Annotated in this window: 102 protein-coding genes (1 of these 102 running past the window's edge); 37 read left to right on the forward strand and 65 right to left on the reverse strand. The window is 54.3% G+C overall.

The genetic code is table 11. From position 1 onward, the window contains the following. Positions 1-417: 417 nt before the first annotated feature. Complete coding sequence (gmhB, locus tag F3J29_RS13080) at positions 418-984, reverse strand: D-glycero-beta-D-manno-heptose 1,7-bisphosphate 7-phosphatase (protein ID WP_166866705.1); 567 nt, start codon at positions 982-984, stop codon at positions 418-420. Between the two features lie 188 nt (positions 985-1172). Here gmhB and metN point away from each other — a divergent pair, with 188 nt between their 5' ends. From metN to proS, 6 genes are all read left to right on the forward strand, one after another. Then, positions 1173-2204 carry a methionine ABC transporter ATP-binding protein MetN gene (gene metN / locus F3J29_RS13085; RefSeq protein WP_166866707.1) on the forward strand — a complete coding sequence of 344 codons (1032 nt, stop codon included), beginning with the start codon at positions 1173-1175 and terminating at the stop codon, positions 2202-2204. Further along, a complete protein-coding gene (locus tag F3J29_RS13090; RefSeq protein ID WP_039290457.1) occupies positions 2197-2850 on the forward strand; it encodes a methionine ABC transporter permease MetI in 654 nt (217 codons plus the stop codon). Before metN ends, F3J29_RS13090 begins: the two co-directional genes overlap by 8 nt. A 30-nt stretch (positions 2851-2880) precedes the next feature. Further along, positions 2881-3696 (forward strand): MetQ/NlpA family lipoprotein, encoded by an 816-nt coding sequence (locus F3J29_RS13095; RefSeq protein WP_008456978.1) that lies wholly within the window; start codon positions 2881-2883, stop codon positions 3694-3696. Positions 3697-3809: 113 nt separating this feature from the next. Next, positions 3810-4214 carry an envelope stress sensor lipoprotein RcsF gene (rcsF, locus tag F3J29_RS13100; RefSeq protein ID WP_166866709.1) on the forward strand — a complete coding sequence of 135 codons (405 nt, stop codon included), beginning with the start codon at positions 3810-3812 and terminating at the stop codon, positions 4212-4214. Then, on the forward strand, positions 4211-4918 hold the full coding sequence (gene tsaA / locus F3J29_RS13105; RefSeq protein ID WP_166866711.1) for a tRNA (N6-threonylcarbamoyladenosine(37)-N6)-methyltransferase TrmO: 708 nt from the start codon (positions 4211-4213) through the stop codon (positions 4916-4918). Before rcsF ends, tsaA begins: the two co-directional genes overlap by 4 nt. Positions 4919-5028: 110 nt before the next feature. Beyond that, positions 5029-6747 carry a proline--tRNA ligase gene (gene proS / locus F3J29_RS13110; protein ID WP_008456972.1) on the forward strand — a complete coding sequence of 573 codons (1719 nt, stop codon included), beginning with the start codon at positions 5029-5031 and terminating at the stop codon, positions 6745-6747. Between the two features lie 50 nt (positions 6748-6797). On the opposite strand, the gene nlpE is transcribed toward proS, so the two are convergent. From nlpE to F3J29_RS13125, 3 genes are read right to left on the reverse strand one after another with little or no spacing between them, the layout of a single operon-like run. Beyond that, on the reverse strand, positions 6798-7487 hold the full coding sequence (nlpE, locus tag F3J29_RS13115; RefSeq protein ID WP_166866713.1) for an envelope stress response activation lipoprotein NlpE: 690 nt from the start codon (positions 7485-7487) through the stop codon (positions 6798-6800). 36 nt (positions 7488-7523) lie between these two features. Further along, positions 7524-7946 carry an alternative ribosome rescue aminoacyl-tRNA hydrolase ArfB gene (gene arfB, locus F3J29_RS13120; RefSeq protein ID WP_166866715.1) on the reverse strand — a complete coding sequence of 141 codons (423 nt, stop codon included), beginning with the start codon at positions 7944-7946 and terminating at the stop codon, positions 7524-7526. Beyond that, on the reverse strand, positions 7943-8485 hold the full coding sequence (locus F3J29_RS13125; protein WP_166866717.1) for a YaeQ family protein: 543 nt from the start codon (positions 8483-8485) through the stop codon (positions 7943-7945). The genes arfB and F3J29_RS13125 overlap by 4 nt, the downstream gene beginning before the upstream one ends. Before the next feature lie 322 nt (positions 8486-8807). On the opposite strand from F3J29_RS13125, the gene F3J29_RS13130 reads away from it, so the two are divergent. After that, on the forward strand, positions 8808-9008 hold the full coding sequence (locus F3J29_RS13130) for a YaeP family protein (protein ID WP_008456963.1): 201 nt from the start codon (positions 8808-8810) through the stop codon (positions 9006-9008). Beyond that, entirely contained in the window at positions 8995-9255 is a 261-nt protein-coding gene (gene rof / locus F3J29_RS13135; RefSeq protein WP_008456962.1) for a Rho-binding antiterminator, read from the forward strand. The genes F3J29_RS13130 and rof overlap by 14 nt, the downstream gene beginning before the upstream one ends. Positions 9256-9310: 55 nt before the next feature. Here rof and F3J29_RS13140 read toward each other — a convergent pair whose 3' ends face one another. The 21 genes from F3J29_RS13140 to rpsB all read right to left on the reverse strand — a co-directional run bounded on the left by F3J29_RS13140 (position 9311) and on the right by rpsB (position 33360). Further along, on the reverse strand, positions 9311-9622 hold the full coding sequence (locus F3J29_RS13140; RefSeq protein ID WP_166866719.1) for a c-type cytochrome: 312 nt from the start codon (positions 9620-9622) through the stop codon (positions 9311-9313). After that, the gene (tilS, locus tag F3J29_RS13145; protein ID WP_166866721.1) at positions 9619-10926 is read right to left on the reverse strand and encodes a tRNA lysidine(34) synthetase TilS; all 1308 of its coding nucleotides are present in this window, start codon (positions 10924-10926) and stop codon (positions 9619-9621) included. Before tilS ends, F3J29_RS13140 begins: the two co-directional genes overlap by 4 nt. A gap of 61 nt (positions 10927-10987) precedes the next feature. Further along, the gene (locus tag F3J29_RS13150) at positions 10988-11377 is read right to left on the reverse strand and encodes a VOC family protein (protein WP_008456956.1); all 390 of its coding nucleotides are present in this window, start codon (positions 11375-11377) and stop codon (positions 10988-10990) included. Between the two features lie 57 nt (positions 11378-11434). After that, positions 11435-13576 carry a lysine decarboxylase LdcC gene (locus F3J29_RS13155; protein WP_166866722.1) on the reverse strand — a complete coding sequence of 714 codons (2142 nt, stop codon included), beginning with the start codon at positions 13574-13576 and terminating at the stop codon, positions 11435-11437. A 115-nt stretch (positions 13577-13691) separates the two neighbouring features. Then, a complete protein-coding gene (gene accA / locus F3J29_RS13160; RefSeq protein WP_008456951.1) occupies positions 13692-14651 on the reverse strand; it encodes an acetyl-CoA carboxylase carboxyl transferase subunit alpha in 960 nt (319 codons plus the stop codon). 12 nt (positions 14652-14663) lie between these two features. Further along, positions 14664-18146 (reverse strand): DNA polymerase III subunit alpha, encoded by a 3483-nt coding sequence (gene dnaE, locus F3J29_RS13165; RefSeq protein WP_166866724.1) that lies wholly within the window; start codon positions 18144-18146, stop codon positions 14664-14666. A 34-nt stretch (positions 18147-18180) separates the two neighbouring features. Further along, complete coding sequence (gene rnhB / locus F3J29_RS13170; RefSeq protein WP_166866726.1) at positions 18181-18777, reverse strand: ribonuclease HII; 597 nt, start codon at positions 18775-18777, stop codon at positions 18181-18183. Continuing rightward, entirely contained in the window at positions 18774-19922 is a 1149-nt protein-coding gene (gene lpxB / locus F3J29_RS13175; protein ID WP_166866728.1) for a lipid-A-disaccharide synthase, read from the reverse strand. The genes rnhB and lpxB overlap by 4 nt, the downstream gene beginning before the upstream one ends. Then, positions 19923-20711, reverse strand: a complete 789-nt coding sequence (gene lpxA, locus F3J29_RS13180; RefSeq protein WP_166866730.1) for an acyl-ACP--UDP-N-acetylglucosamine O-acyltransferase — start codon at positions 20709-20711, stop codon at positions 19923-19925. 3 nt (positions 20712-20714) lie between these two features. Further along, positions 20715-21170, reverse strand: coding sequence for a 3-hydroxyacyl-ACP dehydratase FabZ (gene fabZ, locus F3J29_RS13185; RefSeq protein ID WP_039290428.1), 456 nt, complete (start codon positions 21168-21170; stop codon positions 20715-20717). A gap of 148 nt (positions 21171-21318) precedes the next feature. Continuing rightward, entirely contained in the window at positions 21319-22344 is a 1026-nt protein-coding gene (gene lpxD / locus F3J29_RS13190; RefSeq protein ID WP_166866732.1) for a UDP-3-O-(3-hydroxymyristoyl)glucosamine N-acyltransferase, read from the reverse strand. Positions 22345-22347: 3 nt separating this feature from the next. Then, the gene (gene skp, locus F3J29_RS13195) at positions 22348-22848 is read right to left on the reverse strand and encodes a molecular chaperone Skp (RefSeq protein WP_008456940.1); all 501 of its coding nucleotides are present in this window, start codon (positions 22846-22848) and stop codon (positions 22348-22350) included. 123 nt (positions 22849-22971) lie between these two features. Beyond that, positions 22972-25377 carry an outer membrane protein assembly factor BamA gene (gene bamA / locus F3J29_RS13200; RefSeq protein WP_166866734.1) on the reverse strand — a complete coding sequence of 802 codons (2406 nt, stop codon included), beginning with the start codon at positions 25375-25377 and terminating at the stop codon, positions 22972-22974. A 33-nt stretch (positions 25378-25410) separates the two neighbouring features. Continuing rightward, positions 25411-26763, reverse strand: a complete 1353-nt coding sequence (gene rseP / locus F3J29_RS13205) for a sigma E protease regulator RseP (protein WP_166866736.1) — start codon at positions 26761-26763, stop codon at positions 25411-25413. Positions 26764-26774: 11 nt separating this feature from the next. Next, positions 26775-27632 carry a phosphatidate cytidylyltransferase gene (cdsA, locus tag F3J29_RS13210; protein WP_166866738.1) on the reverse strand — a complete coding sequence of 286 codons (858 nt, stop codon included), beginning with the start codon at positions 27630-27632 and terminating at the stop codon, positions 26775-26777. A gap of 18 nt (positions 27633-27650) precedes the next feature. Next, positions 27651-28403 (reverse strand): (2E,6E)-farnesyl-diphosphate-specific ditrans,polycis-undecaprenyl-diphosphate synthase, encoded by a 753-nt coding sequence (ispU, locus tag F3J29_RS13215; RefSeq protein ID WP_166867515.1) that lies wholly within the window; start codon positions 28401-28403, stop codon positions 27651-27653. 186 nt (positions 28404-28589) lie between these two features. Next, positions 28590-29789, reverse strand: coding sequence for a 1-deoxy-D-xylulose-5-phosphate reductoisomerase (ispC, locus tag F3J29_RS13220; protein ID WP_166866740.1), 1200 nt, complete (start codon positions 29787-29789; stop codon positions 28590-28592). Positions 29790-29958: 169 nt separating this feature from the next. Next, positions 29959-30516 carry a ribosome recycling factor gene (frr, locus tag F3J29_RS13225; RefSeq protein WP_008456929.1) on the reverse strand — a complete coding sequence of 186 codons (558 nt, stop codon included), beginning with the start codon at positions 30514-30516 and terminating at the stop codon, positions 29959-29961. Between the two features lie 137 nt (positions 30517-30653). Next, positions 30654-31379: a UMP kinase gene (gene pyrH / locus F3J29_RS13230; RefSeq protein WP_008456928.1), complete on the reverse strand. Its 726-nt coding sequence runs from the start codon at positions 31377-31379 to the stop codon at positions 30654-30656. Between the two features lie 147 nt (positions 31380-31526). After that, positions 31527-32378 carry a translation elongation factor Ts gene (tsf, locus tag F3J29_RS13235; RefSeq protein WP_008456925.1) on the reverse strand — a complete coding sequence of 284 codons (852 nt, stop codon included), beginning with the start codon at positions 32376-32378 and terminating at the stop codon, positions 31527-31529. Between the two features lie 256 nt (positions 32379-32634). After that, entirely contained in the window at positions 32635-33360 is a 726-nt protein-coding gene (gene rpsB / locus F3J29_RS13240) for a 30S ribosomal protein S2 (protein ID WP_008456923.1), read from the reverse strand. 314 nt (positions 33361-33674) lie between these two features. On the opposite strand from rpsB, the gene map reads away from it, so the two are divergent. From map to F3J29_RS13260, 4 genes are all read left to right on the forward strand, one after another. Further along, positions 33675-34469, forward strand: coding sequence for a type I methionyl aminopeptidase (map, locus tag F3J29_RS13245; protein ID WP_039300527.1), 795 nt, complete (start codon positions 33675-33677; stop codon positions 34467-34469). A 63-nt stretch (positions 34470-34532) separates the two neighbouring features. Then, on the forward strand, positions 34533-37205 hold the full coding sequence (gene glnD, locus F3J29_RS13250; protein WP_166866742.1) for a bifunctional uridylyltransferase/uridylyl-removing protein GlnD: 2673 nt from the start codon (positions 34533-34535) through the stop codon (positions 37203-37205). 98 nt (positions 37206-37303) lie between these two features. Further along, positions 37304-38128 (forward strand): 2,3,4,5-tetrahydropyridine-2,6-dicarboxylate N-succinyltransferase, encoded by an 825-nt coding sequence (dapD, locus tag F3J29_RS13255; RefSeq protein WP_008456915.1) that lies wholly within the window; start codon positions 37304-37306, stop codon positions 38126-38128. Between the two features lie 110 nt (positions 38129-38238). Continuing rightward, positions 38239-38628 carry a DUF3461 family protein gene (locus tag F3J29_RS13260; protein WP_008456913.1) on the forward strand — a complete coding sequence of 130 codons (390 nt, stop codon included), beginning with the start codon at positions 38239-38241 and terminating at the stop codon, positions 38626-38628. A gap of 57 nt (positions 38629-38685) precedes the next feature. On the opposite strand, the gene degP is transcribed toward F3J29_RS13260, so the two are convergent. Together degP and dgt are read right to left on the reverse strand one after the other, a co-directional pair. Beyond that, positions 38686-40131 (reverse strand): serine endoprotease DegP, encoded by a 1446-nt coding sequence (gene degP / locus F3J29_RS13265; RefSeq protein ID WP_166866744.1) that lies wholly within the window; start codon positions 40129-40131, stop codon positions 38686-38688. 142 nt (positions 40132-40273) lie between these two features. Beyond that, positions 40274-41788, reverse strand: coding sequence for a dGTPase (gene dgt / locus F3J29_RS13270; protein WP_166866746.1), 1515 nt, complete (start codon positions 41786-41788; stop codon positions 40274-40276). Between the two features lie 94 nt (positions 41789-41882). On the opposite strand from dgt, the gene mtnN reads away from it, so the two are divergent. Genes mtnN through F3J29_RS13285 form a run of 3 tightly spaced genes read left to right on the forward strand, consistent with a single transcriptional unit; the run spans position 41883 to position 44017 of the window. Further along, positions 41883-42581 carry a 5'-methylthioadenosine/S-adenosylhomocysteine nucleosidase gene (gene mtnN, locus F3J29_RS13275; RefSeq protein ID WP_039296490.1) on the forward strand — a complete coding sequence of 233 codons (699 nt, stop codon included), beginning with the start codon at positions 41883-41885 and terminating at the stop codon, positions 42579-42581. After that, complete coding sequence (gene btuF / locus F3J29_RS13280) at positions 42574-43374, forward strand: vitamin B12 ABC transporter substrate-binding protein BtuF (RefSeq protein ID WP_166866748.1); 801 nt, start codon at positions 42574-42576, stop codon at positions 43372-43374. Before mtnN ends, btuF begins: the two co-directional genes overlap by 8 nt. 22 nt (positions 43375-43396) lie before the next feature. Beyond that, positions 43397-44017 (forward strand): TRIC cation channel family protein, encoded by a 621-nt coding sequence (locus F3J29_RS13285; RefSeq protein WP_008456904.1) that lies wholly within the window; start codon positions 43397-43399, stop codon positions 44015-44017. A gap of 50 nt (positions 44018-44067) precedes the next feature. Here the strand turns inward: F3J29_RS13285 and erpA are convergent, their stop codons facing one another. Together erpA and clcA are read right to left on the reverse strand one after the other, a co-directional pair. Continuing rightward, positions 44068-44415: an iron-sulfur cluster insertion protein ErpA gene (erpA, locus tag F3J29_RS13290; RefSeq protein ID WP_008456903.1), complete on the reverse strand. Its 348-nt coding sequence runs from the start codon at positions 44413-44415 to the stop codon at positions 44068-44070. An 80-nt stretch (positions 44416-44495) separates the two neighbouring features. Continuing rightward, positions 44496-45917, reverse strand: coding sequence for a H(+)/Cl(-) exchange transporter ClcA (gene clcA / locus F3J29_RS13295; protein ID WP_166866750.1), 1422 nt, complete (start codon positions 45915-45917; stop codon positions 44496-44498). A 177-nt stretch (positions 45918-46094) separates the two neighbouring features. Here clcA and hemL point away from each other — a divergent pair, with 177 nt between their 5' ends. Next, complete coding sequence (gene hemL, locus F3J29_RS13300; protein WP_166866751.1) at positions 46095-47375, forward strand: glutamate-1-semialdehyde 2,1-aminomutase; 1281 nt, start codon at positions 46095-46097, stop codon at positions 47373-47375. A gap of 159 nt (positions 47376-47534) precedes the next feature. On the opposite strand, the gene fhuB is transcribed toward hemL, so the two are convergent. The 6 genes from fhuB to hrpB form a co-directional block, all read right to left on the reverse strand. Continuing rightward, entirely contained in the window at positions 47535-49511 is a 1977-nt protein-coding gene (gene fhuB, locus F3J29_RS13305; RefSeq protein WP_166866753.1) for a Fe(3+)-hydroxamate ABC transporter permease FhuB, read from the reverse strand. Continuing rightward, a complete protein-coding gene (gene fhuD / locus F3J29_RS13310) occupies positions 49508-50410 on the reverse strand; it encodes a Fe(3+)-hydroxamate ABC transporter substrate-binding protein FhuD (protein WP_166866755.1) in 903 nt (300 codons plus the stop codon). The genes fhuB and fhuD overlap by 4 nt, the downstream gene beginning before the upstream one ends. Further along, positions 50410-51207 (reverse strand): Fe3+-hydroxamate ABC transporter ATP-binding protein FhuC, encoded by a 798-nt coding sequence (gene fhuC / locus F3J29_RS13315; RefSeq protein ID WP_008460370.1) that lies wholly within the window; start codon positions 51205-51207, stop codon positions 50410-50412. Before fhuC ends, fhuD begins: the two co-directional genes overlap by 1 nt. Positions 51208-51255: 48 nt before the next feature. Then, the gene (gene fhuA, locus F3J29_RS13320; protein WP_166866756.1) at positions 51256-53493 is read right to left on the reverse strand and encodes a ferrichrome porin FhuA; all 2238 of its coding nucleotides are present in this window, start codon (positions 53491-53493) and stop codon (positions 51256-51258) included. A gap of 253 nt (positions 53494-53746) precedes the next feature. Next, the gene (gene mrcB / locus F3J29_RS13325; protein WP_166866758.1) at positions 53747-56305 is read right to left on the reverse strand and encodes a bifunctional glycosyl transferase/transpeptidase; all 2559 of its coding nucleotides are present in this window, start codon (positions 56303-56305) and stop codon (positions 53747-53749) included. Between the two features lie 149 nt (positions 56306-56454). Beyond that, positions 56455-58890 (reverse strand): ATP-dependent helicase HrpB, encoded by a 2436-nt coding sequence (gene hrpB / locus F3J29_RS13330; protein WP_166866760.1) that lies wholly within the window; start codon positions 58888-58890, stop codon positions 56455-56457. A gap of 73 nt (positions 58891-58963) precedes the next feature. On the opposite strand from hrpB, the gene thpR reads away from it, so the two are divergent. The 9 genes from thpR (at position 58964) to panD (ending at position 65924) form a co-directional block, all read left to right on the forward strand. Then, on the forward strand, positions 58964-59503 hold the full coding sequence (gene thpR, locus F3J29_RS13335; protein WP_166866762.1) for an RNA 2',3'-cyclic phosphodiesterase: 540 nt from the start codon (positions 58964-58966) through the stop codon (positions 59501-59503). Further along, a complete protein-coding gene (gene sfsA / locus F3J29_RS13340; RefSeq protein ID WP_166866764.1) occupies positions 59504-60208 on the forward strand; it encodes a DNA/RNA nuclease SfsA in 705 nt (234 codons plus the stop codon). It abuts the gene before it with no gap. Between the two features lie 191 nt (positions 60209-60399). Beyond that, positions 60400-60855, forward strand: coding sequence for an RNA polymerase-binding protein DksA (gene dksA / locus F3J29_RS13345; RefSeq protein ID WP_008460361.1), 456 nt, complete (start codon positions 60400-60402; stop codon positions 60853-60855). Between the two features lie 71 nt (positions 60856-60926). Then, positions 60927-61811: a tRNA glutamyl-Q(34) synthetase GluQRS gene (gluQRS, locus tag F3J29_RS13350; protein ID WP_166866767.1), complete on the forward strand. Its 885-nt coding sequence runs from the start codon at positions 60927-60929 to the stop codon at positions 61809-61811. A gap of 56 nt (positions 61812-61867) precedes the next feature. After that, on the forward strand, positions 61868-63268 hold the full coding sequence (gene pcnB, locus F3J29_RS13355; protein WP_273969723.1) for a polynucleotide adenylyltransferase PcnB: 1401 nt from the start codon (positions 61868-61870) through the stop codon (positions 63266-63268). After that, the gene (gene folK, locus F3J29_RS13360) at positions 63265-63744 is read left to right on the forward strand and encodes a 2-amino-4-hydroxy-6-hydroxymethyldihydropteridine diphosphokinase (protein WP_166866770.1); all 480 of its coding nucleotides are present in this window, start codon (positions 63265-63267) and stop codon (positions 63742-63744) included. The genes pcnB and folK overlap by 4 nt, the downstream gene beginning before the upstream one ends. A 44-nt stretch (positions 63745-63788) precedes the next feature. After that, a complete protein-coding gene (gene panB / locus F3J29_RS13365; protein ID WP_166866772.1) occupies positions 63789-64583 on the forward strand; it encodes a 3-methyl-2-oxobutanoate hydroxymethyltransferase in 795 nt (264 codons plus the stop codon). 13 nt (positions 64584-64596) lie between these two features. Continuing rightward, the gene (gene panC, locus F3J29_RS13370) at positions 64597-65451 is read left to right on the forward strand and encodes a pantoate--beta-alanine ligase (protein WP_166866774.1); all 855 of its coding nucleotides are present in this window, start codon (positions 64597-64599) and stop codon (positions 65449-65451) included. A gap of 92 nt (positions 65452-65543) precedes the next feature. After that, positions 65544-65924 carry an aspartate 1-decarboxylase gene (panD, locus tag F3J29_RS13375; RefSeq protein WP_166866776.1) on the forward strand — a complete coding sequence of 127 codons (381 nt, stop codon included), beginning with the start codon at positions 65544-65546 and terminating at the stop codon, positions 65922-65924. 78 nt (positions 65925-66002) lie between these two features. On the opposite strand, the gene F3J29_RS13380 is transcribed toward panD, so the two are convergent. From F3J29_RS13380 to F3J29_RS13395, 4 genes are all read right to left on the reverse strand, one after another. Further along, positions 66003-67253 (reverse strand): polysaccharide deacetylase family protein, encoded by a 1251-nt coding sequence (locus F3J29_RS13380; RefSeq protein WP_166866778.1) that lies wholly within the window; start codon positions 67251-67253, stop codon positions 66003-66005. 90 nt (positions 67254-67343) lie between these two features. Beyond that, positions 67344-67775: a PTS sugar transporter subunit IIA gene (locus tag F3J29_RS13385; RefSeq protein ID WP_166866780.1), complete on the reverse strand. Its 432-nt coding sequence runs from the start codon at positions 67773-67775 to the stop codon at positions 67344-67346. 116 nt (positions 67776-67891) lie between these two features. Next, positions 67892-68662 (reverse strand): ABC transporter permease, encoded by a 771-nt coding sequence (locus F3J29_RS13390; RefSeq protein ID WP_166866782.1) that lies wholly within the window; start codon positions 68660-68662, stop codon positions 67892-67894. Beyond that, positions 68659-69585: an ABC transporter ATP-binding protein gene (locus tag F3J29_RS13395; RefSeq protein ID WP_008461839.1), complete on the reverse strand. Its 927-nt coding sequence runs from the start codon at positions 69583-69585 to the stop codon at positions 68659-68661. Before F3J29_RS13395 ends, F3J29_RS13390 begins: the two co-directional genes overlap by 4 nt. A 97-nt stretch (positions 69586-69682) precedes the next feature. On the opposite strand from F3J29_RS13395, the gene can reads away from it, so the two are divergent. Further along, positions 69683-70363 carry a carbonate dehydratase gene (gene can, locus F3J29_RS13400; protein WP_008461838.1) on the forward strand — a complete coding sequence of 227 codons (681 nt, stop codon included), beginning with the start codon at positions 69683-69685 and terminating at the stop codon, positions 70361-70363. A gap of 63 nt (positions 70364-70426) precedes the next feature. Here the strand turns inward: can and hpt are convergent, their stop codons facing one another. Beyond that, positions 70427-70963, reverse strand: a complete 537-nt coding sequence (hpt, locus tag F3J29_RS13405; protein ID WP_008461837.1) for a hypoxanthine phosphoribosyltransferase — start codon at positions 70961-70963, stop codon at positions 70427-70429. A 181-nt stretch (positions 70964-71144) separates the two neighbouring features. Here hpt and F3J29_RS13410 point away from each other — a divergent pair, with 181 nt between their 5' ends. Beyond that, positions 71145-73550, forward strand: coding sequence for a glucose/quinate/shikimate family membrane-bound PQQ-dependent dehydrogenase (locus F3J29_RS13410; RefSeq protein WP_166866783.1), 2406 nt, complete (start codon positions 71145-71147; stop codon positions 73548-73550). Between the two features lie 36 nt (positions 73551-73586). Here F3J29_RS13410 and cueO read toward each other — a convergent pair whose 3' ends face one another. After that, positions 73587-75179 (reverse strand): multicopper oxidase CueO, encoded by a 1593-nt coding sequence (cueO, locus tag F3J29_RS13415; RefSeq protein WP_166866785.1) that lies wholly within the window; start codon positions 75177-75179, stop codon positions 73587-73589. Between the two features lie 144 nt (positions 75180-75323). On the opposite strand from cueO, the gene F3J29_RS13420 reads away from it, so the two are divergent. Continuing rightward, positions 75324-75671, forward strand: coding sequence for a YacC family pilotin-like protein (locus F3J29_RS13420; RefSeq protein WP_008461833.1), 348 nt, complete (start codon positions 75324-75326; stop codon positions 75669-75671). Between the two features lie 91 nt (positions 75672-75762). On the opposite strand, the gene yacL is transcribed toward F3J29_RS13420, so the two are convergent. The 6 genes from yacL to pdhR all read right to left on the reverse strand — a co-directional run bounded on the left by yacL (position 75763) and on the right by pdhR (position 86767). Further along, the gene (gene yacL / locus F3J29_RS13425) at positions 75763-76125 is read right to left on the reverse strand and encodes a protein YacL (protein WP_166866787.1); all 363 of its coding nucleotides are present in this window, start codon (positions 76123-76125) and stop codon (positions 75763-75765) included. Between the two features lie 210 nt (positions 76126-76335). After that, positions 76336-78933 carry a bifunctional aconitate hydratase 2/2-methylisocitrate dehydratase gene (acnB, locus tag F3J29_RS13430; protein ID WP_166866789.1) on the reverse strand — a complete coding sequence of 866 codons (2598 nt, stop codon included), beginning with the start codon at positions 78931-78933 and terminating at the stop codon, positions 76336-76338. 782 nt (positions 78934-79715) lie between these two features. Continuing rightward, a complete protein-coding gene (lpdA, locus tag F3J29_RS13435) occupies positions 79716-81140 on the reverse strand; it encodes a dihydrolipoyl dehydrogenase (protein ID WP_008461828.1) in 1425 nt (474 codons plus the stop codon). A 175-nt stretch (positions 81141-81315) separates the two neighbouring features. Beyond that, a complete protein-coding gene (gene aceF, locus F3J29_RS13440; RefSeq protein WP_166866791.1) occupies positions 81316-83205 on the reverse strand; it encodes a pyruvate dehydrogenase complex dihydrolipoyllysine-residue acetyltransferase in 1890 nt (629 codons plus the stop codon). 14 nt (positions 83206-83219) lie between these two features. Then, a complete protein-coding gene (gene aceE, locus F3J29_RS13445) occupies positions 83220-85883 on the reverse strand; it encodes a pyruvate dehydrogenase (acetyl-transferring), homodimeric type (RefSeq protein WP_045781373.1) in 2664 nt (887 codons plus the stop codon). A 119-nt stretch (positions 85884-86002) separates the two neighbouring features. After that, positions 86003-86767 (reverse strand): pyruvate dehydrogenase complex transcriptional repressor PdhR, encoded by a 765-nt coding sequence (gene pdhR, locus F3J29_RS13450; RefSeq protein WP_039290334.1) that lies wholly within the window; start codon positions 86765-86767, stop codon positions 86003-86005. A 537-nt stretch (positions 86768-87304) separates the two neighbouring features. On the opposite strand from pdhR, the gene aroP reads away from it, so the two are divergent. After that, positions 87305-88675 carry an aromatic amino acid transporter AroP gene (aroP, locus tag F3J29_RS13455; protein WP_205246782.1) on the forward strand — a complete coding sequence of 457 codons (1371 nt, stop codon included), beginning with the start codon at positions 87305-87307 and terminating at the stop codon, positions 88673-88675. Between the two features lie 51 nt (positions 88676-88726). Here the strand turns inward: aroP and ampE are convergent, their stop codons facing one another. Then, the gene (gene ampE / locus F3J29_RS13460; RefSeq protein WP_166866793.1) at positions 88727-89581 is read right to left on the reverse strand and encodes a beta-lactamase regulator AmpE; all 855 of its coding nucleotides are present in this window, start codon (positions 89579-89581) and stop codon (positions 88727-88729) included. Continuing rightward, the gene (gene ampD / locus F3J29_RS13465) at positions 89578-90141 is read right to left on the reverse strand and encodes a 1,6-anhydro-N-acetylmuramyl-L-alanine amidase AmpD (protein WP_166866803.1); all 564 of its coding nucleotides are present in this window, start codon (positions 90139-90141) and stop codon (positions 89578-89580) included. Before ampD ends, ampE begins: the two co-directional genes overlap by 4 nt. Before the next feature lie 83 nt (positions 90142-90224). Here ampD and nadC point away from each other — a divergent pair, with 83 nt between their 5' ends. The 4 genes from nadC (at position 90225) to hofC (ending at position 94333) form a co-directional block, all read left to right on the forward strand. Continuing rightward, complete coding sequence (nadC, locus tag F3J29_RS13470; protein ID WP_166866805.1) at positions 90225-91115, forward strand: carboxylating nicotinate-nucleotide diphosphorylase; 891 nt, start codon at positions 90225-90227, stop codon at positions 91113-91115. A 185-nt stretch (positions 91116-91300) separates the two neighbouring features. Next, entirely contained in the window at positions 91301-91756 is a 456-nt protein-coding gene (gene ppdD / locus F3J29_RS13475; RefSeq protein WP_166866807.1) for a prepilin peptidase-dependent pilin, read from the forward strand. Continuing rightward, positions 91753-93132, forward strand: coding sequence for a type II secretion system protein GspE (gspE, locus tag F3J29_RS13480; RefSeq protein WP_166866809.1), 1380 nt, complete (start codon positions 91753-91755; stop codon positions 93130-93132). The genes ppdD and gspE overlap by 4 nt, the downstream gene beginning before the upstream one ends. Then, complete coding sequence (hofC, locus tag F3J29_RS13485; protein WP_166866811.1) at positions 93125-94333, forward strand: protein transport protein HofC; 1209 nt, start codon at positions 93125-93127, stop codon at positions 94331-94333. Before gspE ends, hofC begins: the two co-directional genes overlap by 8 nt. Positions 94334-94362: 29 nt before the next feature. On the opposite strand, the gene F3J29_RS13490 is transcribed toward hofC, so the two are convergent. Next, positions 94363-95406, reverse strand: a complete 1044-nt coding sequence (locus F3J29_RS13490) for a GMP reductase (RefSeq protein WP_166866813.1) — start codon at positions 95404-95406, stop codon at positions 94363-94365. Between the two features lie 387 nt (positions 95407-95793). Between F3J29_RS13490 and coaE the strand changes: the two genes are divergently transcribed. The 3 genes from coaE to yacG are packed head-to-tail and all read left to right on the forward strand — an operon-like array spanning position 95794 to position 97364. Then, complete coding sequence (gene coaE, locus F3J29_RS13495) at positions 95794-96414, forward strand: dephospho-CoA kinase (protein ID WP_166866815.1); 621 nt, start codon at positions 95794-95796, stop codon at positions 96412-96414. Further along, entirely contained in the window at positions 96414-97157 is a 744-nt protein-coding gene (gene zapD, locus F3J29_RS13500; protein ID WP_166867518.1) for a cell division protein ZapD, read from the forward strand. Before coaE ends, zapD begins: the two co-directional genes overlap by 1 nt. 9 nt (positions 97158-97166) lie before the next feature. After that, on the forward strand, positions 97167-97364 hold the full coding sequence (yacG, locus tag F3J29_RS13505; protein WP_166866816.1) for a DNA gyrase inhibitor YacG: 198 nt from the start codon (positions 97167-97169) through the stop codon (positions 97362-97364). Here yacG and mutT read toward each other — a convergent pair. The 3 genes from mutT to secM form a co-directional block, all read right to left on the reverse strand. Next, entirely contained in the window at positions 97361-97750 is a 390-nt protein-coding gene (mutT, locus tag F3J29_RS13510; protein ID WP_166866818.1) for an 8-oxo-dGTP diphosphatase MutT, read from the reverse strand. The genes yacG and mutT overlap by 4 nt on opposite strands. A 227-nt stretch (positions 97751-97977) precedes the next feature. After that, a complete protein-coding gene (gene secA / locus F3J29_RS13515; RefSeq protein WP_166866820.1) occupies positions 97978-100683 on the reverse strand; it encodes a preprotein translocase subunit SecA in 2706 nt (901 codons plus the stop codon). A gap of 63 nt (positions 100684-100746) precedes the next feature. Beyond that, the gene (gene secM, locus F3J29_RS13520; protein WP_166866821.1) at positions 100747-101253 is read right to left on the reverse strand and encodes a secA translation cis-regulator SecM; all 507 of its coding nucleotides are present in this window, start codon (positions 101251-101253) and stop codon (positions 100747-100749) included. A 22-nt stretch (positions 101254-101275) separates the two neighbouring features. Here secM and F3J29_RS13525 point away from each other — a divergent pair, with 22 nt between their 5' ends. Continuing rightward, positions 101276-101791: a DUF721 domain-containing protein gene (locus F3J29_RS13525; protein ID WP_166866823.1), complete on the forward strand. Its 516-nt coding sequence runs from the start codon at positions 101276-101278 to the stop codon at positions 101789-101791. A gap of 8 nt (positions 101792-101799) precedes the next feature. On the opposite strand, the gene lpxC is transcribed toward F3J29_RS13525, so the two are convergent. The 12 genes from lpxC to murE form a co-directional block, all read right to left on the reverse strand. Further along, entirely contained in the window at positions 101800-102717 is a 918-nt protein-coding gene (gene lpxC / locus F3J29_RS13530) for a UDP-3-O-acyl-N-acetylglucosamine deacetylase (RefSeq protein ID WP_085541415.1), read from the reverse strand. A 101-nt stretch (positions 102718-102818) separates the two neighbouring features. After that, positions 102819-103970, reverse strand: a complete 1152-nt coding sequence (gene ftsZ, locus F3J29_RS13535; protein ID WP_008461800.1) for a cell division protein FtsZ — start codon at positions 103968-103970, stop codon at positions 102819-102821. A 63-nt stretch (positions 103971-104033) separates the two neighbouring features. Then, a complete protein-coding gene (gene ftsA, locus F3J29_RS13540) occupies positions 104034-105290 on the reverse strand; it encodes a cell division protein FtsA (RefSeq protein ID WP_008461798.1) in 1257 nt (418 codons plus the stop codon). Next, positions 105287-106123, reverse strand: a complete 837-nt coding sequence (gene ftsQ / locus F3J29_RS13545; protein ID WP_166866825.1) for a cell division protein FtsQ — start codon at positions 106121-106123, stop codon at positions 105287-105289. Before ftsQ ends, ftsA begins: the two co-directional genes overlap by 4 nt. A gap of 1 nt (position 106124) precedes the next feature. Then, entirely contained in the window at positions 106125-107045 is a 921-nt protein-coding gene (locus F3J29_RS13550; protein ID WP_166866827.1) for a D-alanine--D-alanine ligase, read from the reverse strand. Further along, positions 107038-108513, reverse strand: coding sequence for a UDP-N-acetylmuramate--L-alanine ligase (gene murC / locus F3J29_RS13555; RefSeq protein ID WP_166866828.1), 1476 nt, complete (start codon positions 108511-108513; stop codon positions 107038-107040). Before murC ends, F3J29_RS13550 begins: the two co-directional genes overlap by 8 nt. Before the next feature lie 71 nt (positions 108514-108584). Further along, positions 108585-109652 (reverse strand): undecaprenyldiphospho-muramoylpentapeptide beta-N-acetylglucosaminyltransferase, encoded by a 1068-nt coding sequence (gene murG, locus F3J29_RS13560; protein WP_166866830.1) that lies wholly within the window; start codon positions 109650-109652, stop codon positions 108585-108587. Next, positions 109649-110893 carry a cell division protein FtsW gene (ftsW, locus tag F3J29_RS13565; protein WP_045781354.1) on the reverse strand — a complete coding sequence of 415 codons (1245 nt, stop codon included), beginning with the start codon at positions 110891-110893 and terminating at the stop codon, positions 109649-109651. Before ftsW ends, murG begins: the two co-directional genes overlap by 4 nt. Next, positions 110893-112209 carry a UDP-N-acetylmuramoyl-L-alanine--D-glutamate ligase gene (gene murD / locus F3J29_RS13570; RefSeq protein WP_166866833.1) on the reverse strand — a complete coding sequence of 439 codons (1317 nt, stop codon included), beginning with the start codon at positions 112207-112209 and terminating at the stop codon, positions 110893-110895. Before murD ends, ftsW begins: the two co-directional genes overlap by 1 nt. 2 nt (positions 112210-112211) lie before the next feature. After that, entirely contained in the window at positions 112212-113294 is a 1083-nt protein-coding gene (mraY, locus tag F3J29_RS13575) for a phospho-N-acetylmuramoyl-pentapeptide-transferase (protein ID WP_039290277.1), read from the reverse strand. Beyond that, positions 113288-114646 (reverse strand): UDP-N-acetylmuramoyl-tripeptide--D-alanyl-D-alanine ligase, encoded by a 1359-nt coding sequence (gene murF, locus F3J29_RS13580; protein WP_166866834.1) that lies wholly within the window; start codon positions 114644-114646, stop codon positions 113288-113290. Before murF ends, mraY begins: the two co-directional genes overlap by 7 nt. Next, on the reverse strand, positions 114643-115343 hold the final stretch of the coding sequence (murE, locus tag F3J29_RS13585) for a UDP-N-acetylmuramoyl-L-alanyl-D-glutamate--2,6-diaminopimelate ligase (RefSeq protein ID WP_166866836.1). The gene runs 787 nt beyond the window's last position; 701 of the gene's 1488 nt are visible here — the last part of the coding sequence; its start codon lies off the right edge, out of view — the gene reads right to left on this strand; the stop codon is at positions 114643-114645. The genes murF and murE overlap by 4 nt, the downstream gene beginning before the upstream one ends.

The raw sequence follows: 115343 nt of genomic DNA on the forward strand, positions 1-115343 counted from the left end.
CTGCCGCCAGCGTTCAATCTGAGCCATGATCAAACTCTTCAATTTAAAAGTGTTTGATGCTCAAAGAATTAAAACTGTTTATAAAATCAGTAGTCACTCTTCAAGACTTGATATTTGTTTGCATCCGGAGATGCTGAGATATCAATCCTGCGAGTGCCCACACAGATTGTCTGATAAATTGTTAAAGAGCAGTGAGTCAGTCGCTTTCGCTTGCTAACTCGAGGTGGCGTATAATACGCTTTCCTCTTTCAGAGTCAAGCGTTTATTTTCGCTTTCGTCTGACTGACGCCGGGGTTGTTAAGCCGCTTTCGAAGCCGCTTCACCGTGTCAGTGGAGGCGCATTATAGGGAGTTCTCAGAGCCTGACAACCCCTAATTTGAAAAAACTTTCCGATAGCGTGTTTTTTAAACGAAACGCTTATTTTTGGCGCTGTTTAATGGCTTTTGGCAGGTCCGCGAGGGTATTAATGACCAGATCTGCTGCAGCTTCCCCCTCTTCTGTCACAGGTTTGCCGGAACGAACCAGCACTTTAGTCCCCACCATTGCGGCAGCACCGGCCTGCATATCTTCAATTTTGTCGCCAACCATATAAGAAGAAGCCATATCAATGTGCAGGAAGTCGCGAGCAGAAATCAGCATGCCGGGCTGCGGCTTACGGCAGTCGCAGGCCTGGCTAAACTCTTTCACACTCCCATCCGGGTGATGTGGGCAATAATAGATGCCGTCGAGGTCGACGCCGCGGTCCGCCAGCGACCAGTCCATCCACTCGGTCAGGTTTTCAAAGTCAGCTTCGGTGAACATCCCACGCGCAATGCCGGATTGGTTGGTCACCAGCACCAGAGCAAAACCCATCTCTTTTAATTCGCGCATTGCTTCTATAACACCATCAATAAACTCGAACCGGTCAACTTCATATACATAGCCATGATCGACATTAATGGTGCCATCGCGGTCGAGAAAAATAGCGGGTACGGACTGTGCCACTTGAGAACTCCTGATACGGATTAATTGCGGCTAGTATCGCATGATTTAGTAATAAGGAGAGAACAGTCCTTCACTCCCTCATTGATTTAGACGTCTGGATGCCTTAACATCCATATCGATTACGGTAACGTTGGTTACTGGTAGCAGAAAATTCCACGGCTAATACAGATACGATAATAAATAACTCAATGATTAAACTTTCAAATATCACCAAGGTGTTCCAGCAGGGCAACCGCAGCATACAGGCATTGAATAATGTCAGTCTGCACGTGCCTGCCGGGCAAATTTATGGCGTGATTGGCGCGTCCGGTGCGGGGAAAAGTACCCTGATCCGCTGTGTAAACCTGCTTGAGCGTCCGACTCAGGGTTCAGTTCTGGTTGACGGTCAGGACCTGACAACGCTTTCTGAAACCCAGTTAACCAAAGCCCGCCGCCAGATTGGCATGATCTTCCAGCACTTTAACCTGCTCTCTTCGCGTACCGTCTTCGGCAACGTCGCTCTGCCGCTTGAGCTGGATAACACGCCAAAAGAAGAGATTAAACGTCGCGTTACCGAGCTGCTGGACTTAGTGGGTTTAGGAGAAAAGCACGATGCCTGGCCTGCAAACCTTTCCGGCGGTCAGAAGCAGCGCGTCGCAATTGCTCGTGCGCTTGCCAGCAACCCAAAGGTATTGCTGTGCGATGAAGCTACTAGCGCGCTGGATCCGGCTACAACCCGTTCCATTCTGGAATTGCTGAAAGACATTAATCGTCGCCTGGGCCTGACCATTCTGCTCATCACCCACGAAATGGATGTGGTCAAACGTATTTGTGACTGCGTGGCAGTGATCAGCGACGGCGAGCTTATTGAGCAGGATACGGTGAGCGAAGTATTCTCCCATCCGAAAACACCTCTGGCGCAGCAGTTTATTCAGTCCACGCTGCACCTCGACGTGCCGGAAGATTACGCACAGCGCCTGAACGCAGAGCATAAAGAAAATGCGGTACCTTTATTACGTCTGGAGTTCACTGGCCAGTCGGTCGATGCCCCACTGCTCTCAGAAACAGCACGTACCTTCAACGTAAACAGCAACATTATTAGCGCGCAGATGGATTATGCCGGTGGCGTGAAGTTCGGCATCATGCTGTGTGAAATGCACGGCGAGCCAAAAGATACGCAAGCGGCTATTGCCTGGCTGCAGGCGCAACACGTGAAAGTAGAGGTGCTGGGTTATGTCTGAAGCAATGATTTGGTTACTGGTACGCGGCGTGTATGAAACGCTGGCCATGACCTTTGTTTCCGGTTTCTTCGGATTTGTGATTGGCTTGCCGGTCGGTGTACTGCTGTACATCACCCGTCCCGGGCAAATCAGCGCCAACGCGAAGCTCTACCGCAGCATTTCTGCCCTGGTAAATATTTTCCGCTCCATTCCGTTCATTATCTTACTGGTATGGATGATTCCGTTTACTCGCGCGATCGTCGGAACCTCTATCGGGCTACAGGCTGCTATCGTTCCGTTGACCGTTGGTGCAGCGCCGTTTATTGCGCGTATGGTTGAAAATGCCCTGCTGGAAATTCCAACCGGCCTGATTGAAGCTTCACGCGCGATGGGCGCCACGCCGCTGCAAATCATCCGTAAAGTACTGCTTCCAGAAGCGCTTCCAGGCCTGGTCAATGCCGCGACGATTACCCTTATCACTTTAGTGGGCTATTCTGCTATGGGTGGTGCCGTCGGTGCCGGTGGTCTGGGGCAGATTGGCTATCAGTACGGGTACATCGGCTACAACGCTACCGTAATGAATACCGTACTGGTTCTGCTGGTCGTGCTGGTTTACTTAATTCAATTCTCTGGCGATCGTATCGTCCGGGCTGTTACACACAAATAAACACAACTGCATTCATACAAGGAAAAGGACATGGCTTTTAACTTTAAAACGTTCGCCGCGGTCGGCGCTCTGATTGGCTCTCTGGCCCTGGTGGGTTGCGGTCAGGAAGAAAAAGATCCAAACCACATTAAAGTCGGCGTGATTGCTGGCGCTGAGCAGCAAGTTGCGGAAGTGGCTCAGAAAGTGGCTAAAGAGAAGTATGGCCTCGATGTTGAGCTGGTGACCTTTACCGACTATGTCCTGCCAAACGAAGCGCTCAGCAAAGGCGATATCGACGTTAACGCCTTCCAGCACAAACCTTACCTGGATCAGCAGATCAAAGATCGTGGTTATAAACTGGTTTCCGTAGGCAATACTTTTGTTTACCCAATCGCCGGCTACTCCAAAAAAATCAAATCACTGGCTGAACTGCAGCCGGGCTCTCAGGTAGCACTGCCAAACGACCCGACTAACCTCGGCCGTTCTCTGCTGCTGCTGCAGAAAGAAGGTCTGATCAAACTGAAAGACGGTGTTGGCCTGCTGCCAACCGTGCTGGATGTTACCGAGAACCCAAAAAATCTGAAGCTGGTTGAGCTGGAAGCCCCGCAGCTGCCGCGCTCTCTGGACGATGCGCAGATTGCTCTAGCCATCATCAACACCACTTACGCCAGCCAGATTGGCCTGACGCCAGCGAAAGACGGTATCTTCGTTGAAGACAAAAACTCACCTTACGTGAACCTGATCGTTTCTCGTGAAGACAACAAAGATGCAGAAAACGTGAAGAAGTTCGTTCAGGCCTACCAGTCTGACGAAGTGAACGAAGCGGCTAACAAAGTCTTTAACGGCGGTGCGGTTAAAGGCTGGTAAGTTTCCATTCTTCAGTTTTACGTAAATAATTAAAGGCGGGCGCAAGCCCGCCTTGTTATTTTGGTTCGAGCTTGCTTCAATGTTCCCCGATTTACATTCATTGAGGAAATATTATGCGTGCTTTACCGATCTGTTTATTAGCCTTCGCGCTGAGCGGCTGTTCAATGCTAAGCAGATCCCCAGTAGAACCCGTCCAAAGCACGGCAGCTGCGCCGAAGACAGAAACAGAGAAACCGAAAGCGCCTCGCCCTGTTCCGGTCAGAATCTACACCAACGCAGAAGACTTAGTGGGTAAACCGTTCCGTGATTTAGGCGAAGTCAGCGGCGAGTCTTGCCAGGCAAGCAATCAGGATTCTCCCCCGAATATCCCGACAGCACGTAAACGCATGCAGATTAATGCCTCCAAAATGAAAGCGAATGCGGTGCTGCAGCACAGCTGCGACATCACTACCGGTACGCCTGGGTGCTACCGTCAGGCCGTTTGCATTGGCTCCGCGCTGCAAGTTTCGGCGCAATGACCCCATTTCAATTTGCACAAATAGGCGTTATTCGCTCCCCTTATAAAGAAAAGTTCGCCGTCCCGCGTCAGCCCGGTCTGGTCAAAGACGGCGGCGGTGAACTGCGTCTGCTTGCGCCTTACAACCAGGCCGATGCCGTTCGTGGGCTGGAAGAGTTTAGCCACCTGTGGCTATTGTTTGTCTTTCACCAAACGATGGAAGGCGGCTGGCGCCCAACCGTACGTCCTCCCCGGCTTGGCGGAAACGCGCGAATGGGCGTGTTTGCTACGCGTTCCACGTTTCGCCCGAATCCAATCGGCATGTCGCTGGTTGAGCTTAAAGGTATTCGTTGCCAAAAAGATGAAGTGATCTTACAGCTCGGCAGTCTGGATTTGGTGGATGGTACGCCCATTGTAGATATCAAACCGTACCTGCCATTTGCAGAAGCCGTGCCGGACGCACGTGCTGGCTATGCACAGCAGGCTCCGCAGGCGGACATGCCTGTGATGTTTACACCAGAAGTGCAGCATCAGTTGACCGGGCTGGAAAAACGCTATCCGCATCTTGCGCGTTTTATCAGTCAGGTGCTTGCTCAGGACCCTCGTCCTGCCTATCGTAAAGGTGAAGATGTCGGGAAAACTTACGCCGTTCTGCTGCTGGACTTTAACGTTCGCTGGCGCATCACAGAACACGGTTTTGAAGTGTTCGCTCTCGAAACGAGTTAATTTAGCCCTCTCTCTTTTGACATCTCTGCCACACTGGTAAACTAAACCACTTTTTTTGAAGCAGGCCGCCGCTGGCCTGCGCTCTGCCGTTCAAATGGAACCGTAACAACATGCGTACTAGCCAATACCTGCTCTCCACTCTGAAGGAGACACCTGCCGACGCTGAAGTAGTCAGCCACCAGCTGATGCTGCGCGCCGGGATGATCCGCAAGCTGGCCTCCGGTTTATACACCTGGCTGCCAACCGGTTTGCGCGTCCTGAAGAAAGTCGAAAACATCGTGCGTGAAGAAATGAACAACGCCGGTGCTATCGAAATGTGCATGCCGGTGGTTCAACCCGCCGACCTGTGGCAGGAGAGTGGACGTTGGGAACAATACGGCCCGGAGCTGCTGCGCTTTGTTGACCGTGGCGAACGTCCTTTCGTGCTGGGTCCAACCCACGAAGAAGTGATCACCGACCTGATTCGCAACGAACTGAGCTCCTACAAGCAGCTGCCGCTGAATCTGTTCCAGATCCAGACTAAATTCCGTGACGAAGTGCGCCCACGTTTTGGCGTAATGCGTTCCCGCGAATTCCTGATGAAAGACGCCTACTCGTTCCATACGTCTCAGGAATCCCTGCAGGAAACCTACGACAAGATGTATGAGGCTTACAGCAAGATTTTCTCCCGTATGGGTCTGGATTTCCGTGCCGTTCAGGCAGATACCGGCTCTATTGGCGGCAGCGCTTCCCATGAGTTCCAGGTACTGGCCCAAAGCGGTGAAGACGATGTAATCTTCTCTGACAGCTCAGACTATGCGGCAAACATCGAATTCGCTGAAGCTTTAGCGCCGGCAGCAGGCCGCGCAGCGCCAACCGCTGAAATGAGCCAAATCGACACCCCGAACGCAAAAACTATCGCCGAGCTGGTTGAGCAGTTCAACCTGCCAATCGAGAAAACGGTTAAGACTCTGCTGGTGAAAGCCACCGAAGGCAGCGCTTATCCGCTGGTTGCTTTGCTGGTTCGTGGCGATCACGAGCTGAACGAAGTGAAGGCTGAGAAACTGCCGCAGGTAGCAAGTCCGCTAACATTCGCCACCGAACAAGAAATTCGCGACATCGTGAAAGCCGGTCCTGGTTCCCTGGGTCCAATCAATCTGCCTGTTCCAGTTGTGATTGACCGCAGCGTTGCGGCAATGAGTGATTTCGCCGCTGGCGCAAACATCGACGGCAAACACTTTATCGGCATTAACTGGGAACGCGATGTTGCGCTGCCAGAAGTTGCGGATATCCGTAACGTTGTGGCTGGCGATCCAAGCCCGGACGGCAAAGGCACCTTGATGATCAAGCGCGGCATCGAAGTGGGTCACATCTTCCAACTGGGCACCAAGTACTCCGAAGCGCTGAAAGCCGCGGTTCAGGGCGAAGATGGCCGCAACCAGACCCTGACCATGGGTTGCTATGGTATCGGTGTAACCCGCGTAGTCGCTGCCGCGATTGAACAGAACTTTGACGATCGCGGTATTCTGTGGCCAGACGCTATCGCCCCGTTCCACGTTGCGATTCTGCCAATGAACATGCACAAGTCTTTCCGCGTACAGCAGCTGGCTGAAGAGCTGTATACCACGCTGCGCGCGCAGGGTATCGACGTGCTGCTGGACGATCGTAAAGAGCGTCCGGGCGTAATGTTTGCCGACATGGAGCTGATTGGTATTCCTCACACTATCGTTATCGGCGACCGCAATCTCGACAACGAAGAGATCGAATACAAACACCGCCGTGCCGGTGAGAAGCAGATGATCAAAACCAACGAAATCGTTGATTTCCTGGTGAAGCAGATCAAAGGCTAATTAGCCGCTGAGCATAAAAAAGCCCGTCCAGATGGACGGGCTTTTTCGTTTTAGTCGTTACACTCTTTGCCGGGCTTAAACTTCGCGCCTTTATCGGCGACCAGCGCTTTTTGCAGCTCCCCACTGTCTGGAGAGGCCTGAAGCGTAAAGTGCCCTTCAACCACCAGCAGGATTGGCGCGCTATTCTTGCCGCGCGCTGCCGCATAGGCTCTTTCCAGTTCGGCGTTATTTGCGACGGCAAAGGTTTTACCGGTCGCACAGTCCTGGAATACCGCCGCGTCAGCCATGTATTTATACTTGCCTTTCATCGGCATTGGCGTTGACGGCAGCTTCGCCTCCACCGCTTTTAGCGTGTAGTTGAATTGTGAATCAATAGGGTTGCCTTCACGATCCAGCATCACCAGGCTGTCGCCCTTAGGGTGGTAGTACTGCTTCTCGCCTTCGCTGTCGGTTAAGACCAGCTTGTCGGCAGTACGCGCCCATGTACCGTAGCTGGCAAATGAGGCGCCTTTCCCCTGGTAAGTTTGATTCATCACCCAGGTGCCGTCCTTTTCCAGAAATAGCGAGGTTTCAATCCCTTCGCAATCCGCACATGGCACCACGCCGCGATAGCTCTGCTGCATCGGTTTCAGTTCCGCTGCCTGAGCCGGGATCAAAGTTTGCGTTTCCGTACGATTATTACAGCCAAATAGCGTGAACAGGCTGAGCGCTGCCAGCGCAGCCAGAAGACTCTTCTTCATGCTTTATTCCTTATGCCGTTGTCCCAACGTTCGCCGCTACTCAGGATGGCGACGAACTTTGCCGCGTAGTGCTTTGGTCGTCGATTTCTGCGCCTTTGAGGCCAGACGTCGCTCTTTAGAAGCTCGCGTCGGCTTTGTGGCGCGGCGGTTCTTCTGCACTACGGTAAGTTCTTGTATCAATGAAACCAGGCGAGCCACCGCCGCTTCACGGTTCATCTCCTGGCTTCGGTATTCCTGGGCTTTAATCACCACTACGCCCTCAGGCGTGATCAAATGGTGGCTTACCGCCAGCAGACGTATCTTATACGACTCCGGCAGGCTAGAGGCAGGGATATCGAAACGCAAATGAATAGCCGTTGAGGTTTTATTCACATGCTGCCCGCCAGCCCCCTGAGCGCGAATCGCGGTAATCGTGACTTCATTGTCCGGGATAACGACCGTTCGCGACACGGAAATCATTGTTGCTGCCAGGCCGTAAAGTGAATTTCCAAATTATTCTCGCTGTCGGACAGCCAGATTGCGCCGTCCTGAATCGTCGCCTGCAGGTTCATGGTTCGCGTGCCAAACTCGCTTAGCTTCGCCAGCTGTGCATCATCCAGATACCAGATAGACAGGTTTTTAAACTGGCTCAGGCGGTTCTGATTTTGCTGCCACCAAATTTCCGCCGCCCGACTATTATAGGTAAACAATGCCACCTCAGCCGACTGGCTGCAGGCTTTTTTCACCCGACGTTCTTCCGGTAACCCTAGTTCTACCCACAAATCAATGCCAAGGTGATCGTTTTTACGCCAGATTTCCGGCTCGTCCTCAGCACTTAATCCCCGGGTAAATTCCAGACGCTCATCCGCATATTTAATCCATGCCAGCAGGCGCAGCATCATGCGTTCCTGCGTTTCCGAAGGATGACGCGCCAGCGTCAGGCTGCTGTCCAGAAACCGATTACGATCGAGATCGGCCACATTCACCGTCGCCTTATAAATTGTCGCTTTTAACGCCATCACACTTCTCCATACACAATTGCGCGCTATTGTAGCGAAATAACGTATCTTCGGCTCGAAGTATGGCGGGTATACCCTAAATAATTCGAGTTGCAGGAAGGCGACAAGCTCGTGAGCCCCCAGGCACTTACATAAAGTAAGTAACTGGGGTGAGCGAGTGCAGTTAACACCCCTGCGGCTCGAAGTATGACGGGTATCTTTGCGTGGCTGATATCGGTTACATTGCTGTGGTATAGTCACCTTGCTAAACAGAGTTTATCTTCGTAGGCTTAGACTTGACCCCACGAGTAGGTCTGAAGTCGGGACTCTGAGAGGAGGGTATGTGGAAAAGTATTGTGAATTAGTTCGGCAGCGCTACGCGGAAATTGCCAGCGGTGATTTAGGCTATATTCCTGATGCCTTAGGATGTGTATTGAAGGCTCTGAACGAAGTTGCCTCCAGCGAGGCCGTCTCGGAGTCGGTCAGGGAACAGGCGGCTTATGCTGCCGCGAACTTACTGGTGAGCGATTATGTCAATGAATGATGCGTATCAACCCATCAACTGTGATGATTATGACAATCTCGAGCTCGCCTGCCAGCATCATTTGTTACTGACGCTGGAGTTAAAAGACGGGGAGGTTTTGAAAGCCAAAGCGAGCGATCTGGTTTCTCGTAAAAACGTCGAATACCTGGTTGTGGATAACGCCGGCGCTACGCGTGAGTTACGCCTCGATAAAATTAACAGCTTTAGCCACCCCGAAATCGGCACTATCGTGGTGAGCGTCGAATAAATCCGATCACCCCATCTCAAACAAAACGGGCAGCTATCGAGGCTGCCCGTTTTGTTTACGGCTTCATTGAGGCGTAGTAGGCCGCTAAATCAGAGATATCCTCATCTGAAAGCCCGCTAACGTAGGCCTTCATGATTTCTGCCTGCCCGCCGCTGCGCTCCCCTTTTTTATAAGCCTGAAGCGAGTGTTCCAGATAGGCCTCGCTCTGCCCGCCGATGTTCGGGTACAGCGGCGCAGAAGCTTTTCCGCTCATACCATGGCAGGCAACGCAGGTCATGGCCTTTGCTTCTCCAGCCTGAGCATCGCCTTTCGCCAGAGTGGGTAAACTGCAGGTAATTAGCCCAAGCAGCAGTACAATTTTTTTCATTGCTCAACGCCCTTTTGCCAGTCTATCTGCCAGCATGAATGTTCCGTCGCCTGCCCTTCCCGAGTGACAAAAATGCCCGGCGCAGCGATAAGTTGCTCGCCATAAAACAGCAGCGGCGTGGCATCACGTTCCCATGGCGGAATGCGTAATTCCTGCCAGATTTTTTTCAGCGTTCGTCCTTTATCACGGCCGACAATATGCAGTAAACCCGAAGCCTTAAAACGCAGGCTAACAATTTCGCCCTCTGCTGGAGCGCGTACCGCCATTCCCTTCTCGCTGAGCGAAATAATTCCCAGCCCAGGGAGAACCAGGGGTTGATAAGGCGCGAGCCATAAATAATTTTTGTCCCGATCGGCGTTCAGCAGCGGAACCCAATACAGTTCCCCCTGAAAACGCCTGACTGCATGTTCGCCCAGGCGAAGCTGGGGATTGGCATCTTCCCGACTTAAGGCGACTTCCTGCCATAAACGTTGAAGAGAAGCCCGGGACGGCATCGCAGCGCGATGCCAGGAGAGCCAGCGTCGCAGCAGGGCAAATCGCCGTGCCTCGCCCATCGTCAGCATCGACTCAATATGCAGCGCGCCCTCGGGTGACATCAAGTTATCCAGCTGTTCGGCAAGCAGTTCGTCAAGAAGCTGTTCCTGCTCGCCGCATAACGCAGCGCTGCGGGCAACGCTGCGGGAAAAGTGTGGCCACCGCTGTTGCAGCAAAGGAACGACTCTCAGGCGCAGGAAGTTTCTGTCATATTTATCGTCCCGATTACTTTCGTCCTCAATCCAGCGTAGCCGGTGAACGCCAGCCCACTCCTCAAGCTGTGCCCGTGAAGTCGTCAGCAACGGGCGCAGTAATAATGTGTCGCTAAAAGGCAAAATCGCAGGCATCGACGCCAGCCCGGCCGGGCCGCTGCCGCGTTTAAGCGCCAACAGGAAGGTCTCACACTGGTCGTCCAAATGCTGTGCCGTCAGCAGCACTTCACCGGCCAAAAGCGAGTCAGAAAGCGCCTGGTAGCGAGCCGCCCTCGCCTCCCCTTCAATCCCCTGGCCGCCGGAGGGAAGCTGAACATAAGCCACTTCGAAGGGCACGTTCCACTTCTCACAAATTGCCCGGCAATGTTCCACCCAGCTGTCTGCTCTCGGGCTGAGTCCATGGTGGATATGCATTGCCCTGATATGCAGGCCAGGCTGCAGCGTATCTCGCAGGGTAACGACTTGATGCAGCAGAACGGTCGAATCCAGCCCACCGCTAAACGCCACCAGCAGTTGGCGGTGAGGATGCAGAAAAGACTGAAGTTCGCGGCTAGTCATAGTTTGTCGTTACGAGGGGTTTGCCCGGCAAATTACCGGGCATTCGCGGCGCTGGCAAGGTTTACTGCTGATAAAGTTCCAGCGGCAGGCCGTCGGGATCGCTGAAGAAGGTGAAACGTTTGTTGGTATAGGGATCGATGCGGATGGGCTCGCATTTCACACCGTGGCTTTCCAGGTGCGTAATTGCCTGATCAATGTTTTCCACGCTGAATGCCAGGTGACGAAGCCCGCAGGCCTCCGGGCGACTTGGGCGTACAGGAGGAAACGGAAAAGAGAATAGCTCAATAACGTACTGGCCGTTCAACGCCAGATCGCCTTTCCAGGAGTCCCGCTCTTTGCGGTAAACTTCCGCTTCCAGCGTAAACTCCAGCACATCGCAATAGAATTGCTTACTGCGTTCGTAGTCCGACGCGATAATCGCGACGTGATGAATTTGCTTTAAACCCAGCATAAAATCTCCTTAGTCACTTCAGGCAAGGTAATCATCGCTTCCCTGCAAAGCAAGCGCTCAAGCCTCTTTTAAGACTCGTACTCTGTAGACGCCGTCCTCACCGAGTTTAGCCCCGTGAATATCCGTTTCAAAGCCTGGATAATGTTCCCCAACAGAGCACAGCATCAGCAGGAAGTCGAGCACCGCCCGGCTCTCTTTGGTGATCACTTCTCCCGGCATCACTACCGGGACGCCTGGCGGATAAGGCAGGATCATATTGGCTGAAACTCTGCCCAACAGTTCCTCTATCTCTACCGTTTCGACGTTGCCTTTCACCTGCTGCTGATAAGCCTCGTGCGGCGTCATACGCATTTCAGGCAGGACATCAAAAGCGCGCAGCATCAGATCGGGCAGGTTATGTTGCTTAATCAGTTTGTGGATCCCCTGCGCCAGCGTCTGAATGCGCATGTTGCGATAAAAGTCCGGATCTTCCGCATAAAGATCCGGCAGCATGTTCTTCACACGCAAATTAAGATCGTAAGAGCGCTTAAACTCTGTCAACCCACGCAGCAGGCTGAGCGCTTTGGTCTTATCAATCCCAATGCTGAACAGAAACAGCAGGTTATATGGGCCGGTTTTCTCGACAACAACGCCTCGCTCGTCGAGAAACTTGGCCACCAGCGCCGCCGGGATCCCCTCGTCTGCCATTTCGCCCAACTCACTCATACCCGGCGTCAAAATAGTGACTTTGATCGGGTCGAGGTACATGTGATCCGCATCAGCGTCCCTAAAGCCATGCCAGTCTTCTTCACCGGGTGCAATGGGCCAGCACTCGGCCTCATCAACATGATCGGGCTGCCAGATATCGAAGAACCAGTCTTCTGACTCTTCGCGCAGACGCTGCACTTCACGGCGGAAATGCAGGGCTCGCTCAACGGAACGGTTGATCAGCCGCTTCCCTGTGTTACCACGCAGCATCGCCGCGGCTGTTTCAATCGAGGCCACCAGCGGATAGCTCGGGGAAGTGGTGGTATGCATCATGTAGGCTTCGTTAAAGGTATCTTCATCGTAATCACCTTTAATGTGAATCAGCGAAGCCTGGGAGAACGCCGCCAGCAGCTTATGGGTCGACTGGGTTTCATAGATAATTTTCCCCTGCACCCGATCGCCGCTCATGCCGCTTTTACCCTGATAAATCGGATGGAAGTTGGTATAGGGCACCCAGGCGGAGTCAAAGTGAATCGACGGCACATCGAGGGTTTTCTTGATGAAATCGGTGTTGTACAGCAGCCCGTCGTAGGTTGAGTTGGTGATAACCGCGTGTACCGGCCACTGCGCATTCGGGGTTTCAGCGACCTTTTTCTCGATATTTTCACGAGTAAATTCACGCTGCGGAATACCGCCCAGGATCCCCAGCGCGTTACGCGTAGGTTTCAGCCAGATTGGCACCAAATTGGTCATCATCAGCAAATGGGTCAGCGATTTATGGCAGTTACGATCCACCAGAATTGTGCTGCCGGATGGCGCGGCATACATGCCGACTATCTTGTTCGACGTTGAAGTACCGTTGGTCACCATATAGCTTTGTTCGGCGCCGAAGGTACGGGCAATATACTCCTCTGCCTCCAGATGAGGCCCGGTATGGTCTAGCAGCGAGCCCAGCTCGGTAACCGAAATCGACACATCCGCCTTCAGCGTATTACCGCCGAAGAAATCGTAAAACAGGCAGCCAACCGGGCTTTTCTGATAGGCGGTACCGGCCATGTGCCCCGGCGTGCAGAAGGTGTATTTCCCTTCTTTTACGTAGGTAAACAGCGCTTTGGTCAGCGGTGGCGTAATGGTATCCAGATACTCGTCGGTGTACTGGCGAATACGCAGGGCGATGTCGTCGGCCGCGCTCAGCGCATACTCGAAGAACCACAGCGCCATGCGCATTTCATTCACGCTAACGTTCAGGGAGGAATGGGTATTGATGAATGCATACAGCGGTAGATCTTCATTCAGCAGGTTAATTTCGCTGCACAAGTCGAGGCTGTATTCGTCCCAGTCAAAGACCACGCCGCAGATACGAGGGTTGTGCTCAATCAGCTTAAGCAGGTCAGTGCTGTTGGTGGGATAGATGAGCTGAAAGCCCTGCAGCTCCAGCGCGCGATGCAGTTCCTTAATGGGCTCGTCTTTGTAGAAAACGCCGTGCGGCCCCATAATCGCAATGGTATTCAATGTTCACCTCCTGGAAATCACCTGGCTAAGCATAGCGCAAAGGGATTTTCCATGAAGCGATAAATGCAAAAAGGGCCGGAAAATCCGACCCTTATCGCTATTTTACAGCATAAAATCAGGCGTAGCCGTAGCTCATCAGACGCTGATAACGACGGTTTAACAATTCGTCTTTATTCAACACGTCGAGATCCGCCAGATCGGCCAGCAGCTGTGCACGCAGGGAAGCGGCCATCACTTCTGGATTGCGGTGCGCCCCGCCCAACGGCTCAGGGATCACGGTATCAATCAGCTTCAGCTCTTTCAGGCGAGGAGCAATGATCCCCATCGCTTCTGCGGCCAGCGGGGCTTTATCCGCGCTCTTCCACAAGATTGACGCACAGCCTTCCGGGGAAATAACGGAATAAGTGCTGTACTGCAGCATGTTCACTTTGTCACCCACGCCAATGGCCAGTGCACCACCGGAACCACCTTCACCGATAACGGTACAGATGACCGGCACTTTCAGACGGGACATTTCACGCAGGTTGCGGGCGATCGCTTCCGACTGACCACGTTCTTCGGCGCCAACGCCTGGATAGGCACCCGGCGTGTCGATGAAGGTAATGATCGGCATGTTAAAACGTTCAGCCATTTCCATCAGACGCAGCGCTTTACGGTAGCCTTCTGGTGCCGGCATACCGAAGTTACGACGGATTTTCTCTTTGGTTTCGCGCCCTTTCTGATGACCAATGATCATCACCGGACGACCTTCCAGACGAGCAATACCGCCCACGATAGCTTTATCGTCGGCATAGGCACGATCGCCGGCCAGTTCGTCGAACTCATCAAAAGCCAGACGAACGTAATCCAGGGTGTATGGACGCTGCGGATGGCGCGCCAGCTGCGCAATCTGCCATGCACCTAAATCAGCGAAGATCTTGCGGGTCAGCTCAACGCTTTTCTCGCGCAGACGCTGCACTTCTTCGTCCAGATTAATATCCAGTTTTTCATCCTGGCGGCTAACGGCCGTCAGGGAATCGATTTTCGCTTCCAGCTCTGCAATCGGCTGTTCGAAATCAAGGAAATTCAGACTCATAATATTCCTGTTTTAGTCAAACTCCAGTTCCACCTGCTCCGAACCAATCAGCGTTCGCAGATCGTTAAGTAAACGATCGCTAGGGGAAACACGCCATGTCGCACCAAAGCGCAACCGGGCTCGTGCATCCACTCTCTGATAGTAGAGATGTACTGGAATTGTCCCCGAACGATGGGGTTCCAGAGACTGACGGAGACGGTTTAAAAGCTGGTCATCAATTTGCCTGTCCGTCAGCGAGATAGCAAGCCCACGCGCGTACTTTTCACGGGCTTCGTCGATGTCCATCAGCTCGCGGGCCGTCATTTTAAGCCCTCCGCTGAAGTCATCAAAGCTGACCTGTCCGCTAACGATCAGGATACGGTCTTTTTCCAGCAGATGCTGGTATTTTTCTAGCGCATCTGTGAATAACATCACTTCCAGACGACCAGAGCGGTCATCCAGCGTACAGATGCCGATGCGATTACCTCGCTTGGTGACCATAACCCGCGAAGCAATCACCAGACCCGCAGCGGTGGTCATTTTACCACGTTCTGTCGGGTGCATCTCTTTCAGGCGCATGCCACCGACATAGCGCTCAATTTCTTTCAGGTACTGATTAATCGGGTGGCCGGTGAGGTACAGCCCAAGCGTTTCACGCTCCCCTTCCAGCACCACTTGTTCCGGCCATGGGATGACGCTGGCGTAGGATTTTTCAACCTGCTCAGGCTCTTCAGCCAATACGCCGAACATATCCGCCTGCCCGATAGCTTCCGCTTTCGCATGCTGGTCGGCCGCTTTCAACGCATCGCCCAGCGCATTCATCAGCGCCGCACGGTGAGGCCCAAGGCGGTCAAAAGCCCCGGACATAATGAGCTTTTCCAGTACTCTGCGGTTAAGCTTTTTGATATCGGAACGCGCGCACAAATCAAAGAGGTCGAGGAAATGCCCGCCCTGATTACGCGCTTCAATAATGGCTTCAATCGGACCTTCGCCCACGCCTTTTATCGCGCCGATACCGTAAACAATTTCCCCGTCATCGTTAACGTGGAAATGATAAAGACCCGAGTTAATGTCCGGCGACAGGACTTTCAGCCCCATACGCCAGCACTCATCCACCAGGCCCACCACTTTCTCGGTGTTATCCATATCGGCGGTCATCACGGCCGCCATAAACTCTGCCGGATAGTGCGCCTTTAACCACAGCGTCTGGTACGAAACCAAAGCATAGGCGGCGGAGTGAGATTTGTTAAAACCGTAACCGGCAAATTTCTCCACCAGGTCAAAGATTTTCATCGACAGCTCGCCGTCGACGCCGTTTTTGATCGCGCCCTCTTCGAAGGTGCCGCGCTGCTTGGCCATCTCTTCCGGTTTCTTTTTACCCATCGCACGACGCAGCATATCCGCGCCGCCGAGGGTATAGCCGGAAAGCACCTGGGCAATCTGCATAACCTGTTCCTGATACAGGATGATGCCGTAGGTTGGCTCCAGCACCGGCTTCAGGCTTTCGTGCTGCCATTCCACGTCCGGATAAGAAATCGCTTCGCGGCCGTGTTTACGGTCGATGAAGTTATCTACCATCCCCGATTGCAGCGGGCCCGGACGGAACAGGGCCACAAGGGCGATCATGTCTTCGAAGCAGTCAGGCTGCAGACGCTTAATCAGGTCTTTCATGCCGCGGGATTCAAGCTGGAAGACCGCGGTGGTTTCCGAGCGCTGCAGCATGTCGAAGCTTTTCTTATCGTCGAGCGGAATGGCGGCGATATCAATCGGCTCCAGTCCCTGTTTTGCCCGACGCGGGTTGATCATTTTCAGCGCCCAGTCAATGATCGTCAGCGTACGCAGCCCCAGGAAGTCAAATTTCACCAGGCCCGCATATTCAACGTCGTTCTTGTCGAACTGGGTAACCGGATGCTGCCCCTGGTCGTCACAATAAAGCGGCGCAAAATCGGTAATTTTGGTTGGGGCTATAACCACGCCCCCAGCATGCTTACCGGCGTTACGCGTGACGCCTTCCAGCTTGCGCGCCATGTCGATCAGGGCTTTAACTTCTTCGTCAGCTTCGTAGATCTCCGGCAGCTGCGGTTCTGCCTCAAAGGCTTTCGCCAGCGTCATGCCGGGATCCGGCGGCACCAGTTTGGAAATACGATCGACAAAACCGTAAGGGTGACCAAGGACTCGACCTACGTCGCGAATAACCGCCTTCGCCGCCATCGTACCAAAGGTAATGATCTGCGAAACGGCTTCACGCCCATACATCTCGGAAACGTGGTCGATCACCTGGTCGCGTTTTTCCATGCAGAAATCGACGTCAAAGTCAGGCATCGAAACACGTTCCGGGTTAAGGAAACGTTCGAACAGCAGGTCAAACTCAAGCGGGTCGAGGTCGGTGATCTTCAGCGCATAGGCCACCAGCGAACCTGCACCTGAACCGCGGCCAGGCCCAACCGGCACGCCGTTATCCTTGGACCACTGGATAAACTCCATCACGATCAGGAAGTAACCGGGGAAGCCCATCTGGTTGATAACCTGGAGCTCGATATCCAGACGCTCGTCGTATTCAGGGCGTTTCTGCGCACGCACTTCCGGGTCTGGGAACAGGAACTCAAGACGTTCCTCCAGCCCCTCTTTGGATTTCATGACCAGGAAGTCTTCGGTGGTCATCTCTCCCGTCGGGAATTGCGGCAGGAAGTACTCACCCAGGCGCACGGTCACGTTACAGCGCTTGGCAATCTCAACGCTGTTTTCCAGCGCTTCCGGGATGTCCGAAAACAGCTCGCACATCTCTTCTTCGCTACGCATATATTGCTGGGCGGAGTAATTACGCGGGCGCTTAGGATCGTCCAGCGTGAAGCCATCGTGGATCGCTACTCGGATCTCGTGGGCATCAAAGTCGCCGGCATCAATAAAGCGAACATCGTTGGTGGCCACCACCGGCAAACCGCGTTCGTCAGCCAGCGCCACGGCTGCGTGAAGATAGTTTTCTTCATCCACCCGACCGGTGCGAATCAGTTCCAGATAGAAGCGATCGGCAAAATGCTGCTGCCAGAATTCCAGACACTGATCGACCAGCGGCTGATTTCCACGAAGCAGGCTTTTGCCAATATCTCCCATGCGCCCGCCGGACAGCAGAATCAGCCCTTCGTTTAACTCGACCAGCCACTCCCGGTCAATAATCGGGCCCGCTGCGCCGTAGCCGCGCTGGTAAGCGCGAGAAATCAGCAAGGTGAGGTTTTGATAGCCTTCATTGTTTGCCGCCAGCACCGTTAAATGGCTAAGCTCATCGCCCAGCAGCTCGCTGGCAACGTTAAAGTCCGCCCCGATGATCGGCTTAATACCGGCTCCGTGGCCGGAACCATAGAATTTGACCAACCCACAGAGGTTGGTGAAATCGGTGATAGCAAGAGCAGGCATGCCGAGCGCCGCGGCTTTTTTTACCAGCGGCCCGGTCTTAGCCAGCCCATCAATCATGGAATAGTCGCTGTGCACCCGAAGGTGAATGAAACGTGGTTCAGCCATCTCTCACCAATTACTCTGTATCAGCTACTAACGCTCAGGAGACGAGCCCAAGCGCGCGTTTGACGGGGCCAAAGCTGCGGCGATGGTGCTCGGTTGCACCGTGCTCGGCCAGCTTTTCGAGATGAAAAGCGGTTGGGTAGCCTTTGTGCTGAGCAAAACCGTATTGCGGGAAGCTGAGATCCAGCTCGGCCATTTCACGATCTCGCGTAACTTTGGCAAGTATTGATGCCGCACTGATTTCTGCCACCCGGCTGTCGCCTTTGACTACGGCCAGCGACGGCATAGGCAACGCCGGGCAACGGTTGCCGTCAATCAGCACATATTCAGGCACAACGCTCAGGCCCGCAACCGCGCGCTGCATGGCCAGCATCGTGGCATGCAAAATGTTGATATTGTCGATCTCGTTCGGCTCGGCACGGCCCAGACTCCAGCTTAATGCCTTTTCGACAATTTCGTCATACAGTGCCAGACGGCGTTTTTCAGATAATTTTTTTGAGTCCGCCAGCCCGATAATCGGTTTTGCCGGATCGAGGATCACTGCTGCAGTGACAACGGCGCCGACCAAAGGCCCACGCCCTACTTCATCCACACCGGCGACAAGGTGCGTATGCGGGTAAACAAATTCGATCATTGAGCCAGCTCCAGCACGGCGTCCGCCGCCTGTTGGTCCGCATTACAACGGATCTGCTGATGCAAATCCCGGAAGGTATCGTGCATCTGATGGCTAACGGCACCGTCTTCCAGCAACGGCTCCAGCGCGCAGGCAAGCCCGATAGGCTCACACTCATTTTGCAGCAGTTCTTTGACCAGCTCTCGGCCCGCTAGCAGATTTGGCAGGGAAACATAATCGGTTTTCACCAGGCGTTTCGCCAGCCAGAAGGTGAACGGCTTCATACGATAGCCAACCACCATTGGGCATTTGGCCAACATACATTCAAGCGCAGCCGTGCCGGAGGCCAGAAGCGCCGCGTCGCTGGCAATCATCGCCTCGCGTGCTTTTCCGTCCAGCAGATGTACATGCAGCTCGGGGGCAATTTCAGCTTTGATCTTTTCAAACTGCTCTCGGCGCTTTGCATTCACCAGTGGCACCACGACTTCCAGTGCAGGCCAGCGCTTACGAAGCAATTGCGCGGTTCTGAGGAAGTCCGCGCTAAGCATTTCGACTTCAGCGCCGCGACTGCCGGGCAACAGCGCCAGACATTTTGCATCTGTAGCAATGCCTAAGGTCGCGCGAGCAGCGTTTTTATCAGGATCGAGCGGCATAGCATCCGCCATGGTATGGCCGATGAAGCGACAGGGTACATTGAACCGGTCGTAAAACGCTTTTTCGAAAGGCAGAAAAGCCAGCACCAAATCGGTCGCTCTGCCAATTTTGAAAACGCGTTTTTGTCGCCATGCCCAAACGGACGGGCTGACGTAGTGGATCGTACGGATCCCTTGTTTCTTGAGGTTACCTTCGAGCGTAATATTGAAATCCGGCGCATCAATGCCGACAAAAACATCGGGCTGCAGCTCGGTGAAACGCTTCGTGAGATCGCTGCGGATCTGCAGCAGGCGACGCAAACGGCCAAGCACTTCAACGATGCCCATGACCGCTAGCTCTTCCATCTCATACCAGGCTTCACAACCTTCAGCCTGCATAAGCGGCCCGGCTACACCAACAAAGCGGGCATCAGGCACGCGAGCTTTCAGTTCGCGAATAAGTCCGGCACCAAGAATATCGCCGGAGGTTTCTCCGGCGACCAGGGCAATCGTAAGGGGACGATCGGGCTTCATTTAACGAATCAAACCGCGCGTGGAGCGGGCAAAGAATTCAATAAATGCATTCACCTCCGGATGCTGAGCAGCAATGTCAGCAATTTCCGGTTTCGCCTCTTCAAGCGTTTTGCCGCTGCGGTAGAGGATCTTGTAGGCGTTACGAATAGCATGCAGCGCTTCTTTGCTGAAACCGCGACGCTTCAGGCCTTCAATGTTCACACCAAACGGCGTCGCATGGTTGCCCTGAGCGATAACGTAAGGAGGAACGTCCTGAGCAACGCCAGAGCAGCCGCCAACCATCACATGCGCACCGATGATGCAGAACTGATGCACCGCAGTCATTCCACCGATGATGGCGTGATCCCCGATCTGTACGTGACCCGCAAGCGTTGCGTTGTTCGCGAGGATAACGCGATCGCCAATCTGGCAATCATGCGCAACGTGCGCATTGATCATCAGCAGGTTGTCGCTTCCCACCTTCGTTAATCCAGCATCTTGCACCGTGCCGCGATGGATGGTGACGCTTTCGCGAATGCGGTTGCGATCGCCAATTTCCACGCGAGTTGGCTCACCCGCATATTTCAGATCCTGGTTAACTTCACCGATAGACGCGAACTGGTAAATCTCATTATCACGGCCAATTTTAGTATGGCCATTGACGACAACATGAGATTTCAGCACCGTGCCTTCGCCAATTTCAACGTTTGGACCTACGAGACAAAACGGGCCAATGTGAACGTTAGCGCCAATGATGGCACCTTCTTCCACAATCGCGGTTGGATGAATAAAGGCGGACTTATCAATCACGTATTATGCCTCCCGGCTGCGTGCACACATCATGGTTGCTTCGCAGACAATCTTACCGTCAACGATTGCAACGCCTTTGAAACGCGTCAAACCACGACGAGTCTTCTCAAAGGTCACTTCCATAATCATCTGATCGCCAGGCACAACAGGGCGCTTAAAGCGCGCTTCATCGATGCCGGCAAAGTAATACAGTTCACCCGGCTCAAGTTTACCCACGCTTTTAAACGCAAGAATACCGGTAGCCTGCGCCATCGCTTCCAGGATCAATACGCCCGGGAAAATTGGCTTACCAGGGAAGTGGCCCTGGAAAAACGGCTCATTTACAGAGACATTTTTTACTGCGCGCAGAAAACGACCTTCTTCAAAATCCAGCACGCGGTCAACCAGCAAGAACGGATAACGGTGCGGCAGAAGCTCTAAAATCTCTTCAATGTGCAGAGTATGAGTGTCAGTTGTCAAAATACTCTTCCTGTCTAAATATTCTAAATGACAATAATAACACGGCCTGCGGCAATCAAAGAATGCCAGCAGGCCGCAAATCAAAAAGCGCGGCTTATGCTCCAGCCCTAATGGCCGGAAACACGGCAGCGCAGGGAGCAGGCGACGATCAGTCTTGTTGATTGACCTTACGTTCGATGGCTTTTAAGCGTTTGCTCATCTCATCGATGTTCATCACCAGCGCGGCGGTTTTACGCCACGCTTTGTTCGGCTGGAGCGGGATACCCGAGGAGTAAACCCCTGGTTCGGTGATCGGACGCATCACCATTCCCATTCCTGTCACGGTCACCTTGTCACAGATTTCCATATGGCCGTTGATTACGCTGGCACCACCAATCATGCAGTAGCGGCCAATTTTCAGGCTACCTGCCATGATAACGCCACCCGCAACCGCAGTATTGTCGCCAATCACAACGTTATGTGCAATCTGACACTGGTTATCAATGATAACACCATTGCCGATGATCGTGTCATCGAGGGCGCCGCGATCGATTGTCGTACAGGCGCCAATTTCAACGCGATCGCCAATAATCACCCGGCCTAGCTGAGGAATTTTCACCCAGTTACCGCGATCGTTAGCGTAGCCAAAACCGTCTGAACCTATCACCGTGCTGGACTGAATCAGGCACTGAGCACCGATTTCGACGTTGTGATAAATGGAGACATTGGCCCATAAACGGCTACCCGCGCCGATTTTGGTATCTTTGCCGACGAAACAGCCAGCGCCGATCACGACGTTATCACCCAGCTCAACGCCAGATTCGATAACGGCATTTGCGCCGACAGAAACATTTTGGCCAAGCCTCGCCGTAGCATCAATAACTGCGCCTGGCGCAATATTGCTTGCAGGCTGAGGCGTGGTATCAAGAATTTGAGCCATACGCGCATAGGTCAGGTAGGGATTCTTCACTACCAGTGCAGCGCTCTTAGCGTAAGGAAGGTCGGCTTCGGTCATCACGACGGCAGAAGCCTGGCAGACAGCCAGCTGTTCACGATAGCGAGGGTTAACCATGAACGTAATGTGGCCAGACTGGGCAGTTTGCATAGATGCGACGCCGGTGATGACGATATCGCCATCACCGTGCAATTCTGCATCCAACTGCTGGGCTAATTCAGCCAGTCGAATTGAAGACATTACTTATTTAACCTGTTTCAGTACGTCTGCAGTGATGTCTTTAACGTCGTTACCTGCGTAAGCAACGGTGTTTGCATCCAGAACAACATCATAACCTTTATCGTCTGCAACTTTCTTCACAGCGGCCTGGATACGAGTAACCAGTTTGCTGCGCTCTTCGTTGGAACGACGGTTACGATCCTGCTCAAAAGCCTGTGCTTTTTCGGAGAACGACTGGCGCTGAGCCATGACGTCTTTTTCCATTTTGCTGCGATCTGAAGCTTTCATGGTTGAACCATCGCGCTGCAGGCGCTGCATTTTGGATTGCAGATCGTTTTCCATACCCTGCAGTTCGCTGGCGCGGCCTTTGAACTCATTTTCCAGGGTTTTAGAAACACCGGTGTTTTGTGCGACCTGTTGGAACAGGTTGCCCATGTTAACTACTGCGATGCTGGAGGCAGCCTGAGCGCCGGCTGAAGCAACCATAGCAATCCCGAGACCTGCGGCAACTAACCACTTTTTCACTATAAACTCCTTACCATCCCATAGGCGTCCGAAGACACTGTTTTTTGCGAGCACCTGCCTGCTGACTAAATGGCTAACAGGTGCAGCGCCTCACTGCTGTTGCGTTCCATCGCGCAGAACTAATTACCAGGTTTTACCAATGTTAAACTGGAACTGTTCTGCCTTGTCTCCATCATATTTCTTATACGGCTGCGCATAAGAGAAGACCAGCGGCCCCAGAGGCGACATCCACTGCAGCGCAATACCTGCAGACATACGGATGTTACTTGGCGTGCTGTAATCAGGTATACCTGCCGCTCTGGTCGCGTCGGTGTTCTCCCATTTGGTATCCCAAACGGTACCTGCATCGACAAACAGGGAAGTACGAACAGAGTTTGCGTACTTCTCACTCAGGAACGGCGTCGGGGTAATCAGCTCAAGACTGGCCACACCCATGGCGTTACCGCCCACCGCATCGTTAGAGTTACACACAGTGCCGGTGCCACAGTTACGCTGGTTCGGGCCGTAATAAGCGGCTTTTGGACCAATGTTGTTTGACTGGAAACCACGCACGGTGCTGGAACCACCGGCATAGAAGTTCTCGTAGAACGGCAGTTCTTTACCACCCAGACCATCGCCGTAACCCCAACGGGTACGACCCAGCACAACCCATGTATGATCGTCATTGATCGGGAAGTAACTCGCCGTATCTAAAGTCACTTTGTAGAACTCGTTATCGGAACCCGGAACGGTGACTTTACCATTCAGGTTGACGCGAGAACCATCCGTCGGGAAGTAACCGCGGTCAAGGTTGTTGTATGTCCAACCATAGTTCAGAGTGAAGTCATCTGCAGAGAAACTGTTGTCGTTGGCATTCATAGTTGGGTGCTGACCCACAGAATCCAGGTAGCGCCACATAGCTATCTGCGGCTGCATATTCGACAAATCGTTGTGCACATAACCCAAACCGAGACGCAGCGTGTTGTATTCGTTCACCGGGAAGCCCAGAGTCGTATCTACGCCGTAGCTCTTGTTGGTGTAGTCAGAGAGGTCCGCGTCATCAGCTTTAAAGTCGTTGAAGAAGATACGACCGCCAAGGCTAACGCCATCAACCGTAAAGTACGGATCGGTCGCTGACAGTTCCGCGTAGGTCTGGTAATCATTTTTCGTTCCGCTGATACCTACCGAGTACCCCGTACCCAGCCAGTTATCCTGCTGAACACCGACCTGGAAGCTCACACCGCTTTCGGTACCGTAGCCCACACCGAAGTTGAAGCTACCGGTGTTGCGCTCTTTAACTTTATAGACAACGTCAACCTGATCCGGGCTGCCGGATACGCGCTGAGTGTCCACGTCGACGGTCTCGAAGTAACCCAGACGGTTCAAACGTTCTTTACCGGCATCAACGAGGTTGCTGCCCAGCCAGGCCCCTTCCATCTGGCGCATTTCTCGACGCAGGACGGAATCTTTACTGGTGTCGTTACCCTCGAAGCGGATCTTACGCACGTAGTAACGGTTACCGGAGTCGACATTCACGTGCAGCTTAACGGTTTTGTCAGCGTCATTAATTTCTGGTTGAGTCTGTACGCGCGGATAGGCGTAGCCATAGCGACCCAGCAGTTTCTTAATGTCGTCTTCCATTTTGGTGACTTTGGTGCCGTTATACAGCTCACCCGGCTGCATCTTGGTCAGGCTTTCGATTTCCGCAGAATGCCCGGCCAGATTGCCTTTCACATCCACGCCAGCGATCTTGTACTGCTCGCCTTCGGTGATGTTGATAGTCACATAAATGCTTTTCTTATCCGGCGTCAGGCTAACCTGCGTAGAATCAATATTGAAACGCGCATAGCCGCGATCCAGATAGTAGCTACGGAGGGTTTCAAGGTCACCCGCCAGCTTTTGCTTCTGATATTTACGATCGCCGACAACGTTCCACCACGGCACTTCATCGCGCAGCTGGAAACGGGAGATCAGCTCATCCGTGGTAAACGCGTGGTTGCCGACGATGTTGATCTGCTGAATTTTTGCCGAGACGCCTTCCTGGAACACCAGTTTCAGGTCAACACGGTTACGCGGCAGTGGCGTGACCACTGCTTTGACGCTGGCGCTGTATTTCCCGACGCTGTAGTAGAAATCTTCCAGCCCTTTCTCGATGTCGCCAAGAGTCGTACGGTCGAGGGATTCCCCCACGCGCACGCCGGACGCTTCAAGGTTCTGCTTGAGCATGTCATCTTTCACCGACTTGTTGCCGGAGAAGGTGATGCTGGCAATGGTTGGACGCTCTTTGACCTGCACGAGCAGCGTATTACCATCACGCAGGACTCGCACATCTTCAAAGTTGCCGGTGGCAAACAGTGAGCGGATGGTATTGCTGATATCCTCGTCAGAAACGGTGTCGCCTACGCGCACCGGCATACTGAGGAGGGCCGCACCGACGGCGACTCGCTGCAGGCCTTCGAAATGAATGTCTTTCACCACGAACCCGTCTGCACCGTATACGGTGGCGCTGCTAAACAGCAGCGTCGCTATGAGGAGCTTTTTCATCGCCATCGTTGTTATGCGTTCTTCCTAACCTAATTCTCTCTATAAACGAGAGAAATCATTGAAAAGTGCAAGCCCCATTAATAGCACCAGCAAAATAGAGCCAATGCGATAACTGAAGTCCTGAACTCGCTCGGAAACCGGAGTGCCTTTCAGTTTCTCAACCGCCAAAAAGAGCAGGTGTCCACCGTCCAGGACGGGAAGTGGAAACAGGTTAATGATCCCTAAGTTGACGCTGATAAGCGCCAGGAACATCAGGAAGTAAATTAACCCATATTCCGCCGACATACCTGCCCCTTGAGCTATGGAGATTGGCCCACTGAGGTTGTTCAGTTTTACATCACCGGTTATTAATTTCCCCAGCATGTTGACCGTCAGCTTCATCAGTTGCCAGGTTTTTTCCGTGGCTTCTGCTACAGCGGTAAACGGCCCATACTGACGCACTGTTTTGTACTCGTCGGGCAGCGGGATAATTTTAGGTACTACCCCTGCAAACCCTTCAGCCTTCGCTTTACCCGGTTTTGTATCCGGTATCAGCGTCAAAGACAAGGGGCTCCCCTGTCTTTCAATCTCTACGGCTAGCGGCTGTCCTGGATTGTCACGCACCAGGTTAACAAACTCACTCCATTGAAGGAGTGGCTGACCGTTGACTTTAACGATCCTGTCCCCCGCTTGCAAACCTGCCTTATTGGCCGCGGACTTCGGCTGAACTTCGTCCAGCACGTTTTCAATCTGCGGACCACGTGGCCTGAATCCAAGTGATACGACCGGATCCTGCTTATCTGGCTCAAACTGCCAATGGCTTAGATCGAGGGTCACATCACGCGTTTGATTCGTGCCAAACGGCGCATAAGAAACTCTCGCACTCGCATCACCAATCTTGCCGATTAAAGCTAAACGAACAGCATCCCAATCAGGCGTTTCGATGCCATCTATCGCTTTTAGTTCCATGCCGGCGCTAATTTGTGCTTCCGCCGCGATAGAGTTGGGGGTTATTTCACCGATGACTGGACGCAGGCTGGGAATGCCAATGATAAACACCAGCCAATAGGCAAAGATAGCGAAGATGAAGTTTGCGATTGGACCAGCGGCGATAATAGCCGCTCGCTGAGAAACCGTTTTATTGTTAAACGCTGCGTGACGCATTTCCGGCAGCACCGGTTCAACGCGTTCATCGAGCATCTTAACGTAGCCACCCAGTGGGATCAGCGCGATAACAAATTCGGTTCCCTGGCGGTCAGTACGACGCCAAAGCGCCTTACCAAACCCGATAGAAAAGCGTTCCACACGAACGCCACAGCGGCGAGCAACCCAAAAATGGCCGAACTCGTGCACGGTGATTAAAACACCCAGTGCAACGATAAACGCAGCCAAATTCCAGAGTATGCTCAACATAAAACCTTCCGTTAAATCGTCCTGAATACCAGAAGCAGCAGACAGGCAAACACCGGCACTGCCGCTGTCAGGCTGTCAATACGGTCAAGAATACCACCATGTCCCGGGATAAGGTGACCACTATCTTTAATCCCCGCTTCGCGTTTGAACATACTTTCGGTCAAATCACCTAAAACGGACGCCAGCGCGGCAACAATGGAACAGGTTAGCAGAACAACGGGAGCCACGTTTAAATTCGCCCACATGCCGAACAGCAGCGAAATAACGGCTGAAGTCGCAAGGCCACCAATAAACCCTTGCCAGGTCTTGCCAGGAGAAACCTTTGGCGCAAGTTTATGTTTGCCAAACATTTTCCCGAAGACATAAGCACCGGAGTCTGCACCCCAAACCAGGAACATCACATACAGTAACCAAACAGAGCCGCTGTAATGGTTGATATCATAATGCCAGCTGCGCAGCGCGACCATGCCCCAGAAGAAGGGAATAATGGTTAGCAGGCCAAAGACCAGGCGAAGCGATTTGGAATTACGCCACAGCGCCGCAGAGGCCGGATAGAACAGTACCAGCAACAGTGCCGCCACCCACCATACTAGTGATGCCCAAAGCGAGAACTCGATTATCGGCAAATGCACCGAATGCCGATACTCTGGCAGAGAAATCAGCATGACCGCAAGCAACAGACCACATAGCACCGCCAGCCACACACGCTGTGAACGCGCAACGAAACCGGCGAACTGCCCCCATTCCCATGCAGCCAGCATACAAATCACCAGCGTAGCAATCGCAAATCCTACTGGCGGAAGCCAAAACAGCGCCGCGATTACAACGGGAATCATAATAAACGCGGAAATCAGGCGATACTTCAGCAAAAGTGACCCCCAACAGGCTTATTCACCACCAGGTGCTGTGCCACCAAAACGACGCTCTCGGTTTGCAAAAGCATTTAGCGCACCTTCAAAGTCTTGTTCATCGAAATCAGGCCAAAGAACATCGGTAAAATAAAGTTCCGCATAGGCAATTTGCCAGATGAGAAAGTTACTGATGCGATGCTCTCCTCCTGTCCTAATTACTAAATCTACAGGGGCCAGTTCATGCATGCAGATCTGCTGACCGAGCAGTTCTTCATCTATCTGATCCGGGCGCAATGAGCCTTCCTGCACCTGCGACGCTAGCTGTCGCACTCCCTGAATGATATCCCAACGCCCGCCATAATTCGCAGCGATATTGAGCGTCAGCCCAGTATTCTGACTGGTTAGTGCTTCCGCTTTTTTGATTCTTTCTTGCAGGCGGAGGTTAAATCGGCTGGTATCGCCGATGATGCGTAAGCGAACATTATGACGATGCAGGCTTTTCACCTCACTGTCTAATGCCCAGACGAACAGCTCCATCAGCGCGGTCACTTCCTGAGCAGGGCGGTTCCAGTTCTCGCTGCTAAAGGCGTAAAGCGTCAGCGCATCAATACCGCTATTCGCTGCAAAAGTCACAGCGCGGCGAACCGATTTTGCTCCGGCTTTATGACCGAAAACCCTCATTTTGCCCTGACGCTTAGCCCATCGGCCGTTACCATCCATAATGATGGCAACATGGCGTGCGCCATGCGGGGTTAAGGATTCGCTTAATTGTTGATTAGCAGACAACATAACGCGTAATGATTCCCTGAAAAAAATTAAGCGGTACTCAGGAATATTGAAGCCTGGTGCATAAAAAAGCCGTGTTGTGACACGGCTTTCCACCTAACGCTCAGTCACATCTGGCGATTAAGTGGCGCAGACTATATCACTGAAGCACAAAGCGAACAAATGGCGACACTTCAGCCGGATGAATTATCACCGGCTTGCGAGGTGCATCACTTGTTTTCTGGCGATTTCACGAGCAACAGCATCCACACGAAGCACTTCGTCCACACTTTGTGGTTCAGTTAAATTCATTTCATCCAGCACGCTGCGGTTTAGCGCTGCAATGTCGGTAAACCTGACTCGCTGATTCAGGAAAGCCTCTACGACCACTTCGTTCGCCGCATTTAGCGCGGTTGTCGCCGCCTGCCCTTTCGCGCTCGCATCAATAGCCAGCTTAAGGCACGGGTAACGCTCGAAGTCAGGTTCCATGAAGGTAAGCGAACCCATTTTGCAGAAATCGAGCGGCGTCACACCGGACTCAACGCGCGAAGGGTAAGCCATCGCATGGGCTATAGGTGTGCGCATATCAGGCTCCCCAAGCTGAGCCAGTACGCTGCCATCACGGTAGCGGACCATCGAATGAATGACCGACTGGGGATGAATTAGCACTTCCATTTGTGCAGCGGAAGCGTTGAACAGCCAACGGGCTTCAATGTATTCGAGACCTTTGTTCATCATGGTGGCAGAGTCAACGGAAATCTTACGCCCCATCGACCAGTTCGGGTGGCTGCAAGCCTGATCCGGCGTCATCGCCGCCAGGTCCGCATAAGCCGTTTCACGAAACGGGCCACCCGATCCGGTAAGGATAATGGACGATACGCCATTATCTTCGAGGCTAGCGTATCCCAGGTTACGCTGGATTGTTTCCGGCATACTCTGAAAAATGGCGTTATGTTCGCTGTCGATAGGCAACAACTGCGCTTTACTACGTGCAACAGCTTCCATAAACAACCGGCCGCAGGTAATCAGCGACTCTTTGTTCGCCAGCAGAACTTGCTTGCCCGCAGAGATAGCAGCAAGCGTCGACGATAGTCCAGCCACACCTACGATAGCGGCCATCACCTGATCTACTTCGTTCAGCGCTGCAACTTCGCAAGCCGCCTGCTCACCTGCCATTACCTCAGTTTTGCTCCCCTTCTCTTTCAGGGCACGGCGGACCTCCGCTGCGGCAGACTCACTGGCCATGACCGCATACTTCGGCGAGAACGCAAGGCACTGCTCCACCATTTTCCCGACATTGCCGCCCGCAACCAGAGCAGTAACGGCAAATTTTTCAGGATTATGACGAACAACGCTTAGCGTACTGACGCCAATAGAGCCGGTGGAACCAAGAATAGTGAGCTGCTTCATGAGGTACTCGGGGTCGTAAAATGAAAGATTTATGGCGCAATAGTTTGCGGCGCGGGACGCCCATTGTCTACGCCTTTACTTGACGTTTTTAGAAAGCAAAACGCCGCCCGTAAACGCTTCGCGGTACGCGAGGGCTTACTGGGCGGCGAATTTTCCACAAAAATGTGGATTAGAACTGCATCAGCTCGGTTTCTTTTTCAGACAGAGCCGCATCCACTTTTTTGATGGCAGCATCAGTCAGCTTCTGCACATCGTCCTGAGAACGGCGATCGTCATCTTCGCTGATCTCTTTGTCTTTCAACAGCGCTTTAACTTTATCGTTAGCGTCGCGGCGAACGTTACGAACGGCAACGCGTGCGCCTTCAGCTTCACCACGGACCACTTTGATCAGGTCTTTACGACGCTCTTCGGTCAGCGGAGGCAGTGGAACACGGATATCGGTACCCGCGGAGCTTGGGTTCAGACCAAGGTCAGAAGCCATGATCGCTTTCTCTACCGCCGGGCCCATAGAACGATCGAACACGTTGATCTTCAGAGTACGGGTATCTTCAACGGTGACGCTGGCCAGCTGACGCAGCGGCGTTGGCGTGCCGTAGTATTCTACGACAATGCCGTCCAGCAGGCTTGGAGAAGCGCGGCCGGTACGGATTTTGCTGATTTGGTTTTTAAACGCTTCGACGCATTTATCCATACGCACTTCAGCATCTTTTCTGATATCGCTAATCACGTTACGAATCCTTGAAAACTGGTTTAAGGCAGACCACGCTTATTCTCTGCAGGTGTATGCTGCAGGCTAAGTATAGTCCTGTTTATTCCTGGCTGTAGATAAAGCCAAATCTTACCCTGATTACCGGGCAACTGAAATTATTCAGTAATTAAAGTGCCTTCTTTCTCACCCATTACCACACGACGCAGCGCGCCCGGCTTGTTCATGTTGAACACACGGATCGGCAGTTTGTGGTCACGAGCAAGAGTGAACGCGGCAAGATCCATCACTTTCAGCTCTTTATCCAGCACTTCACTGTAAGTCAGTTGATCGTACATGGTAGCTGCAGGATCTTTTGCCGGATCGGCGGTAAACACGCCATCCACTTTAGTGGCTTTCAGTACTACGTCTGCTTCGATTTCGATTCCGCGCAGGCAGGCCGCAGAGTCAGTGGTGAAGAACGGGTTACCGGTACCGGCAGACAGGATAACTACGCGGTTAGCGCGCAGCAGGCTGATCGCTTCTGCCCAGCTGTAGTTATCACAAACGCCATTCAATGGAATAGCGGACATCAGGCGGGCGTTCACATAGGCGCGGTGGAGCGCATCGCGCATCGCCAGGCCATTCATCACGGTCGCCAGCATGCCCATGTGGTCGCCCACGACGCGGTTCATACCGGCTTTAGCCAGGCCTGCACCACGGAATAAGTTGCCACCGCCGATTACCACCCCAACCTGAATGCCAAGTTCCACCAGCTCTTTAATTTCCTGAGCCATACGGTCCAGAATACTCGCGTCAATACCAAAGCCTTCTGTGCCTTGCAGAGCTTCGCCGCTCAGTTTGAGCAGAATACGTTTGTAGACGGGTTTTGCATTGGTAGCCATGTTTCTTTCCTGAGAACAGTCAACGAATGGGGGATGGTTAATTCTGGCGACATTCTGTCACATTTCAGCCCGCTCGCCTAACGGAGCGCTCTGAAACTGTAAGGCTTGATAAAAAGGAACCGCCGGTTGGCGGTTCCTTTTAAACCATTAAGACTGCTTGGACATGGCAGCAACTTCTGCTGCAAAGTCAGTCTCAACTTTCTCGATACCTTCACCCACTTCGAAGCGGATGAAGTTAGTTACGTCAGCATTGTGCTCTTTCAGCAGCTGAGCAACAGTTTTGCTTGGGTCCATAACAAACGGCTGGCCCGTCAGAGAAACTTCACCGGTGAATTTCTTCATACGGCCTTCAACCATTTTCTCTGCGATTTCTTTTGGCTTACCGGACTGCATCGCGATGTCCAGCTGAACCTGGTACTCTTTCTCTACAACTTCTGCAGAAACATCTTCAGGCTTAACGAACTCAGGCTTGCTTGCAGCGATGTGCATTGCCAGCTGTTTGACCAGCTCTTCATCAGCACCTTTAGCGGCAACCAGAACACCGATACGTGCGCCGTGCTGGTAAGAACCCAGAACTTCGCCTTCCAGGGAAGAAACGCGACGAATGTTGATGTTCTCACCGATTTTAGCAACCAGTGCAACGCGCTCTTCTTCGAACTGCGCTTTCAGAACTTCAACGTCGGTGATTTTGCCAGCAACTGCTGCATCCAGAACTTTATTAGCAAACGCCTGGAAACCGCCGTCTTTAGCAACGAAGTCAGTCTGGCAGTTAACTTCCAGAATCACACCGTAATTGCCGTCGATCTTAGTGATGATCACGCCATCAGCAGCAACGTTGCCTGCTTTTTTAGCCGCTTTGATCGCACCGGATTTACGCATGTTCTCGATTGCCAGCTCGATGTCGCCGTTAGCTTCGGTCAGCGCTTTTTTACAATCCATCATGCCAGCGCCAGTACGCTCACGCAGCTCTTTTACCAGGGATGCGGTAATTTCAGCCATTCTAAAATCCTCGGAGATGTTGCCTGCCCGGCGCATTGGCCAGACGGGCTTAAAAGTGAAAAAGGGGCCATAAAAAGGCCCCTAACCAAACGAGATACTACCTGGTTAAATAAGGGCTTTCCCCTTTATATTTCGAGCCGCAGGTGCGTTACCTTCACTCGCTCATCCTGGTCACTTACTGATGTAAGCTCCCAGGAATTCTCGAGTTTGCCGCCTTCTTGCAACTCGAAATCTCTTGGGGAATCATCAAACCTTATTATTCTGCTTCTACGAAGCTTTCTTCCGCCTGGGAAGCCAGATCCTGAGAACGGCCTTCACGAACGGTTGCAGCTACAGCGCCCAGGTACAGGCTAACAGCACGGATAGCATCGTCGTTACCAGGGATAACGAAATCAACACCGTCCGGATCAGAGTTGGTATCAACGATAGCAAATACTGGGATACCCAGGTTGTTTGCTTCTTTGATAGCGATGTGCTCGTGATCGGCATCGATAACAAACAGTGCGTCCGGCAGGCCGCCCATGTCTTTGATACCGCCCAGGCTGTTTTCCAGCTTGTCCAGCTCACGAGTGCGCATCAGCGCTTCTTTCTTAGTCAGCTTGTCGAAAGTACCGTCTTGAGCCTGAGTTTCCAGGTCTTTCAGACGTTTGATGGACTGACGAACGGTTTTCCAGTTAGTCAGCATGCCGCCCAACCAGCGATGGTTCACGAAGAACTGATCGCAGCTGTTAGCAGCGTCTTTCACCGCTTCGCTTGCAGCGCGTTTAGTACCAACGAAAAGGATTTTGCCTTTGCGAGAAGAAATCTTGTTCAGTTCAGCCAGAGCTTCGTTGAACATTGGTACAGTTTTCTCAAGGTTGATGATGTGAACTTTGTTACGTGCGCCGAAGATGAAAGGCTTCATTTTCGGGTTCCAGTAACGGGTCTGGTGACCAAAGTGAACACCAGCCTTGAGCATGTCGCGCATGGAAACAGTAGCCATGTTTTAAAACCTCTATATAAAGTATGGGGTTATGCCTCCACGTATCCCATATTGCCGACCCCAAAGGGCACCCCGGAATATGTGTCGATACGTGTGTGTTATTTACACAAAGTGAGCGTATTTGGCTGTACCCGAAAAATCGGAATACAAGTCCGGCGCGCTTTATACCATAAACGGCGCCCAGACTCCAATAGTTGTTGCCGGGATGCGCACTTGATGATTCTCAATTTTGCAGGGAGTGGCCCCCCCTGATACCATTACAGCAACTTCCCTGCTCATTTCATGTCGACGTTATCGACATCTGCGGATCTGATATGGCTATTTCAATTAAGACACCTGAAGAAATCGAAAAAATGCGCGTCGCTGGCCGCCTGGCTGCCGAAGTGCTGGAAATGATCGAATCCCACGTTAAACCGGGCATTACCACCGGCGAGCTGGATCGCATCTGTAATGATTACATCGTGAATGAACAGCAGGCTATTTCCGCTTGTCTGGGCTATCACGGCTTCCCAAAGTCCGTCTGTATCTCTATCAACGAAGTGGTTTGCCACGGCATTCCAGATGATGAAAAAGTGCTGAAAGACGGCGATATCGTCAATATTGACGTGACCGTTATTAAAGACGAATACCACGGCGACACCTCTAAGATGTTCATCGTGGGCAAGCCGACGATTCTCGGCGAACGCCTGTGCCGCATCACGCAGGAAAGCCTGTATCTGGCGCTGCGCATGGTGAAACCGGGTATCCGCCTGCGCACGCTCGGCGCGGCAATCCAGAAGTTCGTTGAAGCAGAAGGTTTCTCCGTCGTACGTGAGTACTGTGGCCACGGCATTGGTCGCGTATTCCATGAAGAACCTCAGGTACTTCACTATGACGCAGATGACGGCGGCGTCGTGCTTCAGCCTGGCATGACCTTCACCATTGAACCGATGGTTAACGCCGGTGATTACCGCATTCGCACCATGAAAGACGGCTGGACGGTGAAAACCAAAGATCGCAGCTTGTCTGCTCAATACGAGCATACTATTGTGGTGACGGAGAACGGCTGCGAGATTATGACCCTGCGTAAAGATGACACCATCCCGGCAGTGATTTCGCATAACGAATGATGCCCTGACGTCAGTCAGCAATCTAAGCCGGCCCTGAGCCGGCTTTTTTATGGGTAGCGCACAATGAGTCCAGCTTTGCCAGAGCAGTTTGCCAACACCACCGAACCCGAGATCGCCGGCCAGCCGGACTATCCAAACAGCTGGCAGGAAGCCGAACTTAACTGCGCAGACATCAAGTCGCACTTAGACACTTTCCAGAAATGGCTGGGTAAGGCCTTCGATAGCGGCGTTTCCGCTGAACGGCTTATAGATGCCCGCACCGAATTTATCGATCAGCTGCTGCAGCGGCTGTGGATTGCCTACGGCTTTGCCGATGTTCCCGAAGCCGCGCTGGTTGCCGTGGGCGGCTATGGCCGCGCCGAGCTTCACCCGCTGTCGGATATCGATCTCCTGATTCTGAGCAGAAAACGGCTAACGGACGCCCAGGCGCAGAGTATCGGCGAGCTGCTGACCCTGCTTTGGGACGTGAAACTGGAAGTGGGCCACAGCGTACGTACGCTGGAAGAGTGCCTGCTGGAAGGCTTGTCCGATCTGACAGTCGCCACCAACCTCATCGAATCTCGCTTGTTAATTGGCGACGTCGCCCTGTTCCTCGAACTCCAAAAACATATTTTCAGCGAAGGTTTCTGGCCGTCAGCAAAATTCTTTGCCGCTAAAGTCGAAGAACAAAATGAGCGTCACCAGCGCTACCACGGCACCAGCTACAACCTTGAACCCGACATCAAAAGCAGCCCCGGCGGCCTGCGTGACATTCACACGCTGCAGTGGGTTGCCCGCCGTCACTTCGGCGCCACCTCCATGGGCGAAATGGTGGACTTTGGCTTCCTGACCGAAGCGGAGCGCAAAGAGCTTGATGAATGCCAGCATTTGCTGTGGCGTATTCGCTTTGCCCTGCACCTGGAAGTCAATCGCTACGACAACCGGCTGCTGTTTGACCGCCAGCTTAGCGTGGCCCAGCGCCTGCACTACAGCGGCGAAGGCAACGAGCCGGTCGAACGCATGATGAAGGATTTCTACCGCGTCACCCGCCGCGTGGGCGAACTGAACCAAATGCTTTTGCAGCTTTTCGACGAAGCCATCCTGGCGCTGGACGCCAGCGAAAAACCGCGCCCGCTGGATGATGATTTCCAGCTGCGGGGCACGCTGATTGATCTGCGGGATGAAACCCTGTTTATGCGCGAGCCGCAGGCTATTCTGCGCATGTTTTACATGATGGTGCGTAACCGCGACATCACCGGCATTTACTCCACGACGCTGCGCCACCTTCGTCACGCCCGCCGTCACCTGACCCAGCCGCTCTGCTACATCCCGGAAGCGCGCGAGCTGTTTCTGGTGATGCTGCGTCATCCTGGCGCGGTAAGCCGTGCGCTGGTGCCAATGCATCGTCATAGCGTGCTGTGGGCCTATATGCCGCAGTGGTCGCATATTGTCGGCCAGATGCAGTTCGACCTGTTCCACGCCTACACCGTGGATGAACACACCATTCGCGTCCTGCAAAAGCTGGAAAGCTTCGCGAAAGAAGAAACTCGCTCTAAGCACCCGCTGTGCGTCGATCTTTGGCCGCGTCTTTCCCATCCTGAGCTGATTTTAATCGCCGCCCTCTTCCACGATATCGCCAAAGGGCGAGGCGGCGATCATTCCGTGCTGGGCGCGCAGGACGTACTGAAATTTGCCGAGCTTCATGGCCTTAACTCCCGGGAAACTCAGTTGGTTGCGTGGCTGGTCCGTCAGCATCTGCTGATGTCCGTCACCGCCCAGCGCCGTGATATTCAGGATCCTGAAGTCATTAAACAGTTTGCCGAAGAGGTGCAGACCGAAAACCGCCTGCGCTATCTGGTCTGCCTGACGGTGGCGGATATCTGCGCGACCAACGAAACGCTGTGGAACAGCTGGAAGCAAAGCCTGCTGCGTGAGCTGTACTTCGCCACCGAGAAACAGCTGCGCCGTGGGATGCAGAACAGCCCGGATATGCGCGAACGCGTTCGTCACCACCAGCTTCAGGCGCTTGCACTGCTGCGGATGGACAACATTAATGAGGAAGCGCTGCATCACATCTGGGCGCGCTGCCGGGCAAACTATTTTGTTCGCCATACGCCAAATCAGATTGCGTGGCACGCGCGGCACCTGCTGAAACACGATCTCAGTCAGCCGATGATCCTGCTGAGCCCGCAGGCAACGCGCGGCGGCACGGAGATCTTTATCTGGAGCCCGGACAGGCCTTATCTGTTTGCCGCCGTCTGCGCCGAACTCGACCGCCGTAATCTCAGCGTTCACGACGCACAAATCTTCACCACGCGTGACGGCATGGCGATGGACACCTTTATCGTGCTCGAGCCTGACGGCAGCCCGCTGTCGGTCGACCGACACACTATTATTCGCCACAGCCTCGAACAGGCAATCACCCAAACGACCTGGCAGCCGCCACAGCCTCGTCGCCAGTCGGCAAAACTGCGCCACTTTACCGTCGATACCGAAGTCAACTTCCTGCCAACGCACACCGACAGGAGAACATTCCTTGAGCTGATAGCACTCGATCAGCCGGGTCTTTTGGCCAGGGTGGGTGAAGTGTTTGCCGACCTCGGTATTTCGCTCTACGGGGCGAGAATTACGACAATTGGTGAGCGAGTAGAAGATTTATTTATAATCGCCACCGCAGACCGGCGTGCACTTAATAATGTGCTCCAGCAGGAAGTGCAGCAACGGTTGACAGCGGCCCTTAATCCAAACGATAAATAACGGTCTTTTATTTTTTTACCTTTTTAGCCCGAAAGCGACAGTCAAGTTGATTGTCGCTCAAAAGTTGAAAGGTAAGTCACAATCAGGAAATGTTCATCATGCAGCAGCTACAAAATGTAATCGAAACCGCTTTCGAGCGTCGCGCCGAGATCACCCCGGCAAATGTTGATACCGTGACCCGCGAAGCGGTAAATCAGGTGATTGCCCTGCTCGACAGCGGTGCGCTGCGCGTTGCTGAAAAAATTGATGGCCAGTGGGTTACCCACCAGTGGCTGAAAAAGGCGGTACTGCTTTCTTTCCGTATTAACGACAACAAAGTTATCGAAGGCGCTGAAAGCCGCTATTTCGATAAAGTTCCGATGAAATTCGCCGACTACGACGAAGCGCGTTTCCAGAAAGAAGGCTTCCGCGTTGTGCCACCGGCGGCAGTACGCCAGGGCGCGTTCATCGCACGTAACACCGTGCTGATGCCATCCTACGTCAATATCGGTGCTTATGTTGATGAAGGCACCATGGTCGACACCTGGGCAACCGTAGGCTCTTGCGCGCAGATCGGTAAAAACGTTCACCTGTCCGGCGGTGTCGGCATCGGTGGCGTACTGGAACCACTGCAGGCTAACCCAACCATCATCGAAGACAACTGCTTTATCGGCGCGCGTTCCGAAGTGGTTGAAGGCGTGATCGTTGAAGAAGGTTCCGTGATCTCCATGGGCGTTTACATTGGGCAAAGCACCCGCATCTACGATCGTGAAACCGGTGAAGTCCACTACGGTCGCGTGCCAGCAGGCTCCGTTGTCGTTTCCGGCAACCTGCCTTCTAAAGACGGCTCTTACAGCCTGTACTGTGCGGTGATCGTGAAGAAAGTAGACGCCAAAACCCGCGGTAAAGTGGGCATCAACGAACTGCTGCGTACCATCGACTAAGTTTTTTGCACCAAAAGGCGGGTTATCCCGCCTTTTTTGCATCTGGCACTAGCGGAAAAGGAATTTTCCGTTAACTCTCTAATGGTTATTGATATTGAAGGGTACCGCTTATGTACGATAATTTAAAAAGTCTGGGTATTACCAATCCTGATGAAATCGATCGTTACAGCCTCCGGCAGGAAGCCAACAACGATATCCTGAAAGTCTATTTCCAGAAGGATAAGGGCGAGTTCTTTGCCAAAAGCGTGAAGTTTAAATACCCACGCCAGCGCAAAACCGTGGTGGCCGATGGCGTAGGCCAGGGCTACAAAGAAGTGCAGGAGATCAGTCCCAACCTGCGCTATGTCATCGATGAACTCGATCAGCTTTGCCAGCGCGATCGTACCGAAGTCGATCTGAAGCGTAAGATCCTCGACGATCTACGCCACCTCGAGTCCGTGGTGACCAACAAGATCAGCGAGATTGAGTCCGATCTGGAAAAACTGACCCGCAACAAGTAGTTCAGTACCCCATAAAAAAGGGCCGCAAACGCGGCCCTTTTCAGCTCTACACGAAGATTACTGCATCAGAAGATAAATCTGCGCATCACCACGCTGAATGCTCAGCGCCATCACCGACGGCTTGCTGTCCATCACTTTACGCAGCTCAGCGATATTGTTCACCGCCTGCTGGTTCACGCCGACGATAATGTCACCTTTTTTCAGGCCAATACGCGCGGCCGGGGTATTTGGCTTCACGCTGGTGACCTGCACGCCTTTCTGGTCTTTGCCGCCGCGGTTGCTCATCTCAGCGCCTTCAATACCGGTGAAGATAGTGGCGGCATCAACCTGATTCTGAGTGCTTTGCTGCAGCTCCAGACTCACCGTCACTGGCTTGCCATCACGCAACAGGCCCAGAGAGATTTTGCTGCCCACCGGCATGGAACCCACTTCTGCACGCAGCGCGGCAAAGCTACTGATCGACTTACCGTTCAGCGTGGTGATCACATCCCCTGCTTTGATCCCGGCTTTAGCCGCGGAGGAGTTCGGCATGACCTGGCTGACAAACGCGCCACGCTGAGCGTCGACTTTCATCGCTTTCGCCAGCTCGGAGTTCAACTCAGTGCCCATAATCCCCAGTTCGCCGCGACGAACCTGACCGTACTGCACCATCTGAGCGGTCAGGTTTTTCACCATATTGCTCGGGATTGCAAAGCCGATACCGATGTTGCCGCCGTCCGGGGCCAGAATCGCCGTGTTGATACCGATAAGCTCGCCGTTCAGGTTAACCAGCGCCCCACCGGAGTTACCGCGGTTGATCGCCGCATCGGTCTGGATAAAGTTTTCGTAGTTTTCCACGTTCAGGCCGCTACGGCCCAGCGCAGAAACGATACCGGAGGTCACGGTTTCGCCCAGGCCATATGGGTTACCGATGGCTACGGTGTAATCCCCTACGCGCAACGCGTCGGAGTCGGCAATTTTAATCGCCGTCAGGTTTTTAGGATCCTGCAGCTGAATAAGCGCAATGTCTGAACGCGGATCTTTACCGACCACTTTAGCGTCAAACTTACGGCCATCGCTCAGCTGAACTTTGATCACGGTGGCGTTATCCACCACGTGGTTGTTGGTCACGACATAGCCTTTCGCCGCATCAATAATTACCCCAGAGCCCAGGGCCATAAATTTCTGCTGCTGGCTGCCTCCGTCACCACCACCGCCCTGAGCGCCACCGCCCTGGCAGAAAGGTGAGCTTTGGAACGGCGAACCGTCCTGGCAGAACGGGGAATTGTCGCCGAAGAATTGCTGGAAATTACGCCCCATACGCGGAGTATTTACCGTTGTGCTCCCTTCAACGTTGATACTCACCACTGAAGGCATCACCTGCTCCAGCATCGGCGCAAGGCTTGGCAGCGGCTGCGCAGCAGATGCGGAAGAGGCCGTCTCAGCGGCGGAGGCAGACATCGGACTCAGCGCCAAACCCAGACTAAGAGCCAGCGCACTCATTGCTAACGTGGTTTTTTTCATGGAATCATCTCAACTTTCAAATAACGCAAAATTGCTGTGTTGGTACACCATTCAGAGTGAAGTTTACGCGCTAAGTTCAGCGCTTAAGTGCATGGAAAAAGTAAAAATTTATTCTCTATCTTTACAAAACTCCCGAGAAAACTCACTCCACCGCCATCAGGCGTCGATACTCATCCCAGGCATATAAATCGGTCATTCCACTGATGTAATCCTGAATAAGCCTTGCACGGAAATAGTATTCCCACACGGAAAAATCAAGGCTTGCCGGGTGCAAAGCATTAACCGCTTCCACATAGGCAAGCCTATGTTTAGTTGAAAGTTTGTGGAAAAGCCTTGATTCAATAGGCAGCCTACGCAGGCTTTCCTTGCTCACCAGCTCCGTAAAGTCTTCCGTTGAAAGCTCGAGTAAGGGACTGTAAATATCCAGTAAACCGCTGATAACCCGATAACCCTGCAGCTCCAGTTGCTCAATATCCGGGTGGCTGAAGACCTGCCGCACCGCCACCTGCTTATATAGCTCCAGCAGCCGGGCAAACGGGCTGTCGTCCTCCAGCAGCGCATGATTGAACTCGCCGGAATAAATCTCAGGCAAATTGTCGATAAAACGCTGGGCAGCATACGGCGCCAGTTTATTTAGCGTGTTGACGCGCAGGTACATAAAGAACTGATCTTCCGCACTGCGGCGCATTTGGTTGGTCCGGGATTTCTCCCAGGCATCTTTGACTACCAGCTCAAAGAGATCGCCCTTCTTCTGCTCGCCCCAGGACTCACTCAGATGCTGGTAAAGCTGCTCGACGCTGAAAATCCGCTTTTCCACGGCATCTTCAAGATCCGCCACGCAGTAGGAAATGTCGTCCGCCGCCTCCATGATCCAGGTCAGCGGAAAGCGGCTGTACTCGCCCAGGCTCAATTCTTTGCGCAGGCGCTCAATGTACCCCTCTTCCGACAAATAAAAGCCCGGTTTCTTCATCAAATAAGCGTGGCTTGCCGGAGGCGTTTGTGCAAACCAGGCCGGGCGGGTGTATTTAAGAATGCAGCCAACCTGCGCCCAGGTCAGGTTCATACGTAGCAGGCTGTGCACCAGCCGGATGCCTTGCGCATTCCCTTCAAAATGGCACAAGTCCTGGCGAACTTTGCTGCGTAACGTATTTAATCCCTCTTCGCCTTCGCGCAGCCGGAGCGCATCCACCTTGCAGCGATCGTCACTGCGTGGCTGCCCGCCGCTGTCTTTCGGCTGCAGGCGCTGGCGGAACCAGTCGTTAATTGCCGACTCGCCAAAATGCCCGAACGGCGGATTGCCGATGTCATGCATCAGGCAGGCCATTTCCACTATGCTTTCAAACGGACCGGTTAGCTCATCGAGGCCATATTTCTCCAGCGCCTTCTGCTCTTTCAGGCGGCTAAGGATCTCTTTGGCAATGTAGCGCCCGACCTGCTGCACCTCCAGCGAATGGGTAAGACGGGTGCGCACGGCGGCATTACGCTCCAGCGGGAAGACCTGCGTTTTCTGCTGCAGGCGGCGAATTGCGGGAGAATTAATGATCCTGCCGCGATCGCTTTCGAAGATACGCAGGATCTCAAGTTCGCTCTTCTCTCCTTCGGGCGAGCGGAAGCGTCGGTGCCAGTTAATTTTTTTGCGGAAGTCTATTTCGCTCATGCCCACTCCTGTTCCGTTGATAAGGAGACTGTATGCCATGATAGACTATGCCCCGAAAATTGAGTCATGTTCCACCACATTAGCGAGTATCTCTATGAAAGCAGGCATTATTGGTGCAATGGAAGAAGAAGTTACGCTGCTGCGTGACAAAATCGAAAACCGTCACACTCTGAGCATCGCCGGTTGTGAAATTTATACCGGGACGCTGAACGGCGTTGAAGTCGCGCTGCTGAAGTCCGGTATCGGCAAAGTTTCTGCGGCCATGGGTGCTACGCTGCTGCTGGAACATTGCAAGCCAGACGTGATCATCAACACCGGTTCCGCAGGTGGCCTGGCGCCGACGCTAAAAGTGGGCGATATCGTGGTGTCTGATGAAGTACGTTATCACGATGCTGATGTCACCGCTTTCGGTTACGAGTATGGCCAGATGGCAGGCTGCCCGGCAGCTTTCATTGCCGATAAAAAACTTATTGAGGCAGCAGAAACCTGCATTAAAGAGCTGGATCTGCACGCGGTTCGTGGCCTGATCGTCAGCGGCGATGCGTTTATTAACGGCTCCGTAGCGCTGGCAAAAATTCGCCACAACTTCCCGCAGGCCGTTGCGGTAGAAATGGAAGCGACGGCCATCGGTCACGTTTGCCATAACTTCAACACGCCGTTTGTGGTTGTACGCGCCATCTCCGACGTGGCCGATCAGCAGTCTCATCTGAGTTTCGAAGAGTTCCTGGCCGTTGCGGCAAAACAATCTACCCTGATGGTGGAAAAACTGGTTCAGCATCTGGCTCGTGGCTAAGTTCACCCTCTGGCGCGGGGCGACCGCCCTGCTCCTTTGCCTCCCGGCGCTGCTGTTTGCGGCGCCTCGGGTCATCTCGCTCTCTCCCGCTAATACAGAACTGGCCTTCGCCGCCGGTATCACTCCTATTGCGGTGAGCGCTTACTCTGATTACCCGCCGCAGGCAAAACAGATTGAACAGTTAGCTAACTGGCAGGGCGTGAATTTCGAGCGCATTGTTGCCCTGAAACCGGACGCAGTCCTCGCCTGGCGCGGAGGGAACCCGGACAGGCAGGTAAACCAACTGGTTTCTCTGGGCATTAAAGTTATCTGGCTGGACCCTAAAAGCGTTGCCGATGTTGAGGCCGCGCTGCGCCAGCTAGCCCCGCTCAGCCCAACACCAGAAAAGGCAATCAAAGCTGCAGAGACGCTATCCCGGCAGTTTGCTGAACTAAAAACACGTTACAGCCATACCCAAAGCAAAAAAGTGTTCCTGCAGTTCAGCCAGCAGCCGCTGTTTACCACCAGCAAAGATTCCATTCAGAACGAAGTCGTTGAGCTTTGCGGTGGGCGCAATATTTTTGCCGACAGCCGGGTTCCCTGGCCACAGGTCAGTCGCGAGCAGGTTCTGACGCGCCAGCCACAGGCTATTATTATTTCGGGCGATGCGAGCAATATTCCGTCGGTGCAGCAATTCTGGAGTAATCAGTTGAAAGTGCCGGTTATTGCCGTCAATGATGACTGGTTTACTCGCTCGGGCCCGCGTATTATCCTCGCCGCAAAACAGCTCTGCGAAGAGCTGGCGAAAGCTTAACGTCATGCTCTGAGGGTCATAAATGCTGGTCTATTGGCTGGATATTGTCGGTACCGCCGTGTTCGCTATTTCCGGCGTTTTGTTGGCCGGAAAGCTGCGGATGGATCCCTTTGGCGTGCTGGTGCTCGGGGTGGTTACCGCGGTAGGCGGGGGAACCATTCGCGATATGGCGTTAGCCAACGGCCCGGTATTCTGGGTGAAAGATCCCACTGACCTTGTCGTCGCCATGGTGACCTGTATGCTGACAATCGTCCTGGTTCGCCAGCCGCGACGTCTGCCTAAGTGGGTACTTCCCGTGCTGGATGCCGTCGGCCTGGCGGTGTTTGTTGGCATCGGCGTCAATAAAGCGTTTCTGGCCCATGCCAGCCCGCTGGTTGCAATCTGCATGGGCGTAATCACTGGCGTAGGCGGCGGGATCATCCGCGACGTATTGGCCCGTGAAGTCCCGATGATTCTGCGCACCGAGATTTATGCCACCGCCTGTATTATTGGCGGTATCGTCCACGCCACGGCGTACCACACCTTTAACGTCCCGCTGGAGCAGGCCAGTATGATTGGTATGGTGGTCACGCTGGCGATTCGCCTGGCGGCCATCTACTGGCACCTTAAACTGCCGACCTTTGCGTTAAATGACCGACAATAGCGATAAAAAAAGCCGCGTTTGATACGCGGCTTTTTTATTTCAGCAACTTATCAGATGCTGAAGGAGGAACCACACCCGCAGGTGCTTTTCGCGTTCGGGTTAGTCACCACGAAGCGGGAGCCTTCCAGGCCTTCGCTGTAATCCACCGCGCCACCGACGAGGTATTGCAGGCTCATTGGATCCACAACCAGGGCAACGCCCTGCTTCTCGATGGTCATATCGCCATCGTTGATCTGGTCGTCAAAAGTAAAGCCATACTGGAAGCCGCTGCAACCACCACCGGTGATATAGACGCGAAGTTTCAGATTCGGGTTCTCTTCGTCTGCAATCAGACTTTTCACTTTATTGGCTGCGGCTTCGGTAAACTGCAGCGGCAGCGCTACTACGTCATCACTCATTTTTTGCTCCCAACAATTAACAAGTCGGGCAGAAAACAACCCGCACTTTTGCGGCATTATCTAATACCCGAGTAATTCGTTCAAGTATTCTGCCCGGCGGAAGCCTGCTCGCCCGCTCGCGCTTTCTCAGCTTCTTGTTTTGCCAGAGTTCTTGCCAGAATCACCGAGTATAGCGGTTTCCCGCCCAAAAATTGTGCCAACAGTGTCGCCCCAAGACAGGTGATAATCATTGGCAGAATGAGCTGGTAATTATCCGTCATCTCAAGCACCAGCACGATAGCGGTGAGCGGTGCACGCAGTGAGGCGGCGAGTAACGCTCCCATTCCGGCAATCGCAAAGGTGCCCATATCAAGATGATACGCGGGGAACCAGGCGGCACAGGCCGTGCCAAACGCGGTGCCAAGCAGCGTGCCCAGCGCCAGCATCGGGGCAAAAATACCGCCCGGTGCACCGGAGGAGAAACAGAGTAAAGTGGTGATTACGCGAGCGACGAACAGGAACAACAGCATCCCGATAGTGTAATTCCCCGCGGCCGCAATCGGGATAAGGCTAAACCCACCGCCGGACGCCGCCTGCTGAATCAGCCCCAGTACGCCGCAAAGCCCCCCAATAAGTCCGCCGATCAGCACCCACTTCTTAATGTTGCCGCCGTGAATGCGCTGGAACATATCCTGAGCGCCAATCACCAGCCGGTTAAACACCACGCCGACAATGCCAAAAACCATGCCGAGAATCAGGTACAACCAAAGCGTGTTAACGGGGGCATCCGCCAGCCTGCCAACCTGAATCACCGTCGTTTCGGTATTAAAGATCCGAAACACGATGCTCGACATAATCACGCCGATAAACACCGCTTTGATCGAAATCAGGTTGTAGCGGAACTGGGTACGCATCTCTTCGATAATAAACAGAATCCCGGCCAGCGGGGCATTAAATGCCGCAGACAGCCCGGCAGCAGCGCCTGTTGCCAGCAGCGAATGACGGGCTTCAGCACCTTTCATGCGGAAGATGTCAGTCACCATTCGCCCGATGTTCCCCCCAAGCTGCACGGTCGGCCCTTCGCGTCCCAGCACCATTCCCGCGCCAAGCGTGCCCATCCCGCCGATGAATTTCACCGGGATCACGCGCCACCAGCGCACTGGCCGTAAATCTTCCAGCGCCCCTTCGATTTCAGGAATACCCGACCCACCGGCTTCAGGGGCAAAACGGCGTACCAGAAAATAGCCTACCATTGCCAGCAGCGCCGAGCTGATAAACGCCAGCGGCCACACCAGCCAGGCGCTGTCCGCGACCTGCGCCAGCATACCGATGCGGTGCTGAAGCACCCAGTTAACCGACTTCTCAAACGCCACGCCGACCAGGCCCGCCAGCGTGCCCACCACCGCGGCCATCAGCAAAATCATTAGCGGCATTTTATCCTGGCCAATCAGGCGACGCAGAATAGCCCCGCGACGCTGTTGGACGCTTTGCGCCTGTTCGAGAGAGTTATGGGCTAAATTCATGGGCTCTAACCGTTTAGTCATACAAATAAGGCGGGCATTTTACCCACAGAAAAGACCTTCGTCTTATTAAATTAGCTAATAAACCGTAACGTTTGATTTGGGCAAATATTTCAACGCGAGGCAGGTTTCACATAGAATAGCCCGCTGTTACCATTTCCACGAATCAGGAGCCGATTCATGAGTAAGTCTGAAAACCTGTACGCCGCAGCCCGCCAGGTGATTCCCGGCGGCGTTAACTCTCCGGTACGCGCCTTTACCGGCGTAGGCGGAGTGCCTCTGTTTATCGAGCGTGCGGACGGGGCTTACCTGTATGACGCAGACGGTAAGGCCTATATCGATTACGTTGGCTCATGGGGCCCAATGGTGCTCGGCCACAACCACCCGGCGATTCGCAACGCGGTCATTGAAGCCGTTGAGCGCGGCCTGAGCTTTGGGGCGCCAACCGAAATGGAAGTGAGAATGGCGGAGCTGGTTTGTGAGCTGGTGCCGACCATGGACATGGTTCGTATGGTGAACTCCGGCACCGAAGCCACCATGAGCGCTATCCGCCTCGCTCGCGGCTACACCGGCCGGGATAAAATCATCAAGTTCGAAGGTTGCTACCACGGCCACGCAGATTGCCTGCTGGTGAAAGCCGGTTCCGGCGCCCTGACTCTCGGTCAGCCGAACTCTCCGGGCGTGCCGGCTGATTTTGCGAAACACACGTTGACCTGCACCTATAACGACCTGGACTCCGTGCGCGAAGCCTTTGAGCAATACCCTCAGGATGTGGCCTGTATCATCGTTGAACCCGTCGCGGGCAACATGAACTGTATTCCTCCGCACGCGGACTTCCTGCCGGGTCTACGCGCGCTGTGCGACGAATTCGGCGCGTTGCTGATCATCGATGAAGTGATGACCGGCTTCCGCGTGGCGCTGGCGGGCGCTCAGTCTTACTACGACGTCGAGCCAGACCTGACCTGCCTCGGCAAAATCATCGGCGGCGGGATGCCGGTCGGCGCCTTCGGTGGCCGTCGAGAAATCATGGACGCGCTGGCCCCAACGGGTCCGGTTTACCAGGCGGGTACGCTCTCCGGGAACCCTATCGCCATGGCGGCGGGCTTCGCCTGCCTGACCGAAGTGTCGCAGCCTGGCGTTCACCAGACCCTGACCGGGCTGACGGAAATGCTGGCTAACGGCCTGTTGAATGCGGCTAAAGCAGAAAATATCCCGCTGGTGGTGAATAACGTCGGCGGCATGTTCGGCCTGTTCTTCACCGATGCAGAAACCGTCACCTGCTATAAAGACGTGGTTGCGTGCGACGTAGAGCGCTTTAAGCGCTTCTTCCACCTGATGCTGGAAGAAGGCGTATACCTGGCGCCGTCAGCGTTTGAGGCGGGCTTTATGTCCGTGGCGCATAGCCAGGAAGATATTCAGCGGACCATCGACGCGGCACGCCGCGTGTTTGCGAAGCTGTAATTTTACCCTCACCCCGGCCCTCTCCCTGGAAGGGCGAGGGGGAAAACAGCAGATTTATGCTCGATACTGTTTCCTCCCCACTTTAGGGAGAGGGGAAAAAACTGATTTATGCTCTTTTCAGTTCCCTCTCCCTTTTGGGGAGAGGGTTAGGGTGAGGGGTTACCGCCCCTGCTTTCTCAGCAAATAAACGAAATACGGCGCACCGATAAACGTCGCCAGCAGCCCGGCGGGTACCTGATTCGGGAACAGAATCATCCTCCCGCACCAGTCAGCCAGAGTCATTAGCATCCCGCCAAAAATCCCGGCCATCGCTATCTGCGGCATTGCCCTGCGGAACCCAAGCATGCGCGCAATATGCGGCGCCATCAGGCCAACAAAGCTCAGCGGGCCGACGATTAACGTCGCCGTGGCGGTAAGCGTTGCCGCCAGCAACAGCAGCGCAAAGCGCGATGGCGTTAACGCCATGCCCACCGCCCGCGCAGTGGCACCGCCCAGCGGTAAAATCACCAGCCAGCGGCGCAGCAGCGGCGTCATCGCTAGCAGCCCGACCATGACAACCAGCGTTCTGACCGCCTGCTCGCCGGTAACGTTATACGTCGAGCCAGAAATCCAGGTCAGCAGCGTCGCCATACGCGGATCGCCGCTCGCCATCAGCATCATCAGCAGCATGGTAAAGGCGGTGCTGAGCGCCATCCCGGCCAACAGCATACGCTGAGGAGAAAACCCGCCTCGTCCGGCAGCCATCATGATGATCAGCAGCGTGACCGCCGCACCAAGACTGCCTGCAGGCAGCAGCCAGACAAACGCATTCCCCGGCACAATAAACAGCATCAATACCACGCCGAAGGCCGCGCCGGAGCTAATACCCAAGACTTCCGGGCTGGCCATCGCGTTGCCGGTTAACCGCTGGATCAGGCAGCCCGCAACCGCCAGCATCACGCCCGCGGTCAAAGCCGCCATAACGCGCGGCCAGCGCCACGGCAGCACATCGTCAAAGAGTGCGCCACTTAGCCATCGCCAGCCGTGGGCGTCGCGCCCCAGCGCCAGGGCGGCGGCAATCACCAGCAGTAGAACGCCAAGAGCCGCGATAACCCAAATCAGTACACGCTGGCGTTCAGCCTGAACGTGGTCTCCGGCGCTCATTGACGGCGCCCCGCTGGTGCGCAGACGAGGCAGCAGCCACAGCAGGATAGGTGCGCCAATAAGCGCGGTGATCGTCCCGGTAGAGACTTCGCCCCAAACGCTGGAAAGCCAGACCACAACCTGGTCAGACATCCAGAGAATCAGCGCCCCAATAAGCGGAGCCAGGAACAAACGGGCGGCCAGGCGCCGAGCGCCGAGCATTTTTGCGAGCAAAGGCGCAAACAGCCCGATAAAACCAACGATCCCGACCGCATTCACCAGCTGAGCGCTAATCGCAATCGCCAGCGCCAGCGTCGCCAGCCTTACCAGAGAAAGCGCCAGACCCAGATTACGCGCCACGCCGTCATCCAGCCCCATCAGCGTCAACGGGCGCAGCAACAGCAGCGTTAGCAGCAGGCCGCCCAGCAAGCGCGGCCACAGGTTTTCAACGCTGCTCCAGTCCTGCTGATTGAGCGATCCGGTGCTCCACAGGAACATATTCTGCAGCTGATCATGGTGGAAAATAGCCAGCAGTTGGTTAACCGCGCCGCAATAAAGACTCAGCACCAGACCCGCCAGAATCAGCGTGACCGGCGACATTCGCTTACCCCAGGCAACGCCAAAGACAAGCAGACCAACGACCGCCGCACCAATCAGCGCCGCAAACGGCTGGGCAGCCAGCGGCAGCACCCAAAGCGTGGCAACCGTGACGCCAAGCTGAGCCCCGCTGGCTACGCCAAGCGTTGTCGGTTCCGCCAGCGGATTGCGCAGTACCTGCTGGAATAACACGCCGACAAGACCCAGCCCGGCACCAACCAACAGCGATATCGCCAGGCGTGGCAGCAGGCTGAAGTGAAACAGCATCTGTTGAACATCGTCGATATCCGGCGCGGCAAAGGCACTACCCCACTGCGCGGAGGGTAAGACACCGCTCATGTTATGCAGCGTTAGCCACAGTGCACCGACAAACAGAACCAGCAGCAGGCTGGCAGGAAAAATAACGTGACGTCTCATCGGGCCAGGCTCCTCAGGCCGTCGTCCAGCACGCGGGCAAAGTGCATCGCCGACATTGTCGTGCCATAAAGCCAGACGGCGGGAACCTGCTGAAAACGGTTCTGGCGGATAAACGGCATCGCTTGCCACAGCGGCGTGGCCGTCACCTGGCGGGCCACCGCTTCGTTTTTATGATCGAAGCACAGTACATCGGCGTCTTTTATCGCCGCCAGGCGTTCAATCCCAACGACCGCAGTTCCCCAGAAATTCGTCTCTTCTTGCCAGGCATTTTTCACCCCCAGCAGATCCATCACTTGTTCGAACAAGCTGTGTTTGCCCACCACCAGCGCATGACGATTATCCAAAAATGACATCAGCAGTACCGGGTGGTTACCGCGCGCGGCAAAGCGAGGCTTCATGCTGGCAATAAACCCATCAAATTCGGCCAGGTGCCGACTGGCGGCCTGCTGCATCCCCAGCGTATCACCCAGCTGGATGAGCGATTTACGCGCAATCTCCAGCGGCTTGCCTGAGCCATCGTTAAAATTGAATCCCAGCCCGGGGGCGATACGGGTGATTTTTTCTGGCGAAGGGCCGTAACCGGCAGAATAGAGAATCAGAGACGGTTTTAGCTGCGCCATCAGCTCGAGATTGGGTTCAGTGCGCAGGCCAACATCAATCACGCCTTCCGGCAGCTTAGGTTCGTTCACCCAGATTTGGTAATTAGGGATGTCGGCAACGGCCATCGGCGTGACGCCGAGCGCCATCATCAGCTCAACGGGCAGCCACTCCAGGGCGATGATGCGTTTTGCATCCGGTACCGTCGCCTGCGCGGCAGGTAATTTTAGCAGCAGCGGTGAAAGCGCCATCGCCGCCAGAAGGCGGCGACGGGTCAAAAGAAAGTCATTCATACGGCTCATCAATAAACAAAACTCACTGGCGCAGCCCCCGCCGGGTGCGGCAGGATGCCCATCGGAATACCGTAGATATGCTCCAGCGTATCGCTCTGCATTAAGGCTTCCGGCGTCCCCTGCGCGATCATTTCGCCCCCGCGCAGCGCCACCAGGTTGTCGCAGTACCGCGCAGCCATATTGATGTCGTGCAGAACGGCAACCACCGTCAGGCCGCGTTCCTGGCTAAGACGATGAATCAGCGCCAGCACGTCCACCTGATGGGCAATATCCAGCGCGGAGGTTGGCTCATCCAGCAGCAGGCAGCGGCTATCCTGCGCCACCAGCATGGCGATCCATGCCCGCTGGCGCTCGCCGCCGGACAGGCTGTCCACCAGGCGATGCGCAAACGGCTTCAGCCCTACCAGGCTAATAGCCTCATCCACCAGCTCACGGTCAGCCACGCCAAAGCGCCCTAACGCCCCATGCCACGGGTAACGGCCAATTGCTACCAGCTCACGCACCGTCATACCCTCAGCGGCAGGAAGCTGCTGGGGAAGATAGGCCACCTGACGGGCAAACGCTTTGCTGCCCCAGCTGTCCAGCGGCTGTGAGTTCAGCAGAATTTCACCCTCAGAAGGTTTCTGGTGGCGACCCAGCATTTTCAGCAGCGTCGATTTACCGGAGCCGTTATGGCCAATCAGGCCAGTGACTTTGCCCACCGGGAAGGTGATAGACAGCGGATGGAGTAGCGTGCGGCCAGGCACGCGGAACGTGACATCAGTGAGGCTAAAAGTCGTGTCGGGATGAAGCTGTTTATCCTGCATGGTAGCCATCTTAGTGAAGGGCACGGCGAACCGTGCCCAGGAGACAAGTTAGAAGCGGAAGGTTGCGGTAGCAACCACCTGACGCTCAGCGCCCCAGAAGCAGCCATAAGTTTCGAAGCAGCTGGCAACGTATTCGCGGTCAAGCAGGTTATTCACGTTGACCGCAATGCTGGAGCCGTTCAGGCCGAAGCGACCGAGGTCATACTTCACGACCGCATCCATCACCGCAGCGCTGCCCACTTTGAAGGTGTTAGCCGGGTCGCCATAGCTGGAGCCAATAAAGCGTCCGCCGGTACCCAGCGTCAGGCCACTCAGGACACCGCTGTTGAAGGTGTAATCGCCCCACAGGGAAGCCATATGTTTAGGAACCTGAACCGGGCTATTGCCCTGAAGGGTCGTGTCTTTAGTGTACTGTGCATCGGTGTACGTGTAAGAGGCCGTCACGTTAATGTTGGCGTTCAATGCCGCTTTTGCCTCCAGCTCTACGCCACGCGCACGAACTTCGCCCGCCGGAACCTGATTCAGAGCATTCGTCGGATCAGTCATCAGAGTATCGGTTTTCGTCAACTGATAAACTGCCCCCGTCACGACGATCGGCATATCCTTAGGCACATATTTCACGCCAGCTTCATACTGTTCACCTTTAGATGGCTTATAGGCCACACGAGGTGTGCTGTAGAGACTAAACGCGTTCGGCTCAAAGGATTGGCTGTAGCTAAAGTACGGAGAGATTCCGTTGTCGAACAGGTAGTTAACCCCACCGCGCCAGGTAAACTGATGATCATTACGATCGATATAACCGTTATCACTGCGAACAGTGGTTGCCTGTTTAGACCAGTCATAGCGTCCACCCAGCGTCATCACCCACTTGTTCCACTCCGCCTGATCCTGCACATAAAGACCCGTTTGCTTACTCTCGTTCATCTGGTAAGGCACAGCGCTGCCAAAATCGACATCGCTCATTGAGGCCAGATTGTTTAGATCGAGGGCAGGAGCATTACCAAACAGAGCGCTAATGTCATTACGCATGCGCATATAATCCACACCGGTTAACAGCGTGTGATCGATAGCTCCGGTTGCAAACTTACTCTGTAACTGAGTATCTACGCTGAAGTTTTGCAGACGTTCATTATCAACAACGGTACCACGTCCCAAATAGTGAGCTTTTTGCTCTGCAGTCAGCGCCTGACAGTAGACATTGAAAGCATTCATGCTGTTGTTGCACAGCCCGGTACCATAAGCGCTTTGTTGAGCAACTTTCATTTCAGAGAAACGCAGGTTTTGACGCACGGTAAAGGTGTCGTCGAAACCATGTTCAAAGCTATAGCCCACCATTTTCTGGTTACGGGAATAGCTATTGTTAGTTGCCGCTTCATTGAAGCTGGTAGACAGACGTCCACCGTTTGGCAACGGTTGAACGGTACCTTCTTTCGGCAGCCAGCCGTAATAGCCTGTTTCAGGCTCATTCTGGAAGTAAGACAGGAAGGTGAAGTTTGTCTTGTCGTCAGGACGCCATGAGAAAGAGGGTGCAATAGCGTAACGCTTCTGTTTGGCATTATCCTGCTGCTCGTTATTTGAGCGCGCAACGCCAGTCAGGCGATAAGAATAAACACCCGCATCATCCAGGGCATCGCTGAAGTCAAAGCCTGTCTGATACAGGTTGTCCGTACCCATTTTGAACTGGATTTCATGCAGCGGCTCGGTGGTCGGACGCTTGCTGACCATGTTCACAATACCGCCCGGGCTGCTTTTGCCGTACAGCACGGAAGTTGGACCGCGCATCAGCTCCACGCGCTCCAGCATATAAGGGTCAATGACCGCGTCATTATAGAAATCACCCTGCATCTTCAGGCCGTCCAGATAGTTATTCTGATTCAGGCCCACGGATGAAAAACCACGGATAATGACAAAATCGTAGGTATTGGAAGCACCACGGCTGCTAACCGTTACGCCCGGCGTATAGCCCAGCGCTTCTTTCACGGACTGGAATTGATGCATCTGCATCTCTTCGCTGGTCACCACCGAAATAGACTGCGGAGTCTTTTCAATTGGGGTATCGGTTTTGGTCGCCGTGGCGCTGCGTTTAGCGGCGATGGTTGGCGATGGCCCCCATGCGCTTTCGGCAGGCACTGCGGTGGCTGAAACAGTAATAGTGTCTTCTTTTTTGGTCGTGCCGGTGTCCGCCGCGAAGCTATTAACGCTGACGGTGCCCACCGCCGCCGCTACAAACAGAGCAAGCTTACGGACAGGGTTTTTGGCTGGCTGACCAGGGAGTGAACGCGCCATGATATTTTCTCTGGTGAAGTGGTAAATGATAACGTAAACGATAATTATTATTATGCCCGCAGGATAATAGACGAAACGCTGGCTGCATAGCAAGCGCCTCACACCCTCAGATTGATTAAGGGAATAAGAAATAACCTGATGGTTTATAGGGTGTTAATTGGACGTGAAATTTAAGATAAGAAACGCGTTCTGGCGGGTAAAAGGCGAAAAAAACCTCTCCCACTTTGGGAGAGGTTTATAAGTGAAGCGAGGCTTAATTACTGCCGAACATGTCCTTAATCCAGCCGGCAACGCCATCGCTCTTTTGCTCCTGAGCGGGCTGTTGCTGCTGAGGCTGCTGCTGCGGTTGTTGCTGCGGCTGCTGGCCTGCTGGCGCTTGGCTGAACGGGTTAGCAGACTGCTCTTCCTGTTGGCTTTGCTGGCAAAGCGCGCTCGGGTTCGTTGTCCACACCGGCAGAACACGGTCGCCGCCGCCGCTACACATGAAGTAACCCGCGCCGTTGACGCCCATATCCACGATATCTTCCGGCTGAGTCAGGTCCAGCGGGATCGGCGACTGGTTTGACAGATAGCGCTGGTACAGCGACATTGCACCGCTGGCACCGTACAGCTTGGTTGGCTGGTTGTTATCACGCCCTACCCAGGTAATGGTCACTTCACGGCCATCAATCCCGGCGAACCAGGTATCCACGTTGTTGTTGGTGGTCCCGGTTTTCCCGGCCAGATGCAGGTTCGGGTATTTTCCACCCAGCGCACGGCCCGTACCGCGAGCCACCACCTGCTGCATACCAAACAGCGTCAGATAAGCGGCCTGCGCAGGCACCGCCTGTTCCGCCTGTGGGAAGCTCTGATACAGCACGGTGCCGTCTTCTGCAATCACCGAGCGCAGCGCGGAAAGCGTGGCGCGGTTCCCGCCGCTGGCAATCGTCTGGAACGCCTGCGCAACTTGAATAGGCGTCAGGTTCAGCGCCCCCAGAATCATCGCCGGCACCGGATTAAGCTGGTCTTTGGGTACCCCAAGCTTGGTCCAGGTATCGGTAATGGCCGGCAGGCCCAGCGTCATCCCCAGGTTTACGGTTGGCACGTTCATCGAACGCGTCAGCGCATCCACCAGCATCACTTGCCCGCTGTACTGGTGGTTATCGTTCTGCGGTGACCAGACCTGGCCATTCGACAGTTTGATGCCAATCGGGGCATCGGCAAGCCAGGTGTTCAGGCGGAACGTATCCGGCTGGCTCAACGCCGTCAGATAAGTGGCCGGTTTTGCCAGCGAGCCAATGGAGCGACGAGCCTGCAGCGCACGGTTAAAGCCCGCAAACTGTGGTTCCGCGCCGCCGACAACCGCACGAACTTCACCGGTAAAGCGGTCAACAATGACCATCGCCGCTTCCAGATCGTTCAGCTTACGGGATGCACGCAGCACCGGCACGCCTTCGGTCACCGCCTTCTCTGCGGCATCCTGAGAGACGGAGTCAAAGGTGGTGAAGATCTTCACGCCGGACAGGTCTTTCACCTTGTCGCCCAGCTTATCCTGAAGCTCCTGACGCACCATCTGCATAAAGGCAGGCTGCGGAGAAATCACACCGCCGCGTGGCTGCACGCCCAGAGGACGCGCGCTCAGCATGTCGTACAGCTCCTGATCGATAACTTTCTGTTCCTGCAGCAGGCGCAGGACCAGGTTACGACGTTCAAGCGCCAGCTTCGGATTACGCCACGGGTTATACAGCGAGGCGCCTTTGACCATCCCCACCAGCAATGCCTGCTGGTCGAGGCTCAGCTCTTCCACCGGGCGACCGAAGTAATAAAGGCTTGCCAGCGGGAAGCCACGAATCTGATCGTCACCGCTCTGGCCGAGATACACCTCGTTCAGATACAGCTCAAGAATGCGATCTTTGTCGTAGCGCGCATCCATGATCAGCGCCATGTAGGCTTCGTTGGCTTTACGCCACAGCGTACGCTGGTTGCTCAGGAAGAGGTTTTTCACCAGCTGCTGAGTCAGCGTACTGCCGCCCTGCACCGCTCGCCCGGCCGTCAGGTTAGCGACAACGGCGCGGCCAATAGAGTAAATGCTGATCCCGTCATGTTCGTAGAAATGGCGGTCTTCGGTAGCAATCAGCGTGTCCACCAGCAGATCCGGGAAGCCGGAACGCGGCACAAACAGGCGCTGCTCGCCGTTTGGCGAAGAAAGCATGGTGATCAAACGCGGGTCGAGGCGGAAAATACCGAAGCTTCGGTTGTTATCCATGTTCTGGATAGATTCCAGATGACCACCGTCAAACACCAGACGCGCGCGGATCTGCCCTTCTTTACCGTCCGGGAAGTCAAACGGGCGGCGAATCAGCTCGATGTTGTTCCCCTGCACGGTGAACTCGCCCGGGCGCGTCATGCTCGACACCTGCCGGTACTGCGTCGCTTCCAGCAGCTTCACCATCTCCGCTTTGCTGTAAGGCATATCCGGCTCAAGGTTTACCATGCGGCCATACACCGCCGCCGGAAGCTGCCAGACTTTGCCGTCAATGCGGCTACGGATCTGCTGATCGAGGTACACGCCGTAAATAACCAGCACCACAAAGAAGATGATCGCCAGCTTCACTAATAGCCAGAAGAAACGGCGTTTTTTCGACGGGCGGCCCGAGCCATTCCCCTTACCTTTTCCCTTACGCGGCGGCATAGGTTCTTCGTCCTCGTAATCATCGTCTTCGTACTCGTCGTCATACTCCTCTTCCCTGAGTCGACGACGGCTCACCTTCTCTTTCGCCGGACGCGTTGGTTTTCCTTTACGTCCAATAGGCTCGCGGTCATTCCCCGCCATGCATCTTCTCCACAAAAGTTCAGGCGCCAGGGCCCGATTCTCCGTTCTTCCGCGCAATGCGAAAGAAGAAATCTCTCAAAAAAAACAGCCAGACACGCTTATCAAGAATGTCTTTTCGTGTTTGCGCCCTATCCCATTGGGAGAGAGCATCAGGAATACTTTTTCGTCCGGCGCGTCGGGGCAGTATTCGCCGGATCGTCCGGCCAGACGTGCTTCGGATAACGTCCCTTCATCTCTTTCTGCACTTCGCGCCAGGCGCCGTTCCAGAACGCCGTTAAATCGCGGGTGATCTGCAACGGCCGCTGCGCCGGAGATAATAGCTCAAGCACCAGCGGAACGCGCCCCTCGGCGATGCAAGGCGTCTGTGCTTCACCAAACATTTCCTGGATACGCACCGCCAGCGCCGGCGGATTTTCGCTGTCATAGCGAATTGCAATCTGGCTTCCGGTCGGCACAGTGTAATGAGTTGGCAGGGCACTATCCAGCCGTTGACGCATTGGCCAGTCAAGCAAGTTGCCCAGCGCCCGGCTAAGATCGATATTTTTCAACGCCCGCAGCGAATGCACGCCCCGCATTTCCGGCAGCAGCCAGTCTTCAAGCTTTGCCAGCAGGGAGTCATCGTCCACCGCCGGCCATTTCTGCTCCGGCAGCCAGCGGGCGGCGCAGGCCAGGCGCAGCCGCAACTGCTGAGCCGGAACGGACCACTCCAGCAGGCCAAGCCCGCGTTCGCGAATGCCGTTTAAAATCGCCTGCTGCATTTCCTCTTCGGAAGGCTTCGCTAGCAGCTGCGTTTTCACCACTAACTTGCCGATTTGACGACGCCGCCAGGCTTTTAACGAACCCCGCTCTTCATCCCACTCCACCGAATCACTTTCCGTCAGCAGCTGCGGGATACGAGCGACAAGCTCTTCAACGTCCAGCGGCAGCGCCAGCAGAATGCGGGCATCCGGTGACTGGCTGCCCTGCAGCAAAAGCGGCGCTATCAGCCATTCATGCCGCGTCATGGCGTCATCCTGTTCCAGCATCGCCCCCATGCCGTTGGCTAACTGATAGCGGCCCTCGGCCCCGCGCCGCCGGGCGATGCGGTCAGCAAACCCGCTTGCCAGCAGCGGGATAGCTAGCGAGATATCCGGCTCCCCACTTCGGGCATTTATTCTTTTCAGCAACTGAGCGGCGCGCTGCCGCCATTGGCTATTTCTGCTGTCGAAAAGCGACCGCAAATCGCCGCCACCCTGAGTACGCGGCGGTTCTTCCAGGATAGCCGTAAGCCACGCGGCAGTGGCCTGTTCATCCGGCGTTTTGGCCGTCACCAGCATTGAGGCAAGGCGCGGATCGTTGCCCATTTTCGCCATTTTTTGCCCTTCTGCCGTCAGGCGGCGCTGCTCATCAACGGCCCCTAGCTGGCGTAGCAGCCGCTGAGCGGCCGCAAGGTTTACCTCAGGCGGCACATCAAGCCAGGTTAGCTGACGCACGTCCTGGCAGCCCCATTGCAATAGCTCCAGCAGCAGGCCGGATAAATCGCTTTGTAAGATTTCCGGTTCGCTCTGGGTCGCCGCACGTTCGGCCTGGTCGGCGGCGATCAGATGCAGGCAAATACCCGGTTCCAGACGCCCGGCGCGCCCGGCTCGCTGGGTCATTGACGCCTGGCTCACGCGCTGAGTGACCAGCCGGGTCAGCCCGGTACGCGCATCAAAGCGAGCGACACGCTCCTGCGCCGCATCCACCACCAGGCGAATACCTTCAATGGTCAAACTGGTTTCAGCAATGTTAGTCGCCAGGACCACCTTCCGGGTTCCCGCCGCGGCGGGCAGAATCGCTTTACGCTGCTCGCCCAGAGGTAAAGCACCGTACAGCGGGCAAAGTTGGACATCGCTCGCCACTCGCTCTTTGAGTTGCTCCTGAACGCGCTGAATTTCGCCCACGCCGGGTAAAAACAGCAGCAGCGATCCCGCCTCCTCACGCAGCAGCCCGGCCACGGCGGCGGCAACTGCGTCATCAAAGCGCTGATGCGCTGGCAAAGCCATGTAGCGGCGCTCAACCGGGAAAGCACGACCTTCAGAGGTAATCACCGGTGCATCCGGCAGGCATTGCTGCAGGCGCTGGTTGTCCAGCGTCGCCGACATAATCAGAATTTTAAGATCGTCGCGAAGCCCGGCCTGCACGTCCAGCAGTAGCGCCAGGGCGAGATCGGCCTGCAAACTGCGCTCATGAAATTCGTCGAGGATCACAAGCCCAATACCGTTAAGTTCGGGATCCTGTTGGATCAGCCGCGTTAAAATCCCTTCGGTCACAACCTCAAGCCGAGTATTTGGCCCCACGCAGCTGTCAGCGCGCATCCGATAGCCAACGGTTTCGCCCGGTTTCTCACCCAATAATTCGGCCAGCCGCTGAGCGACATTGCGGGCGGCAAGGCGACGAGGTTCAAGCAGCAGAATGCGGCCTTCCAGCTTACTCTGCTGAAGGATTTGCAGCGGGAGCCAGGTAGATTTACCTGCGCCGGTAGGGGCATTGAGCAAAACTTGCGGGGCGTACTCAAGCGCTTTCAGCACTTCCGGCAGTACGGCCGCAACCGGTAATGAGGACACAAACGGCTCCAAAGGGTTAACATCGGCAGTCGCGCATTGTAGCATCCCGCCAAACCATAACCGAGAGACAAGCATGGCCGAAAATCGACGCCTGTTTTTTGCCCTGACGTTACCGTCCGAGGTTCAGCAGCAAATTATTCACTGGCGAGCCGCCCGGTTCCCGGCGGATGCTGGCCGACCGGTAGCCGCGGCCAATCTGCACCTCACGCTGGCGTTTTTGGGGGATGTCTCCGACGAAAAACGCCAGGCACTGTGTCGCCTCGCCGGAAGAATTAACCAGCCCGGCTTTACGCTGCGCCTGGACGATGCCGGGCAATGGCTTCGCTCAAGCGTCGTCTGGCTGGGGCCACGCCAGGCTCCGCGCGGCCTGCTGCAACTGGCCAATATGCTCCGCGCCCAGGCTGCTCGCAGCGGCTGCTATCAGTCTCCGCAGCCGTTTCATCCCCACGTGACGCTTTATCGCAATGCCATACGTTCCGTGGCGATCCCCGCCCCGGGCTTTAGCTGGCAATTTCAGGTGAATGAATTTTCGCTGTACGAGTCCGTGTTTGAACAGGGCAGAACCCGCTATCAGGCGCTGGAACGCTGGTCGCTAACTAATAAGGAAGAGTAGATGGAGTTTTCACCCGCGCTGCAGCCCGCCACGCTGATCAAACGCTATAAACGCTTTCTGGCGGACGTTGTAACCGCCAACGGCGAAACCATGACGCTGCATTGCCCAAATACTGGCGCAATGACCGGCTGCGCCACGCCGGGCGACACGATCTGGTATTCCACGTCGGCCAGCCCAACGCGTAAATACCCCCATACCTGGGAGCTTACTCAAACGCAAAACGGTGAGATAATTTGCGTCAATACGTTACGGGCGAACACGCTGGTTAAAGAGATGCTGACGACCTCACCTCCGGCAGAACTGGCGGGCTATGACAGCCTTCAGGCCGAAGTAAAATACGGTGAAGAGCGCAGCAGAATTGACTTTATGTTACAAGCGAGTAACAAGGTTAACTGCTATATTGAAGTGAAATCAGTCACGTTGCTCGAGCAGGATAAAGGCTATTTTCCCGATGCCGTTAGCCTGCGGGGCCAAAAGCATTTAAGAGAGTTGATGAATGTGGTTCAGCAAGGAGAGCGCGCGGTGCTACTGTTTGCGGTTTTACATTCTGCTATAAATAGCGTCTCGCCAGCTCGCCACATTGATGAGAAATATGCGCGGCTGTTGACCGAGGCGCAGCAGTGTGGGGTTGAAATTATCGCCTGGAAAGCAGAACTTTCTGCCGGGGAGATGACTCTAACTACGCCGTTGCCTGTCTATTTATGATCAGCATCTGGTTAAGGACAGATAACGTATTGTCTTTTTTATAGTCGGGTCGTTTCGCAAATAAGCTTTTCTTCACACGGTTGTCAAGAGAGGAGTTTATATAATTGCCAACCTGAAAAGCATCTGCTATTTATAGCGGCCTGATTTTACCCCGACAGGGGACCGATAAGTGCGTGTTAAGGAGAAGCAACATGCAAGAAGGGCAAAAGCGTAAAACGTCGTCCCTGAGTATTCTCGCCATCGCTGGGGTGGAGCCATACCAGGAGAAAACGGGCGAAGAGTACATGAACGAAGCCCAGCTGTCGCACTTCAAGCTTATTCTTGAAGCATGGCGTAATCAGCTCAGGGATGAGGTAGATCGCACCGTTTCGCACATGCAGGATGAAGCGGCTAACTTCCCGGACCCGGTAGACCGTGCGGCCCAGGAAGAAGAGTTCAGCCTCGAACTGCGTAACCGCGATCGTGAACGCAAACTGATCAAAAAGATCGAAAAAACGCTCAAGAAAGTGGAAGACGAAGATTTCGGCTACTGCGAATCCTGCGGTGTGGAAATCGGCATTCGTCGCCTTGAAGCACGTCCGACCGCTGATTTGTGTATCGACTGCAAAACGTTGGCAGAAATCCGCGAAAAACAGATGGCCGGCTAACGGCTCTCGGAAATGCCAGACCTCTATGGCGGGAGACTCTCCCGCCATATTACTTTATTGCACCCCAAAAAATGTCTGCTCAACTCTACATTGGCCGTTTTGCCCCCTCACCTTCCGGGGAACTGCATTTTGGCTCACTGATTGCCGCTCTTGGCAGCTACCTTCAGGCGCGCGCTCAACGGGGCCGCTGGCTGGTACGCATCGAAGATATCGACCCTCCCCGCGAAGTGCCCGGCGCCGCCGACACTATCCTCAAGCAGCTTGAACATTACGGCCTGCACTGGGACGGCGACGTTCTGTGGCAATCTCACCGCCATGATGCCTATCGCGCCGCGCTGGCCTGGCTGCAGCAGCAAGGGTTGAGCTATTACTGCACCTGTACCCGCAGTCGTATCCAGCAGATCGGCGGTTTCTACGATGGTCATTGCAGAACCCTTGGCAACGGGCCACAGAACGCCGCGATGCGCCTGGTGCAAAACAACCCGGTGCTAAGTTTCCAGGACGGCCTGCGCGGGCAATTGCATGCTGATGAAGCCCTGGCGCGGGAAGATTTCATCATTCACCGCCGTGACGGCCTGTTCGCCTATAATCTTGCTGTCGTGGTAGATGATCATTTCCAGGGCGTGACGGAGATCGTGCGCGGCGCGGACTTGATTGAGCCCACGGTGCGGCAAATCTCGCTATATCAGCAGTTTGGCTGGCCCGCCCCCGGCTATATTCATCTGCCGCTGGCGCTCAACGAGCAGGGCTCTAAGCTTTCGAAGCAGAACCACGCACCCGCGCTGCCGCAGGGCGATCCTCGCCCGCTGCTGGTAGAGGCGTTGCGCTTTTTAAATCAACAAGTAGCGGACGGCTGGCAGGATCTGACGCTGGAAATACTGCTTGAGCAAGCCGTAATGAACTGGTCGCTTAATAATGTGCCGGTGAATACATCATTCTCAAATGCCCCGCACTGAGCTATGATTAGCCGCTGTTTTTTTTGTCCCTATGATTGACACTGCCGAGGTGGACTATTTTTACCCGAGTCGCTAATTTTTGCCGCAAGGTGCTTAACCGCGATGACGTCGTGGTCGAGGAGAGCGAAACTCTCCCGCACATTACTGTTATCCCGCGTGACCAGCACGCTATTTCCCGCAAAGATATCAGTGAAAATGCCCTCAAGGTGCTCTACCGTTTAAACAAAGCAGGCTACGAGGCCTACCTCGTCGGCGGCGGCGTCCGCGACCTGCTGCTGGGCAAAAAACCGAAAGATTTCGACGTCACCACCAGCGCGACGCCAGAACAAGTTCGCAAACTGTTCCGTAACTGCCGCCTGGTTGGCCGCCGTTTCCGCCTGGCTCACGTCATGTTTGGGCCAGAAATCATCGAAGTGGCCACCTTCCGTGGTCATCATGAAGAACAGCAGTCTGCCGACCGTCAGACTTCGCAGCGTGGCCAGAACGGCATGCTGCTGCGTGATAACATCTTTGGTTCTATCGAAGAAGATGCCCAACGCCGCGACTTCACTATCAACAGTCTTTACTACAGCGTGGCCGATTTCTCCGTGCGGGATTACGTCGGCGGCCTGAACGATCTGAACAAAGGCATTATTCGCCTGATTGGCGACCCGGAAACGCGCTACCGTGAAGATCCGGTGCGAATGCTGCGCGCCGTGCGCTTTGCCGCCAAGCTGAACATGACCATCAGCCCGGAAACCGGCGAGCCGATTCCCCGCCTTGCCACGCTGCTGAACGATGTGCCCCCGGCGCGTCTGTTTGAAGAGTCGCTCAAACTTCTGCAGGCCGGATACGGGTTCGAAACCTACCAGCTGCTGCGTGAATATCAGCTCTTCCAGCCGTTGTTCCCGATCATCACCCGCTACTTCACCGAGCAGGGCGACAGCCCGATGGAACGCATTATTGCGCTGGTGCTGAAGAACACCGATACCCGCATTCACAACGATATGCGCGTGAATCCGGCCTTCCTGTTTGCGGCAATGTTCTGGTATCCACAGCTGGAAATGGCGCAAAAGATTGCCCAGGAAAGCGGTCTCGCTTACTACGACGCCTTTGCGCTGGCGATGAATGAGGTGCTGGATGAAGCCTGCCGCGCGCTGGCGATTCCAAAACGTATTACTACGCTAGTGCGTGATATCTGGGGCCTGCAGCTGCGTCTGTCCCGCCGCCAGGGTAAACGCGCCTGGAAGCTCATGGAGCATCCTAAGTTCCGGGCGTCTTACGACCTGCTGGCGCTGCGTGCAGAAGTCGAGAACAATCAGGAATTGCTGCGCCTGACCAAATGGTGGGGCGAATTCCAGGTGGCTGCGCCGCCAATGCAAAAAGACATGCTGAACGACCTTGGCGACGAGCCTGCTGCACGCCGCCGTACCCGCCGCCCGCGCAAACGTGCGCCGCGTCGCGAAGGTAATTCATGACCCTCGCGTACATCGCGCTGGGCAGTAATCAGGCGTCGCCGCTGGAGCAGGTTTCATCTGCCCTTGACGCCCTGGCCGCCATTCCAGAAAGCCGAATGGTGGCCACTTCTTCGTTTTACCGCACTCCCCCGCTTGGTCCGCAGGATCAGCCCGATTATCTGAATGCTGCCGTGGTCCTGGATACCAATCTGTCTGCCGAAGCCCTTCTGGACCATACTCAACGTATTGAACTTGAGCATGGCCGCGTGCGCAAAGCAGAGCGCTGGGGGCCGCGGACGTTAGATCTCGATCTTATGCTGTTTGGCGATGAGGTGATTCACACCGAGCGCCTGACCGTGCCTCATTACGACATGAAGAACCGCGCATTTATGCTGGTTCCTCTACTGGAAATAGCACCGGAATGCCGCTTTCCCGACGGGCAATCTATTGCTGCGATACTGGCTAGCCTCTCCCAGGAGGGCATTACTCGCTGGTAAACAGCGCGCCCGTATCCTGTTCTAACCTTTCTCCGGGGATGATGATGAAACCCACTACCACCTCCACCCTGCGTAAGCTCAAGCAGGAAAAAAAGAAATTCGCCACCCTGACCGCCTATGACTTTAGCTTCGCGAAGCTGTTTGCTGACGAAGGCGTCGGCGTGCTGCTGGTTGGCGATTCGCTGGGCATGACGGTTCAGGGCCACGACTCTACGCTGCCGGTCACGGTGGAAGACATTGCCTACCACACTCGCGCAGTTCGCCGCGGCGCACCAAACTGCCTGCTGCTGGCCGACCTGCCGTTTATGGCCTACGCCACGCCGGAGCAGGCGTTTGCCAACTCCGCAGAGGTGATGCGCGCCGGGGCTAACATGGTAAAAATCGAAGGCGGACGCTGGCTGGCTGGCACGGTGAAAATGCTGACGGAGCGCGCTGTTCCAGTTTGCGGTCATTTGGGATTAACGCCGCAGTCGGTCAATATTTTTGGCGGTTATAAAGTTCAGGGCCGCGACGAACAGGCTGCGCAAACGCTGCTGGACGACGCTCTGGCGCTGGAAGCCGCTGGTGCCCAGTTGCTGGTGCTGGAATGTGTTCCCGTTGAACTGGCTCAACGCGTAACCGAAGCGCTTTCTATCCCGGTGATTGGCATCGGCGCGGGCAACGTCACGGACGGGCAGATTCTGGTGATGCATGATGCCTTCGGGATCACTGGCGGCCATATTCCTAAGTTTGCGAAGAATTTCCTTGCCGAGACCGGCGATATTCGCGCTGCGGTGCGCCAGTACATGAGTGAAGTCGAATCCGGCAGTTATCCGGGCAACGAACACAGTTTTTACTGACAGGAGATAGGTTGTGCTGATTATCGAAACGTTACCGCTGCTGCGTCAGCAGATTCGCCGCTGGCGCCAGGAAGGGAAACGCATTGCTCTCGTGCCAACCATGGGCAACCTGCACGATGGGCATATGACGCTGGTGGAAGAAGCCAAAGCCGTTGCTGATGTGGTCGTGGTCAGTATTTTCGTTAACCCGATGCAGTTTGACAGGCCGGATGACTTAGCCCGCTACCCGCGTACCCTGCAGGAAGACTGCGAAAAGCTGAACCGCCGCAAGGTGGATATGGTCTTTGCCCCGGCGCCGGTAGACGTTTACCCTCAGGGCCTCGACACGCAAACCTTTGTCGATGTGCCGGGCATCTCCACCATGCTGGAAGGCGCCAGCCGCCCAGGGCATTTCCGTGGCGTATCCACCATTGTCAGCAAGCTGTTCAACCTCGTTCAGCCCGACGTTGCCTGCTTTGGCCAGAAGGATTATCAGCAGCTGGCGCTGATCCGAAAAATGGTCGCCGATATGGGTTACGACATTGAGATTATTGGCGTACCGACCGTGCGCGCTAAAGACGGCCTGGCGCTTAGCTCACGTAATGGCTACCTGACTGCGGATCAGCGTAAGATCGCCCCGGGATTGAGCAAGGTGATGAACAGTCTTGCGGAAAAACTGCGCGGCGGCGACCGCGATACCGAAGAGATGCTGATTCTCGCGGCAACAGAACTGAACGAAAAAGGCTTCCGTTCCGATGACCTGCAAATCCGCGATGCGGACACGTTGTTGGAGCTGTCGGCGGAAAGCAAACGTGCGGTGATCCTGATGGCGGCCTGGCTGGGTCAGGCCCGACTGATTGATAACGTCACCGTCGATTTGGCGCAGTAGACAACCCAAATAAAAAGGGCAATACTGCCCCGAATATCCACGGCGCGGGCGATACTCGCGCTTTTTAAGCCCAGTAACAAAGGTTCAAGTTTATGATTCGCACCATGCTGCAAGGCAAGTTACACCGCGTCAAAGTGACTCAGGCGGACTTGCATTACGAAGGCTCCTGCGCCATCGATCAGGACTTCCTTGAGGCGGCAGGCATTCTGGAATATGAAGCCATTGATATCTACAACGTCACCAACGGGAAGCGTTTCTCCACCTACGCTATCGCCGGTGAACGCGGCTCTAAAATCATCTCCGTTAACGGCGCGGCGGCGCATTGTGCCGACGTCGGTGACATCATGATTATCGCCAGCTACGTTACGATGCCAGATGAGCAAGCGCGCAGCTGGCAGCCAAAAGTGGCCTACTTTGACGGTGAGAATGAGATGAAGCGTCTCGCGAAAGCCGTGCCGGTTCAGGTCGCGTAAAGACAGCCCCTCTCCCCCGGCGGGGAGAGGGAATTGACCAGCCCACGTTACTTCACATCTGACAGAAACAGGATCGGCTTAAGACTCAGGCTGATTGGTAATCGTCCTCGACATCGTCTCCAGCGAATCCGTCCTCATAATATAAAGCCGCTTCAGTAAGAACGGGTTGTCGCCCGGTTTCACCTTCCCACGCACCGTGGTTACCGCCATATGGAACCCTGCGTCGTTCGCCGCTTTTACCGCAATATCGTTATAGCCGCCGAAAGGATAAGAGAGATAAAGCACGTGCGGATTGAACTGCGACAGCGCGCGGCGCGAGTGCTCAAAATCAAACAGAATATTGTGGTAGCTGCGGCTCAGAAGAATCGGGCGGCGGTAATTATCAACGCGGTGCAGGAAATGCGTGTGCGACTGAATATCGAACACGCTCTGGATCGCCTCCAGCTCGGAAATACTCATAAACTGCAGAGACTTTGGATTCCACGGCTGTGGATGGCGCTTAATACGCGATGAAATAATGTAGGCCGTCGCTTTAAAGCCGTACTGTTTAAGAATCGGGAACGCGTAGCGATAGACTGATTTCAGCCCGTCATCAAAGGTAATCACCACCGCGCGGGCCGGGAGGTTCATCCGGTTACGCACGTAGCCTTCCAACTGGTACATCGTCAGCGTGGTGTAGCCCATATCACGCAGCCAGGTCATCTGGTTGCTGAACGCGACCACCGAGGTTGTCGTGGAGGTATGGCGAAAACGCGTATTTTCCTCATCGCGCAGAATGTGGTGATAAGTCAGAACCGGAATGCCGTTATCCGGCTGCGCGTCCAGGCTGCTGATGTAGCCCAGGCGGTTGCCGATGCGAATTTGGTACCAGGTCTGGTTTAAGCGATCTTTGAGCTTACCGATGATGGGGTAACGCAGGTTATCTGCCAGCATGCCGAACACCGATGACGAGGTCGCCGGCTCGCTATAGATAGCCACGTCGCGGAAAGTGATCAGGTTTTGATTACTTAACGGATTGTTGAGATCGCCCAGCCGGTCTTCCACCCGCTGCTTGCCTTTGACGGGGCCAAGATGCGCCTTGTCGATAAACCCGGTGCCGAAACCAAAATTAAACTCGTAATAATCTGCGGAAGTCGGCACCACCGCCAGGATTTGCCCCTGACCAATACGGCCAACGGAAATCACATTATCACCAACCTGTGCCCAGATATCGGCATCTTCGATGGTTTGCATATATTGGGCGGGGGTGTCATGGCTACTGAGCAGGCTAGCCTGAGCCGTTCCGATGCTGATGACCAGCATGACGCAATAAACAAGGCGAGTTAACATGGCAAATTAGTCAGTTTTGTCTGAAAGACGGAAGGAAGTCATTAGTTTAGCAAAAGACCCGTGAATACCAACCCGAATAAATCGATACCCTTAATAACCGTGCAACAATACAAACGGCGGATTCTTTTGCTGCTGGTGCCAAAGGCTGGTCACCGCCTCACCACCCTGCTCCACAATAAGCTGTCGGAAAGCTTCGCTGGAGATATTTTCCCGCTGCTCCCGCATTGCTAAAAGCAGCGGCAGCGTTACCCCGGCGATAACTTCGCAATGCTCATGCTTATGGTTCATCAATGCCGCTGCACGGTAAGGTTCCGCCCCGCTAATATCTGTCAGAAAGATAACGCCGTCGCCCGAGTCACAGTGGTGAAGAGCGTCGCACATCATCCGGCTGAGCATATTGGTGCTTAACCCATGCCAGAAATTCACCGCACAGCACTGAGGCTGTTGGCCAAAACGCTGCTCGATAGCATCCAGTATCTTTTGCGCGTAGTCGTCGTGTCCGGCAATGACCCAGCCAAGCATAAAGTCTCTCCTGTTTATGGAGCGACAGTGTGCCAGAACGCTGAATAAGTAGCCTGATGCGTATCAATTTGGCGTAAGAAAAATCCCCCTAAAGAGGGGGATTTAAGAAGAGACTATTAGGTTCGCAGTCCGCGACCACGCTGGATGAGATACCAGCACAACAGATAAAACACGACGATAAAGATTGCCAGCACGCCGACGGTGGTCACCAAAGGCACATCTGAAATGCCCAGGAAACCAAAACGGAAGCCGCTAATCATGTAGACAATGGGGTTCAGGTGCGACAGCGCCTGCCAGAACGGCGGCAGCAGAGTCAGGGAATAAAACACCCCGCCCAAATAGGTCAGCGGCGTCAGCACGAAGGTCGGGATCAGGCTGATATCGTCGAACGTTTTGGCAAAGACGGCGTTCAGCAGACCGGCCAGCGAGAACAAAATAGCCGTCAGCACCAGCGTCAGCGCGACGAACAGCCAGGAATGCACCTGGAACGGGACGAAGAACAGCGACACTGCCGTGACCAGAATACCCACGCACAGGCCACGCGCTACGCCGCCGCCAACATAGCCCGCGATGATTACGTGCGTGGGTACCGGCGCTACCAGCAGCTCTTCGATATTGCGCTGGAACTTCGCGCTGAAGAACGAGGAAGCGACGTTGGCATAGGCGTTGGTGATCACCGCCATCATGATCAGGCCCGGCACGATGAACTGCATGTAGGTAAAGCCGTGCATTTCGCCGATACGCGAGCCAATCAGGTTACCGAAGATAATGAAATACAGGGTCATGGTGATGACCGGCGGAACCAGCGTCTGGATCCAGATACGGGCAAAGCGGTGAACCTCCTTGGTCCAGATGCTTTTCAGCGCCACCCAGTACAGCTGCATCATGCCTGATCCCCTTGTTTACCGTTTACCAGCGTCACGAACAACTCTTCGAGACGGTTAGCTTTGTTACGCATACTTTGCACCTGAATCCCCTGCGCGCTTAGCTGGCTAAACACGCTGTTAATCCCCTGCTCACGCAGAACTTCGACTTCCAGCGTGGACGTGTCCACCAGCCGATACTGGTAACCGTCGAGCTTAGGCAGTGGGCTTTTAGGGGCCAAATCCAGGATGAAAGTTTCCGATTTCAGTTTGGAAAGCAGGGACTTCATCGAGGTGTTTTCCACCAGCTCACCGCGCTGAATAATGCCGATATTGCGACACAGCATTTCGGCTTCTTCCAAGTAGTGGGTAGTCAGAATAATGGTAGTGCCTTTGTCGTTAAGATCTTTCAGGAAGCCCCACATAGAGCGGCGCAACTCAATGTCTACGCCTGCGGTGGGTTCATCCAGAATCAGTAGCTTAGGTTCGTGCATTAACGCACGGGCAATCATCAGGCGGCGCTTCATTCCTCCCGATAACATACGCGCACGTTCGTTACGTTTTTCCCACAGATCGAGCTGTTTTAAATACTTTTCGCTCCGGGCTATCGCTTCGCTGCGCTCAACGCCGTAGTAGCCAGCCTGATGCACAACTATCTGTTGCACCGTTTCAAACGGGTTAAAGTTGAATTCTTGGGGGACCAGGCCAAGCTGGCGTTTAGCGTTAACCACGTCTTTTTGCAGATCGTAGCCAAACACCCGCACGCGGCCGGAGGTTTTATTCACCAACGAACTGATGATACCGATGGTGGTGGACTTTCCCGCACCGTTAGGGCCGAGCAGCGCATAGAAATCGCCCGCCTCAACACGAAGATCTATGCCGCGCAGCGCCTGAACGCCACCGGGATAGGTTTTCGTTAACTGTTCCAGTTCCAATGCAATTGTCATGGGTATTCGCTTACCTTATTCGGTACTTGTTTATAAATTTGTTGAGTTACCCTATATTACCCCATCGCACTTCTCGGGTGACAGGCGTTAACCTCACATGAAAGACATTGATTCCCTTATCAGCAATAATGAACTTTGGTCAAAAATGCTGGTTGAGGAAGACCCCGGTTTCTTCGAAAGACTTGCCCAGGCACAAAAACCCCGCTTTCTCTGGATTGGCTGCTCCGACAGCCGTGTCCCCGCCGAACGACTTACCGGCCTGGAGCCAGGCGAACTCTTTGTTCACCGTAACGTGGCTAACCTGGTTGTTCATACCGATCTGAATTGCCTCTCCGTTGTGCAGTACGCCGTAGACGTCCTTGAAGTTGAGCACATTATTATTTGTGGTCACTACGGCTGCGGCGGCGTTCAGGCTGCGGTAGAAAATCCGGAGTTGGGCCTGATTAACAACTGGCTGCTGCACATTCGCGACCTGTGGTTCAAGCATAGTTCGCTCTTGGGGGAACTGGCACCGGAACAGCGGATGGATACACTCTGCGAACTGAACGTCATGGAGCAGGTCTACAACATCGGCCACTCCACTATCATGCAGTCTGCCTGGAAGCGCGGCCAGAAAGTCACGGTTCACGGCTGGGTCTACGGTATTCACGACGGCCGCCTGCGCGACCTTGAGGTGACGGCTACCAGCCGCGAGTCACTCGAGCAGGGTTACCGCAGCGGCATAGCCAACCTGAAGAATACCCACCATAGCCACCGGAATCGCGCAGCTTCGCAGTAATTCCACAAAAAGTGGATAGCAAAAAGGGCCTTTTAAGGCCCTTTTTTCGTTACACGACGTAGATTACTCGTCGAGCATGACCACTTTGCCAACGAATGGCAGATGGCGATAGCGCTGGGCATAGTCGATGCCGTAGCCAACCACGAATTCGTCCGGAATGGAGAAGCCGACGTATTCAACGTTGACGTTCACTTCGCGGCGGGTCGGTTTGTCCAGTAGCGTACAAATGGCCAGAGATTTTGGTTCGCGCAGGCTCAGGATCTCACGCACTTTGCTCAGGGTGTTACCGGAGTCAATAATGTCTTCCACGATAAGCACATCTTTCCCGCGGATGTCTTCGTCCAGATCTTTCAGGATCTTCACGTCGCGAGTGGTGGACATGCCGCTGCCGTAGCTTGATGCGGTCATAAAATCGACTTCATGGGAAACCTGAACTTCGCGGCACAGATCCGCCATAAACATAAATGACCCACGCAGCAGACCCACCAGCACCATGTCACTGCCGCTGTCGCGATAGTGTTCGGTGATTTGACGACCCAGCTCAGCGACACGGGCTTTGATCTCCGCTTCCGGGATCATCACTTCAACAGTATGTTTCATATCTCTAACCATATGATTTAAAAACAAATCATTTAATGCTGGTTCACCTGCAGCCAACACAAAATATTGAGGCGTGGAGTATACCAGCAAAACGCCTTCACATCCCCACTTCAAAAAAAAGCCATAAATGTGACAACCATCACACTTGTTAATAACTATAATTAAATGCTATCAAACCTTTATGAGTGTGATAATTGTGAATACAAATAAAACCGGATCGCAACTATTTGTGACCCTCTCAGCCCTCTTTGCCGTACTTTGCGGGCTCTATTTACTCTTTGGCGGGATATGGTTAGTGGCTATCGGCGGGTCGTGGTATTACCCGATCGCCGGCCTGGTGATGCTCGGCGTCGCCTGGCTGCTGTGGAAAAGCAAAGCCTCTGCGCTTTGGCTCTACGCGGCCCTGCTGCTATGTACGATGGCCTGGGGCGTCTGGGAAGTTGGCTTCGACTTCTGGGCGCTGACGCCGCGCTGCGACGTGCTGGTATTCTTCGGCGTCTGGCTCCTGCTGCCGTTTGTGTATCGCCGCCTGACGATCCCAGCCAGCGGCGCGGCAGCATCGCTGGTGGTTTCCCTGCTGATTACCGCCGTTGTGCTGGTCTGGGCGGGCTTTAGCGACCCGCAAGAGATCAACGGCACGCTGAATCTGGATAATGCCGCAGCTACCGCTGAGTCTTCCATTCCTGATGCCGACTGGCCAGCTTATGGCCGTAATCAGGAAGGGCAGCGTTTCTCTCCGCTCAAGCAGATCACCACGCAGAACGTGGGCCAGTTGAAGGAAGCCTGGCGTTTCCAGACCGGCGACGTGAAGCGTGCTACCGACCCGGGTGAAATCACCAACGAAGTCACCCCGATCAAAATCCGCGATATGCTTTACCTGTGTACCGCCCACCAGCAGCTATTTGCACTGGATGCCTCCACCGGGAAAGAAAAGTGGAAGTTTGACCCTCAATTAAATACCGATCCTTCCTTCCAGCATGTCACTTGCCGTGGGGTTTCTTACCACGAAGCGACCGCAGACAACGCCTCTCCTGACGTTGTGGCTGACTGTCCTCGCCGCATTCTTCTGCCGGTGAACGATGGCCGCCTGTTTGCGCTCAACGCCGATACCGGCAAGCTGTGTGAGAGCTTTGCGAACAAAGGTATTCTGAACCTGCAGACCAATCAGCCGGTGACCACGCCGGGCATGTACGAGCCGACTTCACCGCCTATCGTGACCGACAAGGTGATTGTGATTGCCGGCGCAGTGACCGACAACTTCTCTACCCGGGAGCCTTCAGGCGTCATCCGCGGTTTTGACGTTAATACCGGTAAACTGCTGTGGGCGTTTGACCCGGGCGCAAAAGATCCAAACGCTATCCCGGATGACGAGCATCATTACACACTTAACTCGCCGAACTCGTGGGCTCCGGCGGCATATGATGCAAAACTGGATTTGGTTTACCTACCGATGGGCGTAACCACGCCAGACATCTGGGGCGGCAACCGCACGCCTGAGCAGGAACGCTACGCCAGCAGCATCGTGGCGCTAAATGCCACAACCGGCAAACTGGCCTGGTCTTATCAGACCGTTCACCACGATTTGTGGGACATGGATATGCCTGCCCAGCCAACGCTGGCGGATATCACCGACAAAAACGGCAACAAGGTGCCGGTGGTGTACGCTCCGGCTAAAACTGGCAACATTTTTGTTCTGGACCGCCGCGACGGTAAATTAGTGGTACCAGCCCCGGAACAGCCTGTTCCGCAAGGTGCCGCCAAAGGCGACCATGTTTCCCCTACCCAGCCATTCTCCGAACTGACCTTCCGTCCGAAGAAAGATCTGAGCGGGGCGGATATGTGGGGCGCGACCATGTTTGATCAGTTGGTCTGCCGCGTGATGTTCCACAGCATGCGCTATGAAGGCATCTTTACCCCGCCTTCCGAAAAAGGGACGCTGGTGTTCCCGGGTAACCTGGGCATGTTCGAGTGGGGTGGGATCTCCGTTGACCCAAATAATCAGGTCGCGATGACCAACCCGATGGCGCTGCCGTTCGTGTCTAAGCTGATCCCACGCGGGCCAGGCAACCCAATGGAACCACCAAAAGATGCGAAAGGCTCAGGCACTGAATCCGGCGTTCAGCCGCAGTACGGCGTGCCGTATGGCGTCACGCTGAACCCGTTCCTGTCGCCGTTCGGCCTGCCGTGTAAACAGCCGGCATGGGGCTACATCTCCGGCGTTGATCTGAAAACCAACGAAATCGTGTGGAAGAAACGTATTGGTACCGTGGAAGACAGCATGCCGTTCCCAACCGGGATCCCGATGAAATTCCGCATGGGGATGCCAATGCTGGGCGGCCCAATCTCCACAGCCGGTAACGTCATGTTTATTGGTGCAACCGCAGATAACTACCTGCGCGCGTTTGATATGCGTGACGGGAAACAGCTGTGGGAAGCGCGTCTGCCAGCCGGTGGACAGGCTACGCCGATGACGTATGAAGTTAACGGTAAGCAGTATGTGGTGATTTCCGCAGGTGGCCACGGTTCCTTCGGTACGAAGATGGGGGATTATATTGTGGCGTACGCTCTGCCGGACGACGCAAAATAAAACATTGCGGGTGGCTCAGGCCACCCGCTCTTTCTTTTATGCGACGGTAAAACCGAGCATCATCCCGGTATCTTCATGTTCCAGCAGATGGCAGTGCGCCATATAGGCCGCTTCCTGTGGTGCAGCATGATCGAACTTCACCAGCACTTCGCTTCGCGCGCCTTCCACCTTCACCGTGTCTTTCCAGCCCTGACGATGCGCCGCCACCGGTTTGCCGTTTTCGGACAGGATACGGAACTGAGTACCGTGAATATGGAACGGGTGCAGCATCATGTCGCCTTCCCCGGATATCGTCCACTTCTCGTATTTCCCTTTTTGCGCAGCAAACGCCGGGGTCGCCATATCGAAAGCTTTGCCGTTGATTTTGTTGGCATTGTGGAAATCAAAGCCGTGGCTCATACCGCCGTGATTCATCTTCCCCATGCTGCCGTGGTCCATGTTCTTCATATTGCCATGACCCATAGCGCCCATGTCACCGTGGCCGTCCATCGACATGCCCGCCATCGCCTGCATGCCGTATTTGTCCATCAGCGCCTGCATGCCCATCATGTCGAGCATCGGATCCATCATCAGTTGCAGCCAGCGCTCGGTTACACCTTCCAGCGACGGGAGCGCAGGCACGCTGACCAGTTTGTCCGGCAACGTGCCAGAGGCTGCGATAATCAGCGGCTGGATGCGAACCACCGGAGCAGGTTTGTCGAAAGGTGCCACGGTCATGCCCATTTGCTTCACCGGCAGGGTGACAATATCAAAAGGCTTGCCGTCACGGGTATCGACCAGCACCTCGAACCGTTCCCCCATCAGAATTTCCAGCTCCGTGACTTTGACTGGCTCTGCCAGCAGTCCGCCGTCGCTGGCGATGACATAGAGCGGGCGATTGTCGCTGGCAGCAATGTTCAACGAGCGGGCATTACAGCCGTTAAGCAAACGCAGGCGCAGCCAGCCGCGCGGATTGGTGTGTTGGGGATAAACGACGCCGTTGCATAACAGCGTGTCGCCAAACCAGCCTACGGCCGCGCTCATGACATCTAGCTGGTAGTCAATCTCACCGTCTTTACCGAAACGCTTATCCTGGATAATCAGCGGAATATCATCGATACCCCACTGTTTCGGCAGCATCAGCTGGGCGCTTTCGTTATCTTCAATCAATACTAGGCCACCGAGCCCCATAGCCACCTGATGCCCGGTTTTGCCATGTTGATGCGGGTGGAACCAGCAGGTCGCCGCACGCTGCTGTGGCGTAAAGGTGATGCTGCGTTTTGCACCGCCGGCGATAACGCCCTGCGGGCCGCCATCGACTTCACCGCCGACCTCAAGCCCATGCCAGTGCAACGTGGTTTCTTCTGCCAGCCGATTATGAATATCGACCGTGACCGTCTCCCCTTGCGTTAACTTTAACGCCGGGCCAAGCAAAGCGCCGTTATAGCCCCAGGTTGTGGCAGGTTTCCCGGCAAAAACACTCTTTCCTGCGTTTACGGTGAGGCGAATGCTATTTTTAGCATCCGGGGCAAGCAAAGGTGGAACAGGCAACGCCGGACGATCGGCCGCCAGCGCGGCACGGCTCCAGAGCGGCAGCGCGCTGAAAGCCCCCAGAGCCGCGGTATATTTTAAAAAATTACGGCGATGCATAGTCAGTTCCTTTAGTTGGCATACTTGTCGGCGAGCATAAACCTTTCCCTAACGGTAAGGTCAAGTTTTAGGCTCATAATAAATATCGTCGACGCACATTTAACTGTGTTAACGTTTCGTATCTGAGAAAAAGTGGTAGACGTGATGAAGATGGGAGTTAGGGCGTTATTACTGGGCATTTTGCTGGCTTTTTCTACCAGCAGCCTGGCGCTGAGTGAATCTGAAGCAGAAGATATGGCCGATCTGACTGCGGTATTTGTGTTCTTAAAAAATGATTGTGGCTATCAAAACCTCCCTAACGGCCAGATCCGACGCGCTCTGGTGTTTTTTGCCCAACAAAATCAATGGGATCTCAGCAACTACGATAGCTGGAACATGAAAGCGTTGGGTGAAGACAGCTACAAAGACTTAAGCGGTATTGCCATCCCCACGGCAACAAAATGCAAATCTCTGGCGCGCGATTCCTTAAGCCTGCTGGCCTACGTTAAATAATGCGTACTCGCCGAGGCTGAAATAATGACCGTGTAACCACGGTCATTAGCGCTAAGACCAAACAGCATGCGGAGCTCACGGCACCTGCGATTTAGCGCTGCTGAAGAAATTCCCGATAAGCGTGTACCACCTGCAGGAAGTCCTCTACGCCACAAAAAGAAAGACTTTCTTCGTCGTAGTAGCTCATCCCCTCTTCCATCTCATCCCCGGAGATTTCCAGCTGGTTAGCGCGGACGATCACCTCTTCCTCGTCCAGCCACAGGGTGTATTCATGCCCGGCACGCTGCCACTGACGCTCGCTGCCTTTCACGGAAAGCACGGCCTGCTCGACTTCATCCAGAAGTGCCAGGTTCTCCCTTACTTCCTCATTAAACCAGTGGCCGACAACCTCGTGCCCCATTGACATACGCACCTTCACCACACCGGTGATGTCACGCAGAAATTCATAGTCCATCGCTGTTTCCTCTACATCGCGGGGAAAATCCTCACCCACGCCTATCGCTTAATTATCGCAGCAGAGAGGAAGAAAAAAAGCGTGGAAGGTGGGAGGAATGAAAATAAAAAGGTGAGAGCAAGACCCTGCGGTCTGATGCCCTCACCCCGCCCCTCTCCACGGGAGAGGGGGCAAACACTAAATACCGTCTCTTAAGAGACGGTTTGCCGTTTATACCGCGGTCTGGAAGATTACGCCGTCCGCTTTCTCGGTGTACTGAGACAGCTGATCAAAGTTCAGATAGCGGTAGGTATCCACGGCCGTTTTATCAACCTGGGTCATAAAGGTCTGATATTCGTCTGGCGTTGGTAGTTTGCCCAGCAGGGAAGCGACTGCCGCCAGCTCTGCGGACGCCAGGAAGACGTTCGCGCCGGTACCCAAACGGTTCGGGAAGTTACGGGTTGACGTCGACACAACCGTCGCTCCATCCGCCACACGAGCCTGGTTACCCATGCACAGGGAACAGCCTGGAATTTCAATACGGGCCCCGCTCTTACCGAACACGCTGTAATAGCCTTCTTCCGTCAGCTGAGCCGCGTCCATACGGGTTGGCGGCGCTACCCACAGGCGAGTTGGCAGCTGGCCTTTGTGGCTGTCCAGCAGTTTACCCGCCGCACGGAAGTGACCGATGTTGGTCATGCAGGAACCGATAAACACTTCGTCGATCTTCTCCCCGGCCACGTCGGACAGCAGACGAGCATCGTCCGGGTCGTTTGGCGCGCAGAGGATTGGCTCTTTGATATCGTTCAGATCGATGTCGATCACTGCCGCATATTCTGCATCAGCGTCGGCTTCCATCAACTGCGGATCTGCCAGCCATTTTTCCATGCCCTGAATACGGCGCTCAAGCGTACGACGGTCGCCGTAGCCTTCGGCAATCATCCACTTCAGCAGCACGATGTTGGAATTCAGGTACTCTTCGATCGGCTCGCGATCAAGCTTAATGGTGCAACCTGCGGCAGAACGCTCTGCGGAAGCATCGGTCAGCTCAAACGCTTGCTCAACTTTCAGCGTCGGCAGGCCTTCGATTTCCAGAATACGGCCAGAGAAGATGTTTTTCTTGCCTTTCTTCTCTACGGTCAGCAGGCCCTGTTTGATCGCGTACAGCGGGATCGCATGTACCAAATCACGCAGAGTAATACCCGGCTGCATTTCGCCTTTGAAGCGAACCAGCACGGACTCAGGCATATCCAGCGGCATAACGCCGGTCGCCGCAGCAAACGCCACCAGACCAGAACCCGCCGGGAAGGAAATCCCGATTGGGAAACGGGTATGGGAGTCACCGCCGGTACCAACGGTATCCGGCAGCAGCATGCGGTTCAGCCATGAGTGAATAACGCCATCGCCCGGACGCAGAGAGACGCCGCCACGGTTCATAATGAAGTCAGGCAGCGTGTGGTGAGTCGTCACGTCCACAGGCTTAGGATAAGCCGCGGTGTGGCAGAAGGACTGCATCACCAGATCCGCAGAGAAGCCAAGACAGGCAAGGTCTTTCAGCTCATCACGGGTCATTGGCCCGGTGGTGTCCTGTGAACCGACGGAAGTCATCTTCGGTTCGCAATAAGCGCCAGGGCGGATACCTTCCACGCCACAGGCGCGGCCAACCATTTTCTGAGCCAGCGAGTAACCACGGGTGCTGGCGGCAACGTCTTTCGCCTGAACGAATACGTCACTATGCGGCAAGCCCAGCGCTTCACGCGCTTTGGTCGTCAGGCCACGGCCGATGATCAGCGGAATACGGCCCCCGGCGCGGACTTCGTCCAGCAGCACGTCGGTTTTCAGTTCAAAGTTGGCGATCACCGCGTCGGTTTCGTGGTTACGCACTTCGCCTTTGTACGGGTAAATGTCGATCACATCGCCCATATTCAGATCGTTAACGTCAACTTCGATCGGTAGTGCGCCAGCGTCTTCCATGGTGTTGAAGAAGATGGGGGCGATTTTGCCGCCCAGCACAACGCCGCCGCCGCGCTTGTTCGGCACGTTCGGGATATCGTCGCCCATGAACCACAGCACGGAGTTGGTGGCAGATTTACGGGAAGAGCCGGTGCCCACAACATCGCCCACGTAGGCCAGCGGGAAACCTTTTTTTGCAAGCCGCTCAATCTGCTTGATCGGGCCAATCACGCCAGCCTGATCCGGCTCAATGCCTTCACGGGCGTTTTTCAGCATCGCCAGGGCGTGCAGCGGGATATCCGGGCGGGACCATGCGTCCGGGGCCGGGGACAGATCGTCGGTGTTGGTTTCACCGGTGACTTTAAAGACGGTAACGGTGATTTTCTCGGCCAGCTTAGGGCGAGACAGGAACCATTCGGCTTCGGACCAGGACTTAAGTACTTGCTGAGCGTAGGTGTTGCCCGCTTTGGCTTTCTCTTCTACGTCATAGAAGTTATCAAACATCAGCAGCGTGTGGGACAGCGCTTTGGCGGCAATCGGCGCCAGCTTTTCGTTATCCAGCGCGTCAATCAGCGGATGAATGTTGTAGCCACCCTGCATGGTGCCCAGCAGTTCAACGGCTTTTTCAGGGGAGATCAGCGGGGAAGTGGCATCGCCTGTGGCAATGGCAGCAAGGAAACCGGCTTTCACGTAGGCGGCTTCATCAACGCCCGGCGGTACACGGTTAGTAATCAGATCTAACAGGAATGCTTCTTCACCTGCTGGTGGGGTTTTCAGCAGCTCAACCAGTGCGGCCATTTGGGTGGCATCTAAGGGTTTTGGAACAATCCCTTCTGCGGCACGTTCAGCTACGTGCTTACGGTATTCTTCTAGCACGACGGTTCTCCTCGCTCTCATTGTCATTTGGCGCTACCGGATCTCTCTCTTCACGCTCCTGTGAGACAGCAGTTTGTAGGGTAAATGCCCGGTACCGCGTCGGGCAGCATAGCAGGATTTTCAGGGGGTGTTAATCTGTTTACAAAAAAGCAACATTAAAACGTTGCTGAATCGTTAAGGGGGAATAGATTACTTTTTGATATGACCTTCAGACACAAAAAAACCGCCTTTCGGCGGTTAGTTTGCCCTGACAAAGTGGTAGCACACGATGAAAGGAAATGTTTTGTGGCAAGCCCCAAACGCTGTCTATTCTGCATATGAAAATGAATCACAGCAAGATGAATTGTACTTTTTGCGTACAGCCTTATAAAAACAGCTGCAACTTACTGCAAATTAAAAATGATGATTCAGCGTTCAAGCGATCTACCGTAACGTTAAGTCTGGCCTGCTTCACTGGTGTAGCAGCCAGTCACCGGGCCTGGGAGCAGCTCAACCGCTCTACGTGGCAAGCCTCAAACACTTGCCTGATTCTGCCTTTCCCGGTGAAGAAGGAATCACCGTAGCCCAAAAGGGTATACTCGCAATGGAAATGCGTTTGCTGTACGCGCTGCTTCTGTTGTTAGGTTCGCTGCTTTCGCTGAGCCAGGGTGGCTGGAATATTTCAGACATTACCGTTCAGTTCGTTTTGAACCTGGGCAATTAAGCTACTGGCCGCTCGCAAGGGCGGCCTTTTACGGGCAAAAAAAACGGCCCCAAAGGGCCGCTTTATCAGACGCTGAAAGTTACTTTTTCTTCGCTTTCGCGTTTGGCAGGTCGGTGATGCTGCCTTCGAAGACTTCAGCCGCCAGGCCAACGGATTCGTGCAGCGTTGGGTGAGCGTGGATGGTGAGCGCGATGTCTTCTGCGTCACAGCCCATCTCGATAGCCAGACCGATTTCGCCCAGCAGCTCGCCGCCGTTGGTCCCGACAATCGCCCCACCGATAACGCGGTGAGTCTCTTTGTCGAAGATAAGCTTGGTCATGCCGTCTGCGCAATCGGAAGCGATAGCACGGCCAGAAGCAGCCCACGGGAAGGTGGCGGTTTCGTAGCTGATGCCTTTCTCTTTCGCTTCTTTCTCAGTCAGACCAACCCATGCAACTTCTGGCTCGGTGTAAGCGATAGATGGGATCACTTTCGGATCGAAGTAGTGCTTCATCCCGGCGATAACTTCTGCGGCAACGTGGCCTTCGTGAACACCTTTGTGTGCCAGCATTGGCTGACCGACGATGTCGCCGATAGCAAAGATGTGCGGTACGTTGGTGCGCAGCTGTTTATCCACGCGGATAAAGCCGCGGTCGTCCACTTCAACGCCGGCTTTGCCTGCATCGAGGTTTTTACCGTTCGGCACGCGGCCGATAGCCACCAGAACCGCGTCGTAACGCTGTGGTTCTGCAGGCGCTTTTTTGCCTTCCATGGAAACGTAGATGCCGTCTTCTTTCGCTTCAACGGCGGTCACTTTGGTTTCCAGCATCAGGTTGAATTTCTTGCTGATGCGCTTGGTGAAGACTTTCACGATGTCTTTGTCTGCAGCCGGGATAACCTGGTCGAACATTTCAACCACGTCAATGTCTGAACCCAGCGCATGGTATACGGTGCCCATTTCCAGACCGATGATACCGCCGCCCATTACCAGCAGGCGTTTAGGTACGGATTTCAGCTCCAGCGCATCTGTGGAATCCCACACGCGTGGATCTTCATGAGGAATGAACGGCAGCTCGATCGGACGGGAACCCGCCGCGATGATAGCGTTGTCGAAGTTGATCACGGTTTTACCGTTTTCGCCTTCCACTTCCAGGGTGTTAGCCCCGGTGAATTTACCCAGACCGTTTACCACTTTCACTTTACGGCCTTTGGCCATACCCGCCAGGCCGCCGGTCAGCTGAGTGATAACTTTCTCTTTCCAGGTACGAATTTTGTCGATATCGGTTTTCGGCTCACCGAAAACGATGCCGTGTTCGGCCAGTGCTTTTGCTTCTTCGATAACTTTAGCAACGTGCAGCAGCGCTTTAGAAGGGATACAGCCGACGTTCAGACAAACACCACCAAGGGTGCTGTAACGCTCTACGATGACGGTTTCCAGACCTAAATCCGCGGCGCGGAATGCTGCGGAGTAACCTGCCGGGCCTGCCCCAAGTACTACGACCTGAGTTTTGATTTCTGTGCTCATCATGACCTCTTAATTTATACCCGTCGTCCACCGGGTCGTTCTATCCGCCCGCAGTTTACAAAATTGTTAACAATTTTGAAACAACAAACGGCTCACGAATTGTCGCTTTCGCCAATAACCTCACAAACACCATGAGATTACCAGAAAAAAGCCGGCCGATTGGCCGGCTTTTCAATTACATCACCAGGCGGCGAATATCAGACAACATGTTGTTGATGATGGTGATGAAGCGAGCTCCATCAGCGCCGTCGATTACGCGGTGGTCGAAGGAAAGAGACATCGGCATCATCAGACGCGGCGTGAACTCTTTACCGTTCCAGACTGGCTCCATCGCAGACTTGGAGACACCCAGGATAGCCACTTCTGGCGCGTTAACGATCGGCGCGAAGTGAGTAGTCCCGATCCCGCCCAGGCTGGAGATGGTGAAGCAGCCGCCCTGCATTTCGCCAGCGGTCAGCTTGCCGTCGCGAGCTTTCTTGGAGATAGCCATCAGTTCGCGAGACAGCTCGGTGATGCTCTTCTTGTTCACGTCTTTGAAGACTGGAACAACCAGACCATTCGGGGTATCAACCGCCACACCGATGTTGATGTATTTTTTCAGCGTCAGCTTCTGGCCATCTTCGGACAGGGAGCTGTTGAAGCGAGGCATCTGCTCCAGCGCGGCCGCAACGGCTTTCATGATGAACACTACAGGAGTGAACTTCACGTCCAGCTTACGCTTAGCGGCTTCGTCGTTCTGCTGCTTACGGAACGCTTCCAGATCGGTGATATCGGTTTTGTCGAAGTGGGTAACGTGCGGGATCATCACCCAGTTACGGCTCAGGTTAGCACCAGAGATTTTCTGGATGCGGCCCATTTCCACTTCTTCGATTTCGCCGAACTTGCTGAAGTCAACTTTCGGCCATGGCAGCATGCCTGGCAGACCACCGCCGGTCGCAGCCGGAGCGGCTTCAGCGCGTTTAACAGCGTCTTTCACGTAAGCCTGAACGTCTTCACGCAGGATACGACCTTTACGGCCGGTGCCTTTCACTTTCGCCAGGTTAACGCCGAACTCGCGAGCCAGACGGCGGATCAGCGGAGTCGCATGAACGTACGCGTCGTTTTCAGCGAATTCAGATTTACCTTCTGCTTTAGCAGCAGGTGCAGCGGCTTTGGCTGCCGGGGCTGGTGCCGCAGCGGCTGGAGCTGGTGCTGCAGCAGTTGGAGCCGCAGCAGGTGCAGCGCCTTCTACTTCGAAGACCATGATCAGGGAACCGGTAGACACTTTGTCGCCGGTGCTGATTTTGATTTCTTTCACGGTGCCGGCGAATGGTGCAGGCACTTCCATGGAAGCTTTGTCGCCTTCTACGGTGATCAGTGACTGCTCAGCGGCAACTTTATCGCCCACTTTTACCATCACTTCAGTGACTTCAACTTCATCACCGCCGATGTCCGGGACGTTAACTTCTTTAGAGCCGGAAGCCGCAGGTGCTGCGGCAGCGGCCGGAGCAGCAGCCTGTGCCGGAGCGGCAGCAGGTGCGGCACCCGCCACTTCGAAGACCATGATCGGGGAACCGGTAGACACTTTGTCGCCGGTGCTGATTTTGATCTCTTTCACCACGCCCGCAAACGGCGCAGGGACTTCCATAGAAGCTTTGTCGCCTTCTACGGTGATCAGAGATTGTTCAGCGGCAACGGTGTCGCCCACTTTCACCATGATCTCGGTAACTTCTACTTCGTCACCGCCAATGTCTGGCACGTTAACGTCTTTCGCAGCGGCAGCAGCAGGCGCTGCGGCCGGAGCGGCTTCTTTCTTCTCTTCTGCCTTAGCAGGTGCAGCGGCTGCTGCACCTTCGGCGGAATCGAAAATCATGATCAGTTTGCCGGTCTCGGTTTTGTCGCCGACAGAGACTTTGATCTCTTTCACGACGCCAGCCTGTGGAGACGGAACTTCCATAGAGGCTTTATCGCCTTCTACAGTGATCAGCGACTGTTCAGCTTCAACTTTGTCGCCAACTTTGACCAGAATCTCGGTGATTTCAACTTCATCAGCGCCGATGTCTGGTACTTTGATTTCGATAGCCATTGTCTCTTTACCTCTTACGCCAGACGCGGGTTAACTTTTTCTGCATCGATGTTGAATTTAGTAATTGCGTCAGCAACCACTTTCTTATCGATTTCGCCACGTTTAGCCAGTTCGCCCAGGGCTGCTACGACCACGTAAGAAGCATCAACTTCGAAGTGGTGACGCAGGTTTTCGCGGCTGTCAGAACGACCGAAGCCGTCGGTGCCCAGGACGCGATAATCATCAGCTGGTACGTAAGTACGAACCTGCTCAGCAAACAGTTTCATATAGTCAGTAGAAGCAACCGCTGGCGCGTCGTTCATCACCTGAGCGATGTAAGGCACGCGCGGAGTTTCCATTGGGTGCAGCATGTTCCAGCGCTCACAATCCTGGCCATCACGTGCCAGTTCGGTGAAGGAAGTTACGCTGTACACGTCAGAGCCCACGCCGTAGTCGTTCGCCAGGATCTGTGCTGCTTCACGCACGTGACGCAGGATAGAACCGGAGCCCAGCAGCTGAACTTTACCTTTGCTACCTGCCACGGTTTCGAGTTTGTAGATACCTTTACGGATACCTTCCTCGGCACCTGCTGGCATAGCCGGCATGTGGTAGTTTTCGTTCAGGGTGGTGATGTAGTAGTAAATGTTCTCTTGCGCTTCACCGTACATACGGGTCAGACCGTCGTGCATGATGACAGCCACTTCGTACGCGTAAGACGGATCGTAAGAGATACAGTTAGGAATAGTCAGAGACTGAATGTGGCTGTGGCCATCTTCGTGCTGCAGACCTTCACCGTTCAGAGTCGTACGACCGGAAGTCCCGCCGACCAGGAAGCCGCGAGCCTGTTGGTCACCGGCCTGCCAGCACAGGTCACCGATACGCTGGAAACCGAACATAGAATAGTAGATGTAGAACGGAATCATCGGCAGGTTGTTGGTGCTGTAAGAGGTCGCAGCCGCCAGCCAGGATGCACCAGCACCCAGTTCGTTGATCCCTTCCTGCAGAATCTGGCCTTTCTCGTCTTCTTTATAGTATGCAACCTGCTCACGGTCCTGCGGGGTGTACTGCTGGCCGTTCGGGCTGTAGATACCGATCTGACGGAACAGACCTTCCATACCAAAGGTACGCGCTTCATCGGCGATGATTGGAACCAGACGGTCTTTGATAGACGGGTTCTTCAGCATCACGTTCAGGGCACGAACGAAGGCGATGGTGGTGGAGATCTCTTTGTTCTGCTCTTCCAGCAGCTGAGAGAAGTCTTCCAGCGCAGGCAGTTCCAGTTTTTCGGAGAAGTTAGGCTGGCGAGCAGGCAGATAGCCTTTCAGCGCCTGACGGCGTTCGTGCAGGTACTTGTGCTCTTCAGAGCCTTCAGGGAAGGTGATGTAAGACAGGTTTTCTACCTGCTCATCGGTCACTGGCACATTGAAACGGTCGCGGATGTAACGCACGCCGTCCATGTTCATTTTCTTCACCTGGTGAGCGATGTTTTTACCTTCTGCGGTATCGCCCATGCCGTAACCTTTGATGGTGTGGGCCAGGATAACGGTCGCTTTACCTTTGGTTTCCTGCGCTTTTTTCAGTGCAGCGTAGACTTTCTTCGGATCGTGACCGCCGCGGTTCAGGGCCCAGATCTGCTCATCAGTCCAGTCTGCAACCAGCGCTGCGGTTTCAGGGTATTTGCCGAAGAAGTGCTCACGAACATACGCACCGTCTTTGGATTTGAAGGTCTGGTAGTCGCCGTCAACGGTTTCGTTCATCAGCTGGATCAGTTTACCGCTGGTATCTTTACGCAGCAGCTCATCCCAACGACCGCCCCACATCACTTTGATCACGTTCCAGCCAGCACCGCTGAAGATGCCTTCCAGTTCGTTGATGATCTTGCCGTTACCGGTGACCGGACCATCCAGACGCTGCAGGTTACAGTTGATGATGAAGCACAGGTTGTCCAGCTTCTCACGGGTCGCGATGGTGATAGCGCCTTTAGATTCTGGCTCATCCATTTCACCGTCGCCCAAGAAGGCGTAAACGGTTTGCTCGGAGGTGTCTTTCAGGCCACGGTGTTCCAGATATTTCAGGAATTTAGCCTGGTAGATCGCACCGATTGGGCCCAGACCCATGGAAACGGTCGGGAACTGCCAGAATTCTGGCATCAGTTTAGGGTGCGGATAAGAAGACAGACCTTTACCGTGAACTTCCTGACGGAAATTGTTCATCTGCTCTTCGGTCAGGCGGCCTTCAAGGAAAGCACGTGCATAGATGCCCGGAGAGATGTGGCCCTGGAAGTACACCAGATCGCCGCCGTCTTTCTCGTTGGCTGCACGGAAGAAGTGGTTGAAGCACACTTCGTAAACGGTCGCAGAAGACTGGAAGGATGCCATGTGGCCACCCAGTTCCAGATCTTTCTTGGATGCGCGCAGAACGGTCATGATCGCGTTCCAGCGGATAGCAGAACGAATGCGGCGTTCCAGATCCAGATTGCCCGGGTATTCCGGTTCGTCTTCAACGGCAATGGTGTTCACATAGTTGCGAGCACCTGCAGAAGCAGCGACTTTCACGCCGCCTTTGCTGGCTTCGGACAGCAGCTGATCGATCAGATACTGTGCACGCTCAACACCTTCTTCACGGATAACCGATTCGATCGCCTGTAGCCAGTCGCGAGTTTCAATCGGATCCACGTCATTTGGGAAACGTTCTGACATGGGGGTATTCCTTATCTGTCTAATACGTTGATTATCTGGAACCTGTCCCATTGTATTTTCGCGAGAAAACACAATAAGACAGGTTCTGTGTTTAGTTGCCGCGCTCTAAAGTTTGGCGCTTAATCCTTACGTTGCTGAAGGAGACGGAGAGAGCGCTCACGACGGCTCTGCTCACGGCTGCGATCCAGCAATATTTCCTCAATAAACGCCAGGTGACGGTGCGACGCTTCTCGCGCCTGCTCCGGCTGGCGAGCCATAATCGCCGCAAAAATGCTGGCGCGATGGCTGCTCACTTGCGCCAACATCTCGCGGCGCGCGTAGAGCAATTCAAAATTCTGGCGAACGTTCTGTTCGAGCATAGGCTCCATGCAGCGCAATAAATGAAGAAGCACAACATTATGCGCGGCTTCGGTTACGGCAATTTGATACTGCATGACGGCATCGGCTTCGGCGTCTAAATCACCGGACTCCTGAGCCTGCTGGATGGCAATATGGCAATCACCAATGCGCGAGAGATCTTCTTCGGTTCCGCGCAGCGCCGCGTAATAGGCGGCAATGCCTTCAAGCGCATGGCGGGTTTCAAGCAGATCAAACTGGGATTCGGGATGGTCTGAGAGCAGTTCGACCAGCGGGTCGCTCAGGCTCTGCCAAAGGCTGTTCTGGACAAAAGTACCGCCGCCCTGGCGACGAAGCAGCAAACCCTTGGCTTCGAGACGCTGGATGGCCTCGCGCAGCGAAGGACGGGAAACATCAAATTGTTTCGCCAGTTCGCGTTCAGGTGGAAGTTTTTCGCCCGGGCGTAGAGTGCCCTCGAGGATGAGAAACTCCAGTTGCTGCTCTATCACATCGGATAATTTTGGTTGGCGGATTTTGCTGTAGGCCATCGTTCCCTATCTCTGCCATTAGCCCGGAGTCAATTGGTAAGACCAATTTCACGTTCGTGAGGCTAAAAGTAACAAAGTATTCACCTTCTGTCCATATTGGTTTTGATTGAAATCATGAAAGCAGGCACATTTTAACAATAACAAAAGAAGGGATTTTCAAAACCATAACCTGGGCACTAACTTGCGTTTACCCACAAAGCGGTAAGTTAACGTTTATGAAACGATATATTTTTCAAAAACAACCGAGAGACGCGGTGAACGTATGTCATTTTTATGACGAAAAACGGCAGCTCAAGAAGTATTCCGGACTCACATTGCCCTCCTCCCTTTTTTACAAATGGTTTCTTTTTGCCCAACTCGTCAGAGCAGTGGCAGAAAGCAGGTGCAAAGGCATGCGCTTAACATTATTCTTTGCAATGCGGTAGCCCTATCCGCAAAATTCATAATTGATAACCGTAAAAAAAAGACTACACATTACGGAATACAACAATTACATCCGCGTCAATGTAGCGCAGACATTAACCACTACGAGGTTACATGATGGAAGGTCAACAGCACGGCGACACGCTGAAGCGCGGTCTTAAAAACCGCCACATTCAGCTTATCGCGCTGGGTGGAGCTATCGGGACGGGCCTGTTTCTGGGCAGCGCATCCGTCATTCAGTCCGCAGGTCCGGCAATTATTCTCGGCTATGCTATCGCCGGGTTTATCGCATTTTTAATTATGCGCCAGCTGGGTGAAATGGTCGTTGAAGAACCGGTAGCCGGCTCATTCAGCCATTTTGCTTACAAGTACTGGGGGGGTTTTGCGGGATTCGCTTCAGGCTGGAACTACTGGGTACTCTATGTCCTGGTCGCCATGGCTGAACTGACGGCCGTCGGCAAATACATCCAGTTCTGGTGGCCGGAGATCCCAACCTGGGCTACGGCGGCGGTGTTCTTCGTTGCTATCAACGCTATCAATTTAACTAACGTTAAAGTCTTTGGTGAGATGGAGTTTTGGTTCGCTATCATCAAAGTAGTGGCGGTTATCGCCATGATTCTGTTCGGCGGCTGGTTACTCTTTAGCGGCAACGGTGGCCCACAGGCGTCCGTCAGCAACCTCTGGGATCAGGGTGGCTTCCTGCCGCACGGCATCACCGGGCTGGTAATGATGATGGCTATCATTATGTTCTCCTTCGGCGGGCTTGAGCTGGTCGGTATTACCGCCGCTGAAGCAGACAACCCGGAAGTGAGCATTCCAAAAGCGACCAACCAGGTTATCTACCGTATTCTGATTTTCTATGTGGGTTCGCTGGCGATTCTGCTGTCCCTGCTGCCGTGGACGCGCGTGACCGCTGACACCAGCCCGTTCGTGCTGATCTTCCATGAGCTGGGCGACACTTTCGTGGCCAACGCCCTGAATATTGTGGTGCTGACCGCCGCCCTGTCGGTTTACAACAGCTGCGTTTACTGCAATAGCCGTATGCTGTTTGGCCTGGCACAGCAGGGGAACGCGCCGAAGATGCTGAAAAGCGTCGATAAGCGCGGTGTACCGGTGAACACGATTCTGGTTTCCGCAGGCTTTACCGCCCTTTGCGTGCTGATTAACTACCTGGCACCGGAATCCGCTTTCGGCCTGCTGATGGCGCTGGTTGTCTCCGCCCTGGTGATCAACTGGGCGATGATCAGCCTGGCGCACATGAAGTTCCGTCGTGCCAAGCTGCAGCAAGGGGTTAAAACCCGCTTCCCTGCCTTGTTCTATCCGCTGGGTAACTGGGTCTGCCTGCTGTTTATGGTTGGCGTGTTGGTCATCATGCTGATAACGCCAGGCATGGCCATCTCGGTGTATCTGATCCCAGTGTGGATTGCGATTCTGGGCGTTGGTTATTTCCTGAAGCAGAAAAACCTGAAGGCCGTTAAAGCCTGATAAACAAAACGCCCCGCAAATGCGGGGCGTTTTGTTACAAGCCTTCCGATGCTAAACCAAAGTACCGTAAATCGTCAGTAACGCCACCACGACCACAATCACTAATGAAACCTTCTTCGCCAGCGATACCGCAGCTTTCGGCGTTTTCACCTTATCCTGGTGAGGTTCTCTCGCCAGCGAGTACTGTGCCAGCTGCGTCAGAACCTGGTACTGAGAGGTATGTCTGTCGGCAAGGGAGGCAAACCAGGCCGGAAGCGCTCGCTCACCGTGCCCTAACAGGGCATAAGCGACACCAACCAAACGCACAGGCACCCAGTCAAGAATATGCAAAACGCCGTCAATCCCCGAAAGCAAGCGCTCGTGCGGCGTATGGTGTCTGGCCAGCCACGTTTGCCATGCGCGCAGGAAAGCATACCCTGCGAGCGTAACCGGCCCCCAGACTCCACCCACCACGAACCAAAACAGTGGGGCAAGATAGAAACGAAAGTTAATCCACAGCAGTGCGTTTTGTAGCTCGCGTAGATATTCACGTTCACTGCACTCAGGCGGAACACCATGAATCAATGTAAGCTCTGCGGCCATTGCATCACGGGCATGTTCATCGTCATGGCTGGCAGCTTTAAGATACGAATGGTAATGCAGCCTGACCTGCCCTGCCCCGATGCACAGCACGCCCAGCGCAATCCAGAACACCAGCAGCGGAACGTTGAACAGTAACCCATCTAAAGCACGGAGAATCAGGAAAACCACGGCCATAAATGCCGCGGTCATTAGCAACGTTCTTAACAGAGAAAAATGCTTAACCCGTCCAAACAAAACTTCAAGACGGTGATCTAACTGCCAGTGCTCGCCCATTTTGAACAATCGCTCGCCCATCAGGACTAACAGCAGGGTAAACAGGGTCATGTACTCTCCTTGTCAGTTGCCTCTTCAACCGCGCCCAAAAAGCGCGGCCAGTCAAACGAAGGGCCAGGGTCGGTCTTCCGACCGGGCGCTATATCGCTGTGGCCCGTGATGTTTTTCGCCATATCAGGATAGTGTTGAATCAGTAAGTTAGCTAAGGCTGTGAGTTGTTCATATTGAGCGTCGGTGTAAGCCAGCGTATCGGTACCTTCCAGCTCAATACCGATAGAAAAGTCGTTGCACTTCTCTCTGCCCTGATAGCTTGAGACGCCCGCATGCCAGGCTCGTTTATCAAAAGGCACGTACTGAACAATTTCACCGTTCCGGCGAATCAGACAATGTGCCGACACGCGCAAATGCGAAATACCGGCAAAGTAAGGATGCGCTGCAGGATCGAGCGTTCCGGCAAATAACGCATCAATCCATGGGCCACCGAACTCCCCCGGCGGCAAACTGATATTGTGCACCACCAGCAACGAGGGATTTTCCTCTTCCGGTCGGCCGTCACAATGCGGGGATGGCAGATGTTTTACCCCCACCAGCCAGCCTTCTTTAAGCTGCATGAGAGGTTCTCCTTAGAGTGGTACTTGAAGTCGCTTCAGAGTAGCATGAAACAATATTAACTTATTCATTCCGGAGTTTAATCATGCCGCCCCGCCGTTATAACCCTGACCGCCGACGTGACGAGCTGCTCGAACGAATTACCCTCGATATCCCTCTCGCCGTAGCTCAGGCGCTGCGGGAAGATCTGGGCGGTGAAGTCGACCCAAACAACGACATTACGGCACAGCTATTGCCCCCAGAAAGCACGTCTCATGCGGTTGTTATCACCCGTGAAAATGGCATTTTTTGCGGTAAACGCTGGGTAGAAGAAGTCTTTATTCAGCTTGGCGGAGACGTGACGGTGACCTGGCATGTTGAAGATGGCGCTGAAGTAACGATCAATCAGCCACTTTTTGAGCTTAATGGCCCGGCTCGTATTCTCTTGACCGGAGAAAGAACGGCGTTGAACTTCGTGCAAACGCTCTCAGGCGTAGCCAGCGAAGTTCACAGTTATGTGGCGCTGCTTGAGGGCACTAAAACGCAGTTGCTGGATACCCGCAAAACGCTCCCGGGCCTGCGCACCGCGCTGAAATATGCCGTGCTTTGTGGCGGCGGCAGTAACCATCGTCTCGGCCTTTCAGATGCTTTCCTTATCAAAGAAAATCACATTATTGCTTCCGGCTCCATCCGTCAGGCAGTGGAGAAAGCATTCTGGATGCACCCGGACGTGCCGGTAGAAGTGGAAGTTGAGTCACTGGATGAATTGGGTCAGGCGCTAAAAGCTGGGGCTGATATCATCATGCTGGACAACTTTACCGTGGAGCAAATGCGTGAGGCCGTGGCACTTACCCAAGGGAAAGCTCGCTTAGAAGTCTCCGGCAACGTAACCAAAGAGACGCTCAGAACATTCGCTGATACGGGCGTGGACTACATCTCCGTAGGCGCTCTCACTAAGCACATACGCGCCCTCGACTTGTCTATGCGCTTCCGCTAACGCAGCACCGCGGCGGACCAGTCAGTACTGTGTCCGCTTTTTTGCGTACTGACTTCCATTTTGATTGTCGATACGCACAACGGCGTTAACTAACGCGGAAGGCATTCCCCAAATACCCGTTTCCCTGTTCGCTATTCCTTAACCTGTTCAGCACAGTGTTGCTCTCTCAACAAAAGGAGCGACAAGTGAACAAGCAAAAAGGATTTACGCTAATTGAGCTCATGGTGGTGATAGGCATCATCGCCATTCTTAGCGCCATCGGTATTCCAGGATATCAAAACTACCTTCGCAAAGCAGCCTTGACCGATATGCTGCAAACCTTCCTGCCCTATCGTACCGCCGTCGAGCTTTGTGCCATCGAGCGCGGGGGGATCTCCGGTTGCAATGCCGGCAGTAACGGCATCGCTGAAACCAAAACAACGCGTTATATCAGCGCGATGAGCGTTGCCAGCGGGATTGTGACACTCAACGGCCAGGAATCCCTGAACGGGCTGGCGGTAACGTTCACCCCTCAGTGGAGCGATGCTAACGGCGTAACCGGCTGGGCAAGAGTCTGTAATGCTGAAAACGGATCGCCGCTGAAACAAGCCTGTGAAGATGTATTCCGTTTTAACGAAACGCAAGCGGGGACTGGCAAATGAGTACAAAAGAACAGCTCAACGCCCTTTGCCAGCATTACAACGCCGTACTGATAGAGGAAACACCTGGCGCGGTACGAATTGCCGTTGCTGAAGCCCCAAACGAGCAAATGTACGAAGCGCTCCGTTTTCTTTGCGATAAACACATTGATGTAGAGATCTGGCCTATTGAACGGCTGGAGAAATGGCAAACGCTGGAGCCCTCTCAACCTTTGGAGCACGATCGCAGCAGTTCGGTGGTCGCACTCTTGAATACAACGCTTGCCGCCGCCGTTCAGCAGCGTGCATCCGATATCCATTTTGAGCCCTTCGAAAATGCCTATCGAATTCGGCTGCGCATTGATGGCGTACTGCAATGCCAACCGCTACTGCCCCAGGCAATGGCAGCCCCAGTGACTGCAAGGCTCAAAATTCTGGCTAACCTGGATATCGCTGAAAAGCGATTGCCGCAGGACGGACAAATGGACTACCTCACCGAGGACGTGAAAGCGTCATTTCGCGTCTCGACGCTGCCCTGCCGATACGGAGAGAAGGTCGTTTTACGGCTTCTTCAGCAGGGTAAACAACATATGGACATTCACTCCCTGGGCATGTCAGAGGATGAAACCAAAAAACTTGAGCAATCGCTCCAGGCCCCGCAGGGCATGATTCTGGTAACCGGTCCGACGGGTAGCGGAAAAACCATTACGCTGTACAGCGCCCTGACGGCGCTTAACCAACCTGGCATTAACGTCTGCAGCGTAGAAGATCCAATAGAAATTCCTCAGGAAGGACTGAATCAGACGCAGATAAACCCGAAGGCGGGTCTCACCTTTCAGCACGTCCTGCGCGCATTACTGAGGCAGGATCCAGACATCATTATGGTCGGTGAGATCAGGGATGGAGAAACCGCAGAAATTGCCATCAAGGCGGCCCAGACCGGGCACCTGGTTTTATCGACGCTGCATACCAATTCCACCGTTGAAACGCTTGTCCGCCTTGAGCAAATGGCCATTCCTCGCTGGATGATCGCGTCTGCTGTAAATATTATCGTGGCTCAAAGACTGGTGAGAAAACTTTGCCCTCACTGTAAAGCGCATCACGAACCCGCCATAACATTACCTGGACACATTTGGCCTTCCGCACTGCCCAATTGGCGTGCGACAGGATGTGAGCGTTGCTATGGAGGGTATTATGGGCGAACAGCGCTATTTGAAATCCTGCCGCTATCCGCTGATTTAAGGCAAGTCATCACGCAAGGCGAACCCGCAAGTAAAATTGAAAAGCTCGCCAGAGAGCAAGGAATGAGTACGCTTTTCGAGAGTGGCTGCGCTGCCGTAGCACAAGGCCATACGACGCTGGAGGAGGTTTACCGTGTGTTAGGTGTGCCACATGCCTAAACCTCTGCTCTGGCGCTGGGAAGCCATAGATAATGAAGGCCAGCTCAAGAGAGGTGAATTGCTTACCAGCGAGCGAGCCTTGCTTGAAGCGGAGCTTGCTCAGCAGCAGCTCCAGCTCATTTCCGCTAAAAAATCATCTTTATCGGGCCAATCCTGTTGGCATATTCAGTACAAAATTGACGTTGTCAGGCAGCTTGCAGCGCTACTTCATGCAGGCATTGCTTTGACTGACTCTCTGTTGCTCATAGCCCGCCAGCATCCAAAACCTGCATGGTCGGCATTATTACAACACATCGAGCGGCAGGTAGCGCAGGGTATACCGTTTTCCGAAGCGCTTAAGCAATGGCCCAGTATCTTCCCTCCCCTTTTTATTGCCTTGCTGCATACTGGAGAGCTAACGGGAAGGCTTGCGGAGTGCTGCCAGCGGCTGGCCGAACAACAAGAACAACAATACCAACTCAGCAAAAAGGTCGTGAAAGCCCTGCGTTATCCGCTTTTTATTTTGATTGTTGCGCTGCTGGTAACCACAGGCATGGTTGGGTTTGTTCTGCCCGAGTTTGCCAATATCTATCGTTCTTTTAACGCGCCTTTGCCCGCCATTACCCAAGCCGTTATGAGTCTTTCAGAGTGGGCAACGTCTCAAGGGGGATGGTGGGTTTTAACCGCAGTGTTCTTCGCTGTTATCGGTTGGTGGCTTCGTCGTACCCAGCCCGGCATTCGGGAAAAAGAACAATTACTGCTGTTAAAAATACCGGTCATTGCACCCTTGAGGCAGGGCCAGTTGCTCAGCCAGATATTTACCGTGTTAACGCTGTCTCAGCATTCTGGCGTTCCTCTGCTAGAAGGGCTTGATGCGGTTAAAAAAACGCTGACCCAGACTTTCTGGCAACGGCAAATTGCTGATGTACACGATCGGGTTTCCGAAGGAAAGCCCCTATGGCAGGCGCTGGAGCAGTCGGGGTATTTCACACCACTTTGCCAACAGCTGGTTCGCATTGGTGAAGAATCGGGTTCTCTGGATCTTATGCTTGAGCGGCTGGCGCGCTGGCATTATGAGAAAACGCAGGAACTGGCTGAAAATCTTGCCGCCACGCTGGAGCCGGTCATGATGCTGGTCATTGGCTTAATCATTGGCACGCTGGTGATAGCCATGTATCTGCCTATTTTCCAGATGGGGGATGCCATGAGCGGAGGAGGATGACGCAGCCTGAACTGCGTCATTGATGCTCATCAGAGGCTATTGAAAACGCGGTTTTCCTGTTCCGCTACGCGGATGAAAGTCGTGCGTTTGGTCAGCTCTTTAAGGCGAGAAGCACCTACATAAGTACATGCAGAACGCAGGCCGCCAAGGATATCGCGAGCGGTATTTTCCACCGGCCCGCGCAGAGGCAGCTTAACAGTTTTGCCTTCTGCAGCGCGGTACTGCGCAACACCGCCTACGTGGCGGGTCATGGCAGACTCGGAACTCATGCCGTAGAACAGCATAAACTTCTCACCATCCTGTTCGACAACGGTACCGCCGCTTTCTTCGTGTCCAGCCAGCATACCGCCCAGCATAACGAAGTCGGCGCCGCCGCCGAAGGCCTTGGCCACGTCGCCCGGCATAGTGCAACCGCCATCGCTAACGATTTGGCCGCCCAGGCCATGTGCCGCATCGGCACATTCAATGACGGCGGAAAGCTGAGGATAGCCCACGCCGGTTTTAACGCGCGTGGTACATACAGAGCCAGGGCCAATGCCCACTTTCACGATATCGGCCCCGGACAGAATCAATTCTTCACACATTTCACCGGTAACCACGTTACCCGCACAGATAACTTTATCAGGCCATGCTTCACGGGCTTTGCTGACGAACTGAGTGAAGTGCTCAGAGTAGCCGTTTGCCACGTCGATACAGATAAATTTCAGCGCAGGAGTCAGAGCCAGAATCTGCCTGGTTTTGGCAAAATCTGCATCAGAAGTACCGGTTGAGACCATGATATGGCGCAGCAGGCTTTCAGGCACGGAACGAATAAAGTTGCTCCACTCTTCTACCGAGTAGTGTTTGTGTACAGCGGTAAGAATATCGAATGAGGCCAGCGCCTGCGCCATCGCGAAAGTGCCAACAGTGTCCATATTTGCAGCAATAATAGGGACGCCAGACCACGTGATGCCGGAATGCTTGAATGTGAATTGACGTTCCAGCTCAACGTCTGAACGGCTTTTGAGGGTGGAGCGTTTTGGGCGGATTAAAACGTCTTTAAAACCTAACTTCAAATCTTCTTCAATACGCATGATGCAGATCCCTGGGTCGAATGGCGATGAACGCGATTGGCGGCAGGCTCTTCATTACTCAAGACAGAGAACAACGGCAGGCCCGGAACCCAGATATACAGAAATCAGACACTGGGGTGAGCAAGCACGGTAAACGTACCTGTGGCTTAAAGTAAAACGAGCAAGCAACAGCCAACTCCAGTGACGCTATCATACGCAGTAATAATGACTCCGCAAGACTGCGAAAACCGACTTTTTTACGCTACAATCGTTTAAATTTACCTGGTAAACGGTAAAAAGCCCGAAGACGGCGAATACCTGATTTTTATATGATGCAAATTCATTTAAAAACGCGCTGCTGAAGACTTTTTATATTATTGATAAATATAGCATCAGGATCGGTTATCTATGGTTTACACGGTTGCACTAACGGGCGGCATTGGCAGCGGTAAAAGTACTGTCGCCGAAGCCTTTTCCCGCGCTGGAGTCGCCGTCATTGATGCAGATGTGATTGCCCGTCAGGTTGTTGAACCCGGCCAACGTGCGTTAGCTCTCATTTCTCAACATTTTGGCCCTGAGATCCTTCTGGAAGATGGTTCTTTAAACCGTCGGGCATTGAGAGAAACGATTTTCAGCTCCCCGCAGCAAAAGCAATGGGTTAATAACCTGCTGCATCCCATCATCCAGCAGCGAACCCGTGATGAAATTGCCCGCGCTACCTCACCTTATGTGCTGTGGGTAGTCCCGCTGCTGATAGAAAACAATCTGCAACAAAAGGCGGACCGGATTTTAGTGGTGGATGTTTCCCCCGAGACCCAGATTGCGCGTACTATGCTGCGGGATAATGTTTCCCGCGAGCACGCACAGCAGATTCTGGATGCTCAGGCGTCCCGCGAAGCTCGTCTCGCCGCAGCAGATGATGTAATTAATAATGACGGCAGCCCCCAGGACGTTGTCGTGCATGTTGACCGCCTGCATAGCCAGTACCTGAAACTGGCTAGTCTGGCCGCACAACAGGAAGCAGAATGATGAACACTCAAGTTCTTTTCGAACACCCATTGAATGAGAAAATGCGCACGTGGCTGCGTATTGAGTTTTTGATCCAACAGATGCAGTCAGCACTTCCAGTTAATGACAGCGCAAAGGCGCTGCATTTTTTTCGTAACGTCGGTGACTTACTGGATGTGTTTGAAAGGGGCGAAATTCGTACCGATATTCTCAAAGAGATAGGCCGTCAGCAGCGTAAACTGCTCAGCTGGTCAGAAGTCCCTGGGGTGGATATGCAGCGCATCGACTCGCTGCGAAGCCAATTGGAGACCTGCGGCAGCGTATTAATGGCCGCACCGCGTATTGGGCAGATACTGCGAGAAGATCGCCTTATTGCGCTGGTACGCCAGCGCCTTAGCATCCCAGGCGGTTGCTGTAGTTTCGACCTGCCGACGCTACATATTTGGCTTTATCTGCCGCAGGAACAACGCGATGTTCAGGTTAATTTTTGGCTAAACAGTCTCGAACCGGTAAAACAGTCACTCGACCTTCTGTTGGACATCATCCGCAATTCTGCGCCATTCCGGAAACAAACCAGCCTCAATGGGTTCTATCAGGATAACGGCGACGATGCCGACTTGCTTCGCCTGCATCTCACTCTCGGAGACCAGCTTTATCCGCAAATTTCCGGCCACAAAAGCCGCTTTGCGATTCGGTTTATGCCGCTGGATTCAGAAAATGGCCAGGTGCCTGAACGTCTGGACTTTGAGCTTGCCTGCTGCTAAGGAAAAAACATGAACGAAGAAACCATCGTTAATTGTCCTGGCTGCGGCAAAGCGGTTATCTGGAACGAAAGTAGTCCATACAGACCATTTTGCAGCAAGCGCTGCCAGCTTATTGATTTGGGCGAGTGGGCCGCTGAGGAAAAACGAATTCCGAGCAGCGGCGATCTTTCTGAAAGCGATGACTGGAGCGAAGAGCAGGCACGCTAAGCGTTTAGCAGCTTTAAAATGACGGGCTCATTGGCTGGCGGAAACTCGTCAGCGATGAGCTCTCCTTGAGCAACCCAACGTCCTGGCTGCCCTTCTTTGCCCCAGGGTTCTCCTGCCCAGCTCTCGATCAGGTAAAACCACAGGGAAATATGACGATCCGGGAACTGATATTCAAGGGTTTCAAACAGTTGTGGCTTCTGCGCCACAATACCGGTTTCTTCCTGTAGTTCACGAATAACGGCCTGTTCCGGGGACTCACCGACCTCAATCTTACCACCGGGAAATTCCCATTTATTCGCCATATGCGCATCGGCTGCGCGCTGCGTGATAAAAATTTCACCCTGCTGATTACGAATGATTCCGACGGCGATTTGTAGTTGTTTCATATTCTCACACTCCATGCGTAAAAAAGGCGCAGCAAGCTGCGCCTTTGTGGTTGCTGACAGAGAGGGGAAAAAGCGTGGTTTTTCCCCTCTCTGTGGTTATCAGCCGAAAATCAATGAATTGATTTTCCTTTGTTTTTAACAAACTTTCTGATGTTTCTTCTTTCGCCGAAGGTGTGTCTACAGTCTGGAAGGCGCAGAAAGCTGCGCCTTTTCGATTTTGTCAGACCTTAGCTCAGGCGGCCATGGCACTGTTTGTATTTTTTACCGGAGCCGCAAGGGCAAGGATCGTTTCGACCCACTTTACGATCGCCAGTTTCTGCTGCCAGCGCCTGTGCGGCCTGAGTTTCATCATCCACATGACTAAGCTGCTGCAAACGTGCCAGACGCTCGGCTTCTTCACGACGCTGTTGCTCCATCGCTTCAACTTCTTCCGGCAGGCGGACCTGGACTTTGCTCAGGGTGCTGATCACTTCATATTTCAGTGACTCCAGCATCGCGGCAAACATGGAGAAGGACTCACGCTTGTATTCCTGCTTCGGATCTTTCTGCGCATAACCGCGCAGGTGGATCCCCTGACGCAGGTAATCCATTGCGGCCAGATGCTCTTTCCACAGCGAATCCAGCGTTTGCAGCATCACGCCTTTTTCGAAGTGACGCATCATTTCCGCACCCACGACTTCTTCTTTACGCTGATAAAGCTCAATCGCCGTCTGCAGAATACGCTCACGCAGCGTTTCTTCGTGCAGCTCAGGTTCTTTGTCCAGCCATTCTTTGATCGGCATTTCGAGATCAAAGTCGTTTTTCAGACGCTCTTCCAGACCTTCTACATCCCACATTTCTTCCAGAGACTGAGGCGGAATATGCGCATCGATGGTGACTTTGAAGACGTCTTCACGAATGCTGGCGATGGTTTCGCTCACGTCGGTAACGTCGAGCAGCTCATTACGCTGGGTATAAATCGCCCGGCGCTGATCGTTCGCAACGTCATCGTATTCCAGCAGCTGTTTACGAATATCAAAGTTACGGCTTTCAACTTTACGCTGTGCGTTGGCAATCGCCTTGGTCACCCACGGGTGTTCAATCGCCTCTCCCGGCTTCATGCCCAGTTTACGCATCATGTTGGATACGCGATCTGAGGCAAAGATACGCATCAGGGCATCTTCCATCGACAGGTAGAAGCGGGAAGAACCGGCATCGCCCTGACGGCCAGAACGGCCACGCAGCTGGTTATCGATACGGCGGGACTCATGACGCTCAGTACCGATAATGTGCAGACCGCCGGAAGCCAGTACCGCATCGTGGCGAACCTTCCAGTCCGCTTTGATCTGAGCAATTTGCTCTGGCGTTGGCTCATCCAGCTCAGCAATCTCTTCCTGCCAGCTCCCGCCCAGCACGATATCCGTACCACGACCCGCCATGTTAGTCGCGATAGTTACCGCGGCTGGGTAACCCGCCTGAGCAACGATAGCCGCTTCGTTGGCGTGGAACTTAGCGTTCAGAACATTGTGTTTGATACCGGCCTTGGTCAACTCATTGGAAACCACTTCAGATTTCTCAATGGAGATGGTCCCGACCAGAACGGGCTGGCCGTTAGCGGTACGTTCTTTAATGTCTTCGATAATCGCACCGATTTTATCCAGTTCGGTCATGTAGACCAGATCCGGCATATCTTTACGGATCATTGGGCGGTTGGTCGGCACAACAATGGTATCAAGCTTATAAATGGAGCTAAATTCAAACGCTTCGGTGTCTGCAGTACCGGTCATCCCTGCCAGCTTCTCGTAAAGACGGAAGTAGTTCTGGAAGGTGATAGACGCCAGCGTCTGGTTTTCATTCTGAATCTCGACGCCTTCTTTCGCTTCTACGGCCTGGTGAAGACCATCTGACCAACGACGCCCCTGCATGGTACGACCCGTGTGTTCATCAACGATAATGACTTCGCCATCTTTCACGATGTAGTCAACGTCGCGGGTGAACAGCGCATGGGCACGCAGCGCCGCCGTTACGTGATGCATCAGCATAATATTGGCAGGAGAGTATAGTGACTCGCCTTCTTCCATCATGCCTTCTTGTACCAAAAGCTCCTCAATCAGCACCAGACCGCGTTCGGTCAGGTTAACCTGGCGAGATTTTTCATCCACGGAGAAGTGGCCTTCACCCTGGAAGGTGTCGGAGTCTTCTTTTTCCTGGCGCAGCAGGTGTGGAATGATTTTGTTCACGCGCTTGTACAGTTCAGAGCTGTCTTCGGCCGGGCCGGAGATGATCAGCGGCGTACGCGCTTCATCGATCAGGATGGAGTCAACCTCATCAACCAGCGCATAGTGAAGCTTGCGCTGCACGCGCTCTTCCGGGCTGAAAGCCATGTTATCGCGGAGGTAGTCGAAACCGTATTCGTTGTTGGTACCATAAGTGATGTCTGCTGCATAAGCTTCACGCTTAGCCGGCGCCGGCATGCCAGGCAGGTTAATACCGACGCTCAGACCCAGATATTCAAACAGAGGACGGTTGTTTTCGGCATCACGCTGGGCCAGGTAGTCGTTCACGGTAACAACGTGTACACCTTTACCGCTCAGGGCGTTCAGGTATGCAGGCAGCGTTGCGGTCAGGGTTTTACCTTCACCAGTACGCATTTCCGCGATGCAGCGATCGTTCAGGACCATGCCGCCCAGCAGCTGTACGTCGAAGTGGCGCATCCCGAAGACGCGCTTACTTGCTTCACGCACGACGGCGAACGCTTCCGGGATCAGATTTTCCAGCACTTCACCTTTTTCCAGGCGCGCGCGGAATTCGCCGGTTTTAGCCTTCAGCTCATCATCAGTGAGCTTTTCCATCTGTGGTTCCATGCTGTTGATCACGGAAACAACTTTGCGCATACGGCGCAATGTACGATCGTTACGACTACCGAAAACTTTAGTTAATAATTTGATTAGCATAATAAATTCTCAAACGCCTGCCGTCAGTACGGTCAATAAATTGTTGTTAGTTTGGAAGATGAATTAGCTGAGGCAAAGCGGGCCTGCGCGGATGCCCTGTACCTGACGGATCCACAGCACGGTACTGAAAACGTCTCCCACAGGAGATGCTCTAAACGCAGTCTGGCGAACAATAACGGGAGGTTTACTTTCCTGCGTTAACAGCGCGCTAAGCGTGTCCAACAGGGCAAGGTGCTGTGCCTGAAGCGGCACATTTTCCTGAGCCACAGGCAAAGCCTGAGGTGCCATAGCAAAGGAAAGATGACGGATAACGGTGCGGATTGCATGCTGGTGCCAATAGTCCACACTAAAAGAAGGACGGCGAGTACTTTCTTGTAGCTGAACCAAGCTATCGAAACGCAACTGGCGCGCCGAATCGTGGCGGCTGGCGGAAGCTTCAGCGGGCACGCCGGTCTCTGTGTTACCGTTGAGCGCAGGCATGCCAAAACTCGCCGCGACCATCCCCAACAGGAGATGCGGCCAGAAATAACGTCTGCCAAATTGTCGCCAACGATTTAGAATACCAATCACTTTTTCCGCCGGAGCTTAATGTATGCGCGACAGTCGCCCGCAATCTTTAGAAAATCTGTTTGACGAAGCCGGTCAGGAAAGCATGTTGCAGAACGTACAGCAACGTGCCGTCGCTCTGCTGCGTCTTAACCGGGCAGTGAAAGGCATTTTGCCTGCTCCACTGCATCCGTGGTGCCGGGTGGCCAACTTCCGCCAGGGCATTCTCGTCCTTGAAACCGCAAATGCCAGCTGGCTGATGCGCTTACGCTATGAACAAGCCACGCTGCTGAGTGCATTACGCGCCCAAATCTTACCATCATTGACATCAATCGACATCAGGATTAATCCTTCGCTGGCGGTAAAAGGGCAGGAATTTGTTCAAGAAAACACCACTCAGACAGGGACTGAGAAATACGAAGTGAATCGCCAGCTAAGCAAGCAGAGTGCGGAAGCGTTGAGAGAGGTGGCCAAACGTAGCCCGGAGAAATTAAGAGCAACAATAGAACGACTGGCTTCACTGGCCGGAGAGGGTACCAGCAAAACCAGTCGTAATCGCTAATTCAGGCGTTACGCCAGCACCAGTTTAGGTGCTTTAAACGCCAGCGGAAGTTCGGCTTCGTCTTCGAAGGTCGCCCATTCCCAGGCTTCCTGCTTAGCCAAAACAGCCTGCAGCAGTTTGTTGTTCAGGGCATGACCAGACTTATAGGCGGTGAACGCGCCAATAATGTTGTGGCCACACATGAACAGATCGCCGATCGCATCCAGCATTTTGTGACGAACGAATTCATCTTCAAAACGCAGACCGTCTTCGTTCAATACGCGATAATCGTCAACAACGATGGCACAATCGAAGCTGCCGCCCAGGCACAGACCACGGGACTGCAGATATTCGATATCACGCATAAAACCGAAGGTACGCGCACGGCTAATCTGACGCATGAATGCTTCAGCAGAGAAGTTCATGGTATAGCGCTGGGTACTTGCATCAATCGCCGGATGGTTAAAGTCGATGGTAAAATCCAACGAGAAACCATTAAACGGTGACATTTCAGCCCATTTATCGCCATCTTCCACACGAACCGTCTCTTTCAGACGTATAAATTTCTTGGCCGAGTTCAGTTCATCGATCCCTGCGTCAAGCAGCAGATAAACAAACGGCGCCGCACTGCCGTCCATGATAGGGATTTCTGGCGCATCGACTTCAACAATAATGTTGTCGATACCCAGCCCTGCCAGGGCAGCGTTGAGGTGCTCTACGGTAGAAATCCGTACATCATGCTCGTTTACCAGACAAGTACAGAGCATGGTATCCCGCACGGATTTGGCATCAGCCGGAAAATCTACCGGAGGATTCAAGTCGGTGCGACGATAGATGACCCCGGTATTTGCCGGCGCAGGGCGCAGCGTCAGCGTGACTTTCTTGCCGGTATGCAAACCGACGCCAGTCGCCTGAACGATACGTTTAAGTGTCCTTTGTTTGATCATCGTATAATCCCGCCAAATTACTAAGCTAGCCGAGAGTGTATATCACTAACGGCAGGCCAGTTTAGCACAAAGAGCGAATATTCCCAACTTCCGGTTTATTCTTAATCAGCTTGCTTACGCAGGAACGCTGGAATATCCAGATAATCAGGCTCTTTTGCCGTCTGTGGTGTATTGTCGTTAACCACTTTAGCGGCCGGTTTTTGTTCTTGCGTCAGCGGAGCCATACCGTGCTGCTGGTAGCGATCCATCACCGGCTGCTGTACCTGCTTGTTGGTCACCAGAGTTATCTCTGGACGCTTATCCATGCCAATACCGGTAGCCACAACGGTAACACGCAGTTCGTCGTTCATCTCTGGATCCAGAGAGGTACCGATAACCACGGTTGCATTGTCAGACGCGAACGCACGAATGGTGTTACCCACGGTTTCAAACTCGTCAAGACGCAGGTCGAAGCCAGCGGTAATGTTAACCAGCACGCCGCGCGCACCGGACAGGTCGATATCTTCCAGCAGCGGGCTGGAGATAGCCATTTCAGCCGCTTCTTCAGCACGGTCTTCGCCGCTCGCAACGCCTGAGCCCATCATGGCGTAGCCCATTTCGGACATCACTGTACGCACGTCCGCGAAGTCAACGTTCATCAGGCCAGGGCGAGTAATCAGCTCGGCAATACCCTGCACCGCACCTTTGAGTACGTCGTTTGCTGCACCAAATGCGTCCAGCAGAGAAATGCCACGGCCCAGCACTTTCAGCAGCTTGTCATTCGGAATAGTGATCAAGGAGTCAACATGCTTAGACAGTTCGGCGATACCCTGCTCCGCGAATGCCATACGCTTCTTGCCTTCAAAGTTGAAAGGCTTAGTCACGACGGCAACGGTCAGGATACCCAAATCTTTAGCTACTTCAGCAACAACAGGAGCAGCACCCGTACCGGTACCACCGCCCATACCTGCTGCGATGAACACCATGTCTGCCCCGTCCAGCGCAGCGCGTAAAGCTTCGCGGTCTTCTTCCGCAGCGTTACGGCCCACTTCTGGATTTGCGCCCGCGCCCAGGCCTTTAGTGATCCCATTACCGATCTGGATCGTCTGGCCTACAGCGGTTTTACGCAGTGCCTGAGCGTCAGTGTTAACCGCAAAGAATTCAACGCCTTCGATGCGTTCACGCACCATGTGTTCAACGGCGTTACCGCCGCCGCCACCGACGCCGATGACTTTAATCACCGCGTCGTTGGTCAGTTCCATAGGTTCAAACATAGTTTCTCTCCGTTTTGTGCCTGTCGCCTGAGACCGCTAATTGTCTCCGGTCTCTTATAAAAATTAAAATTCTTTTCTCAGCCAGCTATTCAGTCGCTTAAACCATGAGCCGACGGAGGTCCTTTTTTCCACTTCTGCTTCACCACTGAGATGTGACTCTTTCCCGTAGTGCAGCAACCCTACTGCGGTCGAGTAATACGACTCCTGGGCATAATCAGTAAGGCCAGTAATATTCAACGGCTGGCCGATACGCACCTGCGTATGGAACACACGCTGAGCACAGGCTGCCAGGCCTTCAATTTGTGCCGCGCCGCCGGTTAACACAATCCCCGCCGCCAGGTGATGTTTAACACCCTGCTGGCGAAGCTGTTCCTGTAACTGCAAAATCTCTTCGTTGACCAGGTTGAGCAGCTCGGTGTAACGAGGCTCAATCACTTCCGCCAGCGTCTGACGCTGAAGGCTGCGCGGAGGGCGTCCGCCAACGCTCGGAACTTCAACGTTCTCGTCTTTACCGACGATAGACCCCAGTGCACAACCATGGCGAACTTTAATCGCTTCTGCATCGCTCGGTGGTGTCCCGAAGGCATAGGCAATATCGCTGGTAACCACGTTCCCAGCATAAGGGATAACTTTGGTGTGGCGCAGCGCGCCGCCGGTATACACCGCCATATCCATGGTACCACCGCCGATGTCCACAACACAGACGCCCAGCTCTCGTTCATCTTCGGTCAGTACCGCATAGCTTGCGGCCAGACCGGCAAAAATTAATTGGTCAACTTTCAAACCACAACGTTCAACCGCTTTAACGATGTTTTTTGCCATATCGTTATGGCAGGTAATCAGATGCACTTTCGCCTGCATACGGACACCGGACAGGCCTACCGGATTTTTGATCCCTTCCTGGTAATCAATAGCGTATTCCTGTGGAATCACATGCAGAACGCGGTGTTCATCGCGAACACGCACTGATTTTGCCGTATGCACCACATTTTCAACATCTTCCTGCGTCACTTCCTCTTCCGAAATCGGCACCATGCCTATCTCGTTTTGGCAGCTGATATGCTTGCCGGACAGCGCCAGGTAAACTGAAGATATCTGGCAGTCTGCCATCAATTCAGCCTGGTCAATCGCCCGTTGAACGCATTTAACCACCGACTCGAGGTCGTTTACTCCGCCTTTGTCCATACCACGCGAAGGGCAACTGCCCACGCCAATAATATTGACCATACCGTCGGGCAGAACTTCCCCTACTAAAGCGGCAACCTTCGCGGTGCCAATCTCCAGTCCAACTACCAGTTTTCTGTCCGTCGCCTTGATCATTGTTGTTCTGCCTGTGCCTGATTCTGTTGCTGATTCGGATTAGGTACCGGAGGAGGAAGTGCCTCCCAACCTACCGCGGCGCCTGAATCGTATCGCAGGTCGACATAACTGATCCGTTTGTTATCAGCCTGCGCCTGCTGCTGCAGAACCGGGTACAGTTCTACAAAACGATCCAGACGTTTCATCGTGTCGCCCCGGCCAAGGTTGAGCTTAATTCCGTTATTCAGCGTCAACTGCCAGGAGCGGCGAGCGGTCATAGCCGCTTGTTTCAACGTAAATTTATCCTTAGCCAGCACCACGCCCATGTCACGGAAACCTTGCAGAACTTCGTTTTCGCTGCCTTCCGGGCCGGAAAGCATCGGCAAAGTCTGCTTGCTGGTGCGCTCTGCTGGTACGCTGAAGGAATTTCCCTCGGCGTCAACCATATGCTGGTCATTCCAGCGTGCTATCGGCACATATTCAACCAGATGAATCTTCAATTCGTCCGGCCACTGCTTTCTAACGCTTGCCTGCTTGATCCACGGCAAGCGCTCTATCTGCTGTTGGATGATATTCACATCCTGGGTCATAAAAGTACCCGGAGGTCCCAGGGCCAGAATAGACTGGCGTATATCATCATTGCGTGTGTAGTGCCGCTCCCCGGTCACCACCAGCCTGGAGAGTGGTAAACGCTGGGCGTCTTCCATCCAGCCCACCACAATCCAACCGCCAATAAACACGCTCAACAGTACCGCACACAGGAAAATCATCCCTGCCAGACGGGATCCGTTGCTACGCCGGGAGCTGGCATTTTCCTCGGCACGATTACGCGCATTCAGTGCAGCCTGCGACATATCAGTCCGCCAGTTCCAAAATACGTACAACCAGTTGTGAGAAGCTCATTCCCGCCTGGCGAGCCGCCATCGGCACCAGGCTGTGGCTGGTCATCCCCGGAGAAGTGTTCACTTCTAACAGGTAAAACTGACCATCGCTATCCAGCATCACATCGACACGGCCCCAGCCGCTACAGCCGAGAATCTGCCAGGCCTGCAGAACTAATGCCTGCAATTCCTGTTCTCTTTGCTCAATTAATCCACCGGGGCAGAAATATTGAGTTTCATCAGAGAGATACTTCGCTTCATAATCATAGAAGGTTCCAGCGGGTTGGATGCGAATAGACGGTAAAATTTCCTCACCTAAAATCGCAACCGTATACTCTGGACCACTCAACCATTTTTCAATCAACACTTCTTCGTCATGCTCAAAGGCCAGTTCAAGCGCAGCTGGCAGCGCATCTGCGCTGTCCACCTTAGACATGCCTACGCTGGAACCTTCCCGGCTCGGCTTGACGATAACCGGCAAACCTAAAGCAGCAACACGCTCAACCCACGCAGCACTCAAGCCCGCAGCGAAATCCTGACGATGAACGGCAACCCACGGCGCAACCGGTAAACCTGCACCCTGCCACAACAGTTTGCTGCGCAGCTTATCCATAGTGATCGCTGATGCCATCACGCCGCTGCCGGTATAAGGCAGTTGAAGAAACTCCAACAACCCTTGCAAAGTGCCGTCTTCACCACCGCGACCATGCAGGGCGATAAAAACCTTGTCAAAGCCCTGAGCCTTTAGCTCAAGTACAGACTCGCTTTGTGGATCAAAAGCATGTGCATCAATACCCGCTTCTTTTAATCCCGCCAGCACCGCGCTGCCGGATTGCAGAGAAACCTCGCGCTCGGCAGAGGTTCCTCCGAGAAGAACGGCGATCTTATCAGCCATGACGCCCTTCCTCTTTAGTTTGAGGCTGCAATTTGATTTCAGCCAGATTTCGGGCGATTTTGCCGATATTCCCGGCACCTTGAACGAGAATCAAATCATTTCCCGTCAAAACAGGGGCCAGAATTTCCGCCACTTCCGCATGGTCAGAAACCAAAATAGGGTCAACTTTGCCACGACCGCGAATGGTGCGGCATAAAGAGCGACTGTCGGCCCCCGGAATTGGCGCCTCGCCGGCAGGATAGACTTCCAGCATCACCAGAGAGTCAACCTGGGACAGCACCCCAGCAAAGTCATCATACAAATCACGCGTACGCGTATAGCGATGCGGCTGGAAAACCATCACCAGATTTTTATCCGGCCAGCCTGCGCGCGCCGCCTTAATGGTGGCATCCACTTCCGTTGGGTGGTGACCATAGTCATCCACGAGCATAGCCGTGCCCGCTTTACCATTTACCGGAGCCAGAGGATATTCGCCCAGGAAATCGAAGCGACGCCCCGTCCCCTGGAAGCTTTCGAGCGCACGCAAAATAGCGTCGTCTTCGATGCCCTCTTCCGTCGCAACGGCAACTGCAGCCGCCGCATTCAGCGCGTTATGGCGGCCCGGTGCGTTCAACACCACATGCATCTCAGGCTTGTCCTGGCGCACAATGGTGAAAAAGCCCTGAGCGCCTTTTTGCTGATAATTTTCAACGCGTACATCCGCGTCGTCGCTAAAGCCATATGTGGTGATTTGACGCCCCACACGCGGCAGAAGCTCGCGAATCACCGGATCGTCTACGCACATCACCGCACGTCCATAAAATGGCAAGTTGTGCAGGAAATTAATAAACGTCTGTTTTAAATTTTCGAAGTCGCCCTGGTAAGTATCCATGTGGTCGGCTTCGATATTGGTCACAATTGAGACCATCGGCTGCAGGTGCAGGAACGAAGCATCGCTTTCGTCAGCCTCTGCAATCAGGTAGCGGCTGTTGCCCAGACGAGCATGGACGCCGGCGGCTTTCACCAGACCACCATTTACAAACGTTGGATCCAGGCCAGCTTCGGCATAAATGCTCGATACCATTGCCGTTGTCGTGGTTTTGCCATGCGTACCCGCGATCGCAATACCGTGCCGGAAACGCATCAGCTCAGCCAGCATTTCAGCACGACGGATGACCGGAATACGCGCTTCATGGGCGGCAACAATTTCCGGGTTATCCGCAGAAATCGCCGTAGAAACAACAACCACGCTTGCATCGCGCACGTTTTCCGGGCGATGGTTGAAATAAATCGTGGCACCCAGTGCCGACAACTGCTGCGTGACCGGATTCGGTGCCAGATCGGAACCACTAATCTGGTAGCCTTCGTTAGCCAATACTTCAGCAATACCGCCCATACCGGCGCCGCCGATGCCAACAAAGTGAATGTGCCGGACGCGACGCATCTCGGGCACAATTGAACGCAGTTTCGCCAGTTGTTGTGTATTCATTCTCTAAACCTGCAGGCGGCATGCCGCCATTACATCAAAATTTACGGGGGGCAATTTGCCACCCACAAGTATTACTTGCGCGCTGCGGCGCTGACTTCGTTTGCTACACGTTCAGTTGCATCAGGAATGGAGGCAGCGCGCGCATGCTCGGCCATTGCCAGCAGCGTTGCTCTGTCCCACCCGGCCAGGGTACGGGTAACGGCATCCACGGTAAACTGCGGCTGCTCCAGTATTTTCGCGGCGCCTGCCTTTTCCAGCGGCAGCGCATTCCAGTACTGCTGCCGATCTTTGTGCTGGAACGGAACGAACAAGGCTGGTAACCCTGCAGCCGCGATTTCACTCACGGTTAATGCCCCGGAGCGACAAACCACAACATCAGCCCATTCGTAGGCTGCTGCCATATCATCAATAAACTCGGTGACCTTGTGCTGAGGCTGCCCCGCTTCAGCGTAAGCCTGCTGCACAACTGCCTGGCCGCCTTTTCCGGTTTGGTGCCAGACAGTCACGGAGTCACCTAAACGCCCCGCGACCTGCGGCATGGTTTGGTTCAACACTCGAGCGCCCTGAGATCCGCCGACAACCAGCACGCGAACCGGGCCTTCTCTTCCGGCAAAACGCACTTGCGGCAGCGGTAAAGCAAGCACATCTGTCCGCACCGGATTGCCAACAACGTCCGCTTCAGGGAATGCGCCGGGAAAGGCTTGCATTACCTTGGTGGCGATCTTTGCCAACCATTTATTCGTCAGACCGGCAATGCCGTTCTGCTCATGCAAGACAACCGGAATGCCAAGAGACCAGGCAGCCAGGCCACCTGGTCCGGAAACATACCCGCCCATGCCCAGCACAACATCCGGCTTCCACGCTTTCATGATGGCGCGAGCCTGGCGCCAGGCATTAAAAATACGCACAGGCGCCATCAGCAGGGCCTTTAGGCCCTTGCCGCGCAGGCCAGAAATACGGATAAAGTCGATTTCAATCCCGTTTTTCGGCACCAGATCGGCTTCCATACGGTCCGCAGTACCAAGCCAGCGAATGTCCCATCCTTCCGCCTGAAGGTGATGAGCAACGGCCAGACCTGGGAAAACATGCCCACCGGTACCGCCCGCCATCACCATCAACCGCTTCGCTTTGCCCGTCATTTGGCGCTCCGTGTAAACGCCTGAGCCTTAGCCAGACGCGTTTCATAATCTATTCTCAACAACAGCATGATTGCCGTGGACATAATCAGCAGGCTGGAACCGCCGTAACTGATAAGCGGCAGCGTCAGGCCTTTCGTGGGCAACATCCCCGCCGCAGCGCCAACGTTAACCAGCGCCTGGAAGCTAAACCAGATCCCGATAGAACACGCCAGGAAACCGGAGAAACGCTGATCCAATTCCAGCGCGCGCTTGCCGATGGACATCGCGCGAAAAGCGACGAAGAATACCATCAAAAGTGCAAGCACCACACCGATATATCCCAGCTCCTCACCGATGATCGAGAAGATAAAGTCAGTGTGCGCTTCGGGTAGATATTCCAGCTTCTGAACCGAATTCCCCAGCCCTTGTCCCCACAATTCACCGCGCCCAAAAGCCATCAGTGATTGCGTTAGCTGGTAGCCGCTGCCGAACGGATCTTCCCACGGGTTCCAGAACGACGTTACGCGGCGAATACGGTAAGGCTCGGCAAGGATCAGCAGGATAACCGCCGAGATCCCCATCCCGATGATCGCGATAAACTGCCACAGTTTTGCTCCTGCAAGGAACAGCATCGCCAGCGTGGTGACAAACAGCACCACCACGGTGCCCAAGTCAGGCTGAGCCAGCAGCAGGACGGCCATAACCAGAATCACGCCCATAGGCTTCAGGAAGCCGCGCAGGTTATTTCGAACCTCATCAACCTTGCGCACAAGGTAGTTTGCGAGATAACAGAACAGCGACAGCTTGGAAAACTCCGCGGGCTGAATACGCAGCGGGCCGAAAGCAATCCAGCGCGATGCCCCGTTAACGGAGCTGCCTACGACCAGTACAATCAGCAGCATCACGATCGAAGCCAGCAGCATAGCCGTGCTGTGGCGCTGCCAGAAATCCATCGGCAAACGCAGCGTCACCATCGCCAGCACAAACGCGACGATGATGTATAACCCGTCTCGTTTAGCAAACAGGAACGGATCGTTTGCCAGTCGCTGGCCGACCGGCATTGACGCCGAAGTAACCATAATAAAACCAATCGCGGCCAAGCCGAAGGTCAGCCACAGCAGCGTACGGTCGTACAGCACCATGCTGTTGGCGTCGGCCTCACGGGAGCCCATTACCCACCCTTTTAGCGCCGAGGCGACCCAGGCCAGGATACCAAACCCTGGAATGCGGGGAACGCGAAGGCGAGGGAGAGATAAACGCATCAGCCGAGCTCCTTCGCAAATTGAGTAAACATATCACCGCGCTGTTCGAAGTTTTTGAACTGATCGAGACTTGCGCAGGCTGGGGAAAGCAGCACCATATCACCCGCTGCCACGCGACCAGCGACAAGCTTCATCGCCTGCTCCATGGTTTCTGTCCGCTCGGCAATATCCGGGCGTAACTCGGCCAGCTCAGCACCGTCGCGACCAAAACAGTACAGGCGCACATGGTCGCCCTGCAGGTAGCGAGCTAAAGGTGAGAAGTCGGCAGACTTACCGTCGCCGCCTAACAGCAGATGCAGCGTGCCCTCAACATGCAGGCCATTTAGCGCGGCTTCTGTGCTCCCTACGTTGGTGGCTTTAGAGTCGTTAATCCAGCGAACGCCATTACGTTCCCAGGCCAGCTGGAAGCGATGAGCCAGGCCAGTATAGGTGGTCAGCGCCTTCAGACTGCTGGAACGAGGCAGATTCACTGCATCCGCCAGCGCCAGCGCAGCCAGCGCGTTGGTGTAGTTATGCTGCCCCACCAGTTTCATTTCTTTGGTGTTGAGGATTTTCTCCCCTTTCACCCGCAGCCAGGTGTCACCCTGCTGACGATTAAGGTGATAATCGCCAACGTCCACACCAAAACTGATACAACGCTCGTCCGCGCCGCGTACGGGCATCGTCAGCGCATCATCTGCGTTGACCACGCAGACTTTAGCGTTTTCATAGATGCTCAGTTTTGCCGCGCGATATTGCTGCATCCCAAACGGATAGCGATCCATATGATCTTCAGTCACATTCAGAACCGTCGCCGCCGCAGCCTTCAGACTGTGGGTGGTTTCCAGCTGGAAGCTGGAAAGCTCCAGGACATAAAGCTCGCAGCCTTTGTCCAGCAGCATCAACGCCGGCAGGCCAATATTTCCACCCACGCCCACGTTCACACCCGCTGCTTTCGCCATCTCTCCCACCAGGGTGGTCACGGTACTTTTACCGTTAGAGCCAGTGATCGCGACAATCGGGGCCTGGGCTTCACGGCAAAATAGCTCAATGTCACCGATTATCTCGATCCCGGCATCCGCCGCCGCGCTCAAGGCGGGAGTAGCAAGGGCCACGCCAGGGCTGGCAATAATCAAATCCGCCGCCAGCAGCCAGTCCTCATTCAGCGAACCGGTATGGCGATCAACATTCTCAGGCAGCTTATCAAGACCAGGAGGTGAGATACGGGAGTCCATTACGCGTGGCGTTATGCCGCGCGCGATAAAGAAATCCACGCAGGACAGACCTGTCAGGCCCAGTCCAATGATGACAACATTTTTACCCTGGTAATCTGCCATGTTTAGCGAACCTTCAGCGTAGCCAGGCCAATCAGCACCAGCATCAGCGAAATAATCCAGAAGCGCACAATCACGCGCGGCTCCGGCCAGCCTTTCAATTCATAGTGATGGTGAATCGGTGCCATGCGGAAAATACGCTGCCCACGTAGTTTGAACGAGCCTACCTGCAGGATCACCGATAACGTTTCAACGACGAACACGCCGCCCATAATCACCAGCAGGAACTCCTGACGCAGCAGTACCGCGATAGTGCCCAGCGCCCCACCGAGAGCCAAAGAGCCTACGTCGCCCATGAAGACCTGAGCCGGGTATGTGTTGAACCACAGGAAGCCCAGGCCTGCGCCGACAATCGCCGTACAAACGATCACCAGTTCACCCGCATGGCGCAGGTAAGGAATGTGCAGGTAGCCCGCAAAATTCATGTTCCCCGTCGCCCATGCCACCAGCGCAAAACCTGCCGCAACAAACACGGTAGGCATAATCGCCAGGCCATCAAGACCATCCGTCAGGTTTACCGCATTACCGGTACCGACAATCACAAAGTACGCTAGCAGAACATAGAACAGGCCAAGCTGCGGCATCACGTCCTTGAAGAACGGCACAACCAGTTCGGTTGCAGGTGTCCCTTTCCCGGCTGCATACATTGTGAAAGCCACTACCAGTGCAATCACCGACATCCAGAAATATTTCCAGCGTGCAATCAGACCTTTAGTGTCCTTACGGACCACCTTGCGGTAGTCATCGACAAAGCCAACGATGCCAAAGCCTATCAGCACAAACAGCACGCACCAGACGTAGGGGTTAGAGGGATAGGCCCACATCAGCACGGACACCACAATGGCGGTCAGGATCATGATCCCGCCCATGGTTGGCGTCCCTTTCTTGCTAAAGTGCGACTCTGGACCATCGTTACGCACAACCTGCCCGAAGGAGAGTTGCTGTAAACGCGCGATCATCCGCGGGCCCATCCACAGGGAGATAAACAGAGCGGTCAGCAGGCTGACGATGGCGCGAAACGTCAAATAGGAAAAGACGTTAAAGCCGGAATAATATTTGACCAAATGTTCGGCCAGCCAAACTAGCATGCTTGTTTCTCCTGTAATGCGCGAACCACCTCTTCCATGGCCGCACTACGTGAACCTTTCACCAAAATGGTTAAAATTGAATGTTCCGCAATAAGCGCTTTCAAACGCGCAACCACGGCCTGTTTATCGGTAAAATGTTCACCAACGTCTGATGCGTCACTCAGCGTTTTGCTTAAAACCCCGACGCTCAAAACACGGTCAATACCTGCGGCTTTTGCCGCTTCGCCAACCTGACGATGGCAAGCTTCGGCTTCCTCACCCAGCTCGCCCATATCGCCAACGACCATCACACGGTAACCCGGCATTTCTGACAGGACCTGTGCCGCCGCGGTCATTGAACCCACGTTAGCGTTATAACTGTCGTCCAGCAGCAGTTGATTCTCTGCAAGCTGGATAGGGAACAGGCGGCCCGGCACGGCTTTAAGCTCAGCAAGCCCCGCTTTTACGGCTTCGAGCGTCGCACCAACGGCCATTGCCAGCGCGGTAGCCGCCAGCGAGTTAGCAATATTGTGACGACCCGGCAGCGGCAGAATGACATCAACATCGCCCTGCGGCGTATGCAGAGTAAATTCGGTACCGTGGGAGGTGATATGGATATTCGTCGCGGTGAAATCGCTGCCTGCCGCGTTCGGTGAGAAGCGCCAGGTTTTACGATCGCCAATGATCGCCTGCCAGTTCAGCCAGTCGTTGTTATCGGCATTAAGGATCGCCGTACCGTTTGCCGCAAGGCCGGTAAAGATCTCGCCTTTGGCTTTAGCCACGCCTGCCAGTGAACCAAAACCTTCAAGGTGCGCGGCCGCCAGGTTATTCACCAGCGCCGCTTCCGGCTGCGTCAAGCCCACGGTCCAGGCTATTTCGCCCTGGTGGTTTGCTCCCAGCTCAATAACCGCATAATCGTATTCTGGCGTCAGGCGCAGCAGCGTCATCGGCACGCCAATATCGTTATTCAGATTGCCTGCGGTATAAAGCGTGTTGCCGCACTGGCGCAGAATTGATGCCGCCATTTCCTTCACGGAAGTTTTGCCGGAAGAACCGGTTAGCGCCACAACGCGAGTAGGCACCTGCTGGCGAACCCACGCGCCTAGTTCGCCAAACGCAAGGCGCGTATCGGCCACAACCAGTTGGGGAACATCAATATCCAGCTTACGGTTAACCAATAATGCACCAGCCCCGCCTTTAACCGCATCGGCGACAAAGTCATGGGCATCAAAACGTTCGCCTTTCAGCGCAACAAACAGACAGCCAGCCGTCAGCTTACGGGTATCCGTTGTGACATCAATAATGTCCGCGTTTGCGCCATGTAGCTGCCCATTAAGAATGGACTCCAGCTGCTTCAGGGAGACGCGAATCATGCCACAACCCCCAGCAGGCGCGCTGCGGTAACGCGGTCGGAGTAATCCAGACGACGGTTGCCAACAATCTGATAGTCCTCGTGGCCTTTACCCGCCAGCAGAACCACGTCATTTTCTTTGGCCTGCATAATCGCGTTAGTCACCGCTTCTGCACGTCCTAACACAACGTGCGCACGGCCAGCATCCAGCATACCGGTCAGGATATCCTCAACAATGGCTCTCGGTTCTTCGGTGCGCGGGTTGTCATCGGTCACCACCACCACATCGGCATATTGCTCGGCAATGCCACCCATAATTGGCCGCTTACCCTTGTCGCGATCGCCGCCACAGCCAAATACACACCACAATTTGCCGGAACAGTGCAGCCTGGCTGCCTGTAGCGCTTTTTCCAGCGCATCCGGCGTGTGGGCATAATCCACAACCACGGTAGGTTTGCCGGCTGTGCTGAAGACTTCCATTCGTCCGCAAACAGGCTGCAAACGTGAACCAGTTTCAATTAATGCCTCGAGCGAATAACCCAGCGCCAGCAGAGTGGCTAAAGCCAACAGCAGGTTACTGACGTTAAACGCGCCCATCAGGCGGCTTTCAATTTCGCCATTGCCCCACGATGAACTGAAGTGAATCGTCGCTCCACCATCGTGATAAACCACTTCATCAGCTTTCAGCCAGCGCCCATGTGCCCCCGGCTCAAGGTTAT

Source organism: Enterobacter sp. Cy-643 (assembly GCF_011752815.1).
Taxonomy (GTDB): Bacteria; Pseudomonadota; Gammaproteobacteria; order Enterobacterales; family Enterobacteriaceae; genus Cedecea.

What these genes read in the sequence shown, in the direction of transcription:
- can (WP_008461838.1), top strand. Translation starts at nt 69,683, where the DNA reads ATGAAAGACATTGATTCCCTTATCAGCAATAATGAACTTTGGTCAAAA.
- nlpE (WP_166866713.1), bottom strand. Translation starts at nt 7,487, where the DNA reads ATGAAGAAGAGTCTTCTGGCTGCGCTGGCAGCGCTCAGCCTGTTCACG.
- rof (WP_008456962.1), top strand. Translation starts at nt 8,995, where the DNA reads ATGTCAATGAATGATGCGTATCAACCCATCAACTGTGATGATTATGAC.
- dapD (WP_008456915.1), top strand. Translation starts at nt 37,304, where the DNA reads ATGCAGCAGCTACAAAATGTAATCGAAACCGCTTTCGAGCGTCGCGCC.
- lpdA (WP_008461828.1), bottom strand. Translation starts at nt 81,140, where the DNA reads ATGAGCACAGAAATCAAAACTCAGGTCGTAGTACTTGGGGCAGGCCCG.
- lpxD (WP_166866732.1), bottom strand. Translation starts at nt 22,344, where the DNA reads ATGTCTTCAATTCGACTGGCTGAATTAGCCCAGCAGTTGGATGCAGAA.
- pyrH (WP_008456928.1), bottom strand. Translation starts at nt 31,379, where the DNA reads ATGGCTACCAATGCAAAACCCGTCTACAAACGTATTCTGCTCAAACTG.
- murF (WP_166866834.1), bottom strand. Translation starts at nt 114,646, where the DNA reads ATGATTCGCGTCTCCCTGAAGCAGCTGGAGTCCATTCTTAATGGGCAG.
- dnaE (WP_166866724.1), bottom strand. Translation starts at nt 18,146, where the DNA reads ATGGCTGAACCACGTTTCATTCACCTTCGGGTGCACAGCGACTATTCC.
- dksA (WP_008460361.1), top strand. Translation starts at nt 60,400, where the DNA reads ATGCAAGAAGGGCAAAAGCGTAAAACGTCGTCCCTGAGTATTCTCGCC.
- F3J29_RS13410 (WP_166866783.1), top strand. Translation starts at nt 71,145, where the DNA reads ATGAGTGTGATAATTGTGAATACAAATAAAACCGGATCGCAACTATTT.
- F3J29_RS13385 (WP_166866780.1), bottom strand. Translation starts at nt 67,775, where the DNA reads ATGCTTGGCTGGGTCATTGCCGGACACGACGACTACGCGCAAAAGATA.
- mraY (WP_039290277.1), bottom strand. Translation starts at nt 113,294, where the DNA reads ATGCTAGTTTGGCTGGCCGAACATTTGGTCAAATATTATTCCGGCTTT.
- rseP (WP_166866736.1), bottom strand. Translation starts at nt 26,763, where the DNA reads ATGTTGAGCATACTCTGGAATTTGGCTGCGTTTATCGTTGCACTGGGT.
- gspE (WP_166866809.1), top strand. Translation starts at nt 91,753, where the DNA reads ATGAGTACAAAAGAACAGCTCAACGCCCTTTGCCAGCATTACAACGCC.
- aceE (WP_045781373.1), bottom strand. Translation starts at nt 85,883, where the DNA reads ATGTCAGAACGTTTCCCAAATGACGTGGATCCGATTGAAACTCGCGAC.
- F3J29_RS13420 (WP_008461833.1), top strand. Translation starts at nt 75,324, where the DNA reads ATGAAGATGGGAGTTAGGGCGTTATTACTGGGCATTTTGCTGGCTTTT.
- cueO (WP_166866785.1), bottom strand. Translation starts at nt 75,179, where the DNA reads ATGCATCGCCGTAATTTTTTAAAATATACCGCGGCTCTGGGGGCTTTC.
- degP (WP_166866744.1), bottom strand. Translation starts at nt 40,131, where the DNA reads ATGAAAAAAACCACGTTAGCAATGAGTGCGCTGGCTCTTAGTCTGGGT.
- gluQRS (WP_166866767.1), top strand. Translation starts at nt 60,927, where the DNA reads ATGTCTGCTCAACTCTACATTGGCCGTTTTGCCCCCTCACCTTCCGGG.
- F3J29_RS13395 (WP_008461839.1), bottom strand. Translation starts at nt 69,585, where the DNA reads ATGACAATTGCATTGGAACTGGAACAGTTAACGAAAACCTATCCCGGT.
- accA (WP_008456951.1), bottom strand. Translation starts at nt 14,651, where the DNA reads ATGAGTCTGAATTTCCTTGATTTCGAACAGCCGATTGCAGAGCTGGAA.
- F3J29_RS13090 (WP_039290457.1), top strand. Translation starts at nt 2,197, where the DNA reads ATGTCTGAAGCAATGATTTGGTTACTGGTACGCGGCGTGTATGAAACG.
- folK (WP_166866770.1), top strand. Translation starts at nt 63,265, where the DNA reads ATGACCCTCGCGTACATCGCGCTGGGCAGTAATCAGGCGTCGCCGCTG.
- ftsZ (WP_008461800.1), bottom strand. Translation starts at nt 103,970, where the DNA reads ATGTTTGAACCTATGGAACTGACCAACGACGCGGTGATTAAAGTCATC.
- tilS (WP_166866721.1), bottom strand. Translation starts at nt 10,926, where the DNA reads ATGACTAGCCGCGAACTTCAGTCTTTTCTGCATCCTCACCGCCAACTG.
- rpsB (WP_008456923.1), bottom strand. Translation starts at nt 33,360, where the DNA reads ATGGCTACTGTTTCCATGCGCGACATGCTCAAGGCTGGTGTTCACTTT.
- map (WP_039300527.1), top strand. Translation starts at nt 33,675, where the DNA reads ATGGCTATTTCAATTAAGACACCTGAAGAAATCGAAAAAATGCGCGTC.
- proS (WP_008456972.1), top strand. Translation starts at nt 5,029, where the DNA reads ATGCGTACTAGCCAATACCTGCTCTCCACTCTGAAGGAGACACCTGCC.
- murC (WP_166866828.1), bottom strand. Translation starts at nt 108,513, where the DNA reads ATGAATACACAACAACTGGCGAAACTGCGTTCAATTGTGCCCGAGATG.
- yacL (WP_166866787.1), bottom strand. Translation starts at nt 76,125, where the DNA reads ATGGACTATGAATTTCTGCGTGACATCACCGGTGTGGTGAAGGTGCGT.
- lpxC (WP_085541415.1), bottom strand. Translation starts at nt 102,717, where the DNA reads ATGATCAAACAAAGGACACTTAAACGTATCGTTCAGGCGACTGGCGTC.
- fhuD (WP_166866755.1), bottom strand. Translation starts at nt 50,410, where the DNA reads ATGAGCCGTATGAATGACTTTCTTTTGACCCGTCGCCGCCTTCTGGCG.
- ftsW (WP_045781354.1), bottom strand. Translation starts at nt 110,893, where the DNA reads ATGCGTTTATCTCTCCCTCGCCTTCGCGTTCCCCGCATTCCAGGGTTT.
- zapD (WP_166867518.1), top strand. Translation starts at nt 96,414, where the DNA reads ATGAACACTCAAGTTCTTTTCGAACACCCATTGAATGAGAAAATGCGC.
- glnD (WP_166866742.1), top strand. Translation starts at nt 34,533, where the DNA reads ATGAGTCCAGCTTTGCCAGAGCAGTTTGCCAACACCACCGAACCCGAG.
- yacG (WP_166866816.1), top strand. Translation starts at nt 97,167, where the DNA reads ATGAACGAAGAAACCATCGTTAATTGTCCTGGCTGCGGCAAAGCGGTT.
- F3J29_RS13490 (WP_166866813.1), bottom strand. Translation starts at nt 95,406, where the DNA reads ATGCGTATTGAAGAAGATTTGAAGTTAGGTTTTAAAGACGTTTTAATC.
- F3J29_RS13380 (WP_166866778.1), bottom strand. Translation starts at nt 67,253, where the DNA reads ATGTTAACTCGCCTTGTTTATTGCGTCATGCTGGTCATCAGCATCGGA.
- panB (WP_166866772.1), top strand. Translation starts at nt 63,789, where the DNA reads ATGAAACCCACTACCACCTCCACCCTGCGTAAGCTCAAGCAGGAAAAA.
- dgt (WP_166866746.1), bottom strand. Translation starts at nt 41,788, where the DNA reads ATGAGCGAAATAGACTTCCGCAAAAAAATTAACTGGCACCGACGCTTC.
- murD (WP_166866833.1), bottom strand. Translation starts at nt 112,209, where the DNA reads ATGGCAGATTACCAGGGTAAAAATGTTGTCATCATTGGACTGGGCCTG.
- mrcB (WP_166866758.1), bottom strand. Translation starts at nt 56,305, where the DNA reads ATGGCGGGGAATGACCGCGAGCCTATTGGACGTAAAGGAAAACCAACG.
- mutT (WP_166866818.1), bottom strand. Translation starts at nt 97,750, where the DNA reads ATGAAACAACTACAAATCGCCGTCGGAATCATTCGTAATCAGCAGGGT.
- tsf (WP_008456925.1), bottom strand. Translation starts at nt 32,378, where the DNA reads ATGGCTGAAATTACCGCATCCCTGGTAAAAGAGCTGCGTGAGCGTACT.
- F3J29_RS13260 (WP_008456913.1), top strand. Translation starts at nt 38,239, where the DNA reads ATGTACGATAATTTAAAAAGTCTGGGTATTACCAATCCTGATGAAATC.
- thpR (WP_166866762.1), top strand. Translation starts at nt 58,964, where the DNA reads ATGGCCGAAAATCGACGCCTGTTTTTTGCCCTGACGTTACCGTCCGAG.
- murG (WP_166866830.1), bottom strand. Translation starts at nt 109,652, where the DNA reads ATGACGGGCAAAGCGAAGCGGTTGATGGTGATGGCGGGCGGTACCGGT.
- sfsA (WP_166866764.1), top strand. Translation starts at nt 59,504, where the DNA reads ATGGAGTTTTCACCCGCGCTGCAGCCCGCCACGCTGATCAAACGCTAT.
- fhuA (WP_166866756.1), bottom strand. Translation starts at nt 53,493, where the DNA reads ATGGCGCGTTCACTCCCTGGTCAGCCAGCCAAAAACCCTGTCCGTAAG.
- F3J29_RS13390 (WP_166866782.1), bottom strand. Translation starts at nt 68,662, where the DNA reads ATGATGCAGCTGTACTGGGTGGCGCTGAAAAGCATCTGGACCAAGGAG.
- pdhR (WP_039290334.1), bottom strand. Translation starts at nt 86,767, where the DNA reads ATGGCCTACAGCAAAATCCGCCAACCAAAATTATCCGATGTGATAGAG.
- F3J29_RS13285 (WP_008456904.1), top strand. Translation starts at nt 43,397, where the DNA reads ATGCTGGTCTATTGGCTGGATATTGTCGGTACCGCCGTGTTCGCTATT.
- secA (WP_166866820.1), bottom strand. Translation starts at nt 100,683, where the DNA reads ATGCTAATCAAATTATTAACTAAAGTTTTCGGTAGTCGTAACGATCGT.
- ftsQ (WP_166866825.1), bottom strand. Translation starts at nt 106,123, where the DNA reads ATGTCGCAGGCTGCACTGAATGCGCGTAATCGTGCCGAGGAAAATGCC.
- coaE (WP_166866815.1), top strand. Translation starts at nt 95,794, where the DNA reads ATGGTTTACACGGTTGCACTAACGGGCGGCATTGGCAGCGGTAAAAGT.
- nadC (WP_166866805.1), top strand. Translation starts at nt 90,225, where the DNA reads ATGCCGCCCCGCCGTTATAACCCTGACCGCCGACGTGACGAGCTGCTC.
- F3J29_RS13095 (WP_008456978.1), top strand. Translation starts at nt 2,881, where the DNA reads ATGGCTTTTAACTTTAAAACGTTCGCCGCGGTCGGCGCTCTGATTGGC.
- rnhB (WP_166866726.1), bottom strand. Translation starts at nt 18,777, where the DNA reads ATGATCGAATTTGTTTACCCGCATACGCACCTTGTCGCCGGTGTGGAT.
- ampD (WP_166866803.1), bottom strand. Translation starts at nt 90,141, where the DNA reads ATGCAGCTTAAAGAAGGCTGGCTGGTGGGGGTAAAACATCTGCCATCC.
- hpt (WP_008461837.1), bottom strand. Translation starts at nt 70,963, where the DNA reads ATGAAACATACTGTTGAAGTGATGATCCCGGAAGCGGAGATCAAAGCC.
- F3J29_RS13125 (WP_166866717.1), bottom strand. Translation starts at nt 8,485, where the DNA reads ATGGCGTTAAAAGCGACAATTTATAAGGCGACGGTGAATGTGGCCGAT.
- erpA (WP_008456903.1), bottom strand. Translation starts at nt 44,415, where the DNA reads ATGAGTGATGACGTAGTAGCGCTGCCGCTGCAGTTTACCGAAGCCGCA.
- bamA (WP_166866734.1), bottom strand. Translation starts at nt 25,377, where the DNA reads ATGGCGATGAAAAAGCTCCTCATAGCGACGCTGCTGTTTAGCAGCGCC.
- aroP (WP_205246782.1), top strand. Translation starts at nt 87,305, where the DNA reads ATGATGGAAGGTCAACAGCACGGCGACACGCTGAAGCGCGGTCTTAAA.
- fhuC (WP_008460370.1), bottom strand. Translation starts at nt 51,207, where the DNA reads ATGCAGGATAAACAGCTTCATCCCGACACGACTTTTAGCCTCACTGAT.
- hofC (WP_166866811.1), top strand. Translation starts at nt 93,125, where the DNA reads ATGCCTAAACCTCTGCTCTGGCGCTGGGAAGCCATAGATAATGAAGGC.
- mtnN (WP_039296490.1), top strand. Translation starts at nt 41,883, where the DNA reads ATGAAAGCAGGCATTATTGGTGCAATGGAAGAAGAAGTTACGCTGCTG.
- metN (WP_166866707.1), top strand. Translation starts at nt 1,173, where the DNA reads ATGATTAAACTTTCAAATATCACCAAGGTGTTCCAGCAGGGCAACCGC.
- ampE (WP_166866793.1), bottom strand. Translation starts at nt 89,581, where the DNA reads ATGACCCTGTTTACCCTGCTGTTAGTCCTGATGGGCGAGCGATTGTTC.
- clcA (WP_166866750.1), bottom strand. Translation starts at nt 45,917, where the DNA reads ATGAATTTAGCCCATAACTCTCTCGAACAGGCGCAAAGCGTCCAACAG.
- hemL (WP_166866751.1), top strand. Translation starts at nt 46,095, where the DNA reads ATGAGTAAGTCTGAAAACCTGTACGCCGCAGCCCGCCAGGTGATTCCC.
- ispU (WP_166867515.1), bottom strand. Translation starts at nt 28,403, where the DNA reads ATGTTGTCTGCTAATCAACAATTAAGCGAATCCTTAACCCCGCATGGC.
- F3J29_RS13525 (WP_166866823.1), top strand. Translation starts at nt 101,276, where the DNA reads ATGCGCGACAGTCGCCCGCAATCTTTAGAAAATCTGTTTGACGAAGCC.
- arfB (WP_166866715.1), bottom strand. Translation starts at nt 7,946, where the DNA reads ATGATTTCCGTGTCGCGAACGGTCGTTATCCCGGACAATGAAGTCACG.
- ftsA (WP_008461798.1), bottom strand. Translation starts at nt 105,290, where the DNA reads ATGATCAAGGCGACGGACAGAAAACTGGTAGTTGGACTGGAGATTGGC.
- aceF (WP_166866791.1), bottom strand. Translation starts at nt 83,205, where the DNA reads ATGGCTATCGAAATCAAAGTACCAGACATCGGCGCTGATGAAGTTGAA.
- lpxB (WP_166866728.1), bottom strand. Translation starts at nt 19,922, where the DNA reads ATGAAGCCCGATCGTCCCCTTACGATTGCCCTGGTCGCCGGAGAAACC.
- rcsF (WP_166866709.1), top strand. Translation starts at nt 3,810, where the DNA reads ATGCGTGCTTTACCGATCTGTTTATTAGCCTTCGCGCTGAGCGGCTGT.
- panD (WP_166866776.1), top strand. Translation starts at nt 65,544, where the DNA reads ATGATTCGCACCATGCTGCAAGGCAAGTTACACCGCGTCAAAGTGACT.
- tsaA (WP_166866711.1), top strand. Translation starts at nt 4,211, where the DNA reads ATGACCCCATTTCAATTTGCACAAATAGGCGTTATTCGCTCCCCTTAT.
- F3J29_RS13550 (WP_166866827.1), bottom strand. Translation starts at nt 107,045, where the DNA reads ATGGCTGATAAGATCGCCGTTCTTCTCGGAGGAACCTCTGCCGAGCGC.
- fhuB (WP_166866753.1), bottom strand. Translation starts at nt 49,511, where the DNA reads ATGAGACGTCACGTTATTTTTCCTGCCAGCCTGCTGCTGGTTCTGTTT.
- F3J29_RS13150 (WP_008456956.1), bottom strand. Translation starts at nt 11,377, where the DNA reads ATGCTGGGTTTAAAGCAAATTCATCACGTCGCGATTATCGCGTCGGAC.
- ispC (WP_166866740.1), bottom strand. Translation starts at nt 29,789, where the DNA reads ATGAAGCAGCTCACTATTCTTGGTTCCACCGGCTCTATTGGCGTCAGT.
- F3J29_RS13140 (WP_166866719.1), bottom strand. Translation starts at nt 9,622, where the DNA reads ATGAAAAAAATTGTACTGCTGCTTGGGCTAATTACCTGCAGTTTACCC.